The sequence below is a fragment of the Nocardioides sp. Root151 genome (genome assembly GCF_001427925.1).
In the GTDB taxonomy this organism is placed as follows: domain Bacteria; phylum Actinomycetota; class Actinomycetes; order Propionibacteriales; family Nocardioidaceae; genus Nocardioides.
The window spans coordinates 356,387-466,552 of record NZ_LMGG01000005.1 but is presented as its reverse complement, the minus strand read 5'-3'; the positions used below and the strand labels follow the sequence as shown (position 1 = coordinate 466,552).

Here is a 110,166-nt window from a genome sequence, read left to right as displayed (position 1 = left end):
GTGGATTGTTGACGCGGCACGCCCGCCGACGTACGCCGACACCGGGTCGCGCACGCCGTACGGCGAAATGCGAAACCGCCGCCCACCCCTGAGGGGGTGAGCGGCGGTTCTGATGAATCAAGAATCCACGGCTCGAACGTCAAGAATGCACGGTTCGCGCATCAAGGATGCACGGTTGGTCACTCGCCGGCGATGAACTTCTCCAGCTGGATGCGACCCTCGGTGTCCTCGATCTGGACCGGCGGGGACTTCATGAGGTACGCCGAGGCCGAGATGACCGGGCCACCGAGGCCGCGGTCCTTGGCGATCTTGGCGGCACGGACGGCGTCGATGATGATGCCGGCGCTGTTCGGGGAGTCCCAGACCTCGAGCTTGTACTCGAGGTTCAGCGGAACGTCACCGAAGGCGCGACCCTCGAGGCGGACGTAGGCCCACTTGCGGTCGTCGAGCCACGCCACGTAGTCCGAGGGACCGATGTGGACGTTGCGGCTGTCCTTGAGGCCGGCCAGCGAGCCGGTCAGGTTGGACGTGACGGCCTGGGTCTTGGAGACCTTCTTGGACTCCAGGCGCTCGCGCTCGAGCATGTTCTTGAAGTCCATGTTGCCGCCGACGTTGAGCTGGTACGTGCGGTCCAGCGTCACGCCGCGGTCCTCGAACAGCTTGGCCATCACGCGGTGCGTGATGGTCGCGCCGACCTGCGACTTGATGTCGTCACCGACGATCGGGACGCCGGCGTCCTCGAACTTCTTGGCCCACTCGGGGTCGGAGGCGATGAAGACCGGCAGCGCGTTGACGAAGGCGACCTTCGCGTCGATGGCGCACTGGGCGTAGAACTTGTCGGCCTGCTCGGAACCGACCGGCAGGTAGGACACCAGGACGTCGACCTCGGCGTCCTTGAGCACCTGGACGACGTCGACCGGCTCGGCGTCCGACTGGTCGATGGTCTGGAGGTAGTACTTGCCGAGACCGTCGAGGGTCGGGCCACGCTGGACGATGACGCCGGTCGGCGGCACGTCGGCGATCTTGATCGTGTTGTTCTCGGAGGCCTGGGTGGCCTCGGAGAGGTCGAACCCGACCTTCTTGGCGTCGACGTCGAAGGCGGCGACGAACTCGACGTCGGAGACGTGGTAGTCACCGAACTTGACGTGCATCAGCCCGGGAACCGAGCTGGCCGGGTCCGCATCCTTGTAGTACTCGACACCCTGGATGAGGGAGGTGGCGCAGTTGCCGACTCCCACGATTGCTACGCGTACCGAACCCATTCGGTTTCCTCTTCCTGCTCTTGTCGAGGCTTTTCATCGCCTCGGGCTTGTCCTGCTGACTTGTCGTGCTGGTGCTGCTCAGGTCTGTGGTTCGACCGGTGGTTTCTGCTGGCTCCGCTCGGCGTTGATGAGGTCCGAGAGCCAGCGGACCTCCCGCTCGACCGATTCGACTCCGTGTCTCTGCAACTCGGAGGCGTACTGGTCCATCTCCTTCTGGGTCAGGGCCAGCTGCGACTGCACCCTGTCGAGCCGCTCCTGGAGACGGGTACGGCGACCCTCGAGGACCCGGAGACGGATCTCCATGTCGGTGCGACCGAAGAAGGCGAAGCGGATGTCGAAGTTGTCGTCCTCCCACGCAGTGGGGCCGACCTCCGACATCAACCGGCCGAACTCGGTGTCACCGGTCTCGGTCAACTGGTAGACGATCCGGGGCCGCCGACTGACCACGGCACCCGGGTTCTTGACGGTGCGTTCCTCGATCCACTGGGCACGCAGCATCTTCTTCAGCGCGGGGTAGAGCGAGCCGTACGAGAGCACGCGCCCCCACCCGAGCATGAGGTTGAGGCGCTTGCGGAGCTCGTATCCGTGCATGGGTGACTCGTGCAGCAGTCCGAGGACTGCCAGCTCGATGGTCTCTCCGCGCCTTGCCACAGACCTATCGTAGCGATATATCGCGCTCTGTGAGAACTGCGGGTGAATCCGGGGTGTTGCGCGTCACTGATCCGGGTGAACGAGGACAGTCCGCGTACTCTTTTCCACTGGCCCATGAAGTACCCGTGCCCGACGTTGGTACGACGCACCCCACGGAGACCACCACGTGACAGGAAAGCGCAAGGCTGGCGTGCCCGCGCGCAAGAAGCCCGCCGCAGGCAAGCCGGACCAGAGCCCGCTGAAGCGACGCCTCAAGAAGACGTTGAAGTGGACCTCGATCAGCGGGCTGGTGCTCGCCCTGGTCGGCGCGATCGCGTTCGTCGTGCTCTACCGCACCATCGACGTCCCCGACCCCAACGCCGACTTCCAGACCGAGACCACGAAGGTCTACTACGACGACGGCAAGGCCGAGCTCGGCAGCTTCGCGACCCAGAACCGCAACTCGATCTCGCTCGACGAGATGCCCGACACGATCAAGGACGCGGTGGTCGCGGCCGAGAACCAGAGCTTCTGGACCGACAAGGGCATTGACCCCAAGGGCATCCTCCGGGCGGCCTTCAGCAACGCCAAGGGCAACGCGCAGCAGGGTGCCTCCACGATCACCCAGCAGTACGTCAAGATCCTCTACCTCAGCCAGGAGCGCTCCTACACCCGCAAGGTGAAGGAGGCGATCGTCTCCTTGAAGCTGCAGCGCCAGCAGAGCAAGGAGGAGATCCTCGAGGGCTACCTCAACACGATCTACTTCGGCCGCGGCGCCTACGGCATCGACGCCGCCGCCCACGCGTTCTTCGACAAGCCCGCGAAGAAGCTGAAGTTGCGGGAGAGCGCCGTACTCGCGTCGGTGATCAACAACCCGACACTGTTCGACCCGGCCAACGGCAAGGCCAACCGGGAGGCGCTCCTCGAGCGCTACCACTACGTCCTGGGCGAGATGGCCGACATGGACACCGTCCCCGCGGACCAGGCTGCTCGGGCCGAGAAGCGGCTGCCGAAGTTCCCCAAGGTCAAGTCCGAGTCGTCGTACGCCGGACAGCGCGGCCACATGCTGGAGATGATCAAGAAGGAGCTCCTGCGCCTCGACTTCACCGAGCAGGAGATCAACGGCGGCGGCCTCCGGGTCACCACCACACTCGACCAGGACGCGATGAAGGCCGCCGAGGAGGGCGTCGACGAGGCCCGTCCCGACGGGCTCAAGGAACTGCACGTCGCCAGTGCCAGCGTCGAGCCGGGCACCGGTGCGCTGCGCAGCTTCTACGGCGGCCAGGACTACCTGAAGTCGCAGATCAACTGGGCCGTCTCGGGTGGCCAGCCCGGTTCGTCGTTCAAGCCGTTCGCACTTGCCGCGGGCATCAAGGCCGGCTTCTCCCTGAAGGACACCTTCGACGGGAACTCGCCGTTCTACTTCGAGAACGGCACCAAGGGCCCGCGCAACGAGGGCACCGGGCCCGACGGCGAAGGCAATGACTACGGCTCGTCGGTGAACCTGATCAAGGGCACCGAGGAGTCCATCAACACGGTGTACGCCGACCTCACCGACTCGATCCCCGACGGCCCGCAGAAGATCCTCGACATGGCCAACGCGCTGGGCATTCCGAAGGCGAAGAAGCGCGAGGGCACCATGAACAACCTTCGTGACTCGCCCGGTCTGGAGGCCAACTCGGGCATCGCGCTGGGTTCGGCGACGGTCAGCCCGATCAACATGGCCAACGCCTACGCCACGATCGCCAACGGCGGTGAGGCGGCGCCGGTCTACGTGATCGAGAAGGTCGAGGACCGCGACGGCACCGAGCTCTACCGCCACAAGGTGCACACCAAGCGGGTGCTCGACGAGGACATCGCCGCCGACGTCTCCTATGCCATGCAGCAGGTGGTGACCAACGGCACCGGCGCCAACGCCCAGGCCCTCGGCCGTCCGGCCGCAGGCAAGACGGGTACGGCGACCAACGCCGACGACAACGTGTCGTCGTCCTGGTTCGTCGGCTACACCCCACAGATGGCCACCGCCGTGATGTACGTCCGCGGCAAGGGCAACGAGAGCCTCGAGGGCTACCTCGAGCCGTTCTACGGTGCGAACTACCCGACCCAGACGTGGACCGCGATCATGAGCCGCCTCATGGACGGCAAGGACGTCGAGTACTTCCCGGAGCCGGTCTTCGTCGACGGCGACGCTCCCGACGACGGCCACGCGCCGTACGTGCCGCCGCCGCCCCCGCCGAAGAAGACGACGAAGCCCAAGCCCAAGCCCTCGAAGACGAAGAGCGAGGAGCCCAGCGAGACTCCGTCGGAGAAACCCACGAAGACCCCGGGTCCGCCGTCGGAGACTCCGACGACCGAACCGTCGCCGACCGAGAGCTGCACCATTCTCGGTGGCTGTGACGAGGATCCGCCGGGACAGACGAAGTCGGCACAGCCAGCCGCTCGCATCGAGTGACCGCGGGGTGACCGCTCCCGACCACGACGGCGTGGCCGCCCCGACCCGCGAGGACCCGGTGGCGGCCGCGCTGAGCGAGGGCATCGGAGGCCCGGTCGGCGAGCACGCCGCCCCCCACCCGTGGTGGACGCCGGTGCGCGTCGTCCTCGCGATGACCGCGATCGTCTTCGCGCTCGGGATGGTGCAGAAGGCACCGTGCTACTCCGACAACTGGATGGACGGCGAGACCCGCTACTCGCACATGTGCTACTCCGACCTGCCCTATCTGTACGTCGGGCGCGGGTTCGTCGAGCTGAACTGGCCCTACACCGACGACCAGGAGAGCCGGGACCGCTTCGAGGTCATGGAGTACCCGGTCGGCATCTCCTACTTCGCCTACGGCGCCGCGTGGGTGACGCACTGGGTCAGCGGCTCGCCCGACATCGGCACGAGGCCGCAGGTGCCGGTCGAGGAGCACTACTCGGACCCCGACGTGCTCGACGAGATCACGACGTACGTCGCGGTCAGCGCCGTCCTGCTCGCGATGGCCACCCTGTTGACCGCGTGGTTCCTGTCCCGGGCCCATCGACGCAGGCCGTGGGACGCGGCGCTCTTCGCCGCCTCGCCGGTGCTGCTCTTCAACGGCCTGGTCAACTGGGACCTGCTCTCGGTGGCGCTGGTGGCCGGGGCACTCTGGGCGTGGTCGCGCGACAAACCGGTGTGGACCGGGGTGATGATCGGGCTCGGCACCGCCACGAAGCTCTACCCCCTGTTCCTGCTCGGCGGGGTGCTGATCATCTGCCTGCGACGGCGGCGGCTGAGCGACTTCTTCAAGGTCACGATCACCGCGGGCCTGGCGTGGGTGGTCGCGAACGCGCCGGCGTACCTCTCGTCGGAGTCGGCGTGGAAGGTGTTCTGGACGTTCAACTCCGACCGGGGCGCTGATCTGGGCAGCATCTGGCTGGTGGTCTCGCAGGCCGGCCACGACTTCTCCGCGGACGAGATCAACAAGGCGTCGTGGATCTTCTTCATCGGGTGGTGCGCGCTCGTGCTGATCCTCGGCCTGGCCGCCCCCAAGACCCCTCGCCTGGCCCAGCTCGGCTGCCTGGTCGTGGCCGGCTTCCTGCTGGTCAACAAGGTCTACTCACCGCAGTACGCCCTCTGGCTGCTGCCCCTCGCCGTACTGGCCCGGCCACGGTGGCGCGACCAGCTCATCTGGCAGGCCGGCGAGCTGTTCTACTTCGCGTCGGTGTGGTGGTACCTCGGCGGCTTCCTGAAGCCGGGTGGCGGCGACGACCCCGGGTTCTACTGGCTCGCCATCGTCGTGCGGATGGCCTGCGAGCTCTACCTGGTCGCGATCATCGTGCGTGACATCCTGCGTCCGCACCACGACCCGGTCCGGGCTGATCACGAGCCGGCTGAGGCCCGTAGGGCTTCGGTGGTCGAGTAGCGAGCGCCCTCGTCGGAGGGCGTCGTACCTTTGAACGGGCACAACGCCATGGTTCGGCCCGATTTCGGGGGTGGGACGGTCGTTGTGCCCGTTCTTCGGCCCACTCGCGTGCTCGGTTCCCGGCCCGAAGCGTGACGGCGGGGGACCCTGCTCAGGCGATGACGACGCGGTCGAACGCAGTCGCGGTGTAGCGGACCCGGACGTCGATCTCGTCGCCGATGTCGGGCACCGCTGATCCCTGTGGCACGAACAGCATGCTGGCCTGCATGTGCGGCGGCTCCGCGAAGAGCCGCTGCTTCCCGCCGATGCTGTACGGCGACCGCACGAACCCGGCCGCGTCCAGTCCACCCCGGGCGATCGCGCCGGCCCGGGCCTTGATGGTGTTCGCGCCGGTGGGGGCCTCGAGCCCGATGCCGTGGGCGGTGCCGCCGCTGACCACGAGGATGGTGCCGGTCTTGGGCGCAGCCCGACCCCGGTAGCCGAACAGGGCACCGCGCTCGACGTGGTGGGAGTCGAGCACGGTCGCCTTGACGGTGAACGCGCCCCGGTCGCCGAGCCAGAGGTCGGTGCCGATGCGCGGGCGGATCGTGTAGTCGGGCCACGCACGAGCCAGCTGCGCCAGCTCGGCCGCGGTGAGGTGGCTGACCCAGATCGTGGTCGGCGGCAGGCCGGCGGCGACCGCGTCGGTCATCAGCCGCTGCACCTCGGAGAGGTGGGATGCGCCGCCCATCGGCAGGTGGAACGCGATGCCCTCGAACCTGGCACCACCTTCGTGGCTGCGCAGGAAGTCGCCGGCCTCGCGCAGCTCGCGCGGTGTGAAGCCGTGGCGCACCATCGAGGTGAGCCGCTCCAGCACGAACCGGGCCTCGGGGTCGCGGGCCAGCAGCCCCTCGAGGTCGGAGACCCGGCCGATGGTGTGGATCAGTCGCGGGTTCGGCTCGGTCGGTGCCTCGAAGGCACGCCACGGGCTGAGCACCAGCAGCGAGCCGGGGAAGGTGTCGGCGACCTCGTCCACCTCGGCGTACGTCCCGATGGCGAGCGTGTCGACGCCCAGGGACCGGGCCTCGTCGGCCAGGCGCCGGTTGCCGAGCCCGTAGCCGTTGCCCTTGGCCACCGGCACCACCTCGGGGAGGGTGGCCAGGATGCGGTGCTGGTTGGCCCGGAAGCGCGCTGCGTCGACGTAGAGGCTCAGGCCCATCAGTTGCCCCCGCCCGAGCGCCGCGCCATGTAGACGTCGAAGGCCTTGTGGATGAGCCGGTTGATCGGCAGGTCCCACTCGCCGGCGTACTCGACGGCCTCGCCGCCGGTGCCGACCTTGAACTGGATCAGCCCGACGTGGGAGTCGTCGGAGTCGAGGGTGTCGGTGATGCCGCGGAGGTCGTAGACGTCGGCGCCCGCGGCCAGCGAGTCCTGGATCATCGCCCACTGGGCCGCGTTCGAGCCGCGTACGTCGCGCTTCTCGGTGGAGGAGGCGCCGTAGGAGTACCAGGTGTGCGCGCCACAGCGGATCCAGATCGTGCTGGCCACCAGGTCGCCCTCGTGGCGGGCCAGGTAGAGCCGGATCTCGACGTCAGGACCGGACGAGGAGAGCGCCTCGAACATGGTGCGGAAGTAGCCCAGCGGCCGCGGCGTGAAGTGGTCGCGCTCGGCGGTGTGCACGTAGAGGTCGTGGAAGGCCTCCAAATCGGTGGTCGAGCTTGTCGAGACCGTGCCGCGGGTGACCTCGACGCCGGACTTGGCGGCCTTCTTGATGTTGCGGCGCCAGAGCTGGTTCATCCCCTTGAGGACCTCGTCCTCGGTGCGGGCGGTGCCGTCGTCATGGCGCAGCGGGATGACGAAGTTGTACTGCGGCTGGCCGGCGGCGAAGCCACCCTCGGCGACCAGCTGCTTCCAGCCGAGCTCGTTGAGCTGGCTCACCACGCGGGCTCCGACCACGCTGCGCTCGAGGGGTGCGACCTCGCCGAGTCGGCGTACGGCGTCGCTGGCGATGCCCTCCTTGACCTGGGCGGCGGACCAGCGGGCGGTCACGACGGGTGGGCCCATGCGGCAGCCGAACGCGCCGGCCTGGCGCAGGTGGGTGACCATCGGCGCCAGCCAGGCGGCGAGGTTCGGGGCGTCCCAGTCGATGACCGGGCCCTCGGGCAGGTAGGCGAGGTAGCGCTTCACCTTGGGCAGCTGGCGGTAGAGCACCAGCGCGACGCCGACCAGCTCGTCGTCACTGAACCACCCGATCGACTCGCGCTTCCACTCTGCCTTCACCGCGCCCCAGGCCGGGGTCTGGAGGAAGCTGGCAGAGCGTTGGCCGGCCAGGTAGGCGAGGTGCGCGTCGGCGTCGATCGTGCGGACGGTCAGCGGGGCGTCGGGGTGGGCGGCAGCGGGGGAAGACACGAGGGCGAGGCTACCGGGCGGGGCCGCCGAGTGAACCCCCACGTCACTCGTCGGCCCCGGCCGGTCACCCCCGTTGTTCCAGCGCTCAGGAGTGGCCGGTGGGCCGCCAGATACATCGGGATGAAGTTTCTTCGCACAGGTATCTGGGCCGTTCTCTGGCACACCTGTGTGGGTATGGCGACAATGCAGGTGATGGGCACTCCTTCACGTGACTCGACACCCCGCGCCCCGACCCAGTCAGCCGGCCAGGTCTGGGCCGAGGCGTCAGCCTGCTTCCGCGCGTGGACCGACGGTGAGACCGGGGAGCTGGGCCTCTCCGGGCTGGTCCGGGTGATGACGCCGGTGCTGTGGCACGTGGTGCGTTCCTACCGGTTGCCGCACGAGCTCGCCGAGGACGTCGTACAGACGACGTGGTTGGCGCTGGTGCGTCGCCGCGACGCCATCGAGGACCCAGTGGCCATCGGTGGCTGGCTGACGACGACCGCACGTCGCGAGGCGTGGCGGGTCTCGAAGCTGAAGAACCAGGCGATCCCCGTGGAGGACGAGGAGATCGCCTTCCGGCTGCCGCGACAGCGTTCGGCGGAGTCGCATGCGGTCGAGGCCGACGAGAGCTCCCAGCTGTGGCGGGTGGTCGACGAGCTGCCGGACCGGTGCCGCAGGCTGCTGCGCATCGTGGCCTTCGAGAACCGGCCCGACTACACGCACGTCGCGCAGACCCTCGACATGCCGGTCGGCAGCATCGGCCCCACCCGCAGCAGGTGCCTGGCGAAGTTGCGGATCGCCCTCATGCAGATCGACGACCCGGAGGCAGGACGATGACCAGGGACTACAGCCGTGACGGGCTCCTCCAGGTGGTGCGCGAGGTCTGGACCGAGCGTGACCCCATGCCGGCAGGGCTCGTCGAGCGCATGCAGGCGGCGGTGGAGGCCGAGCTGGCCATTGCCGGCACCGACTTCGACGTCGAGCTGCTGATGCTGGTCTCTCGCGAGGAGATGCTCGCCGGGGCCCGCGGCACCGCGACGTACACACTGCGGTTCAGCAGTGACGACATCGACCTGCTGGTGCGCGCGGTCGGTGCACCTGAGGGCGGCACGAGACTCGACGGCTGGGTCTCCCCGGCCGGTCCGGTCACCGTGCACGCCACGCCGGTTCCCGACACCGGGCGCTCCTGGGAGGTCGAGAGCGACGACACCGGGCGGTTCGAGTTCACCGACCTGCCTGCCGGGATGGTGCGCCTGCACCTGACCCCACGCGACACCGGGCTGAAGCCGTTCGCCACGCCCGCCTTCGAGATCTGAGGACAACGCCCCATGCAGAACCCGAGCTCTGAATTGAACGAGCCCAAGGAGCCGAAGCGTCCCGAACCCCTTGACCGTGACCCCCAGCCGCCGCCCAAGTGGGCCATCGCGGCGGTGGAAGGCAGGATCCTCGATCCCGCCACAGCCTTGGTGGTGAAGGGTGTGCGGCCGCGGGCAACGGTGTACGTCGGTCCGCGGCTGACGATCTCCTACCGGAACAACTTCGCGGAGACGCTCGACATCCTCCGAGACGTCGCCAAAGAACTCGGTTGGGACGTCGACCCGGAGGAGACGGCCGCGCGTGAGTACGCATCGGCACCGGCCGACGCGCAGATTCGCACGCCGGAGAACCTCGCCGAGGACCGTCAACTCCGCTTCGGCGTCCGTCGGCTGAGTCTCTCCGTCTCCGGGAACAAGGCGTCACAGGCGCCTGATGGATGGACGCTGCTGCAGCGGGCCCGGGCCAAGTACGGCCTGGACGTGACGCGCGGAATCGGTCTCGACCACGTCGTCAGGGTGGCGGTCTCGAGCAACCCGGTCTGGGACGGCAACCCGGTCTGGGACGGCAACCCCGTGTGGGACGGCAACCCCGTGTGGGACGGCAACCCGGTCTGGGACGGCAACCCGGTCTGGGACGGCAACCCCGTGTGGGACGGCAACCCGGCGCGGGGTGGCACGTCCGCGGCCGTCGCGAGCTACGCACGGGCAGGCACTGGTGGCCGCCAACCGATCGCATACGTCGGGCCGGCTCCGGTACGCCGACCTGACGATGAGCTCAAGGGCCGACGGCCCGTGGTGGGTGTCCTGGACACCGGATGCGCGCCGCACCCTTGGCTGGACGACGTGGTCCACACGTCGATCACTCTCGACGGCGAGGCGATCGGCTACACGGACCCGACAACGGCTCCCGACCTGCACGGCGACCTCACCGGTCCGTTGGACGGCTCCATCGACCCGCTCTCCGGCCACGGCACCTTCATCGCTGGCCTGGTCCACCAGACGTGTCCCGATGCCGACATCCTGGCGTGGCGCGTGGTCCCTTCGGCAGGCCCGATCGTTGAGTCAGATCTGGTGCGTGCGCTGAGCCAGATCGCCGAGTTGGTACGGCGTCATCACGCCGGCGAGCCTGGTGGACAGGCGATCGACGTGCTCAACCTCTCGTGCGGCTACTACCACGAGACACCGGAGGACGGACTCTTCGACGTCACCATCCGCGACATCCTCGAGGACCTCGGGCGACATGGAGTCGTGGTGGTCTGCTCTGCTGGCAACGATGCCACCAGCCGACCCGCCTTCCCAGCGGCGTTCGCGCCCTGGTCGGACGGGCAGGGCCCGGTTTCCGTGGACACGACGTGCGTTCCGATCGTCTCGGTGGGAGCGCTCAACCCGAACCGGCGCAGCGATGCACTCTTCACCAACACCGGCGCCTGGGTGCGGTCCTACGTGCCGGGCGCGGCATTGATGTCGACGATCCCCGCCTTCCAGGGAGGGGCACAGTCGATGGCCGAGACGGTGGCCTTCGGGCGCACGCGTTCGGCCATCGACCCCGACGACTTCCGCGGTGGCTTTGCGGTGTGGAGCGGTACGTCGTTCGCTGCGCCCGTGCTCGCCGGCGTGCTCGCGGCGAACCTGCTCGAGGGCCTCGAGCCGTCGAGTGCAGCGCCGGACACCGCAGCAGCTGTGAGCCGGGCCTGGACCGCTGTGGAGAGGTGCACCCGAATCACGACATGATGGCCGGGTGGTCGGAGCCGAGGTGTTGCACGAACGCGGAGTGGCCGCGATGAACGCGGGCCAGTTCGACCGCGCGCAGGCTCTGCTGGAGGAGGCCTTGGACCTCGCCTCGGAGGAGGACCTGTGCGCCAGGATCGAGCTCAGCCTCGCTCTGGTCATGTCACAGACCAAACGCACCGCCGACGCGCTCGACCTCTGTGTCGCGGCGGCCGGCCGGCCGGGGCTGTCCCGCGAGACCGTCGGCCTCCTGCACAGCCAGCGCGCCCTGATCCTGATGTTGCACGGCGAGACCTCGGCCGCGTTGCGAGAGTTCGAGCTGGCGCTCGATGCCCTCGAGGATGACCTGCTGCTCGGCCGCGTGCACCTCAACCGCGGGAACGTCTTCCTCCAGCAGGGACGACCATCGGTCGCCTTGCCCGACTTCGAGCGCGCCGAACACCACTTCCGGCAGGTCGACAACGACTACCTCACCGCCAAGGCCGCCCACAACCTGGGCTACGCGCGCCTGCTCGAAGGGGACCTGGTCGGCGCCCTGCAGAGCATGGACGCCGCGCACCCCTACCTCGCCCCCGACGGGGCCGTGATGGAAGCGGTGATCAACCAGGATCGTGCCGAGGCGCTGATCGCTGCAGGTTTGGTCACGGAGGGGTGCACTGTGCTTCGGGATGCCGCTCGGACCTTCAGCCGTTCGAAGCTTCACCGCTATCAGGCCGACGCCGAGCTGGTCCTCGCCCGCACCCTCGTCCGTGCCGACCCGGAGGCAGCCCTGAAGGCGGCGCGCATCGCACGGCACCTCTTCGAACGCGTCGACAGTCGGGCTTGGGCGGCACGGGCCGAGGCGGTCGTCGTTGCCGCCGAGGTCGAGCTGGGTCGTCGCGGCCCGGCACTCGTGCACCGCAGCGACGCCTTGGCCGCCGAGCTCGATGAGCAGGGACTGCGGTGGGGCGCTGACCAGGTGCGCCTGCACGCCGCCCGTGTGATGGTGCGACGTGGGTCGTACTCAGACGCGCGGCTTCGAGTGGACGCCGTACGGCCTGGATCGCACGCTCCACTGGGGGTGCGCCTGCTCAGCCGCACGGCCAGGGCCGAGCTTGCCCACGCGCAGGGCCGCAACGGAACCGCTCTGCAGCACATCCGCGCCGGTGTCGGGGAGCTGCACGCCTGGCAGAGCACGTTCGGCAGCCTCGACCTGCAGACCGGCGTCGTCGGACAGGGCCGCCGTCTCGCCGTGCTCGGCCTGCGCCTGGCCGTGGACTCCGGGGACCCGGCCGTGCTCTACGAGTGGTCCGAGCGCGGGCGCATGCTGGCCAGCCGCATCCTGCCGGTCCGGCCACCGGTCGACGAACAGACCGCTGCCGACCTCGCCGAGCTCAGACAGCTCCAGGCCGGTGGCGACGACGTACAGGTCCCGCGGCCACGCCGTGAGGCCGAGCTGCGCCGGCGGGTGCGTGAGCGGGCCTGGCACAACCCGGGCTCCGGCGAGGTCACCGAGCCCGCGCCACTGGCCGACGTACGCCGGGAGCTCGGCACCGACACCGCGCTGGTCGCCTGGGTGATCAGCGCCGACCGGGTGGTCGGGTTGGTGGTCACGGACGCCGGTGAGAGGAAGTTCGAGCTCGGCACCTTCGCGCGGGTGCGCGAGCTGCTGGCCGGACTGTTGCCCGACCTCGACATGGCGGCCACCACTCTGCCGGACGCGCTGGCCGACGTCGTACGACGCGGGCTCGCGGCGCGGCTGCAAACTCTTGCCGACCTGTTGGTGACACCGCTGCTCGAGTCGATCGGCGATCGTCGGGTGGTGGTCACGCCGTCCGGTGGGCTGGCCGGGACGCCGTGGTCGCTGCTGCCCGGACTGGTCGGACGGTCGGTGACCGTGGCCGGCTCGGCGACCTCGTGGCTCTCGGCGCGGCAACGGCCGCTGTCGCTGGAACGGGTCGGGCTGGTCGCCGGTCCCCGTGTGCCACGCGCGGTCGAGGAGGTCACCGCCGCCGCCAAGGGCTGGGCCAGCGCCGAGGTGCTGACCGGAGACGCGGCCACTGCCGACGAGGTGACCGCGTTGGCCGGCCGGGTCGACGTGCTCCACGTGGCCGCGCACGGACGCCACTCGGCGGAGAACCCGCTCTTCTCCGGGCTCGAGCTGGTCGGCGGCCCGTGGTTCGGCTACGACGTCGACGCCCTGCCGGAGGTGCCGCAGGTGGTGCTGCTCTCGGCGTGCGAGGTCGGGCGGTCGTCGGTGCGGTTCGGCGACGAGCTGATCGGGATGACCTCGGCCTGGCTGCATGCCGGGGCGCGCTGTGTGATCGCCTCGCCCACTGCCGTGGCCGACGACGCCGCGCACGACGTACTCACGCACCTGCACGAGGGCCTGGCCGCCGGCCTGGACCCGTCGGCCGCCCTGGCCGCCGCGGTGGCGACCGGTACGACGACCGGAGCGCCCGCCCCGTTCGTCTGCTTCGGCGCCGGCTGGTAGCGCGAGCCGTGGGTTATTGATGCGCGAACCGCGTGTTCTTGATGCGCCAACCGTGGGTTCCTGGTGTCAGAGGCGTTCGCGCAACCACGCGGTGTCGGCCACGTGCTCCGCGGAACCACCCGGGGTCTCGAGGAGCGCGGGAGCCTTCGCGTCGCGGATCACCGAGGCCAGCAGGTCGGGGTCGATGTGGCCCGCACCCAGGTTGGCGTGCCGGTCGGCGCCCGAGTCGAAGTCGTCGCGGCTGTCGTTGGCGTGCACGAGGTCGATGCGGCCGGTGATCGCCAGCACGTCGTCGACGATGGTCTCGAGGTTGTTGCCACCGGCATGGGCGTGGCAGGTGTCGAGGCAGAAGCCGACCATGTCGGCCTGCTCCTCACCCTCGATCGCGCCCCACACGCCCTTGATGCGCTCGAGGTAACGAGTCATCGCGTTGTCACCGCCGGCGGTGTTCTCGATCAGCAGCGGGATCTTCAGGTCGGTCGCGGCGATCGCCTTGCGCCAGTTGTCGAAGCCGATCGAGGGGTCCTCGTCGTCCTTGAGGTGCCCGCCGTGCACGACCAGCCCCTTGGCGCCGATGGACGCCGCGGCATCCATGTGGGACTGCAGCAGCTTGCGGCTCGGGATGCGCAGCCGGTTGTTCGTGGTGGCCACGTTGATGAGGTACGGCGAGTGCACGTAGAGGTCGACGCCGGCCTCCTCCGCATCAGCCTTCAGGCCCTCGGCACCGCCGGCGTACTCGATGACCGGGCCCTTGTAGCTCTGCGGGTTGCCGAGGAAGAACTGCACCAGCGTGGTGTCACGGGCGCGGGCCTCCGCGATCGGGTCGGTCTGGTCGACGTGCGCGCCGATGGCTGTGCTGGTGGAGGAGCTCATGTGGTCCATCGTAGGAGCCCGGTCGGACAGCACTCTCGTGCGAGGGGCGAAGCCCGCCGACGCGTGGTCGTCGGTGGCTGGCTGGTGCTGGGTGAATGGCGTGGGTCCGCCCGCGCCAAGCCGACCTACAGGCATCAAGGATCCACGGTTCGCGCATCAAAAGGACGCGGCTCGCGACGCAATAATCCACGGTTGGCGCATCAGGAGGACGCGGGGCGTGGGTCAGACGACGTCGGTGGTGACCCGGGACAGCGTGGCGAGGTCACAGTTGCCGCCCGTCTGCACGATCGCGGTCTTGCGGCCCTCGGGACGGTCGGTGTCGGCGAGCATGCCGGCCAGCGCCAGCGACCCCGCGGGCTCGGCGAGGTTGTGCGTGGTGCGGTAGGTGAGCGCCATCGCCTCGGCGGCCTCCTCCTCGGAGACCCGCACGATCCGGGAGATGCCGCGGTTGATGATGTCGACCGCGATCGGGTCGGGGGTGCGGCAGGCGGCGCCGTCGACGAAGGTGTCGGCGCTGTCGGTCGAGACCGGGCGGCCCGCCTCGTAGGAGAGGGCGTACGCCGGGGCGCCCGCGGCCACCACGCCGATGATCTCGGTGCGGAGCCCGAGCAGGTCACGGACCAGGATGTTTGCGCAGGCACCCGAGCCCATGCCGATCGGCACGTAGATCGCCTCGAGCCCGGGCACCGACTCGTGCAGCTCTGCGGCGTACGTCGCCACGCCCTCGACCAGCCACGCGTGGAACGGCGGCACCATCAACAGGGTGCGCTCGCCGGCCAACCGGGCGGCGTACTCGCGGGCCTCCTGGAAGTCGTCGCCGTGCTCGATCACCTCGGCGCCGAGGCCGTCCATGGAGTCGGACTGGTCAGGGTTGTTGCCCTTGGGCACCACGATCGTGATCGGGACGCCGTACTTGCTGCCGGCGAACGCGAGGCTCTGGCCGTGGTTGCCGCGGGTGGCCGAGATCAGGCCGGACGGCGCGGGCATGCCCGAGACGCGCAGCCGTTCGAGGAAGTTGAGCCCGCCGCGCACCTTGAACGCGCCCGTGGGTGAGTGGTTCTCGTGCTTGACCCACGTCTCGGTGCGGGTGAAGCGCTCGAGCAGCGGCCAGCGGTACGCCGGAGTCGGTTTCACGTGGCGGCCCACCACCGACCGCGCGTAGCCCAGTGACGTCGGGGTGATCAGCGGACGCTCGCCGGTGCCGGGGGCGATCATCGGGCGGCGCGGGCTGGTGTCCTGCTGGGCCGCGGTCGGGGTCGCCTTCGCGACGGCGGTGACCCGGCTCGGCCGGGCGGGGGTGGTGGACGCCTTGATCTGGGCCAGGGTCAGCTGGATCTCGTCACGCGAGGCCTCGCCGCTGATCAGCTGGCTGGTGAACTCCTGCAGCCTGGTGAGCCGGCCCATGGCCACGTTGTTGCCGATGCCGACGCGTTCGGCGGTGAGCAGCTTGGTCAGCATCGGCACGGACAGGCCGATCACCTCGGCCAGCTCGGGAATGCCCAGGCCCATGAGGTGCTGCACCTTGTTGGCGAGCACGTCGATGGGGTCGCCGTACAACTCGGCCTGCTGTCGGCGCCTGTCTTCCTGCACGTCGTTCATCCCCGGGACCCCCTTTCGACTGATCCAACCCTACCGAGCGCGCGGACGATGACGCCTCTCCGCCCACTCGTGTGGAAAAGTGGAGCCCATGAAGCGTTCACGACGGCTCCTCGGGTCGGCCGCCGCAGGCTTCACTGCGGCCTGCCTGCTGGCGCCCGCCGCGGCGTACACCTCGGCCGACGACGAGCCGGTGGAGCTCGCCACCGACGTCGGCAGCGCCCCCGCCGTCGAGCCCGGCCTGCACACCATGAACATGCCCGACTCCACCGACACCGCGTACTTCGCGGTCGAGCGCACGATCGACGACTCGACGATCTGGGTGGGCGAGTCGCTGATCGCGCCGAAGCCGGTGGACGGGTCCTGGTACATCACGCCCACCGCCGACGGCACCAACCAGGACTGCGGGCAGGGGGCGTACGCCGACTCCTACTACGGCCGGCACGACCTGATCGCCGGCTCCGCCTCGACGAACCAGTCGTGCAGCACGGCCGACAAGGTGTTGTTCGGCCTCCAGAGCTGGGACCCCACGACGGTGCCGAACGCCGAGGCCAACCTCGTGGTGTGGGAGGAGCCGCCGGTCGCCGACGCCTCGATCCTGCCTCCGCCGGCGACGAACCAGAAGTGGGTCGGCACCCCCTCGACCGACAAGGGCGACGCCACGTTGGGCCACACGTTCGCCGACGCGCCCGAGCTGGTCGACGGCAAGTGGAAGGTGCATGTCGACCCGGGCAAGGCGGCCCTGTTCAAGGTGCCGCTCGACTGGAACCAGCACCTGCAGGTGTGGCTGACGTACGACGGCCCCGAGACCGTCGACAACGTGACCGTGCGGCCGATCCTGATCAATCCCGTCGGCGGGAAGTCCGCCTGGGGCACCGCCACCCAGGGTGCGAAGGGTGAGCCGCCAGGCTTCGACGACATCGACCTGAAGTACAACACCCTCGACGGAGGCGTGGTCTCCCCGTCGATCACCTGGCGCAACCGTGAGGCCGAGGGCGTCACCGCGGCGTTCCCCGGCACCTACTACGTGCTGCTGCAGCTCGGCCAGCAGGACATCCAGCCCAGCGGTGCCGACTTCATGGTCGACACCAAGGTCATCACCGACAAGGCCGCCACGTCGCCGTACGCCCAGGACGCGGAGCCGGTCGCCGCGCTCGACGGGTCCGACGCGGCGAAGGAGGAGTCCGACGAGAAGAAGTCGGAGGCCTCGTCCTCGTCGTCGGACGAGACCCCGTGGGCCGCGGTCGGTGGCCTCTTCGCCGGGTCGGCCGTGATGGCCGCCGCCGGCGTGATTGCCCTGGGCCGTCACCGTCGGAGCCGCGCATGATCCCGGTGCTGGCCAGCGAGCCGTGGGCGCTCATCTGGAGCCTGATCGCGGCCGCGGCGGTGTTGACCGTCGTCGGACTCGTGCTACTGCGCAACCGCTGACGCGAACCGCGTCGGCGTCAGGCCACGACCAGCCAGATCGCGCTGCCGGCCAGGCCGATGGCGGCCAGGAAGCAGACGATCGCCACGATCAGGGCGGTACTGGTGCCGCCGGTCGTGGCCGCACCGGACCGCCGGGTGACGTCGTAGCCGGTCACCGGCTGGGGCATCGGCGGGCCGACGAAGGCCGTGCGGCCGGCGGAGGTCGGCCCGGCGTTGCTGCCCGGGCTGGAGTGGGCGCCCGAGCTTGCCCCCTGGGCTCCGGAGTTGGATCCGGAGTGCGCGCCCGAGTTGGCACCCGACTGCGCTCCGGAGTGCGCGCCGGACTGGGGACCCGCGTGGCGTCCCTGCCCGGACGTCGCCCGTGAACCCTGGACGAAGCCGCCCTGGGCCACCGAACCGTGGCCGACCGACCCCTGGCCGCCTGAACCGGGGGCACCCGACCCCTGGCTGCCCGAACCGTGGGAGCCCGAGCCGTGTGATGCGGGGCCGTACGGCGTGGGTGCCTGGCCGGCCCCGGGGAACGGGGTCGGCGTCGGATAGGTCGAGCCCATCTGGCCGGTCGAGTAGGACGGGTAGTACGACGGGGGCGGCGGCGCCACGTCATTGAGCTGGTTGAAAACCTCGGGCGGCTCGGAGTCGTTCTGCCACGGGGTGCCGGGCGGTACGCCGATCTCGCGGAGCATCTGGAGCGCCTCGGAGGCACTGGCCGGCCGGGCCTCGGAGTCCTCCTGGATCAGCGCCTCGAGGAACTCCTTGTACTTGCCGTCAGGGGCGCCCTTCTGGTGACGCGGGCTGAGCCCGGTGATCATCTGGATGCCGACCACGCCCACGGCGTAGAGGTCCTGCTGGGGTTCGGGAGAGGCGCCGAGGGCCTGCTCGGGGGCCATGTAGCCGTCGGTGCCGATGGCGCCGGGGAAGCGGGTCAGCCGGACCTCGTCGATCAGCGCGGCGACACCGAAGTCGCCCAGGCGCAGGTGCGGACGGCGGGTGCCGGTCGGCTCGAGGAGCAGGTTGGCCGGCTTGACGTCGCGGTGCACGACTCCGGCACCGTGGACCGCCTCGAGGGCCTGGAGCGTCTGGTCGAGCACCACCGCGGCGTACGACTCGGGCAGCTTGCCGTGGTCGCCGAGCAGGGTCTGGATGGAGCCGCCCTTGACCAGGTCCATGGTGAAGATGACCAGGTTGTCCTCCGCGGCCCAGCCGCTGGGCGCGACGACGTGGGGGTGACGGATGCGCACCGACTGCTCGCGCACGAAGCGCAGCAGCATGCCGCTGTCGTGCTGGCCGAGCACCTTCGCCGCCACGAACGTCTGGTTCCGGAGGTCCCAGGCACGCCACACAGAGCCCATGCCGCCGGCGCCGATCTGGTCGATCAGCACGTAGCGGCCGGCGAGCGGCGTGTTACCCATGGATGTCATCGGGGGCCACCCTACCCATTCATCGGCCAAACATTCCGGCCCGGATCGGCCCCGGATCCAGTCGGCGGATTTCGTCGCCGTACGCGCGCGCTGATAGCCTGCACTGTCCTTGTGGCCCTGTACCCCCGAGTGGTGCATCCCGCTGACATTCGCAAAGCCCTCCTGCCACGGAGAGACCGTGGCCGCCGAGTCCAGAGGAGGTGGAGACCGCTATGCGTGCATATGAAGTGATGGTCATCCTCGACCCGAACCTCGAAGAGCGGACGATTGAACCGTCCCTCGACAAGTACCTCAACGTCATCCGCAAGGATGGTGGCTCCGTCGAGACCGTCGACGTCTGGGGACGTCGCCGCCTCGCCTACGAGGTCAAGAAGAACGCTGAAGGCATCTACGCCATCATCTCGCTGCAGGCCGAGCCGGCCACGGTCAAGGAGTTCGACCGCCAGCTCACCCTGAACGAGTCCGTGCTGCGCACCAAGGTCCTTCGCGCCCAGGCGTGACGGCGTACGCCGGTAGCTTGCCGGTGTTTCGGGGAAGTCCCTGTGGATGACCCCTTCACACTGTCGGTGCCGGCGTACACCATGGTCCGGACACACAAACAGCTGAGAACAAAGGGAGACCTGAGATGGCAGGCGAGACCGTAATCACGGTGGTCGGCAACCTCGTCGACGACCCGGAGCTGCGCTTCACCCCGTCGGGTGCGGCCGTGGCGAACTTCCGGATCGCATCGACGCCGCGCACCTTCGACAAGCAGAGCAACGAATGGAAGGACGGCGACGCGCTGTTCCTGACCTGCTCTGTCTGGCGACAGGCCGCGGAGAACGTCGCCGAGTCCCTGCAGCGCGGCATGCGTGTCGTCGTGCAGGGTCGCCTGAAGGCCCGCACCTACGAAACCCGCGAGGGTGAGAAGCGCACGGTCTTCGAGATCGACGTCGAAGAGGTCGGTCCCAGCCTGAAGTACGCCACGGCCAAGGTCACGCGGGCCTCCCGCGGTGGCGGCGGCGGTGGCGGTGGCTTCAACCAGGGCGGTCCGTCGCAGGGCGGCGGCTTCAACCAGGGCGGCCAGTCCCAGCAGGGCGCCCCGGCTGCCGACCCGTGGGCCACTCCGGCACAGGGCGGTGCTCCGGCAGGCAACGCGGGTCAGTCCGACCCGTGGGCCGCTCCGGGCGTGTCGTCCGAAGAGCCTCCCTTCTGAGTTGATCCGTCGGTCGAGCAGGTCGCACAGCGACCGTGGCGAGACCGCACAGCACCACAATTTCCGTTAGCCAACATCCATTCCGGCCCGCTGAGACGCGCGGCCGGGCTTCACGAAAGGGAGCACCACAATGGCCAAGGCAGTGATTCGCAAGCCCAAGAAGAAGGTTTGCCAGTTCTGCAAGGAGAAGGCGACCGGTGTCGACTACAAGGACACCACGCTCCTCCGCAAGTTCATCTCCGACCGCGGCAAGATCCGTGCCCGTCGGGTGACCGGCAACTGCGTGCAGCACCAGCGCGACGTTGCCATCGCGGTCAAGAACGCCCGCGAGGTCGCACTCCTGCCCTACACGTCCACCGGTCGCTGAGAGGATTTGCGAACATGAAGCTCATCCTGACCCAGGAAGTTGACGGCCTCGGCGCCCCCGGCGACGTGGTCGAGGTCAAGGACGGCTACGGCCGTAACTACCTCATCCCCCGCGGCGACGCGGTCCGTTGGACCAAGGGTGGCGAGAAGACCATCGAGTCCATCAAGTCCGCCCGCGCCTCGCGCGCGCTGCGCGACCAGGACCACGCCGGCGAGGTCAAGGCCAAGCTCGAGGCCGCGCCCGTCAAGGTCGCCGTCCGTGCCGGTGAAGGTGGCCGCCTGTTCGGCGCCGTGACCGTTGCCGAGATCGCCGCTGCCCTGTCCGAGACCTCGGGCGAGCAGGTCGACAAGCGCACGATCGTCGCGGGCAACCCGATCAAGGCCCTCGGCGCGCACCAGGTGTCGGTCAAGCTGTACGACGGGGTCTCCGCCACGGTGGCGCTCAACGTCGTCGCCGGCTGATCGAGCCTGTCTGACGCTGGCTGTCTGACACACCAGTCCGGTCCGCTGCCCTTCGGGGTGGCGGGCCGACTGTCATTTCCGGGCGCTCCTGCCTTCCAGTCGTTCCTGCCGGGACGTCCGGCGTGGGGGTGGCGCGGCCGCCGGTGTGCAGGAGGTCACTTGCGCCTGGCGCGTCCCGTCGACTCGCCGACGCACCGTCGCGCCGACGCGCTCGCTCCCCGTGACCTCAACTCTGCACCTGCATGATCGTGGTCGCCCTCGGGCCCGGATCCGGTGTCGTGACTCGACACCTGCACGATCGTGGTCGCCCTCGGCCGTCTCCGCTCGGCCGCGATCGGGTCGGTGCGAGCCTGCGCCCCCCGATCGTCCGCGGCCGGTCGGGTCAGACGGTGTCGCGCGCGGCGGCGTACGGCCTGGCGTGTGCGGCGAAGGTGTTCCAGATCAGCCAGAGCCACAGCAGGACGAAGGCCACGTCGGCGTAGCCGAGCATGGTCCTCGAGTCGGCCGCGTCGGCGATCGGCGGCAGCGCGGCCACGAGGCAGGTGACCCAGCCGATGACCCCGAAGCGGCCGGTGAACTTGCGGTCCTTCCCGGCCCGGGCCGCGGAGCACACCGCCCGGGCGAACAGGAAGATGAAGAGGAGGTCGGGCAGCGACAGGGCCCACTTGAGCGCGAGCTCGGCGTCGTGCACGCGCTCGTTGACCTGGGGGAACCAGACGGCGAGTGACACCACGGCGCACACGCTGCCGATGCCGAGCAGCTGTCCGCGCTCGGTCCACCGCACCGAGGACAGGCCCCACAGGACCATCGCCCACCCGATGAAGTCGGGGAGGACGTCGAAGCGTCCGAGGGTGTCGATCGCGACGACGACGAAGCCCATCGCGACCTTCTGGAGCGGGGTCATCGACGTGCGTTCCGGGCGGCTTCGGCTCTCCGGGTCCGCGGCCGGCTGGTCAGTCACGCGGCAACTGTAGTGGCCGCCCCTCCCGCGAGTAACGCCCCGTCCATGACGCTCTGCACCCCACCGGCGGGGGTCGAAGTGACCACAGGGGCGCACAAGTGCCGTCGTACGGCGACTCAGGTGGCGCCCAGCACCATCCACTTCTCACCTCGTGCGCGAAGGCCGAGCACGACCGCACGCCCCAACATGAAGCCGAAGCCGAACGCGACCCACAGCCACACCAGGTCGTCGGCGAGGAGGGCCAAGGGCGTGTAGACGATGAGTACGGCGAGCCCGCCCCACGCGAGGTAGGCGCCGTCGCCGGCACCGATGAGCACGCCGTCCAGCACGAACACGTAGCCGGCGATCGGCTGAGCCACTGCCGCGATGAGCAGGACCGGGACGAGCTGCTCGATGACAGCCCGGTCGGAGGTGAACAGGTGGCCCATCACCGGGCTGAGCGCGGCCAGGCCGAGCCCGGTGACCACGCCCGAGGCGATGCCCCACTGCACCATGCGTCGGGTGATGGCCCGGGTGCCGGCGCGGTCGCCGGCCCCGAGGTAGCGGCCGGTGAGCGCCTGGGCCGCGATGGCGATGGAGTCCAGCACGAAGGCGAGGAACGACCAGATCGTCATCGCCAGCTGGTGGGTGGCGATCGGGGTGTCGCCGCCGGCCTGCACGGCGGCGTACGTCGTGACCAGGAGCGCGGCCCGCAGTGTCAGGGTGCGGACGACGAGGGCGACCGCGGCGTGGGCGGCGGTGCGGATCCCCGGGAGGTCGGGGCGCAGGGACGCGCCCTCGCGCCGGGCACCGCGGAGCACGACGGCCAGCAGGAGGCCCGCCATGAACACCTGGGCGATCACCGAGCCCAGCGCTGATCCCTTCAGGCCGAGTGCCGGCACCGGCCCGACGCCGTAGACCAGCGCGAAGTTGAGCACGATGTTGAGCAGGTTGCCGAGTACGGCGGCGATGAGTGGTGTGCGGGTGTCGAGCATGCCGCGGAGCACGCCGGTGGCGGCCAGTATGACCAGCAGCGGTGTGGTGCCGAGGAAGCCGATGCGCAGGTAGTCGCTGGCGTGGTCGGCGACGGTGCCGTTCGCGCCGAAGAGACCGACCAGCCAGTCCGTGGCGAGGATGCCGGCCACGGTGGTGACGACGCCGATGATCACCGCCAGCCAGATGCCGTCGATGCCCTGGCTGATCGCCGCGCGCAGGTTCCCTGCTCCGAGCTGGCGGGCGACCGACGCGGTGGTGCCGTAGGCGAGGAAGACGCACAGTCCGACCGCGGTCTGCAGCACCGCGCCGGCGATGCCGAGGCCGGCCAGCTCCGGAGTGCCGAGGTGTCCGACGATCGCCGCGTCGGCGAGCAGGAACAGCGGCTCGGCGACCAGGGCCAGGAAGGCGGGGATCGCGAGCTTGAGGATCTCGCGGTCGACGCTGCGATCCGGGGCGCGGGTGCTCACGGGAGCAGCCTAGCGAACGTAAGAGGCACACTGCCTAGTGCCCATGACATCTGGTTCGCGAGCGGCCTGTGTGTAACCGGTGGGAATCTGTGAGCAGACGAAGCGCCAGGGCGCCATGTCGACAAAGAAACACCGGACCGTCCAGTGGGTGGTCGTCTGGAAAGAAAGTTGCCAACAACTTCCTGTCCACAGGTCGGGAGAGGCGTTTGCGCAGGTCAGAGGCGGTGTGTGACGCGTGGTTTCACGTGAATCCACAGGCGCGTCCCCAGTCTGTGCACAGCGAGGTGCGTGTCGTCCACGGCGAGTCGTGAGTTATCCCCAGGGGCCTGTGGACAACGCGCTTTCGGTGGACGGTCCCGGGGACGTACGGTCACACGTCCGCGTCTTGTGAAGTCCCCGTTGCAGCTCTCCCGGAGCCGTTCTGTCGGTGGTCACATCTAGCGTCGTGGCAGCACAGTGGACGACGTGTCCGGGGCCGGAAATATGAAGAAGGGGAGCGACGATGAGCATGACCGACCACCCTCGCGATGACTTGCCACCGGAGCCGGAGTGGGGTGACGGCCCAGCGTCGTACGAGCCCGGCAACGCGCCCCGTGCGTCCAACGACCGCACGCCTCCCCAGGACAACGCGGCCGAGCAGAGCGTGATCGGGTCGATGCTGCTCTCCAAGGACGCGATCGCCGACGTGAGCGAGACGATCCGCGGCACCGACTTCTACCGGCCGGCGCACGAGATCATCCACGACGCGATCATCGACCTCTTCGGTCGCGGCGAGCCGGCCGACCCGGTCACCGTCTCGGCCGAGCTGCAGCGCCGCGGAGAACTCCAGCGCATCGGCGGTGCACCGTACCTCCACACGCTCTCGGCCAACGTGCCGATCGCCGCGAACGCCGGCTACTACGCCGAGATCGTGCGAGAGAAGGCGATCCTGCGCCGCATGGTCGATGCCGGCACCAAGATCGTGCAGATGGGGTACGCCGGCGAGGGCCAGGTCGACGCCATGGTCGACAACGCCCAGGCCGAGGTCTACAAGATCACCGACAAGCGTTCCGCCGAGGACTATGCGCCCCTGGTCGACATCATGGAAGGCGTCCTCGACGAGATCGAGGCGATCGGAAACCGTGACGGCGGCATCTACGGAGTGCCGACCGGATTCGCCGACTTCGACGACCTGACCAACGGCCTCCACGCCGGCCAGATGATCATCATTGCGGCGCGCCCGGCCATGGGGAAATCAACGCTGGCTCTGGACCTGTGTCGGGCGGCGTCGATCCACAACGGCATGACCAGCGTCTTCTTCAGCCTCGAAATGAACCGGGCCGAGATCACGATGCGCCTGTTGTCGGCTGAGGCGAAGGTGCCGCTGAACCACATCCGCAACGGCAACATGACCGATGACGACTGGGCCAAGCTCGCGCGCAAGATGGGCGAGGTCTCGTCGGCGCCGATGTTCATCGACGACTCCCCGAACATGACGATGATGGAGATCCGGTCGAAGGCTCGACGGCTCAAGCAGAACCACGACCTGCGCCTCATCGTCATCGACTACATGCAGCTGATGAGCTCGGGCAAGAAGGTCGAGTCCCGTCAGCTCGAGGTCTCGGAGTTCTCCCGTCAGATCAAGCTCCTGGCCAAGGAGCTCGAGGTCCCGATCATCGCGCTGTCGCAGCTGAACCGTGGTCCCGAGCAGCGATCCGACAAGCGACCGATGATGAGCGACCTGCGTGAGTCGGGCTGCGTCACGGCGGACACACGCATCATGCGGGCTGACAACAATGCCGAGGTCACCATCGGTGAGCTGATGCAGTCCGGCGCCAAGGACATCCCGGTCTGGGCGCTCGACGATCGACTCAAGCTGGTTCCACGCACGATGACCCACGCGTTCCCTTCCGGAACCAAGGAGGTATTCGAGCTCACGCTCGCCTCCGGTCGCACGGTCAAGGCGACAGCGAACCATCCGTTCCTGACGTACGACGGGTGGATGCCCCTGGGTGAGCTCGCACAGGGGGCCCGCATTGGCTCGATCCGCCACGTTCCGCCGCCGCTGCAGATCACGCCGCGCGACGAGGACGAGATCGTGATCCTCGCCCACATGCTCGGTGATGGCTCGTTCGTGAAGCGTCAGCCCATTCGCTACGCGAGCATCGACGAGGCCAACCTCAGTGCCGTCGGCGAGGCGGCGTCGAGGCGATTCGGCATCACACCGATCCGCGACGAGTACGAAGCTGCTCGGGTCACCACCTTGCGTCTGCCGGCGCCGTACAGGCTGGCGCGCGGACGCCGGAACCCGATTGCTGCGTGGCTCGATGAGGACGGTCTCTTCGGTCTGCGCAGCCACGAGAAGTTCGTGCCCGAATGGGTCTTCGGCCTTCCCAAGGAACAAGTGGGCCTTTTCCTCCGCCACATCTGGGCCACCGATGGTTCGATCGGGTACGACGTGAAGAACCACCTCGGCCGCGTCTACTACGCGTCGACCAGCCGCCGGTTGGTCGACGATCTCGCGCGACTCCTGGGGCGCTTCAACGTGTTCACGCGCATCAAGCGGGTGCGCAAGCCTGGCTACCGCGACGGATGGCACCTGTATGTCTACGGAGCGGAGAACCAGCTGCGTTTCTGCGACGAGATCGGCGTGCACGGCGCTCGTGGCGACAAGGCGCGTGCGCTGGCCGAGTCGTTGCGTGATGTGCGACCCAACACGAACCTCGACACCGTTCCCGTCGAGGTGTGGGGCCGCGTCCGTGAACTCCTCACCGAACAGAAGGTGACGCACCGGGAGTTCGCATCGGCCATGGGCACCCAGTTCTGCGGATCGACGATGTGGAAGCACGCGCCCAGCCGCCAGCGTATGTCCAAGATCGCGGGCATCCTCGGCGATGCCGATCTCGAAGTGCTCGCCACGAACGACGTCTACTGGGACAGCATCACCTCGGTGAAGTCGCTCGGAGAGCAAGAGGTGTACGACGCCACCGTGCTCGGAGTGCACAACTTCGTGGCCGAAGGAATAGCCCTGCACAACAGCCTGGAGCAGGACGCGGACATGGTGATCCTCTTGCACCGCGACGACGTCTACGAGCGCGAGTCGACCCGTCCCGGCGAGGCTGACCTGATCGTGGCCAAGCACCGTAACGGCCAGACGCGTGACATTACCGTCGCGTTCCAGGGCCACTACAGCCGCTTCGTCGACATGGCCCACTGACCGCCCAACAACTGTCGAGATGCAGCGAAGATTGTCGGATCGTCACCGTAGATAATCTTTTGACGTTATGTCGCGCTGAGGGGGCCGCGGGGTGCCCTCACAGGGGACGCACCTGACTCCGCGGCCCGCTCACGGCATCACGTGTGTAACGGAGCATGCGTGAACTGCGCTCGACGAACTAGTTACACTCGGCCTCAATGCTGAGGTTCCCCGCGGTCATGTCGAGCGCCCCCGGCCGGTCGCTGGCTAAGCTGCTGGTCCTGGTTGGCGTGCTCGCAGGACTGTTGGCCATGCACGGGCTCACGAACCACGGTGCAGCGGGCCACGAGGCTGGCAACGATGGCCTTGGCGCGAGTGCGACGAGCATGGAACCGGGTATGTCACACGCCGGTGATGCGTCCGCTGATGCCTCCCTCACAGAGTCGCCGAGCGGCGATCCGGAGAAGGGTTCCCGGGGCGGTATGGCCATGGTCGGTCTGTGCCTGGCTGTCCTGGTCGGCTTCGTGATCGGATACGTCCTTCGTCGACCTACACACGTGGTGTTGTTCCGTGTACCGCGAGCGCTGCGTGTGGCTGCGATCCCGGTGACCGCCACCCGGGACCGGGATCCTCCTTGCCTGTTTGAGCTCTCTGTCCTGCGGACGTGAGGGGCACGCAACCCGGCCGACGCTGAACGCGCGGTCGGGCTGCTGACGCGCGCCCACACCTTCACGTACCGCCCACAGGAGAACCCCATGATCAAGAAACTTTCAGTACTGACCGCGCTGCTCGTCGTCCTCGCCACCCTCACCGCGTGCGGAAACGACGAAGACCACGGCCAGGCACACGACACGAAGACCGCCGCAGGCGGTAGCGAGTTCAACGACGCGGACGTCGCCTTCGCCACGGACATGATGCAGCACCACGCCCAAGCCTTGGTGATGGTCGACATGACCATGGGCCGCAAGCTCGACCCTGTAGTCAAGGACCTCGTCGAGGCGATCCGCACCGCACAGGCTCCCGAGATCGAGCAGATGACCGACTGGCTCACCGAGTGGGACCAGCCGGTCCCCGAGACTGCCCGGGACCACGCCAACGCCCACGGCGAGGGCGACATGGAGATGGACCCCGAGATGCCGGGGATGATGTCGGCCGACGAGATGGCCGCCCTCGAGGCCGCGGACGGGGCCGAGTTTGAGCGGATGTGGCTGGAGATGATGATCGAGCACCATGAGGGCGCGGTCGAGATGGCCAAGTCTGAGCAGGCCGAGGGCGTCAACAAGGACGCGATCGAGATGGCCAAGTCGATCGAGTCCTCCCAGCAGGACGAGATCGCGACCATGGAGAAGCTGCTCGCCTCCTGATCTCCACGACTCCTGGGCCGGCCGTGTCCCCCGTGCACGGCCGGCCCAGGTCCTCGCCTTCTCTCGACCTACCCCGAACCCTTTTGGAGATGCACCATGCTGCGTGCTTGCTCTGTACTCGCTGCCACTCTCATCGCCCTACCCCTTGTGGCCGGCTGCGCCGGCAACAACGACACCAGAAACGTCACCCAGCCCGAGAAGCAAGTCCTCGGGCATGTCCACGGAATCGGCGTGGATCCCGCCGACGGCGCCCTCTACGCCGCCACACACGTCGGCGTGATGCGCATTGAAGACAATGGTTCCCTGACCCGCATCGCGGACCGCTGGCAGGACACCATGGCGTTCACAGTCGTCGGCCCCGGCCGTTTCCTGGGTAGCGGACATCCGGACCTGCGCGAAGACCTGCCCCCGCACCTGGGTCTGATCGAGACGGTGGACGCTGCCGAGACCTGGTCCAGCCTCTCGCTGCTCGGCGAGGCCGACTTCCACGCCCTCGATGTCGCCGGCAAACGGATCTATGCCTACGACGCCATGTCGAACCAGCTCTTGACCAGCACCGACAAGAAGCGCTGGTCGGCGCTCTCCCGGGGACAGGTCACTGACCTGGTGATCAACCCGGACAACCCACGACAGGTCCTGGTGGCCTCACCCACGGGCCGGCTTCAACAACGCAGACTCGGACAACGCGCGGCCACCACCTTGCGCGATGCGCCGCCGCTGCAGTACCTGGCCTGGCCTGAGCCCGGAGAGTTGGCCGGAATCGCCCCCACCGGGGAGGTCTACGCGAGCACCGACGGCGGAGATACCTGGACCGTCCGCGGGATCGTCCCGGGGGTGCCCGCCGCCTTCGACATTGCTGGCCGTGTCTGGCACGCAGCAAGCGACCAAGGCCTCTACAGGTCTCAGGACGGCGGGAACACCTGGGAACCACTGGTGCGGATTGCTACCCCATGAGTGTCACGCGCACGATGGGCGTCCTCATTGAGATCCCTCTGCAATGACCGGAGCCCACCGCAGCGGCACCCACAGACACCGCGGGCGGCGAGCCGCACCCGGGCCGTGGAAGACATCGATCGGGTACGCCGTCCTGATGGTCGTGCTCCTCGGCACGGGCGTGTGGATGGGGGCTGGAGCGACACTCCAGCCCCGCACCCAGGGTGCCTCAGACGTGCCGACGCGGCAGGAGTCACCCCAGATCGCGGCACCGGGTCCGGGCGTGGTGAGGATGGCGCGCCCGATGCGCCTCGACCCGCTCGTGCCTGGGCGGGGCACCGGTCGCTTCAGCATCGCGGGATCCGCTGGGTCCAGCACTGGGCCGGACCCGCTGCGGTACTCGGTGGAGGTCGAAGGCGGCCTCGAGGTTGCACCCGCGGTGTTCGCCCAGACCGTCGAGGCCGTCCTCGCGGACTCCCGGGGCTGGCGAGGCATCGGCGACTACGAGTTCGAGCGGGTCGACGAGGGTGTCGAGGTGCGCATCCTGCTCGCGACCCCCGCCACCGTCGATGAGTTGTGTGCACCCCTGGAGACCAACGGGGAGGTCTCGTGTCGCAACCTCGACCGGGTCGTCATCAACGCCAAGCGCTGGTTCTTCGGCGCCGCACCTTTCAACAGGCCACTGGAGCAGTACCAGCAATACGTGATCAACCACGAAGTCGGCCATGCCTTGGGGTACCCCCACCAGGCCTGTCCCGAAGCGGGAGACCCGGCGCCTGTCATGCTCCAACAGACCCTGGGCCTGCAGGGCTGCACACCCAACCCGTGGCCGGTCGCGGGGCCTCCGCGATGACCGTCAGGGCGGCATGGAGGCCGGACACATAGGCGGAGCGCTATCCCATCTGATAGCCCGCCTCACGCACGGCAGCAGTGACCGCGTCACCGGAGACGGGTCCGCTCGACGAGATGACCGTGACACGTCTGTTGGCCAGGTCGACCGTGACGTCGCTGACTCCTTCGATCTGCTGGATCGCCCCGGTCACCGAGGTCACGCAGTGCCCGCAGGTCATGCCGGTCACCGTGAACTCAGTGGAAGTCTGCGGGGCTTGGGCGGAGGAGGGGGGCGTCGCGGTCGAAGATTCTGACTCGGTGGAACAAGAGCACGCGGTGCACATGGTGTTTCTCCTGGTGTGGCAGTGGTGGGTGGTCTCAGCGCTGGGTGGGAAGCCCAGTGGGTGTGCCGGGGCTGGTCGGAGTGTCATCAGTCGTGAATCGGCACGTCCCCCTTGTCTTGATGGGGAACGTCCAGGGGTGCGGCGGCGTCCGGGCTGAGGTCGAGCCGGCGCAACAGTTGTGCGTTGAGGGCGACCACCACAGTGGAGGCCGACATCAGGACCGCACCAACCGACATCGGCAACAAGAAGCCGAGGGGTGCCAGCACGCCAGCGGCCAGCGGGACCGCCACCAGGTTGTAGCCGGCTCCCCAGGCCAGGTTCTGCACGCTCTTGCGGTAGGTCGCCCGGGAGAGTTCCATCACCGAGATCACCGAGCGCGGGTCGTCGGAGGCGAGGATGAGACCTGCCGATCCGATGGCTACGTCGGTACCGGCGCCGATCGCGATGCCGACGTCGGCCTGAGCCAGGGCCGGTGCGTCGTTGACTCCGTCGCCGACCATCGCGACCCGGCGTCCTTCGGCCTGCAGGGAGGCAACCGTCGATGCCTTGTCCTCTGGCCGTACGCCGGCGTAGTAGCGGTCGATGCCGAGCTCGGCGGATACGGTCGCGGCGACAGCCTCGGCGTCGCCGGTGATCATGACGACCTCCACGCCACGCTCGTGCAGCGCTCGGACCGCGGCGTGGGACTCTGCCCGGATCTCATCATCCAAACGCAGTGCGCCGACAACGGTGCCGTCGAGGACGACGTGCAAGATGATTGCGCCCTCCTTGCGCCATTCATCGGAGATGGGCAACTCGCGGCCGGTCACTTGTTCGAGAAGTGCTGGGCCGCCGACTTGAACCGTCCGACCCTCCACAGTCGCGGAGACGCCGACCGCGGGGGAAGAGCTGAAGTCCCGTGCACGGAGCACGTCGACCGAACCGTCGACCGAGGCGCGGACGATCGCGCGGGCGAGCGGGTGTTCAGAGTCGGCCTCAGCGGCAGCCGCCAGGGCCAGCACCCGATCCCGGTCGAGGTCGGCATCGGCTGCGGGCTCAACGGCGACGAGGGTGGGCTCACCCTTGGTCAGGGTGCCGGTCTTGTCGAAGAGCACGGTGTCGACCCCACGCATGGCCTCCATCTCCAGGCGGTCCTTGACCAACACCCCGCCGCGCGCAGCCCGCTCGGTTGCGATCGAGATGACCAGTGGAATGGCCAGACCCAGTGCGTGGGGGCAGGCAATGACCAACACCGTGATGGTGCGGATGACACCTTCATCAGGCAACCCGATGGCAGCCCAGACGATGGCGGTGAGAACACCAGATCCCAGGGCGAACCAGAAGAGCCAGCCCGCCGCGACATCAGCCAAGCGCTGCGCCCGCGACCCGGAACCCTGTGCGTCCGCAACAAGCCTCTGAATACCCGCCAGAGCGGTCTCCTCACCGGTCGCAGTGACCTCCACGCGAAGGCCGGAGTCAGTGGCCACCGTCCCGGCCACCACGTGGTCCCCGCCCGCGCGACGCACCGCGCGTGACTCTCCCGTGATCATCGACTCATCCACCGAGGCAGACCCCTCGACGATACGACCATCAGCGGGCACACTCCCGCCCGGACGAACGATCACGACATCGCCGACAACCAGCTCACCCGGCGCAATCACAACGACCTCGTCGCCCTCGAGACGCTCGGCCTGATCGGGAAGAAGCGCCGCCAGCGAGTCCAACGCCGAGGTGGTCCGTGCCAGGGAACGCATTTCCACCCAGTGGCCCAACAACATGATGACCACCAGTAAGGCCAACTCCCACCAGAAGTCGAGGTGGTGCGCCAGCAGGCCCGTGGTGGCGCCCCACGACGCGAGGAACGCGACCGTGATGGCCAGCGCCACCAACAACATCATCCCGGGCTGACGGCCCCGGATCTCCTCCACAGCACCCATCAGGAACGGACGGCCGAACCAGAAGAAGAGAAGCGTCCCAAGTGCCGGGGAAACCCAGTCGACGCCGGGAACATCGGGAAGCTCATACCCGAGGAGATCGGCGAACATTCCCGACAAGAGCACCGTCGGCACCGCGACCACCAAGGAACCCCAGAACAACCGACGGAACATTGCCACATGGCCTCCGTCGCCACTGTGACCACCATGTCCACTGTGTCCCGCAGAAGCGTCGTGATGAACCGGGTGCTGGTGGTCGTGGTGGACATCTTGGTCAGCGTGGATCTCGCCAGGGCTGGGCATCGCGATTCCCTCCATCAATTGGCTCTCAAAGACTCACCTCACCATATACCCCCGGGGGGTATAGATCAATCTCGCGAACCCGCATCGCCCACGCCTCAGTCGATCGCCGTCATGGATACCCTGTGGCAGAACATGCCATATGGCGTTAATATCGTCACATGGCGATGATAGAGTCGATGACCGCGCAACCCTCCCAAGGGCTCGAGGAGACCACCGCAGCCCGCGCCGCGGCCTGCCTGTTCCGCGGCATGGGCGACCCGTCGCGAGTGGCGATCCTGCGTCACCTGCTGCTCGGTGAGCACAACGTGACCGAGCTGACCACCCACCTCGGACTGGCCCAGTCCACGGTCTCCAAACACCTCGCATGCCTGCGCGACTGCGGCCTGGTGGAGTCCCGTCCGGCCGGTCGTGCCTCGGTGTTCTCGCTGACCCATCCCGACCCGGTTCTGAGAGTGTTCGCCGCCGCCGAGGAGTTGCTCGCGGCCACCGGCGACGCAGTCGTGCTGTGCCCCACCTACGGCGAAGGAGTCGCACGATGAGCAGTCACGTCCACGTGGCGACGTACGTGGACGACCCCGACCGACGCCGGCAACTCGGTCGTCGGGCCCAACTCCTGGCGGCCGCCTCGGTCTCCTACAACGTGATTGAAGCGGTCATCGCCATCACCGCCGGCCTCGTGGCCGGGTCGATCGCCCTGGTCGGATTCGGGCTCGACTCCGTGGTCGAGGTCAGCAGTGGACTGATCATCCTGTGGCAGTTCCGCCACCCCCTGCCCGAGTCACGGGAGCGCCGCGCTCTTCGACTGATGGCACTCTCCTTCTTCGCGCTCGCCGCCTACGTGAGCGTCGAGTCCCTGCGTGCCCTGGTCGGTGGCCACGACCCCGACGCCTCGCCCGTCGGCATCGTGCTGGCCGCAGCATCGCTGGTGATCATGCCGTTCCTGTCCTGGGCACAACGGCGCACCGGCAAGAGCCTGGGATCGAACGCTGTGGTAGCCGACTCCACGCAGACCTTGCTGTGCACCTACCTCTCCGCGGTACTCCTGGTCGGCCTGATCCTCAACGCCACACTCGGCTGGTCCTGGGCCGACCCGATCGCAGGGCTGGTCATCGCCGCGGTCGCCGCGCGGGAAGGACTCGAGGCCTGGCGCGGCGAGGGCTGTGCCTGCGCGCCGACCCCACTACAGAACTCCAGCCCTGATGTCACCACAGGCGACACGTGTGCAGACAACTGCTGCGCACACGACGAGGGCTACCACAGATAGTCCGCGTGCACTTTGCCCGCAGTCCGGCCAAGGCCCTGATCCGCTAAAGTCGCCCGGCTGAGTCCCGTCAATCTTTCCTGCGTCTCGACAGATGTCGAGATGCAGCGAAGATTGACAAACCGTTGTCATTGTCAAGATCTACTCGCGCGGTAGACATTCGTTGGCTGGTGCACACTGGCTCATGTGGAGATGCTCAGCAGCAGGCAGGTGTACGCCGACGCGTGGCTGTCCGTGCGCCAAGACAGAGTTCGCCGTTTGGATGGCTCAAGTGGCGACTACAGCGTGGTCGAATCAGCCGACTGTTCGCTCGTGATCCCCCTCGACGGGGACCGGGTGCGCCTGGTTGAGCAGTACCGCTACCCGGTGGCTGGTCGCCGTTGGGAGTTCCCTTCGGGCAGCACCGACCAGTCCGACATCGACGCGAGCGCGGTCGCGGCACGCGAGTTGCGTGAGGAGACGGGGCTGATCGCCACCACTCTGCGCTCACTGGGCAGCCTCGACACGATGCCGAGCACCCTGAGCCAGCAGTGCAAAGTGTTCTTGGCGACAGGCCTCACGCAAGCGAGTCCTCAGCCGGAACCCGAGGAACAAGACATGCGGTCGGCCTGGTTCACCAGGTCCCAGGTCGAGCGCCTCATCACCGAGGGCACCATCTCCGATGCGAAGTCCATCGCCGCGTACGCACTACTGCTGCTGATCGAGTCCGCTTCTCCGGAATGACTGCCCGGCACGATCAGGTGACAACCGAGCGGCCTAGTCAGTTCACGGCGATCGCTGCGGTGTCGCGAGGCAGGCGCACCTTGAAGTGATTCTGAACTACTGACGCCTGCGATTGCGCAGTCTAAGGTCGAAGCAGCCCACCCCAGCGAGGAGCCGCATGCAAGCCGGAGACGTAAAGCTCGGGTCGATCTTCTTCGACAACCACCGCTATGAGATCCCGATGTTCCAGCGGCCCTACGTATGGGGCGAGGAGTACAACTGGACTTCACTGTGGGACGACATCGCAGCCGCTGCCGAAAGCGTGGTCGATGACATGGTCAGCGGAGAGTGGCCGGACGAGCCGCCAACTTACTTCCTCGGTGCCATCGTGGTGAAGGCGACTCCGAACCATCCGCAGCGACTCGGCGGGTCGATTCTTGTTGATGGACAGCAGAGGCTGACCACGTTGCAGGTGATGTTGGCGGCGGCGCGCTCCATCGCTGTCGAGCTCGGAGCCGAGAGCGCGGCGGGCCGGTTTGAGGAGTGGGTTGAGAACAGCGCGAAGGCGGTCCACGAGAAGTGGCCCGACGATAAGTACAAGCTGTGGCCGCTGCCTCAGGATCGGCCGCAGTACTTGTGGGCGGTGCGGCACCCAGACGATGAGTCACCATGTCCGGACGCTGCCCACCGGATCTCGGAGGCTCGGCTGTGGTTCGAAAATGCGATTCGGGAGTGGGCGACGTGCGATGGCGACCCGAGTGACCGGCTGGACGCACTGCACAGTGCCTTGGAGAATCGCATCGCCCTGGTTCGCATCACCTTGGAGAAGACGGACAACGCTCAGGTCATCTTCGAGGCCCTCAACCACCGTGGTGTCGAGCTCTCACAATCCGACCTGATCAAGAATCTGCTCTTCCGCATGGTCGAGGACCAGGGCCAGCGACACCTCTCCGAGTCGTTGCTCGTTGACCACTGGTTGCCACTCGACGGCCGCAGATGGCGTGCGGAGACGATCACCGGTCGTATCAAGCGCAGCCTGCTTGATCAGGTGGCGGCCTACTGGCTCACAGCTCGACGACTCGAAGTCGTCTCGGTCGAGCGACTCTTCGACGAGTTCAAAGCGTGGTTCCTCGAGGGTGGCCTGAACGCGGGCAACGTCATCAAGGAGATCCGCCGGTATGCCGACCTGTACGACGCTCTCGTCAACGATCCGCCCGATGAGCCCACGGCAACGCTCGTGGATCTCGTCATCGCGACCAAGACCAACACCGCGTGGCCCCTTATCCTCGGCATCTACGCTGACGACCGTGTCTCCCAGGCGCAACGCCAGAAGGCCTCCGAGGCTCTGACTTCGTACCTCACCCGTCGGATGTTGTGCGGTCTGACGACGAAGGACTACAACCGCATCTTCGTTGCTGTACTCAAGAGTGCGAGCCAACGTGCCGCCGAGGATGGATTGGCTGGTGACGAGATTGAAGAGCAACTGGCTCACTTGGCCGGCGAGTCTCGCAACTGGCCCGACGACGGTGAGTTTGTGGCTTGCATCTTCGGATCCAACTTCTATGCTCTGAGCAGGCCGCGCCAGCGGGCCTTCTTTGCCGGCATTGAGAACCACCTCCGCGACAACAAGGCCGAGGACGCCACTCCAATCCGAGCCCGGTGGGAGTACCTCAACATCGAGCACGTCATGCCGCAGAAGTGGCGAGAGCACTGGCCATTGCCGGACCCGGACGACGGGGACGATGCCGCGAAGCGAGAGCAGGCAATTAACACCGTCGGCAATCTCACGCTCACCAATGGGCGCCTCAACTCTCAGATGCGCAACGAGGCCTGGCCGACCAAGAAGCCGGCACTCCAGCAGAAGAGCACCATGCTCATCACCACCGCCTCGATCCTGTCTGCCCCAACGGGCGTCGACAGAGACGACGCAGCAGTCTGGGCTGCCGAGTGGACCGAAGACCGCATCGCCAGGCGCAGCGTGTACCTGACACAGATGGCGCTCAAGGTTTGGCCGCGGCCCGACATCGAGGTCACCGAAGAAGAAACCGACGAGCCCGACGAGTTGGACGACCCTGACGGCGGAGACGCCAACGACGAAGAGCAGGAGTAACCGGGTACTCCCACTGCCCGGTGCCGACTGGACATCATCATTGAAAGGACGCCGAGCATGCGACGACTCCCCGTAGGCACCGTTATCGAGAACCAAGTCAGTGGCACCGCCTACCGAATCCAGGCCTTCCTGGGGGAGGGTGGGTTCGGCGCTGCCTACGGCGCCTTCCACATCGACGACGACGGTGACGAGTATGGCGAACCGGTGTGCCTGAAGTTCACCTCGGACGCCCGCGTTTGGCACGGCGAAGCCTTCTTCGCGGGCCTGTTACACGACCACACGAACGTCGTCCGTCAGCGAGACGCCTTCCCCACGATGGTGGTTGACGGGCGCGGCACGAGGATGGTCTTCGCGATCGAGATGGACTACATGGATACCGGCACGGTCAGGGACGCCTGCTACGACGGTCGCCTGCCCTGGCCAGAGGACCGCGTGGTCAGAAAAATTCGGGGCTTGCTGCAACCGCTGTCGCTGCTCCACAACATGGGGACCTCACATCGAGACATCACGCCGGGCAACGTCTACGTCGCAAACCGGGCCGTGCTCAAGCTGGGCGACTTCGGCATCACCAAGACTGGCTTCAAGAAGCTGGGAGTCCGCGCCGATGCCATGGCGCCCTACTACGCGCCAGCCGACATCGGCGCCTTCTGGCGCCCCGCCGACGACATCTACCAGGTCGGCCTGCTGATGATCACGCTCCTATCCGGCGAGGAGACTGGCAACTCCGTCCGAAAGGTCGAGGTCAACCCCCTCACGAGCCGCGACTACGGTCTGCGCGAAGCCATCAAGAAGGCTATCTCCGTAAAGTCCCAGCGCCCGCAGACCGCCGCAGAGTTGGCCGACCTCCTACCGAGACGCTGAGGGCACATCACTCTGCTGGACTCCACTTGAGTGGCACCCTGTCTCCTCGCGGCCACCAAGGAACTGAAGTCAGGGCTCGGGATCCAGTCGCCCGTTCTCTAGGCCAGCTCCCAGATTGGGGAGGTCGGCATTACACCCATTGACTGGGATCGAGCTCCGCGCGACACCTCACCTTCGGACACCCGTACTTTGACGACGTCGTCCGTTCGCCCCAGTTTTGTCAAAGATCCCCGCGAGAGGTTCGTCAATGGTTACTGCATCTCGACATGACGTTGTTGTCGAGATGAGCGATCTTTGACGGGCTGTCGTCGTAGTCAAACAATTGACGTCATGTCGCACTGAGGGCCTGTGAGGACGCGAGAAACCGGCTCCCGATTGGCTCGCGTCTCGTGGTGCCTGGGGTTCTTGATCATTGCCGTCGAACCGCGCGCTCATGCCGAGGACAGCGCGGCGGGTCGACCCACCATCTCCGACGGGCGATGAGTTTGCGGAGTGGTTCGGGTCGGACCCTGTAGCCGTCCCGGAAGGAGCCCCCCATGCGCGTCTTGGTCGTCAACCACGTCACCCTCGACGGGGTCCTGCAGGGGCCGGGCCGCCCCGACGAGGACACTCGCGACGGCTTCCGGCACGGGGGGTGGGCGCAGCAGGCGGCGAACGCCCCGGAGATAACCACCGCACTCAGTGAGCGGATGGGAAATAGGTTCTCCTGGCTGTTCGGCCGGCGCAGTTACGAGGACATGCTCGGCCACTGGAACGAGGTCGGCGGCCCGTTCAAGGACGGCCTGAACCAAACGACGAAGTACGTCGCCTCCTCCAGTCCTGACATCAACCTGCCTTGGCCGAACTCCATCCTGCTGAGCGGCGACGTCCCTGCCGCGGTCAGCGCCCTGCGCGAGCAGCCCGGCGGCAACCTCGTGATCATGGGTAGCGGTCAGCTCATCCGTTCCTTGGTCCCCCACGCGCTGGTCGACGAGCTGTTCCTGATGATCCACCCGGTCGTGCTTGGCTCTGGCCGGCGCCTGTTCGGTCCGACGTAGGGCCGGATTGCGCTAACGCTCGTCGACAGTGCCACCACGTCCACCGGCGTGATCATGGCGACCTACCGCCCTTGACTGTCTCAACTCCCGAGCGCGGAGGTCACGAACGCCGGCACCGCGTTGACCCCATCCCACGGGCGAGGCCAACTGATGGCAGGCGCCGCCGTCCGAACATGGTGCTCGTCGAATCCGACGTCAGCACGCTCTCTCTATGCCGCTGATCGGGCGCTTCCCCTGGGCGCGCCTCTTGATCAGCGCCGCCGAACCGCGCGCTCATGCCGAGAGTCGGGCTCGGTGCGTGCTCGCCGAGCCGTGCAAGACGCTAGAGTCGAACGCGCTGAAGGCAGGAGGAAGCATGGAAGACGACAAGCCACCATCGCCCGGATATCTGTGGCGACCCGGCTCCTCGCCTCAGGACAACCCACTCCACATCGTTGTTGCCATCGTCATCGGTCTCGTGCTCGTGGGCGTAGTCGTCCTCGCAATGCTCACCTGACGCGCTGCTCCGAGTACCTAGCGCGGGCGTGTGCAGACTCCTCCCCGACCTTGCTGCGATCAGTACGGCGCCGTAGCGTCCGCTCGTGCCGCAGACAGTACGGCGGCATAGTGTCCGCTACTGCCGCATTGCGCGCACTCTGCTCTCGGCGTAGCCGAGCCCTGGTCTGTCAAAGTTGCCCGCCTGAGACCCGTCAATCTCCGCTGCGTCTCGACAGCCCAACAACAACACACTGCCGCGGGTCACTCCACGAGCTGCATCTCCTCGACCCGCAGCTCCGACCCTTCCCGAAGTGGCTCCCGCACGCCGGTCGGCTGGAAGCCGTGGGCGACATACAGCCGGCGTGCGGCCTGGTTGTCCTCGGTCACCTGCAGCCGTACGCCGAGGTCGCGGTCGCGGCACCAGTTCACCAGGTCGGCGAGGAGCCCGCCGCCGCACCCACGGCCGCGGGCCTCGGGCGCCGTCCACATGCCCCAGATTTCGGCAACGGCGCTGTCCGGGGGCGTGAACACACCACCCATCGCGACCGCTCGGCCGTCCTCCAGCACCACCAGGACCAGTGCAGAGCCCTCGGCCCGCTGCCGCCAGACGTTCTCCGTGAACGCCCGCGCCTCGGCGAGCGTCGTTCTGAAGGCGTCGGGAGAGTCGGCCAGCGCCCGCACACTGACGTCGCGGAGCAGCGACCAGTCAGCAGCGGTGATGCTGCGCACATCGAGGTTCACGGCACCGAGGTTGCCAGCAAACCGCGTCGTATTGCCACCAGATTTCAACGCGGCTCCTGGCCAATGAGCGCTCGCCTCAAGGCGGGCAGTTGCTGGCACCGCAGGCTTGCATCCCGTACCTGGGTCCGGGTTTATCGTCGGGGCATGACGACGAATCTCATCCACGACGACTGGGTCCCTGAGGCCTGCACCCTCCCAACCGTCGAGCAGCCCGTGCGCCGGAGCGAGTTCGACGACCTGTTCGCCAGAGATGTCCTCGCGGTCTTCCGGGAGTCGCCGAACCGGATCCGACTCGAGTTGCGCTCGGACCCGGCGACTGCAGCGCGGGCCGCAGACCTGGCCGCGAAGGAGGCAGGCTGCTGCTCGTTCTTCTCCTTCCAGCTCGTCATCGCCGAAGGCCAGGTGTCGCTGGCCATCGAGACGACACCGGCGCATCAGCCCGTGCTTGAAGCGTTCGGCGCCCGCGCCGAGTCCCGAGCAGGAGCAGCCTCGTGAGCACCGGCCTGCGGGCCGGGCAGGTGGCTGACGCGGCGGGTGTGAACGTGGAGACGCTGCGCTACTACGAGCGACGCGGGATCATCCCAGAACCCGACCGCAGCTTGGGCGGTCACCGTCTCTACTCGGATGCCACCGTGACGACTCTGCGGGTCATCAAGGCGGCGCAGCGGTTAGGGTTCACGCTCGCTGAGGTGACCGAACTCCTCGAAGCAGGCCGCCACCACCACGGCACTGCTGGAGGCCTGCAGTCCCGCACCGACGCCAAGCTCGCTGAAGTCGACCAGAAGATCGCCGACCTGCAAGTGATTCGGACCAGTCTGATCGCTGCGCGTGACGCCGGCTGCGACGACCTGATCCATTGCGCCGAGTCGGACTGCTGCCCGATCCCCTTCGTCCAGATCGTAACCGTGCCTGAGGCGAGCAAGCCGTGAAGGTCTCCCTCAAGGACCGTCACCTCTACGGCGCCGGGGCGGCAGCCTGCACAGTCTGTTGCGCCGCGCCGATCCTTACCCTGCTTGGGATCGCCGGTGCCGCAGCCACGGTCGCGACCTTCGTCTTCGCCGGCACCGTGTTCGCCCTGGTCGTCGCAATCGGGTCCGTGCTCGCGGTGTGGAGCAGGCGGCACCAGGAGCCTCGACCGTCCGACAGTGTCCATCCCAGACCCGTGCACCTCGAGCTCGCCACCACCAGGACCGAACCGCCCGGCGCGGACTGACATGATCGCCGCCATGGACGTCATGCGCTCGCTCTCACTGTTCGTCGCTGCCGCGGTCGCCGAGATCGGCGGGGCATAGCTGGTCTGGCAGGGCGTCCGTGAGCACCGTGGCATGGTCTGGATCGGCGCCGGGATCATCGCGCTCGGGCTTTACGGCTTCGTCGCCACACTCCAACCCGACGCCAACTTCGGCCGTATTCTCGCCGCCTACGGCGGTGTATTCGTCGCCGGTTCGCTTGCCTGGGGCATGGCGCTGGACGGATTCAAACCCGACCGATGGGACATCGCCGGAGCACTGGTTTGCCTCGTCGGCGTCGCGATCATCATGTACGCACCGCGAGACGCCTGACACCGCCACCGCCAACACATGAGCCCACCGGCGCCGCCGAACGCTACTTTGATGAGGACACGAAAGAGACCCCGATCCGTCAATGTTGCCGGCTGAACCTACGTCGCCATGGACAATCTTTTGACGTCGTGACGTGCTGGGTCGGTGGCGTGACGTGAGCCGCGCGTCCCCGAGCGGACATCACGGACCAGGCAGGGTGGGCATCACGAGAGTCCGATGATTCTGCTGGCGTGTGCCTCGCCTCATCCTGCTGAACGGCACGCCGGGCATCGGAGAGTCGCCGCTGGCGAGCCGGTCATCGCGGGAGCTCAGTCCGGCACGAGTGGTCGGCTCAGCCGAACAACGCGATGAGCTGTCCGGCGAGCCAGGCTTCGTACTCGGCCGGCGACCAGCCCCGGCGGCGTACCAGCCGGTCGTAGCAGTCCGGGGAGTTCAAGGTCCACACCGCGTCGATCAATCGGTGGAGGCCGTGTTCATCCGGGGACTGTTCCGGGAGGCCGATCCGGTCGCGCATTCCAGTGATCGCGTGGGTGGTGCCGACGTACCGTTCCTGCTCGATGGTCGCCATGAACTCGAGCAGTGTGGCATCCGTGCCGTGTGCCAACAGTGCCCCGAGCAGCGGTCCCGCCCGGCCCGAGAGCACCCGAATCCACGCTGCGTACGCGCGCGCGAACGCAGGCCGGTCGACAGAGTCGAACATCGCCCGGAACTCCGGCCGATCGCTCATCGGCACCTCAGCGTCGTCGCCGGCCATCATCTGGTCGTAGACCGCCTTCACCACGGCCGCCTTGTTGCCGACAGAGTTGTAGACCGTCTGCGGGCTCACGCCTGCGGCCGCCGCCAGCGAGGTCACGGTCATGCTGGCGTACCCGTCGTGGAGGAGCAGGTCACGTGCGGTCTCCACGAGCGACGTCCGGGTCCGCTGCGCTCCCTGGACACGGGTGGGGCTGTCGTAGGCCCTTGCCATCTGTCGCTCCAGTTCACTAGATTGCAATTCCAATGGAATGTCATTCCAATGTTCAAGGAGTCTAGCCATGAATCTGAATCCGGCGCAGGCGGCGGCGCTGCGCGTCTTCGACGCCATCAACTCCGGTGATCTCGACTGCCTCGACGAGCTGGTCACCGACGACTTCGTCGACCACGGCTCCCCGTTCCCCCTCCCGCCCGGCCCGATCGGTTACCGGCAGATCCTCACCTTCGTCACCCAGGTTCTTCGGATCCGATACGACGTGGAGGACGTGTTCTCGACCCAGGACCGGGTCGTGGTTCGAGCGACGGCACGCGGCGCCGGAGTGGAGGCGGTGCACGGACCGGGTGTGGAGGGCCGTGGCTACTCGATGACCACCGTGCACATCTATCGCACCGAGGGCGATCGGCTCGCCGAGCACTGGGGCGTGCGCGACGAGTACGGAGCGCGCGTCCAGCTCGGCACGATTGCCGCGCCGGACCCGGCAGCGCTGAGCCGGTGACCCGAGCCGACGGCCACCTGAGGAGCAGGTCGATGTCAATCGGTCCCGGCCATGCGGCGGATCCGCGTCCGGAACTCCGTCAGGTCCAGCCCGTACGTCGGACCGCCGGCGGCGGCGTAGCGCTCAAGCCGGCCGTTGCCGCGTTCGAGCAGCCGCCCGGCGCCGGTGGCGTTGCCGCGGAGGGCGTGGGTCAGCCCCACGCACAGCTGGGCCAGTCCCTGCCAGAGGTCGTGCTCGGCGTCAGGGGCGTCCTTCCAGCGGGCCTCGAAGACCTCGTGGGCCGAGAACGGCCGGCCCTGGTCCAGCAGCTCGATGGCGAATCGCACTGTCTGCAGGGGCGGTAGGGGATCTTCGGAGACCGGCTCGACGCCCTCAGCGCCGTACGGCAGCGGTCGGCCGAGCTCGTCGCGCGGCCTGGCCTGGCGTGGCCGGCCCTCCTCGTCGCGATCCCTGGTCACCATGGGGCCACCCTGTCGCCCCGCACGAGCACAGGCAAGCCGGAGGACGGCGACATGCTGGCAGGACGACACCAACTGGGGGATCCGCAGCGAGATCAGGAGTCCTGGGTGGCGAGGGAGTGGACGCCGCCGCAGGACTCGGCAAGTTCTGTTCCGAACAACTCTGCGGGGGTGTGCGCGCCGGGTACGCCCTGGCCGACGGCCAGCCGCGACGCGGCCCGCGGGCCGGTCAGTCGATGCCCTCGACGATACGGAAGTCGCGCTCGACGCTGTCGGACAGGGCGCCCAGCGCCTCCTGGTAGGCCACGCTCTCGTACGTCGCGACGGCCTGCTCGAAGCTGTCGAACTCGACCAGAACGACGCGCTGCGTGGTCCCGGACTCGTGGGCGACGACTCGACCGTCACGGGACAGGGTGCGCCCGCCCCCAGCCTGGACGGCCGTTCGGGCCAGCTCGTTGTAGGCGGTCAGCCTGTCCGGGTCGGAAATGGTGCGGTAGACGCTGACCCAGTAGCCCTTGGCCATGGAAACCTCCTGTGATCGGCCGGACACGTCCGGCTTCGAACTGACAGCCAGGGCGCGTTCACGCATGAGGTGCCGTCGGCGTCAACAACAGACTGAGGTCGAAGGCCGGCGCGCTGTGGGTGATGGCGCCGACGGATATCGCGTCGACCCCGGTCTCCGCGACGGCCCTCACCGTGTCCAGCGTGATGGATCCAGACGCCTCGAGTCGGGGCCCATCCGGCCCGCGCATGGTCACGATGTCCCGCATGTCTTCGAGGGACATGTTGTCCAGCATGATCCACTCGACTCCCGCGCGGAGCGCCTCGATGGCCTGGGCCTTCGACTCGACCTCCACCTCGACGGCGACGCCCCGCGCGTCAAGCCGTTAATCGTGGCGCTTCCACTGCGATCGGATCGGCCCTCTACGGGCTGGCCACCAGGGCTGTGAGACGCCAGCCGCGCGGCATGAGCATCACGTCCGCCGCCACCCTGGCCACCCTGCACAGGTCCGGTCCGCGGCGGATCACCGATCTGGCCGTGATCGAGGGGGTCACCCAGCCAGCAATGACCGTCCTGGTCCGGGTGCTGGAGGAGTCCGGACTGGTCGAGAGGACGGGCGACGCGTCCGACAAGCGGGTCACGCTGGTGTGCCTGACCGAGGCCGGCGCGTCGTACGTCGAGACGCGGCGCCAGGCTGGCGTCGATGCGTTCGCGCGGCTGATCGACGAACTCGCCGAGGACGAAATCGAGGCCCTGGTGGCGGCGCTTCCGGCGCTGGTGCACCTGGCAGAGCTCGAGAACGAGGACCGGGAAGGGCCGAAGCGGTGACGAGGCGCACCCTGGAGCGCTCCGAGGCGCCCGGTCACCCCAAGGACGCGTCCGACGAGGGCAACTCGCGCTCAGCGTTGCTCCCAGATCTCGTTGATCTCGACGAGGTCCTCTGCCTCGACGCCGTCCACCCGGCCCAGGTTGCGGGCCACGTGGTCCATGGAATCCCTGGGATCCCACCCCGCCAAGGGGATCCCGTCGCGGACCACGATCGTGGCGGAGCCGTCGTCGCTGAGGAACACGAGGCGGTACTTGAGGGCGACTGGCTCGGAGAAGTCGTCCACCTGGTTGCGTGGGTGGCCCTCCAGCATCTCCCCGTCCTGCCCCGGCGTGCAGGTCCATCCGCTCGGGCAGACCTTGGCGCGCTCGGCGTCCGGCACGTAGTAGCCGGTGATCGTGATGCCGTCCTCTAGCTCGACGGTGGCGCCGATGCTGCCTTCGCCGTACTCACCGGCGTCGACCTCAAATGCAGCCATCCTGTGCTGGGTCTGGTGCACCGTGGTCAGGTGGTGGGCGATCGTCTGGGGCGTCCGTTCGGTGGGCTCCTCGGCCCAGCCCGGCACGTCGACCTCGGTCAGCTCCGTGGTCGTGGTGGTGCCGAACCGTTCGTCAGTGACGATCGCGACCATGTCGTCGACGTCCACACCGAGGTCGAGGTCTCGCGGGTCGGCGGTGATGGAGTCGCCGGCATAGTAGGCGACGTTGACGCCTTCATCGGATGCGAAGGTGACGATGACGAGGCCGGGGTCCTCCTCCGGTTCCTCGTCCTCCCAATAGAGCTGTACGTCGCCGGCGTCAGTGCTGATGGTCGTGCAGGTTCCGCGGTCGTCGCAGGGCTCGTCCCCTGATCCGGGGTCCTCCTTCACGCCGACGCCCAGCCGCTGGTGGCCGTTGTCGAACTCGATCGATGCCCCGATGTCACCGTCCTCGGTCGACCCTTCCACAAGTGTTGGCTCGATGCCGGTGTGCTCGAGGGCCACGGCCGCCAGGGCCTCGGGGGTCGCCGTCACCTGGTCGTCGTCGTCGCATCCGCCCATCAACACGAGCGCCGCCATCGTCATCCCCGCCATGACCCGATTCATGGGCCGACCTTAGCTGCGGGGCGTGCTGGCCAGTTCTCGCCGCACAACTCGCCGCCGGAGGGTGGGCGTGGCCACCACCTCGTAGCCGGCTTCCACGAAGACCTGCACCAGCCCGACCGACGCCTCGTCCCAGATCACCGATTTACCGGGCGGTGGTTCGATCGGGTAGCCCTCCAGGACACGGGCGCCGACCTGCTCGCCGTACTCGACGGTGGCGTGGGCGAGCTCATAGGTCAGCCCCGACTTGCGGAAGCCCTTGCGTACGACGAAACAAGTGACGGACCAGACGCCCTCGAGCTCGGGATCCATCCGCATCCATGCCTGCTTGCGGCTCCACAGCCTGGGGTAGTTCTCCCGCGGTTCGACGGCGACCCAGCCGGCCGCCTCGCCGTCGACGTACCCGATCAGCCCGGACGTCGGCCGGGTGGTTCCGCAGGCGGTCTGCTCCAGCAGGGCCGCGTCCCTCTGATCCTGCGTGGTGTCGCGCCAGATCCAACCGGGCACCTTCATCGCCTGGCAACGACATTTGCCGGCGCCTCCCGTGGCGAACAGCGCTTCGACGTCCTCGGTCGTCGCTTGGTTTGCCGGGAGCCAGGTGAAGTCGGGCATCTGGCTACAGTCACGTGGCAGGGCGACCGAGCGCAAGACTCTGCCCCAACATTGAGGTCTGGCTGAAGAGTCGCGTCAGCGTCGGCCGCCGTCGACGTGGATCGTCTCGCCGTCGACGTACGGCGAGCGGATGAGCCACAGCGCCGCATCGACGACGTCGTCCAGCTCGCCGTGTCGGCCGACAAGGGTCTGGCCGGCCGCCCCCGTGAGGAAAGCCGGCTTCGCTTCTCCCTTGGCGTCCCACGCGCCGCTGTCGATGATGCCTGGCGCGATCGCGTTGACCCGCACGGGCGCGAGGTTCGCGGCGAGGTGGCGGACGGCGTAGTCGACCGCTCCGTTCGTGATCCCCTTGACGATCGACCCGGGTCCTGGCCGCCAGCCGACGACGCCGGCGAAGAGCGTCATCGACTGACGGATCTCGAAGTGCTTCGCGACGAGGATCGGACCGATCACCTTCGCCTCGAACGCGGCGACCATCCGGTCGCGGTCGAGCCCGGCGACCGGAGCATCGTGGGGGAGGGAGCCGAGGGTGACGACATGGTCGACGGCACCGATCTGCGCGGAGGCTGCGGCGATCGTCGCCTCGTCCGTGAGGTCGAGGCGTACGGCGCCGTCGATCGCCAGTGGATCGCGAGCGCCCACCGTCACCACCATGCCAACTTGTCGCGCCCGCGTTGCAATGGCCGCGCCGATGCCCCGTCCGCCGCCGATCACGAAGAGTGTCTGTCCGTCCAGTTCTCGTTGAGTCATGACCGTGACGGTATGCTTTGGATACCGAGTTACTGCAAGGGAACTGGAGAACGTCGGTGGGCTACAACGTGATGTCTCGCACCTGTCCCTCCCGTGTCGTCCTGCACCGCATCGGCGCCCGATGGACGGTCTTCGTGCTCAACGCGCTCGAGCACCAGCCGTTGCGCTTCGTCCAGATCAAGACGCACATCCAGGGCATCACCCCAAAGGTCCTGACCGAGACACTGCGCACCCTGGAGCGAGACGGGCTCATTGCTCGCACCGACTTCGAGGAGAACCCGCCTCGCGTCGAGTACGAGCTCACCGTGCTCGGCCGCTCGCTGTTGGAGCCGCTGCGCGCCGTACGGCTCTGGGCCGAGGAGCACGTTCCGGAGATCCAGGCGGCGAACGCAGTGGCAGCGATGGAGCCGGATCGTCGCTGATCGCGATCGACGCCGCCGGAGAGCTGTTTGTCAGGGCCTCGACGCGGAGTCCGATTCTCGCCAGCACTTCGACGTCCGCCCGCGTTGACTGAGGACTCCACGGCCCTTTCGGCATTCGAGACGGCCACACCATCCAGGGATGGAGAACTCTCATGACGATCGCCCTCGTAACCGGCGCCAGCCGCGGTCTGGGCCTCGCCACTGTCAGGACCTTGGCCAAGAACGGCACCTGTGTGCTGCTTGCGGCCCGGGACGCAGGCAGAGCCGAGGAGGAGGCTCGGTCGCTGCGAAGCGAAGGCCTCGACGTCCGTGGAATCCAGCTCGACGTCACCTCGCACGACTCCATCGCATCGGCCGTTGCCACCATGACCGCCGTGCACGGACGACTCGACGTGTTGGTCAACAACGCCGGCATCCTGCCCGAGGCCACCGACGACGAGGCGCACGAGTTCGCCAATCCCGAACTGTTCCTGACCACCTTCACCACCAACGTGTTCGGAGCCGTCGCCGTGACCGAGGCGTTCCTCCCGCTCCTACGCCGTAGCCCGATGGGCCGCATCGTCAACGTTTCGAGCACCATGGGCTCGCTGAGTGACCAGACTGACCCGGGCTCGCCGTTCTATGAAGTGGTTGTCCCGGCCTACCAAGCATCGAAGGCGGCCCTCAACAGCGTCACCATCGCGCTGGCCAAGAGGCTTGCCGAGACCCCGATCAAGGTGACCTCGGTCTGCCCGGGATTCGTCCAGACCGACCTCACTCCCGCCAACATGGAACAGGCGCCGCTCACGCCAGCTGAGGCCTCGCTGGTGGTCGCGCATGCCGCGACCCTCCCCGACAATGCCGAGTCCGGCACCTTCATCGACCACCACGGAGCCGTTGCCTGGTGAGAGGCCGGGCTCCGATCAACCAGACTGGTCCCATGAGCGAGGTCGTGTACGCCGTCGAGGCGCAAGGCTGGATCCCCAAGGTCATCCGCGAAGGCGACCAACTCCAGCTGAAGATGGGCGTCGACTTCAACCGCGGCCATGACATCCGTGAGTTCCACTTCGCGCTGACCGAGCAGCACCTCGCCGTCCTCCGCACCAGTCTCGCCCGTCACCTGATCCTGTGGTGCGTGCTGCAACCCCTGGCCGAGCACGCCGGTCGAGAAGACCGCAACGGCAAGCCGAACAAGAAGGAGTCCGCCCGCGCGATCGACGTGGTGCTGCTCGGCACCGACCAACAGGTCGAGGCGTACGTCGCCGCGCAGGGCCTCACGTCGTACCAGCTGCAGAGCCTGATCGCCCACGGCGGTGATCCGACACTGATCGGGAAGGGCCGCCTCTTCGAGGCGCTCGAGGGTCGGGTGCAGGTCGCGGCCGACTGGAGGAACGTGCGGGAGTACTGGGCCGACGAGGCGCGGGCCGAGGAGGGCGTCCACCTGGCCGAACTCGACAAGGCCGTCCTGTACTACACGAACCGGCGCGAGACCTGGAGCGGTCTCGGAGGTCGTCGGCCGGAACAGGTGCCGGCCGAGATGCTGGAGGCGGTGCTGGCCCTCGTCCGTGACGCAGAAGGGGCGACCGCCGACCTGGAGCCCACCGCTCCGCTCGAGAGATGGCAGGACGTGGTCGGCCCTGCGCTCCGCGCCACGAGGCCAGAGCTCCTCGACGAGCCGATCCGTGCCATCGCCTCGCTGGTGCGCAGCGAGGCACCGGACCGCGCGTGGAGGCAGCGGCAGATGCCGGCGCTGGGTGACATCGAGCGCCATCTGCAGCTGCACGTGTACGACGCCCAGCAGCTCGCCCTGATCGCGGAGACCACACCCGAAGCCAGTGCCCGTCCTTGGGTCGAACACGTCGGCGGAGAGCTCTTCGTCGGTGTCGATCGCCGGATCGCCTTCGCGACGTACGAGGCCGTCACCGAGGACGACATGGTGCTCTGGGAGGACCAGGAGCAGGTGACCTTCGCTCAGCTCATCGCGGCCGGAGTCGCGAAGGCCGAGGTCGGCAAGCACGTCGCGCGCGACGGCACCTGCTGGATCAGCCACGCCGACCTCGCGGCCGCCGTACTGGTGGACCCCAAGGTCCGCGCCACGATCATCGAAAGCTCGCGCCTGCCCATCACCTGGCCGGAAATCCACACCCTGGTCCCCAACGGGGACCTCGTGGTGGCCGCGCTCTCGCGGCTCCGGTTCGTGATGACGGGCAGTCGCGACGAGGACGGAATGCTCGCGATCCTCAAGGCCGCGCGCGAAGCGATCACGTGGGGCCGTGACCACATCAGCCCGCACCCCCTGGTGTGGCGCCACGGTCAGTGGTTGCCGTTCGACTGGGCAGCGGAGTTCCCGCACCTGGCTGACCGCATCAAGGAAGTGAACGTCGCCTACGCCGATGCGTGGCTCGACGCCGCCACGCAGTAGGACGTCGCGAATCGAGCACGTTTGGACCCGAACAAGATGGACATTGTGCGCATCATGGATTCTTCTTCATGGGCGGCGCCCGAGGGCATGTCGCAGGCCAAGCACAACCTCCGGCTGGGCCTGGCCCTGCTGTTGGTGCTCAGCTTCCTGGGCCTTGTGCTCGGCTGGTTCTTCACCATCGACAACGAACGGAAAGAGTTGCGCAGCCTGCCCGAATGCGCGGGCAAGGCGACCAGCGAGTGCCTCGAGATCCGGCCCGGCACGTTCGACTCGGCGACGATCAGTCGTTATGGCAAGACCAAGTCGAAGACCCACCACTTCGAGACCGAGAACGGCGACCGCGACGGAATCAAGCTGAAGATCGCCCGCCACTCGGGCCAGTCGCTCGAGGACGAGGTGGTCGGCGGCATCTTCGTCGACGGTGACCTGGTCGGCCTCGAGAGTGAGGACGGCCACCGCACCTGGGGCGAGGCCGGCTGGCTGGCGCTGCCGCCGCTGTGGTTCCTCGGCGTCGCCGCCGTGCTCGTGCTGATCATGGCGGCCTGCGTCAAGGCACTCAACCGGATCAACGCGGGCTTCACCACGCAGACGCCCGACGAGCCGTCCCTCGAACACGACTAGGCGCCCGCTCGCACCAACCTGCGGGGCCGAACTGAGGGTGCCCCGTCTCCCGCATATTGGGCATGCGCAGCGCCCTCGGCCGGTGGTTCGCTGGCCTAGGCGGGCTCCGCGCTCCCATGTGGCGCCCTCTCGGTCTAGGGAAAGGCAACTCATGCGTACCAGCCGAATTCTTGTCACGACCGCAGCCATGGGCGCGGCCCTGCTCCTCTCCACCGGACCCGCGACGGCGGGCGAGGTCACCGGCAACGGCGGCGCCACCCAGGGTCCGGCCCACGCCAACTCCATCTGCACCTTCTCCGGCCTCGCCGACGGCGGCGAGGGCGAGCCCGCTGGTCCGGGCAACGTGCAGAACTGGGGCCACTCCAGGGAAGCGTTCGGCGCGACCCCCGCCGAGCGCAAGGCTTCGGGCTTCCAGCCGGGCGACTCATGCAACGGTCACTCCGGCTTCCTGGTCAGCGAGCCGTCCGGCACGCCCTGAGCGTCGCAATCAGCTCGCCCGGTCACGCTCGTCGTGGCCGGGCGAGGCAGGCGCACTCCGCACGGACAGTGAATCGGCCATCGCCGCTGACCTCGTCGCGAACGTCCGTCACGCCCGAGGTCAGGCGGTCTCGGTGCCTGCGTCAGTCGAAGCGGGGGCGGAGTCCGTCCCGGAACTCGTTGCGGTTCCGCGGGGTCATCTTCCAACGCGTCTCGTCGGCGTCCTCGATCGACACGGTGTACTTGCCGGACCCACGGTCGAACTGCACGAGCACCTGCACCGGCCGCGCCTCACCCGGTTGGTAATGACTGTCCGTGTAGGCGTCCACCGCCGGCCTGACCGCCCCGGAGTCAGAGGCCACGGCCGAGATGGTGCCGTCGGGCGAATAGAGAAAGCCGTGCGCCTCGTTGAACTCGCCCCCGGGGAACTCGAGGATCATCGCCAACGACTCCCACCCGTCCCAGTCGACGACGGGACCTCCCATGTGGTCGACGAGTGCCCGGATGAGCTCGGCCGTCACATTCTCGGACATGGGTTCCTTCGGATCTGCTCGACGATGCTCGATGTGTGGCACATCGTAGGGTCCGGTGTTGCCTCGTGCGGCTGGACCTCAGGCAGGCCCCACCGTCTTCACCATGACACAGTTCTTCAGGCCCTTGGGCCGGTCGTACGTGAACCCGAGCCGCTCATAGAGGCGACGGGTGCCGTTGTAGAGGAACGACGACGACATCTTCTTGGTCTGGTTGGTCAGATCGTGCGGATAGCTCTCCACCAGTCCGCCGCCGGCCTGCGCAATCAGGTCGAGGGCGCCGGTGATGGCCAGTTCCGTGACTCCCGCGCGCCGGTGCCGCTTGTCGACGAAGACGCAGGTGATCCGATAGTCGGGGTCCGTGGTCTTGGTGGCGTCGTACTGCTTGCGGTGGTGCAGGGTGGGTAGCTCGACGGGCGTGCCGTACTCGGCCCACGCGATGGCTTCGTCGCCGTCCATCACCAGTGCGGCGTGAGCCTTGCCCTGCTCGACGTAGGCCTTCTTCAGTGCACGGTTGGCGTCGGCGCCCTGGCCGCGCTCGGGCCCGTCAGGGTGGAACCAGATGCACCAGCAGCCGCCGAAGATGCCGTTGTGTCGCTGGACCAGCGCGTCGAAGGCCGGCCACGTCTCGGAGCTGAGTGGCGCGATGGTGTACGACGGCTCGGCGGCCATGCCGCACACCATATCCCCGTGGCGTCCGGACAGGTGGCGGTGATCGGCCCGCGCGATCCGGCCTGCAATCTTCGTCCTACGCTTGGACGACGCGGCGAAAGGAGCGGACATGGGATCCGACGACCTTCCGGAGTGGGCCGGCTTGTTGATCAGCGTGATGCTGATGGCGCCCTTCCTGATCGTGCTTCTCATCTACCTCCGCCACCAGCTGCGGCGCAGGACGTGGTCCCGTGCCGAGGCCACCGTGACGGGCAGGAGGACCGAGAAGTCGCGGCAGGGTGACGGCTCGGAGACCACCACGACGACCGTGACCTATGCCTTCTCGGATGCCAACGAGACGGACCGGACCGGCACTGCGGTCAATCCCTCCGGTGATCCACGAGGCGGAGACCGCCTCCAGATCATGTACGACCCGAGGAACCCCGATCGGAGCAAGGTGGTGGAGCTGCGCCGGATGTATCTCGTGATCCTGGCGGTCTTCTTCGTGATGTTCGCCCTCGGAGTCTGGTCAGTGTTCACGTCCCTCGGGACGGCGTGATTCGAGGGAACCGGCGTCGAGACGATCGGTCAGGGCGTGGCCGACGTGTCGCCGTACCACGTGGTCGTCGAGGTCGGAACAAACCCGACGCCCCGGTAGGTTGCCCCAGCGGCCTCGGACCCGAACGAGATCTTGATCCGCTCCATGCCCCGAGCGGCCAGTCGCGCGACTCCCGCCGTGACCAGCGTCGAGGCCAACCCACGTCGCTGGAAGTCGTCCTCGACCCGCACGGGTTCGACCAGCCCGACCAACGTGGCCGGGTCGGCCCAGAACAACGCATATCCCGCTGTCTGACCGTCGGCGCTCTCGACCGCGAGATCGAGCTCAGGGTCGTAGAGCGTGCACTGCCCCAGGCGCTGCACGACACCTTCACCGGCGCGTTTGAGCAACGGATGCCGAGCCTCCGTGCGTTGGCTGCGGTCGACGACGGTGAAGCCATCGGCCGGAGCCCTGACCTCTCCGCGCTCGTCGGCGCGGAGCCAAGCCGTGCTGTCGGTGTATCCCGCGGTGAGCCCGGCGTCCGCGACCAACCGGCGCAACGCCGTGTCGTGATCGTCGACCGGGATCTCGAATCCGCCCGGTGCGTGGGCCTGCCCGATCTCGAGAGCCGCCGCGAAGACGGTTTCGATCGGGAGAGCGCCCGGCACCACGATCGGGTCGATCTGGCAGCCGTCACCGTCGGCCGAGATCAGCACGCCGGCGACCGGGCCGTCGTCATCGAGCCAGAACGGCCTCTCGACGTCATCGGAGCGGCTCGGCTTGCGCCACCACCACTGCACGTCGGCGGCCTCCCAGAGCCCGCCGTCCGGGTCGGCCAACCTGCGACGTTGCAGCAGCAGGGAGGACAACTCCAACGCCTCGAGCCCCGATGCCCTGATCTTGGTCACCATGCGGTCAGGCTAGAGGCTGGCGCCGGGTCGTGCCCCTCAATGACGTGCGCTCGGCCGCGGCCAGCTCGGAAGCCGGGCCAGCGCCGATCACGCCTCGCCTACGGCTGCTCGCGCATCTGACGCAGCCGAGCCAGGTTCGGCATGGGACACCAGGCGCCGATCTGCGGGTGGTCGATGGTCACCCCGACGACGCCACTCTGGCCGAACGACATCGCCCAGTCGAGCGCTGCGGGCAGGGGTACGGCGAGCAGGGGGACGGAGGCGCCCTCGGCAACCAGACCGCCGGAGTCGGCGGCGACCTGTGCCCGGGTGGCGCTGCTGAAGACGGCCAGCATCGGGCCGTCCGGTGACGTGAGTGCGTAGGGCCGCGGCTGTTCCGGCGTACCGCGGTTGATGAACACCCAGCGGTCAAGTGCCGACACTGCCTTCCACAGCTCCACCTGGGGCTCGACGGCACTCGGCGCGGCCAGGCAGGCGGCGTTGAGCCGGTCGAGCTCGGCCAGCACCTCCGGGCTCGGGTCGAGCGGGGGAGCCGTCGGTTCCACGTCGTCCACGGGCTCCTCCGTGGACGGTCCCGCCTCGGGTCGAGCCAGCGGCCGCGGGTCACGGCCACCGAAGGCTGCAACGCGATCCCAGAACCAGTCGGCCAGCTTGGGTGCGACCGTGACGTCGTCGACACCGGCACGGCGGACCACGACGCTGTCGATGGTCGCGATCAGGTAGCCGCCGTTGTCGTCGGTCATCACCTGCGAGAAGTACTCGGCGATCTCATCAGCCTGCCACTGCGGCCAGGCCTCGGGGTCCGCCTCGATGGCTTCGTCCATCGCGTCGATCTCAGCGCTCGACATCAGCCGGAAGTCGCCCTCGACTCCCCACAATGCGCCGGTGCCCGGCTCCTGGCCGTCGTGCCAGGCGGCGATCTCGCGTTCGCCCGCGGACTCGCGAGCGCCCTGCTCGTCGAGAGGCGGGCGCAGTGCGGCGGCGAGTTCGGCGGGCAGCACCGGATCGAGCGCTGCCAACGAAGAGTCGATGTCGGTGCCGAGCAGCTGGTCGCGCATCTGGGTCCAGGCCATGTCGATCACGCCGGACGCGTGGATCTCGGCGAGCGTGACCTCACCCTTGTCGACGATGGCGCGCCACTTACGGATCAGGGTGAGCACGCTCTCGGCCACGCCGTCCATCGGATCGGCGCGGAGCAGACGCAGGGAGAGTTCCTCGGCTTCGTCGAAGCGCCCCTCGTGCACATAGGACCAGGCCAGCGGTCCGCCGATGAACTCGGAGGACGCGTCTGCCCGGATCGCCTCTTCGGCGGCCGGGATGAAGCGCTCCGGCGGTGCCCAGCTCTGCAACAGGTTGATCGCGCGCTTGACCAAGGCATCGGGCAGCAGCTCGGCGTTGGTGCGACCGCACATCGCGGTGCCCTCGTCGAGCAGCCGCCAGCCGGCCTCGAGGTCCCCGGACATCGCCGTGGCGGCACCGAGCTCCATCACGTCGAGCCAGGACTCCTGGTCCTCGCGGAGCGCGATCTCGGCCCACTTGCGGGCCTCGTCGTAGTTGCACTCGTACTGCTCGAGGTCGCGCAGCTTGCGGACGACGTCACCGAAGAACCGGTCGCGCTGACCGGCCACCTGCAGCAGCAGCTTGCGGGCCTCGTCAGTCTCACCGCACTCCTTGAGGTGAAGGGCGAGCAGGATTCGGGTGCCGTTGCGACCCGGCTGTTGTGCCAGCACGCGCGAGGCGAGGCGGGCGATCTCGGGGTGCGTCGGCTGAGCCTCGAACAGCTCCCAGGCCAGGTCGACGTCCCGCTCGATCGGGTCGACGGTCGCGCCGTCCTTCTTGCGCCACTTCATCGCATTCCTCGCTTCACTCGGTAGGCCCGCACCTGGTCGAACGTGCCGTCGTCGACGCCGTACTCGAGAACCGGTGCCACCTGGTCGAACCACGCCGTCGTCGACGGCGTGACCTCGGATGCCGCGGCCAGTAGCGCGTCGGTCGTCACCGGGCAGACGCTGCCTGCCCGCATCGACGCGCTGAGTGCCTGTTGCAGGGCCACCTTCACCACGGACGCGATGTCGGCGCCCGAGAAGCCCTCGGTCGCGGCGGCCACCTTGGCCACGTCGACGCCGTCGGTCGGCTTGTCCTTGAGGTCGCCCTGGAGGATCGCGGCCCTGGCGACCGTGTCGGGCGGCAGCACGAGCACGGTCTTGTCGATGCGACCGGGGCGGCGAAGGGCGGGGTCGATGTCCCATGGCCGGTTGGTCGCCGCCAGGAAGTAGACGCCGTCGTTCTGGCTCGACACACCGTCGAGCTCCTCGAGCAACTGCGTCACGATCATCCGCATCGACTGCGAGCCGCCGCCGCCGGACGTACGCCGCCCACCGAGCGCGTCGAACTCGTCGAAGAAGATCACGCAGGGCGCGGCCGCCCGCGCATTCCGGAAGACGCTCTGGATCGCCTTCTCGCTGTCCCCGATCCACTTGCTCAACAGGTCGGCAAGGGTCACGTGGATGAAGGAGGCCCCGAGGTCACCCGCGATCGCGCGCGCGATGAAGGTCTTGCCGCAGCCCGGAGGGCCATACATGAGCAGGGAGCCGCCGGGCGTCTGTCCGAAGGCCGCAGCAAGTTCGGGGTTGCGCAGCGGGGCGAGGAACGTGGCGTCGAGATGCTGCTTGACCTCGGTGAGGCCGGCGACGTCGGCCAGCGTCACGGCCGGTCGCTCGGCGTCCCACATGCCGGGTTCCTCCGCCGTCTCGTCATCGAGGTCGGCCGTCGAAGGAACCGGGATCGGAGCAGGTGCAGCCGGCTCGCTGGGCGGTGCCATGGCGCCGCCCCGGATCCGGGCCGCCATCACCCGGGCCCGCAACACGCGCACGCGGGCCGGGTCGCCCCCACTGGCCTCGAACGTGGTCAGCTCGTCGGCGGCGCGGTCCGGGTCTGCCTGCAGCAGCAGGGTGATGAAGTCCTCACGCAGCGCGAGGTTCTGCGGGTCGCGGCTCACCTCGGTCTCGATCACGTCGAGGAAGTCGTCGTCTGCCATCTGTCTGTTGCCCTCCGGTCATGTGTGGTCATCGGGCAACGTTCCCCGAACTGCGGCGGCCAATCCTCCCGCAGACCCACTCTTGTGCGATGGCACGGCCCGCGGGGACTGGCCACGTCGCTCATCACGTTGATGGTGAGCGCGTTCTGCCCTGAGCAGAACCCGGGCAGGGTGCGCGGAGGCAGTGGCTAGCATCGCGACATGGGTCACCTGTTGCCGCTGCGTACGCCGTCCGACCGCCCCGACGTGCGCGCGCCGGGACCCCGCACCACCGAACCTCGCACTCCAGAGCCCCGCGCCCCCGAACCCCGCACCCCCGAACCGCTGTGGCGCGAGGTGACCGGCGAGCTGCTCCGCGAGCGTCGACACGTGCGTGGGGAGAAGCTGAGCGAGACCGCCAGCCGCGCCGGCATCTCCACCCAGTACCTCTCCGAGGTCGAACGCGGCCGCAAGGACCCGTCGTCCGAGGTGCTCTCCGCGGTCGCCGGCGCGCTCGACCTCACCCTGCGCGACCTGGCCGTCGCGGCCGCGCGCCGGTTGTACGCCGCGCCGGCCGGCCCTGTGGGACCGGCCTCGATCCGGCAGGACGTCGGCGCCCTGCGCGGACCCCTGGCCCTGGCCGCCTGAGCCACGGCCGGTCCCTCGAGCCCGGTCACCTGCGACTGATCACCTCGTCGGCCAGTCCGTAGGCGACGGCTTCCTCGGCGCGGAAGATGCGGTCTCGGTCGGTGTCGCGCCGCAGTGTCGCGGCGTCCTGACCGGTGTGCTCGGCCAGCGCCTGTTCCATCTCCTCGCGCACCCGCAGGATCTCGTCCGCGGCCAGGATCAGGTCCGGGATGGTTCCGCGGCCCTGGCCCGACGGCTGGTGCAGCATCACCCGGGCGTGGGGCAGCACGGTCCGCTGCCCCGGTTCTCCGGCCGCGAGCAGGAGGGCCGTGCTGGAGAAGGCCTGTCCGACGCAGGTGGTCGCCACGGGCACCCGGCAGAACCGGATGGTGTCGTAGAGCGCGAAGGTCGCGGTGATCGAGCCACCTGCCGAGTTGATGTAGAGGTTGATCGGGGCTTCGGGGTTCTCGGCCTCCAGGTGCAGGATCTGCGCGATCAGGGCGTTGGCCACCCCGTCGTCGATCTCCGTGCCCAGATAGACGATCCGCTCCTCGAGGAGGCGGCTGTAGACGTCCATCACCTTCTCGCCTCGCGGCGTACGGCTGACCACGTTGGGGATCGTGTAGGTGCTCACTGGCCGTCCTCCTTCGCCGGGTCTGTCGGTCGCAGGCCCGTCGTACGACGCACGCGTGGGCGGATCTGCTCGAGGTCGGTCACCAGCTGGTCGAGGAAGCCGTAGTCCCGGGCCTCCTGCGCGGTGAAGACGTGGTCGCGCAACGAGTCCTCGAAGACCTGCTCCGGCGACTTGCCGGTGCGCTCGGCGACGATCCCGATCACGGTGTCGCGCATGTGGCGCAGGTCCTCGGCCTGCAGCGCGATGTCGACGGCGTTGCCGCCGATGCCGGCAGAGCCTTGGTGGAGCAGCACCTTGGCGTGCGGCAGGGCGTAGCGCTTGCCCTCGGTGCCGCAGCACAGCAGGAACTGCCCGGCGCTGTAGGCCATGCCGAGAACGACGGTGGAGACGTCGTTCGGGACCAGGCGCATGGTGTCCGCGATGGCCAGCATGGCGGTCACCGAGCCGCCGGGGGAGTTGATCCAGAGGCTGATGTCGGTGGTCGGGTCGTCTGTCGAGAGGAGCACGAGCTGGGCGCAGAGCATGGCGCCGATCTCGTCGTCGAGTGGGGAGTCGAGGAGCAGGATGCGTCGCCGGAGCAGGTCTTCGGCGGTGCGCTTGCCCAGGACGAGGGGTCGGTGTTCTTCGGTCATGCTCCGAGCGTGGCTCCGGCGACACGGTGACAGAAGGGCGTGCCGCCCACAGCGGATCTGCCCTCAGCGGATCCGCCGAGAGCGGCACGATCCGGCAGCCATGACCGCCCGGGCCATCGGTAGCGTGGCAGCGTGACGAACCACGCTGCCGACTCGAGCCACGACGACCTCCATCGGATCGTGTGCGGGCTTCTACGCCGTGGGGGTCGCGGCCTGTTGGTGCACCGCACCCCGGCGCGTCGTTGGTACCCCGATTGCTGGGACCTGCCCGGCGGTCACGTCGAGCAGGGCGAGACGCCTCAGCAGGCGCTGCGCCGGGAACTGGCTGAGGAGCTCGGCGTCGAGGCCGTGGTCACCGGGGACCCGTTGGCGCACATCCAGGGCAATGACTTCCGGATGGACGTCTGGGTCATCGACTCGTGGAGTGGGGAGCCGACCAACACCGACCCGACCGAGCACGACGCCCTGGCGTGGCTCAACCACGCCGAGACGGCCGCGCTCGCCCTGGCCCATCCGCATCTGTCGGCGTTGCTCGAGGCCGCTCTCCGCTGATCGGTCCCGGCCCTCCGGCGGCGGCCTCAGACGTTGCGCGGGCGGAGCCCCCGCACCAGACCGGGGATCATCACGGTCGCCGCGACGAGGTGCAGGACGACGAGGGCGACGATCGTGCCGGTCGAGCCCCCGGAGAGGAACGGCGGGACCATCGAGACCACGGTCAGCGACACGGCGGTTCCCATGAACGACTCTGCGGGACGCGCGCTCACACGCAGAAGAGCGGCCGCGATGACCACACCCACGAGCGAGAACGCACCGGTCACCGCGGCGACCCCGGACAACGGGATCGTCTCGCCACCGTCGTGGATCTCGAAGTCGACGCCCAAGGCCCGGGCGAGTGCGGCGGCCAGGGTGGTGGCCGCCACCGCCAACAGCGTGGCGACGAGTCCGGTGCCGGCCAGCCGACGGAGCCCTCTCGTGCGGTCAGTCCGTCCCGGCTGCAACCCCGCGTCGAGCCCAGGGTCCTGCACGCCGTTCATGACAGCCCGCCGGTGTTCGGTTCGTCGTCCGACGGCAACCGCTCCGCCAGCCCGAGCTGCGGGAACTGGTCGTCGTGGAAGGTGAAGATCTCGGTGATCTCCCCGCCGGTGATGCGCAGCACGTCGATCGTCAGCGGCAGGTAGGCGCCCTCCGATTCCCGCCACTCGTAGAAGGCCACGGCCGGCTGGCGGTTCACGGACGTGGGCACACCGCGCAGGCCGGTCATGCCCTCGAACCCGTCCTCGACCCAGTTGCTCACCACCGCGTCGCGGCCGACGTACAGGCCCGGGGTGGGCGGCATCGAGCAGCGGACGTCGTCGCGGAGCATGGCTGTGAGCGCCTCGATGTCGGTGGCCACGCTGGCCTCGGTGAAGCGGCGCACCAGCTCGCGCGTCCCGGTGTCCTCCTCGCCCCCGGTCCAGTCCTGCCGGTCGGCGGGAAGGTGCGCCCGCATGCCGGCCCGGGCCCGCTGAAGCGCGCTGTTCACGGAGTTGACGGAGTCGCCGAGGAGCTTCGCGACGTCCTTGGCCGGCCAGCCGAGCACGTCGCGCAGGATCAGTACGGCCCTCGGCCGCGGCGTGAGGTGCTGTACGGCGACCAGGTAGGCCAGCTCGATCGTCTCTCGCGCGACGGCGACGACCTCGGGCTCGTCCGCGTCGTCCGCACGCAGCTCGTCGAGCAGCCGGTCCGGGTAGGGCTGGAGCCACAGCACCTCGCCGCCGGTCGCGGCCGCCGGGCGGCGCTTGGCCAGGAGGTCGAGGTAGGCGTTGGTGGCGATCTTGTAGAGCCACGCCCGTAACGTCGACCGGCCCTCGAACGTCTCCCTGCGTCGCCAGGCTCGGAGGAACGTCTCCTGCACGGTGTCCTCGGCGTCCTGGAACGAACCGAGCATCCGGTAGCAGTGCACGTGCAGCTCTCGCCGGTGCCGTTCCGCCAGCCTCGTGAACGCCGGCTCGTCGATCTCGTCCAGAGCTGTCCCGCCCGGTTCGCCCATGCCGATCTCCTTCAGTCCCGTGTCCACACTCATCACGGCATCCTTCTGCCTCGTCGTGTCCCTGTCACAGGTGTGACGGGTCCGGCGCTGAGAACTCATCACCCTCGTCGTCGTGCCCGGTGAAAACGGTTGCGCAAGTGCGTGTGGTGGGTGCCCGACTTCTCCGTCGCGTCGTACGACGACCGCCTGCGCGCCCTCGACGCCCGGCTCCGCGACGCGAGCCGTTCGTCGCGCACTCGACTCGTCACCTGTTCGAGGCACGTCGCTGAGGGCAAGCCGCCCGACGCGTGTCAGTTCGCGGGCGCACCCCGGGATGCCGAGGAGCGCTGCTGGTCACGTGCGAACGCCTGCGGGACCTCCCGGCGTACGACGACCGCGAGGGCCACACCCGTCAACCCGGCCAGGGTGAACCAGATGTCGGCACCGAGGCTGACGAAGCCGGTCTCCCCGGCCGCGGCGTCCCACACCAGCGCTGGCACCCCGCGTCCCAGGGCCAGACCGGAGCCCACCATCGTCAGGAGGGTGAGCCTGCGGGTGAGACGTTTCGGGAGACCTCCGTGGGCCAGCATCCAGGCGACGACCGCGGCGCCGTACATCAGGAAGCCCGCGAGCAGGTCGTAGGCGAGGAACCACGGGCGTTCGCTGATCGGCGCGAACTGCGAGTCGAGGCCGCCGCGCCACCCGGAGGCCCAGGCGACGTGCACGCAGGCGAAGCCGAAGCTCCACAGGGACAGGAAGATTCCGAGACGAGTTCTCATGCGTTCCAGCCTCGTCGGCGCCGTCGAGCGCCGGCATCAGGGATCGCCCCCTGTCACCCCGGAATCATGAGGGCTCGCCCGGACTCAGCGAGCGTGCCGGACCCTGAGCCAGGTCTGGGCTCCGAAGTTCAGGGCCGGGTTCCGCGCCTCGCCTGCCACCAGGCCGCGCGCCTCGCACGCCTTGGTGATCCATCCGAAGTCGTGGGCGATGGTGCCGGACTCGTCCGACTCGTGGCTCCGCCCCAACCACTCGTCGCCGTCGTAGTCGGGGCGCTCGGCAGAGGCCGGGTAGTACGACGCCATGAACGTCGCGTTCGGCGCCGACGTGGCCACGAAGCCGTCGAGCATCACCTCGATCTGGGGCTTCGACGCGTGGCTCCAGATCGAGCGCGCGACATAGAAGTCGAATGTCTCGTTGAAGTGCGCCATCGAGAAGTCGTCGCGGTGCGAGAAGGTCGGCCGCTTGGCAGCGACCATCTCGGGACCGAGGAGTACGTCGACCCCTGCCTCGAGCATCTCGCGGTTGGGCTCGATGCCGTAGTAGCAGCCGGGGTCCAGGAGCCGGACCAGCCAGTGGCCGGCGCGCAGTGAACCGCAGCCGATGTCGAGCACCTTGGAATCGGGGTTCAGGCCGTGGTGGAGCAGGGTCATCAGCTGCTTGCGCCCGGCATGGGCGAAGCTCTTGCGGGGCCCGCCGAGGGTGACCCCGCGCGCGATCAGCTCTTCTGCAGCACTGGTGAGTGAGTCCGACATGGAAGCAACCTCATTGCCTTGGGGGCGTGTGGTGGTCCGCTACAGGCTGACACAGCGATGGGAACGAGCGGGGTCTCACGCGCCCGGCAGCTCGGTCGGGCGCCGCTGCGCCGCAGCACCCTGCGACACGTCAGGCCGGACCGCACCACCGCGTCAGTGAGTCGTGCAGACCCGCGTCCGTCCCGCCACCCACCCAAGCAACGTGGCCGTCCGGCCGGATCAGCACACCGCTCGGCGGCGTCACCTCACCGATCACCGGCAGCTCCCACGGGCCGCTGCTCTCGGCAACGACCAGGCGCACACGGTCGGCCCAGGGACCGAGGTCGACGCCGCCCGGGGTCCCGAGGTCGAGCAGCACCGGCCGGGCGGCGTGCAGCAGCTCGAAGACCCGGACCGGTCCGTCGGGAGTCTCGAGGTCGAGGTCGGGCATCCGCCGACCGAGCAGCGGGTGCCCGTCCCCGAGGTCGTAGTGGACGTCGAGACCGGAGAGCAGTCCGGCGACCTGCCGGCGCGGTTCGTCCATCGCCACGAACTCGTCCATCAGGTCGTTCACCGCGACGTGGCGCGCGTCCTGCTGCTGGAGGAGTCCCATCACCATGGTCTGCTTCAGCGCACGGGCGGTCGCCGGGTGCCGCTCGGCCCGGTAGGTGTCGAGCAGGCTCTCCGGCGAGACGCCCTTGACCACCTGGGCGAGCTTCCAGCCGAGGTTCACGGCATCCTGGACGCCGAGGCCGATGCCCTGCCCGCCTGCGGGATAGTGGATGTGCGCGGCATCCCCGGCCAGCAGCACCCGCCCCTCGCGGTACGACGCCGCCTGGCGCGTGGCGTCGGAGAACCGCGAGATCCAGGTCGGGCTGTGCACGCCGAAGTCGGTGCCGAAGACTCGGTGCAGCGCGGCCCTCAGGTCGTCCATGGTCGGCTCCGTGGCGGGCCCCATCTGGTGCTCGGTGGTGATCACCCGGAAGGTGCGCCCGTCCTCCATCACCTGGAGCCCGTGGATGCCGCTCTCGTCCGTGCGTACGCCGACCGGCGGTTGCTCGCCGACCTCGACCTCGGCGATCAGCTTGGTCTGCGTGGCCTCCGAGCCGGGGAAGTCGATGCCCGCGGCCTTGCGGACCACGCTGCGCCCACCGTCGGCCCCCACGAGGTACGACGCCCGCACGGTCGCGCCGTCGGCCAGCCGCACGTCCACCCCGTCGGCGTCCTGGACGAAGCCGGTGACCTGGCGACCCCGCTCGACCTTGACCCCGAGCTCGTCGACCCACTCGGCGAGGATGCGCTCGATGTGGTTCTGCCACAGCCCCAACGTGTAGGGGTGGCGGGTCGGGAAGTCGCTGACGTCGAACATCGCGCTGCCGGCCGCAGCACCTTGATAGGTCTTGCCGGCTTCCAGGAATCGACCCGCGATGCCGCGTTGGTCGAGGACCTCGATCGTCCGCGCATGGAACCCGCCGGCCCGCGAGCCCACCAGCTCGGCGCTCGGCCTGCGCTCCACGACCGTCACGTCGACGCCCGCCAAGGTCAGCTCGGCGCCCAGCATCATGCCCGTCGGGCCGCCGCCGGCCACGATCACGTCAGTCATTCCTGCCCCCTCCTCGGCGACCACCGTGGGCGCCGAGCGGACAGTGTGCGGCACCACCGGGGCCTTGCCGCAAGCCCCCCACTTCGCTATACCTTGGAAGGGAGGGGCCGTACGGCGGAAGGGCGCCTACCTCCAGGAGATCTCGTGGACGTGGGAGTCACCTGAGCGGAAGACCAGGTGGCCCGAGCCGGCGACGTCGTCGATGAACATGAACGGGTCCGATGCCGAGGGCGGGGCCGCGGAGTTGGCCGTGACGTCGCCGTGGCCGGGCGCCTGGCCCGGGTTCCACCACACCTCGTGCAGGTGGCCGTCGGAGCGGCGGTAGACGACGCTCTTCACGTTCCGGGCGACCCAGTGGACGGTGGCCGGTCGGCCGGTGGCGAGCGGCGCCCCCGCCGACGCGGTCACGTTCCAGCCCGACACCGGCGCGGCACCGACCCAGTAGAGCTCGTACACGTGTCCGTCGACGCCCCGATAGACGACCTGGTGGGTGTCGGTCTGCGGCACGTAGTAGGCCACCGGGTCACTCGCGGCCTTCGGCGTGCCCGCGGTGCCGGACAGGTCGTCGAGACCGCTCGGACCGTCCTTCCAGTAGACGCTGAGGATCCGGCCGTCGACGGCCCGGTAGACGACGATGTTGGTGCCGTCCGGGGTGACGTACGGCGCCGGGTCGCCGGCCGCTTTCGGTGCGCCGATCGTGCCGGTCAGGTTGCCGCCGTAGTTCACCGGCGCCACCCCGACCCAGAACAGCTCGTGGAGGTGCCCGTCTCCGCCGCGGTAGACCACGTGGTGGGTGTCGGACTCGGCGTGGTGGTAGCCGATCGGGTTCCCCGCCGCGGACGGAGACCCGGCGGTGCCGGACAGGTCGTCCTGACCGACCGCGCCGGTGGACCAGTAGAGGGAACGGACAGAGGCGTTGTTCGCGCGGAACGGCAGGATCACCGTGCTGCGTCCCTGGTCGACGTACGCACGTGGTTCACCGGTGGCGTCGCGGGCACCGGCGAGGGCGGTCAGGTCGGACGTCCCGGTGCCGGCGGCGGCGTCGCGCCAGAGCTCGTGCAGGTGCCCGTCGTCGTCGCGGAAGGCGACGTTCTGGGTCTTCAGCCCGGTCACCACCACGCCCGCGGGGGTCGAGGACGAACCCGCCGCGCGGTGCTGCGCCGTGCGGTCCACCTGCCGGTTCCACGGCACGCCGATCCCTACCGTCGCCCACGCCGTGACGCACGCGGCAGCCACGTCGTGGCCGAACAGCGCGAACGCGTGGTCTGCGGTGAGGGCGGCGAAACGGTCGAAGCGGGCGTTCGAGTCGAGGGCGTCGTCGGTCGCGGTGGCGTACCAGACCCGGCCGGCCTGGTCCCACGCGTTGCCGCCGAGTGCCTGCGCGAAGAGGGCGAACGCGCGGTTCGGGATGCCGGAGTTGATGTGCACGCCACCGTTGTCGCTGGTGGTGACCACGAAGTCGTCCATGTGGGCCGGCTGCGGGTCGGTGCCCAGCACCGGATCGTCGTACGCCGTGCCGGGCGCGATCATCGACCGCAGGGCGACCCCGTTGATCGTGGGCCCGAGGAGGCCCTCGCCGATCAGCCAGTCGGCGGTGGCCGCGGTGTCGCCGGCCAGCCGCTGCTTGACCAGCGAGCCGAACACGTCGGAGAGGTGCTCGTTGAGGGCGCCGGACTGGTTCTCGTACTCCAGGTCGGACTCGTGCTCGGTGACCGCGTGGCTGAGCTCGTGGGCCATCACGTCGACGGCGGCGGTCATGGAGACGAAGAGCAGCCCGTCGCCGTCGCCGAACACCATCTGCTCGCCGTCCCAGAAGGCGTTGCCGAAGTTGTTGTCGTAGTGGGCGGTGCCGATCAGGCTGGCGCCGTCGTCGTCGTAGGAGTTGCGGCCGAACAGGTCGAAGTAGAGGTCCCACGTCGCGCCCAGGCCGTCGTAGATGCGGTCCACGTCGACGTCGCCGGTGGCCGCGTCGCCCTCCTTGCGGACCAGCTGGCCGGGCAGGTCGGTGTCGTGGCCGGCATCGTGGATCAAGCGGTTTTTGCGGATGGGCGAGGCCGCGGCAAGCTCCGCGCGCGCCTCCCTGGTGCGTCGGGCGGTGCCGCGGAGGCCGCGCGTCGAACGCAGCTCCCTGGCCCGTGCGGTCACCGCCAGAGCCTCGCGGGCCCAGGCCCGCTGGGCATCGGTGCCGTTGCGGGCAAGCTGTTCGAGCATGTACGGCGGGACGATGCACTGGATCGCGTCGTACGCCGAGTCGTGGTCAGGCGTGTGAGTCATGGGTTCCTCGCTCCGGATCGGACCGGCGCGCATCCTTCGCGTGCGTCGCACGGTCAATACCCACAAGGAGTCGGCGCTCTCCGCGGGAGTACCGGGGCGACCCGGAAATGCTCGAGTTGCCCGAACGGGTCAACGATGCAGGTTCCAGAACTGGTGGACCAGCCCGCTGGGAGAGGTGATCGACTCGACGGTGAAGGCATCCTCGATGCCGCTCGTCCCCTCCCAGATCGACACACCCTTGCCGAGGGTGATCGGCACGATCACCAGGTGCATGAAGTCGATCAGCCCCGCCTGGAGGAACTGCCGGACGGTCGAGGGCCCACCACCGATGCGGACGTCGCCACCGCCGGCGGCCTCCTGGGCCAGGTGAAGCACCTCCTCCGGCGTACCGTCCACGAAACGGAAGCTCGTCCCGTTGGGGAAGTCGATCGTCGGGTGGGGATGATGGGTCAGGACGAACACCGGTGTCCGGAACGGCGGCTCATCGCCCCACCAACCCCGCCACCCGTCATCGGGCCACTCGCCGACCTGCGGGCCGAACTTGCGTCGCCCCATGATCTCGGCGCCGACGCCCTGACCCCACGTGCTGGTCAGGGCATGGTCGAAGGTGAAGGGCGAGTCCACCTGGTCGACGCCGTGGATGGCCCTGCCGTCGAAGCGCGAGAAGAGCTGTTCCGCACCACCGATCGGGGCGTCGAGTGTCACGTGGTCGCCGGCGGAATAGCCGTCGAGGGAGATGTTCAGGTTGTGGACCCTGGTGCGAGGCATGGCGACTCCTTCAGTCAGCGGATGCAACGGGCAGCGTGTGGACAGACCGGTGATGACAGCCGGACTCATCGCGAATCGCCGGCCCGACGTGGTGAGGTCGCGGCCTGCATCTCGAGGGTGATCCGGTCTATGGTGCTGGGCATGAACCTTCGCACCGTGCCCGCTGCCCTGGCCGTCGCCGTCCTCGCCCTCTCCGTCTCCGCCTGTGCCAAGGACAAGGACACGACGACCACCGAGTCGGGGGTGAAGGTGGTCGAGAAGGGCACGTTGACCATCTGCACCCACCTGCCCTACGAGCCGTTCGAGTTCACCGAGAAGGGCGAGGTCGTCGGCTTCGACATCGACGTGCTCAAGCTCGTGGCGCAGAACGAGGACCTCAAGACGAAGGTCATCGACACGCCGTGGGAGACCATCGTCTCCGGCAACGCGCTCGACAACGGCGACTGCGACGTGGCCACCGGCGCGATGACGATCAAGCCCGAACGGGTCAAGGTGATGGACTTCAGCAACCCGTACTTCGAGGCCACCCAGGCGATGCTGGTCAAGAAGGGCTCGGGCTACTCCGACCTCTCCGACCTGGCCGGCAAGCGGATCGCCGTCCAGGAGGGCACCACCGGTGAGACCTACGTCGAGGAGAACCTCCCGAAGGGCGCCGAGAAGGTCTCCTACGAGGACTCGGTCCTGATGATGGAAGCCGTGAACAGCGGTGACGCCGACGCAGGGGTCAACGACAACGGCCTGGTCAACTACTACGTCGCGCAGAACGACGGCGTCGAGGTGAGCAAGGAGTTCGCGACCGGTGAGAAGTACGGCTTCTCGGTGGCGAAGGATGACAACCCCGAGCTGCTCAAGGCGATCAACGAGGCGATCGCCGACAAGGCGGAGATGGACAAGCTCAAGGAGAAGTGGTTCGGCACCGCCGGGTGATGCCTCGATCCGTGTCCCTCCGGACCACGGTCGTGCACTCCGCGCGGCCTGACGGGAGTTTCCAATGGCGCTGAGCAAGCGCAAGCGCGCGGCCTATCTCCGCTACGCGCAGTACGCCCTGATAGTCCTCGTCGTGGCCGTCATCGCCTTCGCGGCGGACTGGGCGTCACTGCGGGACTCGTTCTTCAAGCCCGACCTGGTCAGGGAGCAGTTCCCCGACATCTTGAAGACGGCACTGAAGAACACGATCATCTACACCGCGTGCGGGTTCGTCTTCGGCCTGCTGCTGGGTCTCGTGCTCGCCCTGATGCGGCTCTCGAGCATCGGCCCGTGGCGCTGGCTCTCCACCGCGGTCATTGAGCTCTTCCGCGGTCTGCCTGCACTGGTCGTGTTCCTCGCCCTGGGCCCCGGCTTCTCGCGTGCGTTCCCCGACTACGAGATCCCCGGCGGCGGCCTCGGTGTCGCCACCCTGGCTCTCGGCCTCGTCGGTGGCGCCTACATGGCGGAGACGATCCGGGCCGGCATCCAGGCCGTGCCGAAGGGCCAGATGGAAGCCGCCCGCTCCCTGGGCATGTCGCACTCGCGGGCGATGATCTCGATCGTGATCCCGCAGGCGTTCCGGATCATCCTGCCGCCGCTGACCAACGAGCTGATCCTGTTGACCAAGGACTCCTCACTGATCTACATCCTCGGCCTCTCGCTCGACGAGTACGACCTCACCAAGTGGGGTCGCGAGGGCATGAACAGCGCGGCCAACCTGACCCCGATCATCGTGGTGGGGCTCTGCTACCTGCTCATCACGGTGCCGTTGTCGATCGTCGTACGCCGCATGGAAGCCAAGTCTGAGAGGGCCCGCTGATGACCACCTGGAGCGCGGGCGAGCCACACGTCCCGAGTGACCGCAGCACGGCCGCGATCGACGTACAACAACTGCACAAGTACTTCGGCAGCAACGAGGTCCTCAAGGGGATCGACTTCCACGTCGGTGTCGGCGAGGTGGTCTGCGTGATCGGGCCGTCTGGCTCGGGCAAGTCCACCCTGCTGCGCTGCGTGAACATGCTGGAGACTCCGACCAGCGGCAAGATCTTCGTCGAGGGCGACGAGATCACCGACCCCGACGCGGACGTCGACAAGCTCCGCTCGCGGATCGGCATGGTGTTCCAGTCGTTCAACCTCTTCCCGCACATGACGGTGCTGAGGAACCTCTGCATCGCCCAGCAGCGGGTCAAGGGGCGGTCGAAGTCCGAGTCGGTCGAGATCGCGCGGGCCAACCTGGCCAAGGTGGGGCTGTCCGAGAAGGAGGACGCCTATCCGGCGCACCTGTCGGGTGGTCAGTCGCAGCGCGTGGCGATCGCCCGTGCCCTGTCGATGGAGCCCGACATGATGCTCTTCGACGAGCCCACGTCGGCGCTCGACCCGGAGCTGGTCGGCGACGTGCTGCAGGTGATGAAGGACCTCGCCTCGGAGGGCATGACGATGATGGTCGTGACCCACGAGATGGGCTTCGCCCGCGAGGTCGGCAACAAGCTGGTCTTCATGGACGGCGGCGTGATTCTCGAGGAGGGCGTTCCGGCGGAAGTGCTCGCCAACCCCCAGCACGAGCGCACGCAAGGGTTCCTGTCCAAGGTGCTCTGACCGGCCGCTGGGTCACATCTGCGCCGCGCCGGCCCTGATCGCCTCGCGGATCCTCACGTAGGTCCCGCACCGGCAGATGTTGCGGATGCCATCGAGGTCGGCATCGGTGATGGAGCGACTCTCGCTGCGTACCTTCTTCACCAGGGCGACCGCAGCCATGATCTGGCCGGGCTGGCAGTAGCCGCACTGGGCGACGTCACGGTCGATCCAGGCTTCCTGCATCGGGTGCAGGTCCTTGCCCACCGTTGCCGGAAGTCCCTCGATGGTGGTGATCTCGTCGTCGTCCTCCAGCGCCCCGACCGGGACCGAGCACGGGTTGAAGGCCTTGCCGTTGACGTGGCTGGTGCAGGCCTTGCAGACGTTGATCCCGCAGCCATACTTGGGCCCGGTGATGCCGAGAATGTCGCGCAGCACCCAGAGGAGGCGTACGTCGTCCTCGACGTCGACGGTGACGGTCTCGCCGTTGACCTTGAAGGTGTGGGTGGGCATGTCGGCATCCTCAGTAGGTGTGGGAGAGACCGTCGGTGGGCGATGCCGGCAACGGTGGCTCGAACGACTTCGGGGTGAAGAAGAGCGGTGCACTGTGGTTGACCGGGAACTCCGTCGGCAGCGTTCCAGTCGCCCGGGCGTACGCCGTCGCCACGGCCGCGGCGCTGGTGGCGACCGGGAACTCGCCGGCGCCGCCGGGTTCCTCGGTCGTCGAGGGCATCACGATGATCTCGAGTTGGGGTGGGGCGTTCCACTGGCGGGTGTAGGCGTAGTTGTCCCAACTGGCCTCGAGGAAGTGACCGTCCTCGAGGTGCATGCTCGAGGTGAGGGTCATCGCGAGGCCGTCCATGATTCCGCCCATCATCTGGGCTTCGAGCCCGCGCGGGTTGATCACCAGCCCGACGTCGATGGCGAACACGACCTTGGTCACCCGAGGCCCCGTGACCGCCTCGGGGACCTCACGACTGACCGTCTCAGGACGGCAGTCGATCTCAACCAGGCAGGCGCTGAAGCCGTGATACTCCTCGTGTACCGCGATGCCCTGGGCCGTCCCGGCCGGCATCTGCCGCCCCCAACTGCCCACCTGGGCAACTTTGTCGAGCACCGCCCGTCCGCGCGCGCGGCGGATGAACTTGCGGCGGAACTGATAGGGGTCGGAGTTGACCAGATGGGCGATCTTGTCGACCGTGAGCTCGCGCGCGGTTGCCGCGTTCGGTGAGTAGATGCCGCGCATCGAGCCCGTGTTGAATCCGTGGTCGACCTCGTTGAGCAGGTTCGTCGTGACTCCGAAGTTGTAGTGCGTTCCCTGGGTCAGTGCGTAGACCGTCTCGGAGAAGCCGAGGTCCACGACAGGGAGTTCCGCAGCAGCCGCGGTGAGGACGTCGCCGAACCCGTGCGTGAAGTCGGTGGCCACGCTGGTGTGTCGCTGATCCCAAGTGAGGACGCTGCCGGCCAGGACCGTTGCCCGGATCCGGGAGGTGGCCATGGGGTGGACCCGACCTACGCGGGCGTCGTCCACCCGGTGCCACATGAGCTTGACCGGCACGCCCATCTCCTTCGAGACCTCGGCGGCCTCGATCGCGGCGTCGGAGAAGGCCTTGCGCCCGAAGGCCCCGCCTCCCAGCGTGACGTGCACGGCCACCGCTTTCTCGGGAAGCCCCACCTTTTCGGCGATGTCCTTGCGGGCCACGAGCGGCACTTGCAGGCCCGACCAAACCTCCGCCCGGTCACTGCGTACGTCGGCGATGGCGCAGTTGGTCTCCAACGCGGCGTTGCTCGCGAATCGGAACGTGAAGTCGGTCTCGACCGTCTGTGCCAGCACCGGCACCTTGGGCACGAGCAGCGGGATCTCGGCCTTGCGCAGGTCGGCCAGCACGTCGGCGTCCGACTTGCGGCCGGCGGTGCCCTCGGTCCATTCCGCGCGCACCACACGGATGGCGTCGATGCATTGCCCGAAGGTGCGGGCACGGATGGCGATGCCGGTGCTGACCAACGCCACGTGCGTGACCCCGGGCATGGCCTTGACCTCGTCGTGGTTGAGCAAGCGGATCGGCTTGCCGTTCAGGCGCGGTGCCCGGCAGACCATCGTCGGCAGAGCGCCGGGGACCTTCAGGTCCATGGCGAACTCCTTGGTGCCGGTGACGGAGGCATGGGCGTCCGTGCGTCCCTTCGGCTGGCCGACCATCGTGAGCTCCGACAGGGGCTTCAGGGGTGCGACCAGCGGGGTGTCCTCGTCGACGGCGGCATCCACGGCGAGGTCGCCGTAGGCGATCCTCGAACCGTCGGGGCAGACCACGTGTCCGTCCGCGGTGCGCAGGGTCGATGCGGAGTGTCCGGTGCGCCTGGCAGCGGTCTCGACGAGGCGCTTTCGCGCCGCAGCTGCCATCGTCCGGATCGGCCGGTACGTCGACATGGTGCTGTTGGAGCCACCGGTGAACTGGTTCATCAGCAGCTCGGGGCGCGCGTCGGCGAGTGTGACGCTCACGTCCTGGATGGGCATGTCCAGCTCGTCGGCGATCAACATTGCCGTCGACGTGGTGATGCCTTGGCCGTTCTCGGAGCGGTGGAGGGCGAAGTGTGCGACGCCGGCGGTGTCCAGCGTCAGGTGGATCAGACTGGCGGTCGGGAGGACCGTGAGCATCTGTGCGTCACTCACGTCGAAGATGTCGGCGGGCCCGTCAGGGGTCGGCACGACCAGGCCGCCCCCGCTCGCCGACGCAGGCGGGGCCGTGGCCACGTCGCCGAGGAGGCGGGCCGTGACGGTGAGTGTCGGCGCGGCCAGCAGGAGGCCGACGAATCGCCGTCGCCCCAGTGCCGAGCCTGTCGTGTCAGGCACTTCGGGAGGAGTGCTCTCGACCGAGCCGGGTGTGCGCCGAAATGGCCTGCTCATGCCTCGTGCCTCTTCCGTGTCGGTGCTCATCACGGCAGGACACGCCTCATCGGTGCCCGGAGCCTCCGTGTCGTTCCCCAAATTGTCATCACACGAACGGGTGTCCTCGCGTCCCCACTCAGGAGGGGACCAGTCCTCCCATAGGGGCGACAGGAGCGAGACCGGTCGCTGAGCGGCCGGGTCAGACCAGCTCTCCGCGCTTCCTGTCCAGGTAGGGCGATCTCGGCGGAGTTCTCGGTGGCGGCCTGTACCGCGCGGCCGGAGAGTCGCGCGTAGCCATCCCGCGCGGCAGTTCAGCGCTGCCCAGGACACCCTACGGTCGCTGCGGCACGGGGAGTGTGAGGGCATCCGACGTCACGCCCGCGGGGATGCGCCGGTTCGTCAAGCGGCAGGGCGTCCCGTGGCCCAAGGTGAAACCGAAGATGCCCAAGACAGCCAAGTACGGCCCGCGATCGCGACTGTCTGCGTGCCGTCGGGCAACAGGCCTCGAGTGTCGGTGGAAGCGGGTGCGCGAAGATGTGATTGGCTGGCGGACGGCCAGGAAGTGGGAAGCGTTTCACACGGCGCGCTACAAGAAGCAGGCCGGACACCTTCCCATCGGGATGCCGAGGGGACTGTGATGAATGATGAGATCGGCGAGTGGTACCTCGCTCATCCGTGGGGAATCAGCATCGGGTGGATGAGTTTCGGTACTCGCCTCAGTCGGGGGAATCCTGCCATGTCGAAGGCGAAGGTCCCACGGAACTCGCTACCATCGACCTCCATCGCGATCCTGACTGGCGTACCTGGTGGTTGCAGAACGTGACGGACGACAATGACTTCTTCCTGTTCGTGGAGGACCGGGAGAAACTGCGCTTCATGCATCGCAAGCCAGGCCGGGACGGGCGTTGCTCGACGACCTGTTACGCGCCCGTGGAGCTCTACCTCGGGTTGAAGAACGAGCGCGACGTCAGCCGGGAACTGTTCCGTGGGCTGTACGCCTATGCGGCGCAGAAGCGTGGCCGGCCGGAGCCTCCGCCGTCCCGCCGTACCACGACGGCAGGTGAGCGGCGAAGGCTCAGATTGCCGTTCCGATCAGACGGTCGGGTCGGGCAGGAGCTCGCGGACCTCCTGCGAGCACCGGCAGGCGACCGCGATCTTGGCGGCCCACTCGAGGGCCTCCTCGCGTGAGTCGACCTCGACGACGGCGAACCCGCCGAGGACCTCCTTGGTCTCCGGGTAGGGACCGTCGGTGATCGTGCCGTCGGTGGCCACCACGCTGGCCCGCTGGCTCTCGAGCCCTCCACCGAAGACCCAGGCGCCCGCGGCCCGGGCCTCCTCGACCACCGCGTTGGCGGCCCTGGCGACGTCGGGCAGCTCTTCGTCGGGAAAGTCCATCCAGCCGTCATCGAACGAGATCAGGTACTGCGTCATCGCACAACTCCCTTGTCCCGGCGCTCGCTTCAGGGCGCCTCTCACCTCTGCTACGAACGGCCTGTGCCGGATCCGACAGTCTCCCAGAAGAAACTCTCGCCAGATCTGGCTCAGACCAGCTCGCCGCGCTTCCGGCCCAGGTAGGCGATCTCGGCCGAGTTCTGGGTGGCGGTCATCGCCACGTCGTACGCCTCCTTCGCCTCGACGGTGCGACCCAGCCTGCGCAACAGGTCGGCCCGGGTGGCGTGCCAGGCGTGGTAGCCCTCCAGCGGCAGCCGGTCGACCAGGGCCAGACCGACCGAGGGGCCGTCGAGCTCGGCGACCGCGACCGCCCGGTTGAGCGCGACGATCGGAGACGCGTCGAGTCGGGTCAGCTGGTCGTAGAGCGCGACCACCTGCGACCAGTCGGTGTCCGCCGCGCTCGGGGCGTCGGTGTGGACGGCGTTGATCGCGGCCAGCATCTGATAGCGACCTGGCCGGTTGATCGCCAGGCACTCGCGGACCAGGTCGTGGCCCTCGGCGATAAACGCGTGGTCCCAGCCGGCGCGGTCCTGCTCGCCGAGCGGGACCAGCTGACCGTTGCGTACCCGGGCCTCACGCCTGGCCTCGGTGAGCACCAACATCGCGAGGAGCCCGGTCACCTCTGGTTCGTCGGGAAGCAGCTGGTGCAGGATGCGGGCCAGCCGGATCGCCTCGCCGGTCAGCTCGGCGCGCACCGGGTCGCCGTCGCCACTCGCGAGGTAGCCCTCGTTGAAGACGAGGAACAGCACCGTCAGGACGCCGCCGAGGCGCTCGGGAAGATCGGCGGCCTCGGGCACCCGGTAGGGCACCTTCGCGGCCGCGATCTTCTTCTTCGCACGGGTGATGCGTTGGCCCATCGTGGTCTCGGGCACGAGGAACGCCTGCGCGATCTCGGGCACGGTCAGGCCGCCGAGGAGGCGCAGGGTCAGGGCGACGCGCGCCTCCGACGCCAACGCCGGGTGGCAGCAGGTGAAGAGCAGTCGCAGCCGGTCGTCCTCGACCGGCCCGGTGGGGGTGTGGGGTGTGTCGTCGTGGTCCATGAAGGCCGCCTGGTGCTTCTTGTCGCGCAGCTTCTCGCGGCGGAGTCGGTCGATCGCGCGGTTGCCCGCGGTGGTGGTGAGCCACCCGCCCGGGTTGGGAGGTACGCCGGACTCCGGCCACTTCTCCAACGCGGTGACGAACGCCTCGCTCGCCGCCTCCTCGGCGATGTCGATGTCACCGAAGCGGCGTACGAGCGAGGCGATGAGGCGGCCGTACTCCTCGCGGAAGACCCGCTCGACGGCCGCCTGCCCGGTCTGCGTCACTGCGCTGTCTTGAAATGGGCTGTCTCGAGCTGCGCTGTCGACATCCTGGGCTCAGGCCAGTCCGTCGAACGGGCGGACCTCGACCTTGCCGCGGCAGGCCTTGGACGCCTCGGCCGCGAGCTTGAGCGCCACGTCGAGGTCGGGCGCCTCGATCACCCAGAAGCCTCCGATGAGCTCCTTGGTCTCGAGGTAGGGACCGTCGGTCACCACCGGCGTCTCGCCCTGGCCGTCGACGACGGTCGCAGTCGACGCGGGCTGGAGGCCGCCGGCGAAGACCCAGTAGCCGTCGGCCTTGAGCTTGTCGTTGAAGCGGCCGGTCTCGGCGAAGGACTCCTCCATCGCCTCCCTCGAGCCGTAGTTGCCGAACTCCTCCATCTCGGCCGGACCGTGCACGGACATCAGATATGCAGTCATCACGTTTCTCCTCAGTTCCGGGCGGTCCCGATGACCGCCTTCAACCCCACTACGAACGGAAGGCCACCGATACGACAACCTGCCACAGGAGTCTCGAATCGAACCAGAGAAAAAAATTCTCAGCTGACCTGTCGAATCCGTCGAGACCCGTTCGTGGAAGTGGCATGAGCAGGTCGCACAGGGCGGCCAGCAGGAGAAACGGAGTTCGACATGTCCACCACGCAGATCCCCACCACGCAGGTCACCACCCACAGCGCGTCGACCGACGAGCGCCAGCCGGTCTGGAAGCACGGTGTCGCCGCTGCGGTTGTTGCCTCGGTCGCCACCACCGTCCTCGCGGCGATCGCGTCGGCCGCCGGTGTCTCGTTCGCGAACACCTCTGGCGGAGAGAGCATCCCGATCCTCGGGTTCACCCAGTTGACCCTGGTCTTCTCGCTCATCGGCGTCGGCATGGCCGCCGTGATGGCCCGCAAGGCCCGTCACCCGCGTTCCACCTTCGTGCGTACGGCGGTCGCGTTGACCGTGCTGTCCTTCGTCCCCGACGTCACGTTCGGGTTCGACGCGGGCTCCGCGGTCACCCTGATCGCCCTGCACGTCGTCGCCGCGGCGATCGTGGTCCCGACCCTGGCGCGTCGACTGGCCGACGCACGTTGATCGGGTCGGGCCGTGGACGAAGCGGCCGCGTGACCATCCGGCCGGGCCGACATGGCCCGGCCGGTTCGGCGTGCGCTCAACGGCCTGCGACAGTGGGTGGTTTCGAGACCCTTCGAGACGCCTCGTCCCTCGGCTCCTCAGGACAAGCGTTCGTTCCTCGCTCCTCAACCACCGTCGCCTCTCCCGGCGTGAGCCACCACGGGCGTGAGAGCCAGGCGGCGAGGCCGGCGCCTGCAGTGTTGAGCAGAACGTCGTCCACGGACGACACCCGGTCGAGCAGCAGCACGAACTGCGCCACCTCGATCAGCAGCGAGCAGCTCGCGGCGAACAGCAGCACCCGGGGCCACGAGGCCAGCGGCGCGATCCGCAGGGGCGCGAAGAAGCCCAGGGCGGAGAGGACCAGCAGGTTGCCGACAATGCCGAGACTGCCCATCGAGACCAGGTCGCGGAACGGCACCAGGCTGACCCGGCCGAGCACATCGCCCGCGTGACTCCCCGGCATCATCGTCATCCACACCCACGGCACCGTCCCGTAGACCATCCCGACGTCCGCGAGCGCCGTACGCCACGCCCCGGACCGTGGGGTGCCGGAGGCCCTGCGCCACTGGGCGAGGGCGACCACCACCAGTGCGGCCAACGGCACCGCGACCACGGTGAGGAACGCGACGCCGGTGAACGTGCCGAACAAGCCGTACCAGCTCATCAACCTCACTGCTGCATCCTCGGGTCCTGCGTCGGGTCGTCGTACATCTCGGGGCAGCCGTCATCGGCAGCCTCGGTGCGCAGCTCGAAGTGCCACGGTTCGTTGCGGTAGATCTGGCACAGGCCGTAGTCGTCACCGTGGTCGGCCAGCCACTCCGCGGACTCCGGTGGACCGAGGTCGATCGCGTCGCCCGACACGTGGGCTGAGGTCTCCGGGGTGGCCACCCACCTCGAGGCCTCCTCCATCGACCCGTACTGCGAGACCGCCTCGTTGAGGAGCTGCTGCTGGTACGCCGCCGACCGCCAGCCACTGTTCACGTGGAACCCGACGTGGTCGTCGGCGGCATCGTCAGCGGCCTCGCGCAGCGCCGCGAGCAGGTCGGGGTCGAGGTTGCCCACCGCAGGTACGTCGTCGTCGAAGACGGTCGTGCCGTCCGGGACGTGACCCGAACCGCCGAGTGACGGGCGGGCGCGGGTGCCCAAGAGCTGCCCGGGGCCGCCCTGGTCCGATGGGTCGATCTCGAAGCCGAACACGCCGGATCCGGAATGGCGCTGGGTCAGGTCGCTGGCGGGCAGCGCGATCGCGACGAGCGCCGCGCAGGCCACGGCGAGCACGGCCAGGATCATCAGGCGGGTACGGCGACCACGGGTTGCTGCTGGGTTTCGAAGGGTCATGCCTCGAGTCAAGGCATCGTCGCGTTGCGAGGACGTATGCGGTTTTGGATACGCCGGCGATATGCGCAAGCTCGTAGCATCAGGCGTGTGCGTGTGCTGATCGTCGAGGACGAGCCCTACCTGGCCGAGGCCATCCGCGACGGCCTGCGCCTCGAGGCGATCGCCTCGGACATCGCCGGCGACGGGGACACCGCGCTCGAGCTGCTCGGTCTCAACGCCTATGACATCGCCGTCCTCGACCGCGACATCCCGGGGCCCTCGGGGGACGAGGTCGCCCAACGCGTGGTCGCCTCCGGCAGTGGCATGCCGATCCTGATGCTGACCGCGGCCGACCGGCTCGACGACAAGGCCTCCGGCTTCGAGCTGGGTGCCGACGACTACCTCACCAAGCCGTTCGAGCTCCGCGAGCTGGTGCTCCGACTGCGGGCTCTCGACCGACGACGGGCGCACCACCGGCCACCGGTGCGTGAGATCGCTGGCCTGCGCCTGGACCCGTTCCGCCGTGAGGTCTACCGCGACGACCGTTATGTCGCGCTGACCCGCAAGCAGTTTGCCGTACTCGAGGTCCTGGTCGCGGCCGAAGGCGGAGTGGTCAGTGCGGAGGACCTGCTGGAGCGGGCCTGGGACGAGAACGCCGACCCGTTCACCAACGCGGTGCGCATCACGGTCTCGGCGTTGCGCAAGCGGCTCGGTGAGCCCTGGATCATCGCCACCGTGCCCGGTGTCGGCTACCGCATCGACACGGGAGACGGCAGTGACTAGGGCGCCGGGGCTGAGCGTTCGGCTCAAGCTCACGCTCAGCTACGCCGGCTTCCTGATCGTGGCCGGCGGCCTGCTGCTCGCCACCGTGTGGGTGTTCCTGCTGCGCTACGTGCCCGAGCGCGCGCAGTACGGCCCCGGACCGGCCCCGTTCAACCCCACCCGCTCCGACCTGCTCGAGGCGTTCGCGCCGAGGGCGGCCCAGGCGATGGCCTTCCTGCTGGTCTTCGGGTTGATCGGTGGATGGTTCCTCGCCGGTCGGATGCTGGCTCCGCTGACCCGCCTCACCCAGGCCACCCACCTGGCCGCAGAGGGCTCGCTATCCCACCGGATCCGTATGGAGGGACGCAAGGACGAGTTCCGCTCACTCGCCGATGACTTCGACACGATGCTCTCCCGGCTCGAGGCGCACGACGCCGAGCAGCAGCGGTTCGCGGCCAACGCCTCCCACGAGCTGCGCACGCCGCTGGCAATCGTCCAGACCCTGCTCGAGGTGGCCCGCAACGAGCCGAACCCCAACACCGACGAGCTCATCGACCGGTTGTACGCCGTCAATGCCCGGGCCATCGACCTCACCGAGGCGCTGCTCCTGCTGAGCCGTTCGGACCGCCGCGCCTTCTCTCGTGAGCTGGTCGACCTGTCCCTGCTGGCCGAGGAGACCACCGAGACGCTGCTGCCGTTGGCGGAGAAGCGCGGCATCACCATCGAGACCACCGGCACCCAGGCGGCCACCGTCGGCTCGGATGCCCTGCTGCAGCAGCTGACCACGAACCTCGTGCACAACGCGATCGTGCACAACCTGCCCGAGGCAGGCACCGTGTGGGTGGCGACCAGCGTCCAACCCGGGACCGTGGTGCTGACGGTCGAGAACACCGGCGCGAAGCTCACCGACCAGCTGGTCTGCACGCTGGCCGAACCGTTCCAGCGCGGCACGCAGCGAATCCGCACTGACCACGCCGGTGTCGGTCTCGGCCTGGCCATCGTCTCCAGCATCACGCGCGCCCACGACGGAACACTCAGGCTCACGCCGCGCGCCGACGGAGGGCTGCGCGTGACCGTGGAGCTGCCCGTCGCCTCACCACGCCGCACCCAGCCGGACGAGAGGACCTGACCATGAACGAGATCCGCGTCGCCGTCGAGCTTGTCGGTGCCGGTGGGGCCGCTCGATCAGGGCGGACGAAGGATGAGCCGGGTAGCTCCTAGGTGGTAGGGCCCATGTGGGCCGAGTAGATCCGCTCACTCGGTCCGATCGGACGCAGTGTGGGGCCTTCTCGGTCCGATCGGACCGGAGCGCCCAGTGGTCGCCGGGCTTGCCTCCGGCGCCCGGAAGTCCAGCGAAGCCGCGGACTGCGACCGATCGACGGCGCACTCGGATCACTTGTGGCGACGGCGCCCGAGCGGTCGGGCACCCTAGGGTGGACCGGGTGAGCGAAGAGCATGTGGCACGAGTCTGGAGGCTCGAGTTCGCCCAGCCACCGGGCGGGCGCATTGCCTGGCTCGGGCCCTACACCTCGCAGTGGTTGACCCCTGCGGCCGAGGAGCTGGCCCGTTACATGGAGGCCGAGCACCGGGTCACGCGGCCGCATCCGAAGGACCCGGCCATCTTCGACTCGTACCGCGGGGACGACCGCCTGGCCTGCGGCTGCGCCAGCCGGGAACACCTCGAAAGCTGGTTCGGTGACTACCGGCCGCTGCTCATGGACCAGGGCGCGCACGTCGCGGAGTACGCCGTGGCCCGCGATGCCATCGTGGAGGACTCCCCGGAGCAGGTCCTCTTCATCAAGCGTCGCGGCCGGCTCGTTCAGCGGACCGGGCACGAGCCACCGTCGCAGTTGATCCGCAGCAGTGCGGGCTCCCGCACCGCGCTCCTCGAAGCCGGCGACCGGAAGTACGCCTACGTGCCGGGCCGTTCGTCGGCCGACCTTCGGGAACTGACGACTCCGGTGTCCGTCGGCCCGCTGCAGTAGAGCGCCGCGCCGCCAGTACGTCTGCCGGCAGGATTCGCGCCGGCAGCGATGAGTTTCCCGACGCCCGCCGGTCCACACTCGGAACGCCACATCCTTTTCCGAACGGGAGCAGCCGTGAAACTTCTTCTCACCTCCGCCGGAGTCAGCAACCCGAGCATCCGGGACGCGCTGGTCGACCTCCTGGGCAAGCCGATCGCGGACGCGACCGCGCTCGCCATCCCGACCGCGGAGTACGGCCACCCGTCCGTCGGACCGGGGGAAGGGCCTTGGCGCTTCATCAGCGGCCGGTCCTCGCTGCACATGGTCGACCTCGGGTGGAAGTCGGTGGGAGTGCTGGAGCTCACCGCGCTACCCAGCATCGACGCCGAGCGGTGGGTGCCGCTGGTCCGGGAGACGGACGTGCTGCTCGTTGCCGGTGGCGACGCGCTCTACCTGAACCACTGGATGCGGGAGTCCGGACTGACCGACCTGGTGCCGGAGCTCGCCGAGACGGTCTGGGTCGGGCTGAGCGCCGGCAGCATGGTGATGGCACCACGCATCGGCGCCGACTTCGTCGGGTGGCGGGCGCCCTCCGGTGACGACACCACCTTGGGCATCGTCGACTTCTCGATCTTCCCGCACCTCGACCACCCGGACCTGCCGGAGAACCGCATGGTCGACGCCGAGAAGTGGGCGGCCGAGATCGGCGGTCCGGCCTACGCGATCGACGACGCGACCGCGATCACGGTGCACGACGGCAGGGTCGAGGTCGTCTCCGAAGGCAACTGGCGACAGTTCGACGCACCCGTCGGCTGATCAGGCGCGTCGGGTCAGGCAGACGCCGAGAGCTCGAAGCGCATCGCCTGCGCGGTGTCCGCAGGGTCGTAGCCCTCGGGCACGCCGTCGACCAGGATGATGTCGCCGCCGATGTTGCGTGCCCGCAAGGGAGCGATCTCGCGGTAGGCGGCCGAGTCCCACCACGCCCGGGCCCGATCGATGGAGGGGAAGCCGATCACGACGACGTGGCCGGGCCAGGCGCCCTCCTTCACCTCGTGCTGGGTCACGTGCACGAGGAAACGGCCGCCGTACGGCTCGAAGGTGCCGGGGATGCGTTCGATGTACTCCGCGATCTCGGGGTGGGGTGCGGCGTCGTGAAGGTGGGCGATTGCGTAGGCAGGCATGGCGATTCTCCGATCTGGATGGCGGCAACGGGCCGTGCACCATGAGTCTGGCCGCGCACCCTGCGGCCAGTCGATTACCTCAGAGGTCATGCGCCAGCCTCGCTGCCGAGGTCGACCGGGCGACTGGGCGACCCGGGCGACGACAATGACTCGACTATCCCGTGACCCGCGCCGTCAGCGTGGCGAGTCCGGCGCCGTCCAGCTCGGCCAGGGCCTCCGGTCGACCGGCGAGCGACATGACCAGGGCCTCACCCGGGCCGCGCACCTCGGGCCCACTGCCGCCGACCCAGTCGAGATCGGTCGCGACGATGCGGAGTCCGCGCACGTTTGCCGGTGACGGCAGGGCTCGGGCGCGGGGCATGAACCCCAGCACCGCGACCAGGCGCTCCGGCGGCACCACCCGGGGACGGCCCAACGCACGACGGATGTCCTGGTGGTGGATGACGCCGTCGGTGAGGGCGATCCCGCAGCCGAACATCGCCGTGATGCCCTGTGGAACGGCGTACTCGCGCAGCCGTGCCACCAGCTCCGCAGTGCTCAGGCGCCGGCTCAGCTCGAGACGGGCCTGGTTGGCACGGCCGAGCGAGAAGCGCGAGCGGGCCAACAGCGCCAGCACCGCCGGCTTGCTCAGCATGTCGTAGCTCGGGACGTGCCCGGCAATGTCGCGCACCGACCACCCCGGGCAGAGCGACGGCCGCTCCCACTCCTCCTCGTCGAGGGTCTCGAGGAAGTCGGCCAGGTCGTTCCGTTCGTCGGTGGCAAGTGCGCTGAGGTCTGCCATGACGCCATTCTGGACCGGTCAGCGCACCGCCGCACCCGGGGGAAGGTAGCGTGCGCGGGAGCGGCCGAAGGGAGAACGAGCCGGTGATCCTCTCGAAGGTCCGCGACCCGCGCCTGGTCACGATCCGCCGCGGCGGATCGCTCACCGACGCCGATCACCACCTCCTGGCCCTCTGGGCGGCCGACTGCGCGGAGCACGTGCTGCCGCTCTTCGAGGCCGCTCGGCCCGACGATCCGCGACCTCGTCAGGCCATCGACGCCGCACGGGCGTGGGTGCGCGGCGAGGTCAGGATGATGGAGGCGCGAGCCGCTGGCGGCCACGCGATGGGCGCGGCCAAGGATCTGCGTGGTGCTCCTCGTCATGCGGCGTACGCCGCGGGACAGGCCGGCGCGGTTGCCCATGTCGCTGCGCACGACCTCGGTGCCGCGGCCTATGCCATCAAGGCGGCACGAGCCGTCGAGGGCGAGAGCGACGAGACCGGGCGCCACGAGTGCCAGTGGCAGCGGGAGCAGTTGCCGCCGGAGATCCGCGCCCTGGTGCTCGACGACCAGCGGCTGCGCAACGACCTCTGCTGGTCGGTCTTCGACTGCTGAGCCACGACGCGGCTGTCATCGTCGATCTGCCGTCCGTGGACGCGGGAGCCCGTCGCCGGGGAGCACGTTGTGGTTGTGCGCGAACACGTTGCCCGGGTCGTAGGCGCGCTTGACCAGGGACAGGCGGGCGTACGTCGCCGGCGGGTACGCCGCGGCCACGTCCGCGGCCGAGGCCGAGCCCTGGAAGTTCGTGTAGCTGCCGATGCCCCGCGCGGCGACCGGCTCCCACGGCTGCAGTGCCCTGGCCACGTCGTCGTCCGTCGCCGACTCCGGCAGCATGGCCATGCACAGCACCATCGCCTCGGCGTCACGATGGGCGAACGCCGTGGCCTCGCGCTGCACCCGGGAGAACGCACCACCCAGGCTGCGCAGGGCGATCATCGCCGGGGCAGGGCTGCGGTGCAGTCGGTCGATCGCCGTGATGACCTCGTCGTTGACCGAACGCACGAGGGTGTTGCGCCCCGCGACCCTGAGCCCCGGCGGTGCCGCGGCGTCCTCGAGCAGGTCGGCGTACCGGCACTCGGAGATGCTGGCCCGGAGCACCGTGCCCAGCTCGAGGAGCGGCTCGATGGCGTCGTTGGCGGCGGCCACGTCGCCCTGTCCCGCGTAGCAGAGCAGGACCATCGCCTCGGGGATCTGGCCCGGCACCGCCGGCGGGAGCACCAGGGTGCTGGTCAGCTCCTCCGGCGCCGCACGCATCGCGTCGCGCCAACGCACGACCAGCTCGGCCACGTCGTCGAGCTGGTAGGTCACCGTGCCTCGGTGCACCGTGGCCACCGGCTGGGCGACGAAGTCGAAGGAGACCACGACGCCGAAGTTGCCACCGCCACCGCGCAGGGCCCAGAAGAGCTGGGGGTTCTCCGTCGCCGAGGCGGTGAGCAGCCGCCCCCCGGCGGTCACCACGCGCGCGGCGACGAGGTTGTCGATGGCCAGGCCGTGACGGCGCACCATCCACCCGAAGCCGCCACCGAGGGTGAGCCCGCCGACTCCGACGCCGGCGGTGTCGCCGGAGGTCAACGCCCAGCCCCGCGGGTCGAGCGCCTCGGCCACCCGGCCCCACGTGGCACCGCCTCCGACGCGGACCACGCGGCGATCGACGTCGAGAACCTCGATGCCGTCGAGGTGGCGCAGGTCGATCACCATGCCGCCGGTGTTCGTCCCGTGGCCGAGCAGGCTGTGGCCTCCCGACCTGACCGAGACGGCCAGGCCACGTCGTACGGCGTGGGCCAGCGCGGCCGCGACCTCGTCGGCGTCACGAGGCCGGACCACCAGCTCCGGGGCTCCGGTGCCGAAGAACACCCGCGCCGCGTCGTCGTACTCCTCGTCGCCGGGTGCCACGGTCTCGGTGTCCAACGTGCCGGTGGCCGTCGTCGTGTCCTGCAGGCTCATGCGATTCTCCCTCGTTCGTCCGATGTCTATGCCGTCGATCGTTCGCGAAACGAGCCCTGACCGCGTCGGCCCAGGGGCGTCACTTCCGGCTACCCGCCGAACCGGTCCGCGGCCGCGTCCGTACTCCCGGCGGAGTAGGCCGGCCCTACTCCCCATGACGGATGCGCGTCCTGGGCCGGGACCCTAGGCTCGGAGGCATGCGCACAGATCGTGGATGGGCGAGGTTCTACCGCACCGGCTGGATGGTCTCCGCGGTGTTCGGGGTGATGGCGGCCCACCAGTGGAAGGCGCACGTCGCCGAGATGGAGAAGCGCGCCGAGGAGGCCGAACGCACGCACGAGGAGGAGACCCGCCGACTCGCCGTCGAGGAACGGCTGCGGATCGCCCGCGAGCTGCACGACTCCCTGACCCACAGCATCTCGGTGATCAAGGTGCAGGCCGGGGTGGCCACCCACCTGGCGAGGAAGAACGGCGAGGAGCCGTCGCCGGCGCTGCTCGCGATCCAGGAGGCCAGCAGTGACGCGGTGCGTGAGCTGCGCTCGACCCTGGACGTGCTGCGTCGCGACGAGGACGGCGGCGGTGGCGGGCTGGAGCGGGTGCCGACCCTGGTGGAGCGGGCCCGGTCGACGGGGCTGCCGACCAGCTACCGGATCCGTGGACGGGTACGCCGCGTGCCGTCGGAGGTCGAGCAGACCGCGTACCGGGTCGTGCAGGAAGCCCTGACGAACGTGACGCGGCATGCCGGGTCGGCGAACGTGGCCGTCGAGCTGACGTACGACGAGCGGACCCTGACCGTGCGGGTCGAGGACGACGGAGCGGGTTCACGTCGGCCGCCGGTGCCGGGCTACGGTCTGGTCGGGATGCGCGAACGCGTCACCGCGCTCGGCGGGAACCTGAGGGCCGAGCCCGGCGCCGACCGGGGATTCACGGTGCTTGCCGAGCTTCCGGCGGAACCCGCCTCGTGATCCGGGTGGTGCTGGTCGACGACCAGCCGCTGATCCGGATGGGCATCCGCGCGCTCCTCGACGCCGAGGACGACATCACCGTGGTCGGCGAGGCCGGCAACGGTCGCGAGGGCGTCGCCCTGGCGGAGGAGCACCGCCCCGACATCGTGCTGATGGACGTGCAGATGCCGGAGATGGACGGCATCGAGGCGACCCGGCGGATCACCGGCGAGGACGACCTCACCGGAGTGCACGTGGTGATGCTGACCAACTACGGGCTCGACGAGTACGTCTTCAACGCCCTGCGCGCGGGCGCGGCCGGCTTCGTGGTCAAGGACGCCGAGCCGGACGACCTGCTGCAGGCCCTGCGAGTGACCATGCGCGGTGACGCGTTGCTCTCGCCCGCCGTCACCAGGCGGTTGATCAGCGAGTTCGTGGCCCGCCCGGCCGACGTCCTCTCCGGCGTGGAGCTGGACCGTCTGACGAACCGGGAGCGTGAGGTCGTCGCCCTGGTCGCGCACGGGCTGAGCAACGACGAGATCGCCGACCGCATGGTGCTCAGCCCGATGACCGCCAAGACGCACGTCAGCCGGTCGATGACCAAGCTCGGGGCCCGCGACCGCGCACAGCTGGTGGTCTTCGCCTACGAGTCCGGGCTGGTCGCTCCGCGCACCACCACCTGAGCCCGGCGGCCCGTCGGGTCAGCACGGGTCGGGTCAGCAGGCCGTCGGGTCAGCGCTGGTCGCCGACGAGGAAGCGACGGCGCAGTCTCCGGTGCTGTGGGCCGGCGCGGTGCTGCGGCTCACCGCCGCGGGAATGTCCCGGCCGCAGGAGCTGCGCGGGAACCGGCTCGAGGCGCACGGCCGAGACCGTGGCCCGGATCGGCAGGTCGTCGACCGACCCGACTGCGGACGTGACGGTGCCGGGGGTGTCGGCGTCCATCGCCAGCGTGCAGTGCGGCAGCCAGGTGCCGGGACGGTAGTAGTCCCAGTTGCCGTGCACCTGCGCGGGCTCCGCGTCGAGGGCCGCATGGACGTCGCGGTGCAGGGTCACCAGATCGACCGTGGGGCTGACCGCGAGGAACGCGGGGGCCTTGTCGCTGACGAAGAAGCCGACCGCGGTCAGGTCAACGGCCAGGCCCCGTGCCCGGGAGAGCACTGGATCCAGCACCGTTTCCACATGCTCCAGGTCGAAGGCCCGGGCGATGGCGAGCGTGACATGAGGTCGGTACTCCGGGCCGTGTGACCACCGCACCGGCCTGGTGCCGTGGTCGTCGAGGGCGTCCCAGATGCGATGGACCCGCTGCTCGGCCGGGTCGTCGAGATGGAGGAGTACGGCGAAGTGCTCACCCGCCTGTGCGGATCTCTGGACGGGGATCCGCACGTCCATCGTGCCGTTGTGCGCCACGAGGGAACACAATGGCACGTCTGCCGCCTCACGGCCAGAGTCAACGCCCGACCCGTGCCGAGCGTGTTCGTCACGGGAACCCGGCACCGCCGTGTCGGACCGGGAAGGCACCGAGGACGCCACTGGGCGGCGCATCGTCGGGACCGCCGTAGTCCTGGCCGACCACGAACAGTGTCGGCTCGCCCGCGCGGCTGAGCGTGCACGAGAACGCACCGCGCGCGAAGGCGATCGTGTCGAGGAGCTCGCCGCCCTCACGCACCCGACGGCAGTGTGCGTTGCCGACGTCGGCGTACCAGATCGCGCCGGTCTCATCGAGGCAGATGCCGTCGGGATGGTCGCCGGGCGTCTCCGCCCAGACCCGCCGTCCGGACAGGGTCCCGTCCGCGCTGATGTCGTACGCCGTCAGCTGCTCGGCGTGCGACTCGGCCACGACCAGCGTGCTGCCGTCGGCCGTGACCGCCATCCCGTTGGGGAACTGGAGGTCGTCGGCGACCTCGGAGGCCCGGCCGTCACCGGTCACCAGCACCACGATGCCCGGGCGCGGTTCGCCACCGGGGAAGTCGTAGCCGATGTTGTTGACGTAGGCGTTGCCACGCCCGTCGACGACGATGTCGTTGTACGGCGTGGAGGCGAGGCCGGCCAGGTCGGCGTACGTCGTCAGCGAGCGGTCGGCCTCGCGCCGCAACAGGGCACGGTCCGCGGACGAGACCAGCAGCAGGTCTCCGTCCGGGAGGAAATCGAAGCACAACGGGAACGACGCGACCTCGGCCTCGACCCGTTCACCGCTGCCGTCGGGCTCCACGGAGGAGACACGTCCGCGGGCCCAGTCGGAGACCCACACCCGCCGGTCCCTCCAGCGGGGTGACTCCCCGAACACGATCCCTTCGATGATGGTCTCCATGGCTGCCTCCTGGTCGGGTTCCAGTGCAGACCCGAGGACTCGTCCGGAATCATCGTGCGGTCGACGGCGTCAGGACAGCTGCTGCCCCAGCAGGTCGATGAACTCGTCGGCCATGGCGAGCTGCCGCTCCAGCTTCTCGCGGCGCTCTCCGGCGTCGGCAAGGATGCCCACCAGTCGCTCGCGGGCCACGTCGTGCCGATCTGCCGCAGCGGGGTCGCGAACCGTCTCGAGGTCGCGCATCGCCGCGCTCATCTGCTCGAGGGTGAAGCCGAGCGGCTTCATCCTCCGGATCACCAGGATCTTCTCGACGTCGGACTCGGTGTAGAGCCGGAAACCACCGTCAGTGCGCCCGGAGGGTCGGAGCAGGCCGACCTCGTCCCAGTGCCGCAGGCTGCGCAGGGACAGTTCGGTGCGGGTGGCGACCTCGCCGATGTGCATCACTGCAGGGCCGTCCGCTGCGGCGGGTTCGCTGGTCACAGGTGTCCCTCTCACGTCACTGTCGATGCCAACCCTCACGTTACGTGAGGTTAGGGTGGTGCGCTGTCAGCCGGCCATGAACGGAGCCCCGTGAGCACCACCTTGCCCCACGAACCCGAGCCGACCGTGCGCGCGGCCCTGCGTTCTCCACGGCTCCTGCGCACCGAGGTCCTGGCCGGACTCGTGGTGGCCCTGGCGTTGATTCCCGAGGCGATCTCGTTCTCGATCATCGCGGGCGTCGACCCGCGGGTCGGACTCTTCGCCTCGTTCACGATGGCGGTGGCGATCTCGTTCCTCGGCGGGCGTCCGGCGATGATCTCGGCAGCCACCGGTGCCGTGGCCCTGGTCATCGCGCCGGTGATGCGCGACCACGGCTACGACTACCTGATCGCGACCGTGCTCCTGGGCGGGCTGATCCAGGTCGCGCTCGCGCTGGCCGGAGTGGCCAGGCTGATGCGGTTCATCCCGCGCTCGGTGATGGTGGGCTTCGTCAACGCCCTGGCCATCCTCATCTTCGAGGCCCAGGTCGACCACCTGGTCGACGTACCGTGGGCGGTCTATCCGATGATCGCCGTCGGCATCGCCGTGATCGTCGGATTCCCGCGGGTCAACAAGGTCGTCCCGGCGCCACTGGTCGCGATCGTCGCTCTCACTGCATTCACGGTCGTCGGCGCCGTCAACGTGCCGGACGTCGGCGACCAGGGCGACCTGCCCGACAGCCTGCCGACCTGGTTCCTGCCCGACGTGCCGCTGACCCTCGACACGTTGCAGGTGATCGCGCCGTACGCACTGGCCATGGCCGTCGTGGGACTGCTGGAGTCGCTGCTGACCGCCAAGCTCGTCGACGACATCACCGACACCCACTCCGACAAGACCCGTGAGGCCTGGGGGCAGGGCGCCGCCAACGTGGTCACCGGGTTCTTCGGTGGCATGGGCGGCTGCGCCATGATCGGCCAGACGATGATCAACGTGAAGGTCTCCGGTGCCCGCACGCGCATCTCGACCTTCCTGGCCGGCACGTTACTGCTGGTCCTCGTGGTCGGGTTCGGTGACGTCGTGGCGTTGATACCGATGGCGGCACTGGTCGCGGTGATGGTGATGGTGTCGGTGGGCACCTTCGACTGGCACAGCATTCGGCCGGCGACGTTGCGCCGGATGCCCAGGTCCGAGACGAGCGTGATGGTGGCGACCGTCGTGGTCACCGTCGCGACCCACAACCTCGCGATCGGGGTCGTGGTCGGCGTGCTGGTCGCGATGACGCTGTTCGCCCGCCGGGTCGCACACCTCACGGAGACCCACCGGGAGCTCGTCGAGGACGAGGACGGTGCGAGTGCGGTCTACCGCGTGACCGGCGAGCTGTTCTTCGCCTCCAGCAACGACCTCTACACGCAGTTCGCGTACGCCGACGACCCGGAACGCGTCGTGATCGACCTCTCCGCGTCGCACGTCTGGGACGCCTCGACCGTCGCTGCGCTCGACGCGATCACGACGAAGTACGCCCGCAAGGGCAAGGTTGTCGAGATCGTCGGGCTCAACGAGAGCAGCGCGGAGCGCCACGGGAAGCTGACCGGCGAGCTGCCCTGACGACGCACCCGCATCACGGGAGACGGCTTAGGCTGCGGCCATGGATCCCCGCCAACTGGAGTACTTCCTGGCCGTGGTCGAACATGGCGGGGTCAACCGGGCGGCCACCGCACTCCACGTCGCGCAGCCTTCGCTCTCCCAGTCACTGCGCAGGCTCGAGAAGGACATCCAGGCGCAGCTGTTCCACCGGGTCGGCCGGGGCCTCGTGCTCTCCAGTGCTGGGGAGGCGCTGATCGGACCGGCGCGGCAGGTGCTCCGAGACATCGAGCTGGCCCGGGAGGCAGTCTCGGCGGTGGAGCACCTGCAGGGCGGACGCATCGACATCGCGGCGTTGTCCGACACCTCGACCGATCCGCTCTCGGTGTGGGTGGCTCAGTTCCGGGTGAAGAACCCCCTGGTGCAACTGCGAGTGGAGGAGCGGGACCGCATCGGCGAGATCGTCGACCTGGTCAAGGGCGGTGCCTGCGAGCTCGGCATCACCGTGCTGCCGGTGCACGTCAACGACCTGTCGCACGACTTCCTCGTCGACCAGCACTTCGTGGTGGTCTTCCCGCCCGGCACCCCGACCGACCTTCCCGACACCGTGGAGGTCAGCTCGCTCGACGGCGTCCCGTTCGTGATGGGCGAGCGCAACACGACCAGTCGCGACCACGTCGAGTCGATGTTGCGCGCCGGCGGCGTCGAGCCGCTCGTCGCGGTCGAGGTGCCGCAGCGTGGCGCCGTCGTACCCATGGTGCTCTCCGGTGCAGGTGCGGCAATCCTCCCGCAGCGCGTCGCCCTGGAGGCACGCCAGCGAGGCGCGGTCGTGCGCGACCTGAGCCCGCACGTGTCCTGGTCCATCGGAGCGATCCACCGCTCGGACCGCTTGACTCCCGCAGCGGCGGCCTTCCTCGACTACACCCACCAGCAGTTGGCCTCGTGGGAACGCGCGGTCGTGCGCCGAATGGCAGCCGGCGCCTCGCGAGTGGATGCCTCCGCCGAGGTGGTCGCCGCGATCGAGCGTCGGCAACGCGTGTTGTTCGACGAGATCGGACCGATCTATCCCGCAGGTCCCGCGGAGCGATAGCGCTCCGGGTCGTCGTGCACTGCTGTGGGTCGGCGTACGACTGATAGGCAATCCCAATTGAGCTGGCCCACTTTTGGTCTTGGACGCTGTCGGTGCTCCTCCCGTTTCATGTGACGTACGTCAACCACGACACGCCACACCAGGGAGCTCCACATGGCAGCACAGGTCACCTGCTCGACCACCGACTCGATCGCAACCGTCACCCTGCGCAACACCGAGCGGCGCAACGCCGTGTCCGTGCAGCTGCTCGGTGAGCTGTACGACGTCCTCGGCCGGATCGAGGCGGACGCCCGCGTGCGGGTGGTCGTGCTCACCGGCTCCGGACGCGCCTTCTGCGTGGGAGCCGACCTCGCGGCAGCGCCGGAGACGCGGTCGCTTCGTGGCGACTCTGTGGAGGCCGACACCGCGCGACTGCGCAACGCCGCCCGCGTGGCCGAGCGGCTGCACCAGATGCCGCAGGTCACGATCGCCGCGATCAACGGAGCCTGTGCCGGCGCCGGTCTCTCCCTCGCCCTGGCCACTGACCTGCGCATCGCCGCACGCAGCGCCGTCTTCAACACGGCCTTCCTGGCCGCCGGGCTCTCCGGCGACCTCGGCGCCATCTGGTTCCTCACCCGGATCCTCGGTGTGGCCAGGGCCCGCGAGCTCTTCCTCCTGCCGGGCAAGTTCGACGCCACCCGCGCCGAACACCTCGGGTTGGTCACCTCCGTCGCGGACGACGAGGAGCTCGACCAACAGACCCACCACCTCGCCACTCGACTGGCCGCGGCCGCACCCCTGGCTGCCCGGGCGATGAAGCAGAACCTGCTCGACGCCACCACCCAGCCGCTGGCCGCCTACCTCGGGTCCGAGACCGAGCGGATGGTGCGTTCCTTCCACACCGACGACGCCCGCGAGGCCGCGTCGGCCTTCCTCCAGCGCCGCGAGCCCGCCTTCGCGGGCCGTTGAGCCCTCACCGACCGGAGACACCCATGACCACGCACACCACTGAGCGCCCCACGGAGGCACCCGGCCAACGGGCCTTCCGCAGACGCGCCTGGACCGTCACGATCCTGCTCCTCGTCTTCATGCTCCTGAACTTCGCCGACAAGGCGGTGCTCGGGTTCGCCGGGGTCCAGATCATGGCCGACCTCGACATATCGGCCAAGCAGTTCGGCCTGCTGCAGAGCGCATTCTTCTGGCTGTTCGCCGTCGGCGCCGTCACCATCGGTGCACTGACCTCGCGCATCGATGCGCGCTGGCTGGTGGCCGGCCTGATGCTGGTCTGGGTGCTCACCATGGCCCCGTTGATGTGGCCGCTCGGGTTCACCGCGGTGCTGGCCTGCCGGATTGCGCTCGGGTTCGCCGAGGGCCCGGCATACGCACTGTGCACCCACATCGTGCACTCGTGGTTCCCGCCCGAGAAGCGCGGCCTGCCGGCGGGCGTGATCACCGCCGGCGCCTCGATCGGCCCGCTGATCGCGGCACCCCTGCTGACCTGGGTGATTGTCACCTGGTCGTGGCACGCCGCATTCGGCGTGTTGACCGTCGCGGGTGTGCTGTGGCTGGCCGCCTGGCTCCTGCTCGGCCGCTCGGCACCCCCCGAGGGCAGCGTGCTGGGCACCAGTGTGGTGGTGGACCCTGACACCGCCCCGGTGGAGGCGCCTCTGCGGGTCATCCTCACCACCGGCACCGTGATCGGCACCGCGCTCCTGACCTTCTTTGCCTACTGGTCCACCACGTTGAAGGTGGCCTGGCTGCCGCTCTTCCTCAGCCAGGGCCTCGGCTACGACGCGGTCACCAGCAGCCGGTTGATCACCTTCCCGTACGCCGTGGCAGCGGTCGCGGCGGTCGGTGCCGGGCTGGCCTCGAACCGACTCACCGAACGCGGTGTCAGCCGCCGCATCACCCGCGGCTACTTCGCCGGGGGGCTGGTCGTGCTGGCCGGGCTCTCGATGTACTTGTTCACGATCATCGACCGCGGGCCCCTGCAGATGGTGTTCATCACCCTCGCGTTCTCGATGAACTCCGCGGCGTACGCCGTCGCCTTCGTGGCCATCGGTGACGTCGTCCACCCGAAGCGCCGGGGCACCGTGCTCGGCTGCCTGGTCGCGTTCTACAGCATGGCGGGCGTTCTGGCGCCGCTTCTGCTCGGCTACCTGGTCGACGCCGCACCCGACGCCATCACCGGCTACAACCACGGCTTCGCGGTCACCGGCCTGTTGATGACGATCGGTGGCGCCCTGTCCCTCCTCCTGGTGCGGCCCGAGCGCGACCTGGCACGCATTCGCGAGCGTGTGGCGGCGATCCGATGAGCGCCCCGCTGGATGGCGTCCGCGTCGTCGACTTCGGACAGTTCATCGCCGCGCCCGCCGCCACCCAGGTGCTGGCCGACCTCGGCGCCGACGTGATCAAGGTCGAGCCGGTCACCGGCGAGGCAGCCCGGGTCATCGGGGTGTACGGCGAGGCGATCCTGCGCACCTACAACCGGGGCAAGCGGGCCATCGCGCTCGATCTCAAGGACCCTCGTGGTCGTGCGATCGCCGAGCGGCTCGTCGCCGAGGCCGACATCGTGGTGCAGAACCTGCGTCCAGGTGTGATGGAGAGCTTCGGACTCGATGCCTCCGCGGTGCGTGCCAGGCACCCGGGCATCGTCTACGCGACGGTCAGCGGGTTCGGCCTGCACGGCCCCTCACGCAATCGGCCCGGCCTCGACATTGCGGCCCAGGCAGAGAGCGGCATCATGTGGGTGACCGGCGAGTCCGACGGTGAGCCGCAGCGGGTGGGCTTCCCCGTGGTCGACGCCGCGGCCGCCCACGTCTTCGCCCAGGCCGTGCTCGGGGCCTTCGTCCGCAAGGTGCGCTTCGGGCTCGGCGACGAGGTCGAGGTCTCGTTGCTGGAGGTCGCCGTACACCTGCAGGGTCCCAACTGGGGCGAGTACCTGCTGACCGGACAGAGCCCGCAACGCCGCGGCAACGGGCAGCCGACCATCGCCCCCGCGGCCGACCTGATGCCCACGCTCGACGGCGCCATCGTCGTGTCGGCGTACTCGCCGCAGCACTTCGCCCGACTGTGCGGGCTGATCGGGCGCGACGACCTGCCCGGCGACCCCCGGTTCGCCACCAACGAGGACCGCGTGGCCAACCGGGCCCCGCTTCTGGTCGAGCTGCGTGCCGCGTTCGCCTCGCTGACCACTGACGCCGCGATGGATCTGCTCACGACCAACGGCGTCGTGGCCGGCCGGATCAGCGGGTACGACGAGGTGATCAAGAACCCCGACGTCGAGGCCGCCGGCCTGTTCATCGAGGCGATCGAGCCCGACGGTGCCACCCATCCGACCCTGCGTTCGCCCTGGCACCTGGGATCGGCGGAAGACGGGCCGCGCACCGCCGCCCCGCGCCTGGGTGAGCACACCGTCGAGGTGCTCGGCGCCCACGGCTACGACCCGGCGGAGATCGAGGACCTCGCTGCGGCACAGGTCATCGGCCTCGGCGGCTGACCCGAAGAACGTCCGTCCGGCCGGACCCATCGTCGTGCCCGGCCACTCATCATCACCACGACTGGAGAGAACCATGATCAGAGACATCTACGACGAAGACCACGACGCGTTCCGCGAGACCGTTCGGCAGCTGATCGACAAGGAGGTCGTGCCTCACCTCCCCGCCTGGGAGGCGGCCGGCATCGTGCCGCGCGACCTGTTCCGCAAGACCGCCGACACCGGCATCAACGGGCTCCAGATCCCCGAGCGCTTCGGCGGCGGTGGGGTCGAGAGCTTCCGCTTCAACGCGGTCGTGCTCGAGGAGATCGGTTTCGCGGCCGTGAACCTCGGCGGCCTGCAGGTGCACCTCAGCACCGTGCTGCCCTACTTCCTGGAGTTCGCCGACGAGGAGCAGAAGGAACGCTGGTTCCCCGGCTTCGCCGACGGCACCCTGGTCAGCTCGATCGCGATGACCGAGCCCGGCACCGGCTCCGACCTGGCCGGTGTGGCCACGACGGCCCGGCGTGACGGCGACGACTACATCCTCAACGGCGCCAAGACCTTCATCACCGGCGGCATCAACGCCGACCTGATCGTGGTGGTGGCCCGCACCTCCAGCGACGACAGCAACCGGCGCAAGGGCCTGTCGCTCCTCGTCGTCGAGTCCGGCATGCCCGGCTTCACCCGCGGCCGCAATCTCGACAAGATCGGCCTCAAGGCGCAGGACACTGCCGAGCTCTCCTTCGACGAGGTCCGGGTGCCGGCTGCCAACCTGCTCGGCACCGAGGGCGAGGCGTTCGCCGCACTCACCTCGAACCTGCCCCAGGAGCGCCTCACCATCGCGGTGGTGGCCTACGCCACGGCCACCGCGGCGTTGAACCTTGCCATCGACTACGTCAAGGAGCGCAAGGCCTTCGGGCACCGCGTCGCGGACTTCCAGAACACGAAATTCGTGCTCGCCGAGTGCGCCACCGAGATCGAGGCGGCCCAAGCCATGGTCGACCGCGCCATCGCGGCACTCGATGCCGGCACGCTGACGGTGGCCGACGCGGCCAAGGTGAAGCTCTTCTGCACCGAGGTGCAGTCGCGGGTCATCGACAAGTGTCTCCAACTGCACGGCGGCTACGGCTACATGCGCGAATACCCGATCGCACGCCTCTACGCCGACGCGCGGGTCAGCAGGATCTTCGGCGGCACCAGCGAGGTCATGAAGAGCGTCGTCTCCAAGTCGCTGGGATTGTGAGGCTGCCATGGACATCAACGGGATCAACACCCTCGTCACCGGTGCCGCCTCAGGCCTGGGCCGGGCCACCGCCGAACGGCTGATCGCCGGCGGAGCAACCGTCACCCTGGTCGACCTGCCCTCCTCGGACGGCAAGGAGGTGGCCGCGGCACTGGGCGACCGGGCCCGGTTCGTGGCCGCCGACGTCATCGACGGCGACGAGATCGCGGCCGCGTTCGCCGTCGCCGAGGAGCAGGGCCCGGTGCGTGCGGTCGTGCACTGCGCCGGTCGCGGGCGGCCGATGCGGCTGCTCGACAAGGCCGGGGAGGCCGTCGAGCTGGAGCCCTTCGCATCGGTGATCGAGCTCAACGTGATCGGCACCTTCAACCTGCTCCGCTTCGCCGCGCAGTCGATGGCGCGGAACGTTCCGCTCGACGGCGACCGGGGTGTCTGCGTGCTGACCGCGTCCGTTGCCGCCTTCGAGGGTCAGATCGGCCAGCTCAACTACTCCGCCGCGAAGGCCGCTGTGGTCGGCATGACCCTGCCGGCCGCCCGTGACCTGGCCGGCATCGGCGTCCGCGTCTGCACGATCGCCCCCGGCACGTTCGACACCCCGCTGCTGGCTCGCGCCCGGGCCGACGTGCGCGAGTCGCTGGCGGCCGCCGTACCGCACCCGCGTCGCCTCGGCGACCCGACCGAGTTCGCGTCGCTGGCCGCCCACATCGTCGAGAACGGCATGCTCAACGGAGAGACGATCAGGCTCGACGGCGCGATCCGGATGGCTCCCCGGTGACCGCCTCGGCAGTCAGCGCCGAACCAGTGCTGCTCGAACGGCACGGCGCCGTACTCGTCATCACGCTCGACCGTCCTGAGGCCCGCAACGCGATCGACCTGCGCACGGCGCAGGCGATCGGCGCGGCCGTCGAGACCCTCGAGTCGGACCGGTCACTGGCGGCCGGCGTGATCGCGGCCAACGGCCCCACGTTCTGCGCGGGCATGGACCTCAAGGCGCACCTGCGCGGCGAGCGACCCCGCACCGAGACGGGTGGGTTCGCCGGACTGGTCGAGGCGCCGCCGACCAAGCCGTTGATCGCGGCCGTGGAGGGCAGCGCCCTCGGTGGCGGCTTCGAGATCGTGCTGGCCTGCGACCTCGTGGTTGCCTCCACTCCCGCCTCGTTCGGCCTGCCCGAGGTCAAGCGTGGACTGGTGGCTGCGGCCGGAGGGCTGACCCGCCTGCCCGTGTCGCTGCCGCGCGCGGTGGCGCTGGAGATGATCCTCACCGGTGACTCGTTCCCCGCCGCGGACCTTGCGAAGTTCGGCCTGGTCAACCGACTGGTCGAGCCGGGGCAGGCCCTCGCGACGGCGGTCGACCTGGCGCTTCGGATCGCCGAGAACGGACCTCTCGCCGTCCACACCAGCAAACGCGTTGTCGTCGAGTCGGTCGACTGGCCGCCCGACGAGGAGTTCGCCCGCCTGCGCGAGGCCGCTGCCCTGGTCTTCGCCTCCGCCGACGCCCGTGAAGGTGCCCGCGCCTTTGCCGAGCGCCGCCAGCCTGCTTGGTCCGGCAGCTGACCAGTCTCCCCACATCCCCACCACGGAAGGACTTCGCATGCGTGACGCAGTCATCGTCGAAGCAGTTCGCACTCCCATCGGTCGCCGTAAGGGCGCCCTCGCCGAGACCCACCCCGTCGACCTCTCCGCAGCGGTGCTGCACGCCCTCGCCGAGCGCTCCGGCATCGACCTCTCCCTCGTCGACGACGTCATGTGGGGCTGCGTCGGCCAGGTCGGCGAGCAGTCCGCCAACGTCGGTCGCAACGCCGTGCTCGCCGCAGGTTGGCCCGAGCATGTCCCCGGCACCACCATCGACCGGCAGTGCGGGTCGAGCCAGCAGGCACTTCACTTCGCGGCCGCGACGGTCATCGCCGGTCACGCCGACGTGGTCGTCGCTGGTGGCGTCGAGTCGATGAGCCGCGTGCCGATGGGTTCGGCAAGGAACGCCGGTCCGGGCCAGCCGTTCGGGCCTCTCATGCGCGCCAGGTACGACGACTTCGCGTTCAACCAGGGCACCGGCGCGGAGATCCTCGCCCGTCGCCACGACCTGAGCCGGGAGCAGCTCGACGCCTACAGCCTGGAGTCGCACCGTCGAGCGGCGCGGGCCATCGACGACGGCCGCTTCGTCAAGCAGATCGCGCCGGTGGAGCTGCCCGACGGGTCGACGCTCTCCGAGGACGAGGGCGTACGACGCGAGTCGACGCTGGAGTCGTTGGCCGGGTTGAAGCCGGCATTCGAGGAAGACGGCAGGGTCACCGCGGGCAACGCGTCGCAGATCTCCGACGGCGCCGCCGCGCTGTTGGTGATGACGAGTGAGAAGGCCCGTGCGCTCGGCCTGGACCCGATCGCCCGCGTGCACACGGCTACCGTGGTCGGAGACGACCCGGTCACCATGCTGGGCGCACCGATCCCGGCGACCGCGAAGGCGTTGAAGCTGGCCGGGCTCGAGCTGGCCGACATCGGCGCGTTCGAGGTGAACGAGGCGTTCGCCAGCGTCGTCGGTGCGTGGCTCGACGCGACCGGTGCTCGGGCTGACCTGGTCAACCCGCTGGGTGGTGCCATCGCGCTGGGCCACCCGCTCGGCGGCTCCGGTGCCCGGATCGCCACGACGCTCGTGCACCACCTGCGCGACGAGGGCCTGCGCTACGGCCTGCAGACCATGTGCGAGGCCGGCGGCCTGGCCAACGCGACGATCTTCGAGAACCTGGCGGCCGAGTCATGAGCCTCCCCCCGATCCTGCGTGACCGGCTGCGACTGCCGGTCGTCGCCTCACCGATGTTCACCGTCTCCGGGCCCGACCTGGTGATCGCCCAGTGCGCCTCTGGGGTGGTCGGATCGTTCCCGTCGCTCAACGCGCGGCCCCAGGAGCTGCTCGAGGAGTGGCTGACCACCATCACCGACGCGCTGGCCAAGCACGACGCCAATCACCCGGAGGCGCCAGCTGCGCCGTACGCCGTGAACCTGATCGTGCACCGCACCAACGCCCGGCTCGAGGCCGACCTCGAGACCGTCGTGCGTCACGAGGTGCCGATCGTGATCACCTCGCTGGGTGCGCGCTCCGAGGTGAACGAGGCCGTGCACGCCTACGGCGGCATCGTGCTGCACGACGTGATCCACGACGGGTTCGCGCGCAAGGCCGTGGCGAAGGGCGCCGACGGGTTGATCGCCGTCGCCGCGGGTGCCGGCGGACACGGCGGCTCCCAGTCGCCGTTCGCGCTGGTGCAGGAGATCCGCACCTGGTTCGACGGTCCCTTGGTGCTCTCGGGTGCCATCGCCCACGGCCGTTCGGTGCTGGCAGCGCAGGCTGCCGGGGCCGATCTCGCCTACGTGGGCTCCGCATTCATCGCGACCCATGAGGCGCTCGCCGGTGACCGCTACAAGCGGATGGTCGTGGACTCGGGCGCATCCGACATCGTGCACTCCGACCTGTTCACCGGGGTGCCGGGCAACTACCTGCGCGGCAGCATCGAGGCTTCGGGCCTCGATCCCGACCGCCTCGCCGAGGAGGACCGGGCCACCATGAGCTGGTCCGACGGAACCAGCAAGGCCAAGGCGTGGAGCCAGGTCTGGGGCTCGGGGCAGGGCATCGGCGTGGTCAACGCCGTCGGGCCGGCCGCCGCCCTGGTCGATCGACTGGCCGACGAGTACCACGCCGCACGCCTTCACCTTCTAGGTGACCGCCGACCGCACCACGCGAACAAGGAGTAGGGCCATGATCAAGGGCAACGACGTCATCAACCAGGTGCCGGAGCTGATCGACTACGACGTCTCCGCCGACCCGGCACTGCGTGAGGGAATGGTCCGCGAAGGAGCAGAATGGGCCCTTGACGACCTCACCGAGGTCGGCCGGGCGGCCGGCAGCCACGAAGTGCAGGAGTGGGGCCGTCTGGCCAACGAGAACGAGCCGATCCTGCACCGTTACGACTCGGTGGGGCACCGGATCGACGAGATCGAGTACCACCCGGCGTACCACTCGCTGATGTCGAAGGCCTGCGAGTTCGGCCTCAACGCTGCCCCGTGGTTCGACGACCGGCCGGGCACGCACGCGGCGCGCACCGCCAAGTCGTTCATCTGGGGACAGGCCGAGTCGGGTCACATGTGTCCCATCGGCATGTCGTACGCCGCCGTGCCGACCCTGCGCCACGCACCCAAGCTCGACCAGGCGTATTCAACCCAGCTCGGTACGAAGCACTACGACCCGAAGCTCCGCGCGCTCGACACGAAACCCGGTCTGGTCTTCGGCATGTCGATGACCGAGCGGCAGGGAGGTTCGGACGCGCGCGCCAACATCTCCACCGCCGCCGAACGCCCGGACGGCACCTTTGAGGTGTTCGGCCACAAGTGGTTCACCTCGGCTCCGATGTGCGACGCCTTCCTCACGCTGGTGCAGACCGAGTCCGGTCTCTCCTGCCTGTTCCTGCCGCGGGTGCTGCCTGACGACAGCCGGAACCCGATTCGTCTGGAGCGGCTCAAGGACAAGCTCGGCAACCGGTCGAACGCCTCGGCCGAGATCGAGTACCACGGCGCCACGGGCTGGCTGGTCGGCGAAGAGGGCCGCGGCGTACGGGCGATCATGGAGATGGTGAACTTCACCCGCCTCAACTGCGTCGCCATGAGCACCGCCTTCATGCGCAAGGGCCTGATGCGCGCCGTCCACCACGCGCAGCACCGCAGCGCGTTCGGCAACCGGCTGATCGAGCAGCCCCTGATGCGCAACGTGTTGGCCGACCTGACCCTGGAGTCGGAGGCCGCGGTCACTGCCCTGATGCGCCTGGGCCGTGCCACCGATCGTGCGGAGACCTCGGAGTCGGAGGCGAACGTGCGCCGGCTCGGCCTGGCCGTGATCAAGTACTGGGTGTGCAAGCGCGCCCAGGCAGTGGTCGGTGAGGCGCTGGAGTGCCTGGGCGGCAACGGCTACATCGAGAACTCCGGAATGCCACGGCTCTACCGCGAGGCGCCGCTCCAGTCGATCTGGGAAGGCGCCGGCAACGTCGCTGCCCTTGACGTGCTGCGCGCGATCCGCCGGCAGCCCGAGACCGTCGAGGCGTTCCTCGGCGAGCTGCACCTGGCTTCGGGGGGCGACCGTCGCCTGGACGCGGCCATCTCGGACCTCGAGCGTGACCTACGGGTCGACGGGGTGGACCAGGCCGATCTTGAGTTCGGCGCGCGACGTCTCGTCGAACGGCTGGCCCTGGTCTTCCAGGCCAGCCTGGTGGTGAGGCACAGCACGCCCGCGATCGCCGACGCGTTCGTCGCCTCGCGACTGGGTGGTGAGTGGGGGATCGCCTTCGGCACCCTGCCGCGTGGCATCGACATCGCAGGGATCCTCCAGCGGGTGCCGTCCGGCGTGACCGGCTGAGGCGATCACGGGCACACACCCGCAGGTCCGGTCAGGCCGTGGTGGATCCGTCCTCGAGGGACCACGCGGTGGCGAACGGCATCAGGTCGGAGATCGCGACGCTCCGCACCCCGTCGGGGGTCGGCAGGATCACCCGGATCTGCGGGTAATGGTCGAAGAGGATCTGGCGATCACGGCCGCACGGACCGATCGGCCCACGGCCGTGGTTGCCGACCGCGACGATGTGGGTGATCTCGGTCGCTCCGGCCGCGCGAGCGCTGCCGAGGGCGACCAGCTCAGCGCACGGTCCACCGGTGAAGTGATAGAGGTTGACGCCGCTGAACATGCGCCCGTCGGCGCTTCGCACGGCGGCACCCATGGTGTGTATGCCGTCCTCGTCCGGCCCGGCGTCCGTCGCACGGTCGATCGTGTCGCGCGCACACTCGGTCAGCTCGACCTCCTCGGAAGTGAGCGGCTGGGCTGGCTCGGGTCCTGTCGCGGTCACAGGGCGCAACCTATCAACGCGGGGTGCCTCACGCCGAGGCATCGTCGCCGATCAACGCGGCCAGGCCGTCGAGCGTGCGCGCCAGGCCGAACTTCCAGGCGTGGTCGGCGGCCCATGCGCTGCCCTGGGCCTCACCGGCCGCGGAGCCGATGCGTACGGCGCGGGGGTACGCCTCGGCGTCGAACACACGGGCCAGCACCGCTTGGTTGGCGCCCCACCACTCGGCGTCGCTCATCGCGGTGTCGGTCGTCGACCGTGCGGCGTCGTGTGCCGACCGGCAGTGGCTCTGGACGAAGCCGAGCAGGTAGGCCAGGCCGGCGTCGATGTCGACCTCTGACAGCCCGGTGTCGTCGAAGGCCGCCAGCTCGTGCTCGTACTTCGCCATCACGCCCGGCCCCAGAGGCGGGCGGCTCAGGGCGGCCACCTCGGTGAGCCAGGGATGCCCGCTGAGGAGCTCGCGGTTGGCGTCGGCGACCGCGACGAGCCGCTTGCGCCAACCCAGCCTGCCCCACGGCTTGCGGGTCATCCGGAAGTAGCAGGTGTCGACCATCAGGTCGAGGAGCTCCGGCTTGCCCGGAACGTAGGTGTAGACCGACATCGCCGAGACGCCGACCTTCTCGGCCACCGCGCGCATCGTGACGGCCGCCAGTCCTTGGTCGTCCGCGAGCAGCAGCGCCGCGTCGACGACCTGCGGGACCGTCACGGAGCGGGCCGGTCCCTTGCGCCGCGGCGCCTCTGTCGGCTCGCCCCACAGCAGCGCCAGCGTGCGGCTGGGCTCCCCTGATCCGGTGCTGTTCTCGGTCATGGGAATGATTGTTGCACATTTACGTTGTACATTGTACGTTGTACGGCGTACAATGAAAGTGGCCCGGATCGATGGGGCCGTGGCACGCACGACGCACAGTCGACAGGAGACCACCGCATTAAATTCACCGACACCGCGATCTCGCTCAACGTCCCCGACGTCGAGGCATCCGCCGCCTGGGTCAAGAAGCACCTGGGCTTCACCGAGGCGATGGCTGCCGACGGGTTCTGCTCACTGGCCCACCCCGAGGTCGGGTTCAACCTGATCTACCTGCGCACCGGCCTGCCGACGTTCAAGCCGGCCTCCGCTGCCGGCCGTGCCGACGGCTTGCTCGTGGTCTTCACCGTCGACGACATCGACGCCGACTACGCGCAGCTGCAGGATCGGGGAGTCGAGATCGTCACCCCGATCGAGACCGAGCCGTGGGGAGAACGCTACTTCCAGATGACCGACCCCAACGGCGTGGTCTATCAGCTCGTCCAGTGGGTGGCGCCGACCGACCCGCAGTACGCCGGCTGATCCCGGCGGTGGTGCAGGCCCAGGTGCTGCACCGCCGCCGTACGACCGTTCGACACACACTGAGAAAGCAGGTGCGACATGGTTCCCCTGTTGATCCTGGTGCTCGTCACTGTGGCCGTCAGGCTGGCCGGAGGGCGCGGTCCCTCCGGCGCGCGGCCGTGGCCGTCCGCACTGCGTTTCGGCCTGGCGGCCATGTTCACGGTCACCGGATGCGCTCACTTCGTCGGGATGCGCGACGACATGATCGCCATGGTGCCGCCGTCGCTCCCGTCCCCGGGAACCCTGGTCACCCTGACCGGCGTGCTCGAGCTCCTCGGGGCCGTCGGCCTGGTGTGGCGGCGTACGACGGGCGCCGCCGCGGCAGCGCTCGGGCTGCTGATGGTCGCGATGTTCCCGGCCAACGTGTTTGCCGCGACGCATGGTCTGATCGCCGAGTGGACGGACCACCTGGTGCCCCGGACGATCCTGCAGATCGTCTACGTCGCCGCGACAGCACTGGTGGCACGTCATCATTGGTCGCAGACCAAGGTGGAGGAGGGTGAGCGTGCTCCGGCCGGCCCGCGTTGACGACGTGCCGCTCCTGCGCGCCATCGAACGCGCCGCGGGCGAGGCGTTCCGTGCCGTGGGGATGGCCGCCGTCGCCGACGACGAGCCGCTCTCCGTCGACGTCCTGCGTGGGTACGTCGACGGGGCGCGGGCGTGGGTGGCCACCGACGAGATGGACCGGCCCGTGGCCTATCTGATCGTCGATGTTGTCGACGGTGCGGGCCATGTGGAGCAGGTGTCGGTCCACCCCGACCATGCCGGCCGGCGGCTGGGCAGCGCGCTCATCGAGGAAGCGGCGTCATGGGCGTGGCGCAACGGTTTCACTGCGCTGACCCTGACCACCTTCGCCGAGGTGGCGTGGAATGCTCCCTACTACCGTCGACTGGGCTTCCGCGTGCTCGCCCCCGACCAACTGGGCGACGAGTTGCGGCGCGTGCGTGTGCACGAGGCCGAGCTCGGTCTCGACCGGTGGCCGCGGGTCGCGATGTCCAGGCCGGTCGTCGAACCGCACGAAAAGAATCTGGCCCACCGTGACAACGCCACGGCTCCCGGATCCGTCGAGGGTGCATGACCACAGAGACCGAACTCGCCCACCAGCTGGAGCGCTCGCTGCGCAACCTGCCGACGGCCCCAGCCCTCGACTACCTGCACACCGCGCAACGCGTACGCCGGCGTCGCCGCATCGCAGTCGCTGTAGTGGTGTCCACCTCGGTGGTCGCTCTCGGCGGCGCGGCCGCGGCAGTGGTCGGCGATGACGGTGAAAGGGCTGCGGAGCCAGCGGCGTCCGGAGGCGGGCGAGAGCGGGCACCGGCGGTCGCCGATCCGGGCACCCTCGGGCCCGATCCCGACTACGTGGCACCGGCGCCGGCGAATGCGGTCGAGGCCGTGGACGGTGTCAGGGGGGTCGATGCCTACACCACGGACGAGATCCCGGGTTGGGCCAAGGAGTACGGAGACCACGGACCCGTCGCCATCGCACCCGACGGACGCCTGTGGGTCGCACCCGACGCGGTCATACGGCGTACCGTCATCGACCCGTTGGGCCCTGGTGGTGTCGACGCCGACCCGACCTCCGTGTCGTACGCCGTCGAGGCCGAGTTCGACGTGCCCGAGGTGCCCATGGAACCCGAGGCGTTCAAGGGCGATGTCGTGTGGGTGATCGTCAGCCGGACCGCCGAAACTGCCACGGTGGGGGAGATGGACGAGCCCGGTCGTTGGACCGACGACTTCGAGCTGTGGGTCGACGACGTGACGGCCCACGACCAGGGCCGACCCGACTTCGCCGCGCGCCTGGTCGGGTATGCGAGCGACCGCTCCGACGTTCTGGAGCCGAGGCAGGGCGTGGAGATCGTGCGCCAGCGCGGGGATGTCCTTGCCGGGACCACCAAGCGCTCCGCCGCGGCAGAGGTGCGCTGGGCCGGGAAGACCTGGTTCGTGGTCGCCGGAACCGACTGGATCGAGGCCTACGAGCCGGCCGACTCGGCTCCCGATTTCGCAGCCTTCATCGAATGGGCACGCGGTGACCTTTCGTGAATGAGCGCGACGCCTCCTACGTCGACTTCGTCGCCGCGCACCAGGATCGGCTCCGGCGCATCGCCTACGCCGTCTGCGGCGACGACAACCGCGCCGAAGACGTGCTGCAGGACGCATTCGTCAAGCTCTACCTGTCGTGGTCGAAGGTGCGCGAGGCGGGCCGCGAGGAGGCCTACGCGCGCCGCATCATCGTCAACGCCGATCTCGACGACCGACGCAGGCCCTGGCTGAGGCGGCGAGCGACCACCGGTGTCGATCACCTGGAACGCACGGCGGCGGCGCCCGGGCTGCCGGTGGAGGATCGCTCCGACCTGCTCGCGGCGGTGCGGCGGCTGCCGGCCATGCAACGACGCGTCGTGGTGCTCCGGCACTGGCTCGGACTCTCCGTGGCCGAGACCGCCGAGGAGCTCGGGATCCGCGAGGGCACGGTGAAGAGCCACGCGTCGCGCGGACTGGCCTCGTTGCGGGCCGTGCTCGACGAGCACGCCCAGGTGTCGCGGTAGGTCAGTCAAGGGTGCTTGACATCGCCGTTCGCAGTCGCCGCGATCTTGCGCAGCATCCGGCGTACGGCGAGCACGTGGCCGCGGGTGCCGATGACCGCACTGCGATAGGCGAATCCCAGTGGGCCGGGGAAGTCGGCGTACGTGACCGCCGACAGCTCGCTGCCGCCGGGCACGTCGACCAGCCGGAAGTCGAGCGCGTAGCGCGAGAAGCGGTGCCGACCGGTCAGGCCCAGGATTCGTGGTGCCTCCCGCTGGGTCACGGAGAACCCGGCGGCCGGCTCGAGTCCCAGGGCGCGGGACAGGAGGGCGTGCTCCTGCCCGGTCAGGTGCTCGGCGAAGCCCACGACCGCCGGCCAGGCCTGCGTGGCCTGCACGTCGAGGTCCACCCGGTGCTCGTCGACGTACGTCGGTCTGTTCAGGCCCTCGGCGGCCCGACGGAATCCGTCGTTCTCCGTGGCGATCGCCTTGTGCAGCACAGGTCTGGCCACTGTCGCGAGCGCGCCTGCGCCGGGTCCCTCGAGCTCGAGGGAGAGACGGTTGCGGCAGCCGCCCCCTGTCGGCTCGATTTCGTGGCTCCCGGTCATGAGGACGCCATTGCAGCGGGTCTGCCACGCGAATCGCCTGGGTGGGTCGAGGTCCGTGACCGTCCAGGTGGCTGACGGAAGTCGCGGCTGCTTGACGCGTGCGGTCGAGCCCGGGCCGAGGGGGCCGTCAGAGGTCAGCCCCACCGAGGTCATGGTCGGAGTGAGTGCCGGCCAGCCCTCGACGTCCTCGGTCAGCTCCCACACCCGCTCGGGAGGTGCGGCTATGAAGATCTCGTCATGGATCACCATCACTCCATCAAACCACTGGCGCCTGAGGTGTCGGTGGCGGCGGGCATGCTGGGTGTCGGTGACCGAAACACTTGTCATCGAAGAATCTGGAAGAATGGCTTGTGCCTGTTTCCGAACGGGCGTACGATGAGGGCACTTCATCATCCGAAATGGCCGGGCCCGGGTTTCTGGGCCTTCGTGGGCGAAGGGTGATGGGTCAGATGCACCACGGTGAGTGATAGTCCCGGTTCGGGGCCTCCGGCGTCGCAGTGAAGACCAACCTGCGCTGTGGAGGACGACCGTGAGTGTGCACCCGATGACCGACAGTCTGGCGGCAGTGCGTTCCGCGATCGAGGAGTTGGCGGGGTTCGATCCGTTGTATGTGCCGATGCCGCAGAAGCGTGAGCTGATGCGGGGTCTGGTGGCGGCGGAGGCTCAGTTGGCTGCGGTGCGGTTGGGCGTGTTGGCCGTCGCCGGCGATGTGGCCGATGATGCGGGCGCGAAGAGTGCGGCGTCGTGGTTGAGCCACGATCAGAACCTGGACAAGCGCGCCGTCCATGCCGACCAAGTCGTTGGCCGCGGTGCTCGCGCAACGGTGGTTCCTGGTTGCTGCTGCCTTGGGGGCCGGTGAGGTGAACCTGGAGCAGGCCCGTGCCATCGCGCACGCCCTCGACGAGGTCCGCGATGAGCTCTCGGGCGCCCAGCTCGTCGAGGCGGAGCGGACCTTGCTGGCCGAGGCCAAGCGACTCGATCCCACCGGATTGCGCCGGCTGGGTCGACACCTGGCCGACGTGGTCGACCCCGACTCCGCCGAGGAGCGTGAGGCGAAGCGGTTGGCCGAGGAGGACAAGCTCGCCGCGGAGAAGGCGAAGCTGTCACTGCGTCCCCAGGGCGATGGCACCACCCGCATCAGCGCGCGCCTGCCCGACGCGGTGGCCAAGCGACTCAAGCGCTACCTCGAGGCGTTCGCCCAGCCACGCAAGCAGGCGGCGGAGGCTGATGGTCGCCGGGTGCCCTACAACACGCTGTTGGCCCGGGCGATGGGAGACCTGTTGGAGCGTGTCGACCCGCACCGGTTGCCCGACCACGGGGGTGATGCGACCACGGTGATCGTGACGATCACCCTCGACCAGCTGCGCACCGAGCTTTCCTCCGCCGGACTCGGCTACGACGACGACACCCCGATCACCGCGGCCACCGCCCGCCGGTTGGCGTGCAACGGAACCATCTATCCGATGGTGCTCGGTGGCGCTGGGCAGGTCCTCGACGCCGGGCGTGGCTCCCGCTTCCACAACCCGATTCAACGCAAGGTGATCAGGCTCCGCGACAAGAGGTGCCGTGCCGCCGGGTGCGACGTGGCCGCCGAGTGGTGCGACGTGCACCATCTGGAGGCCTGGTCCAAGGGTGGCAAGACGACCGTCAAGGACGGCGTGCTGCTCTGCTGCCACCATCACCACCGGGTCCACGACCCTGCCTACCACCACGAACGACACCCCGACGGATCCATCCGCTTCACCAGACGCACCTAGGCCGACCCGGGTGCAGGAGAGATCAGCCCAGGCCTCAGGGCGTGGACTGGTTCAGGAACCAGCGGTGGTGCCACGGGTCCCGGAAGACCGCGACCCTGCCGGCAGGCGGCGAGTCCTCGGGACCACGGTCCATGGTCACCCCTGCCGCGAGCAGGCGGCCCACCACCGCTTCCACGTCGTCGACGACCAGGTGCAGGCTGACCGCCGACCCGCGAGCGGGGTCCGGTGGCGCGACGCCGGACTCGGGGAACTCGTCGGCCATCATCCAGCGGGCTGTGCCGATCGCCAGCTCGACATGGCCGATGCGACCGTCCTCCATGACGATCGGGTCGTAGACGACCTGTGCGCCGAGCGCGTCGACGTACCAGTCGATCGCGGCGCGGGCGTCGCCCACGCAGAGGTACGGCGTCAGCTCACTCATCCCTGGACCTCCCTCCATGCATCATGCGCCTGTGCTGGGAGGTCCGTCCAACACTCGGGGCTGGTAGGTCAGGAGCTGGAGCCCGCCCTCGAAGGTGCGGCTCTCGACCAGGTCGAGCGCGACGTCGGGGTAGCCGTCGTAGATGCGCTCCTGGCCGGTGGCGCCGGTGATCACCGGGAAGACCACGACCCGGAACCTGTCGACCAGGCCAGCGGCGAGCAGCGAGCGACACAGGGTGAGGCTGCCGAGGGTGGCGATCGGCATGGTCTCGTGGGCCTTCATCTCGCGCACGGCCTCCACGGGATCGGTCGAGACGAGCGTGCTGTTCGCCCACTCCAGCGGCTCGCTCAGGGTCGAGGAGAACACCACCTTCCGGAAGTCGGCCATCACGTCGGTGCCGGGCTCGCCCTGGGCGGCGAAGCCGTGCATCAGGCGGTAGGTGTTGGCGCCCATCAGGTGGATGTGCTCGGGCTGTTCGCCCAGCCAGGCAAGGTATTCGGGGCTCTCCATGCCCCAGAAGCCCGGCCATCCCTCGGCCGCGCCGTACCCGTCGAGTGAGGTGATGTAGTCGACCAGCAGCTCGGACATGTCGTTTCCTCCTGGGTCAAGGCTCGCCTGCCACACCGGTGCGGTGGAGGCTCCTGGATGAACAGACCTCCAGTCAGCCGAGAACTCATCGCGTCGTAATGTCGCATGTTCCGTGTGCTGTCTGACCTGGAGAAGGAGAACCGACCGTGGCAGTCGCCCTGGGCCTGCTCGCCCTCGTCATCGGCGCCCTCATCGGCATGGTCGGCGTCGGCGGGGTCCTGCTGCCGCCGGGCCTGGTGGCACTGGGTGATCTGTCGGTCCACGAGGCGACCGCCACCAGCACCTGGGCGTTCCTCTTCACGGGTGTGGTCGGCACCATCGCCTACGCCCGGCAGGGCGTCGTGCCCTGGCCGATGCTGCGCCGACTCGGGGTGGGCGTCGTGCCTGCTGCGTTCCTCGGTGCGTTGGTCAGCGCCAGCCTGCCCGCGACAGCCCTCATGCTCGGCCTGGCCGCGCTGACCCTGCTCGTCGGCGTGAACCAGCTCCTCCCCGGCGCTCGACACCTGGACGTCGGCGAGCTCGGCACGGTGCCCCTGGTCGGCATCGGGGCGTTCGTCGGCCTCGGCTCGGCGCTCACCGGCACGGGTGGGCCGGTGCTGCTCGTGCCGATCCTGCTCCTGCTGGGAGTCGCGCCGCTGAAGGCGGTCGCGGTCAGTCAGGCCGTCCAGCTGCCCGTGGTGGTCGCCGGTTCGATCGGCTTCCTGCAGACCGGCCTGGTCGACGTACGCCTCGGGACCCTGCTCGGAGTGGTGGCCGCTCTCGGCACGTTCGGCGGAGCCCTCCTGGCGACGCGGGTGCCGGGCGAGGCGCTGCGCAAGGTGGTGGCCTGCGCCTGCCTCGCCGCCGGGACGCTGATCCTGGTGCGCCTGCTCGTGGCCTGAGCTGCCCTCTAGGCTCGTGACGTGACCGTCTCCTTCTCCGAGCACCTCGACCTGCTCGACCTCCACGGGCGCGCGGGCGCGGCCAGCCTCGGGCTGCTCCAGCCCGACGACAGGCTGCCGCCGGCGTCCACGACGGTGCGTCAGGCGGTTGCCGACCACTGGGCCACGCTGGAGATCTGGGCATGGTCGTTGGAGAACCCGGACGACCACTGGAGCCGGCGCGACGACGTCGACGCACCCTCGGTTCATGCGGAGCTGGTGGCCGGGATCGCCGCCGAGCTCGGCAGGCTCGAGACCGCCCTGAGGGCCGCCGGACCGGACACGACGCTGGACTACTTCGGGCGACCGGGTACGACGGCCGAGGTGGCCAGGCTGCTCGCCCATGAGGCGATCACCGTCGCGCACGCGGCGAGCCTGACCGCGGGTCGGGCGACGCCGCCGCTGACCGCAGAGGTGGCCGCCGACGGCATCGACCGGGCGCTCGGGCACTGGGCAGCTCCGGAGGCCGAGGTCCAGTGGCTGCCCGAGATCGTCGAGATCCGGACCAGCGACACGGGGGAGGCGTGGCACGTCGGGCTCAGCTGGCCCGAGAACGTCATGCCAGCCGAGATGCGGCTCGTGTCCCCTGAGGCGCCCGCCGTCGTGGTCGAGGGCCCTGCCGTCGACGTCCACTGGTGGCTGCACGGTCATGACCTGGCCAACGAGGCGGTCACCGTCTCCGGGGTGCCGGAAGTCGCCCGCGTGCTGGGCTCCGCCCTGTTGCACCCCGTGCCGGAAGCCCCGCGCCGCCGGCGCTGGTTCAGCCGACGCTGACCGCTCGCACGGTCTGAGTTCCGGGGAGTCAGCGCAGGTGCAGGGTGGCGGCCCGGCCGTTGCCTCCGGCCGCCCAGCACGTACGACGCACGCAGTCGAGGGTGTGGAAACCGGTTTCGGAGAAGCGCTCCCAGTTGAGGCCACCGTCCAGGCTGATGCTGCTGCCCGCGACGTCACCGGACTCACCCACCACCACGACGGTGTGGTGACGGCCCTGGATCCACGCGGCGTCCTCGCCGAGGTGGGCCAGATCGCCGGCACCGCGCCAGTCGCCGCGTCGCGTGGTGATCGCCGTGGCGTCGACACCGTTGTCGGGTGCGGAGAAGTCGCCCCCGACGGCCAGGCCCTCGCCCGGCGTACGGAAGGCCAGGCCGAAGACGCCTGCCGCCTCGCCGGCCGGGATCGTGGAGTCGGTGGCCTCCCAGGTGCGCCCGAAGTCGGTCGAGTGGAAGACCCGGGAGATGCTGCCGCCCGAGCCGAACCAGGCGTGGCGGCCGTTGATCACCAGGCAGTCACCGCTGGCGGAGAAGTTGAACTCACCGGTCGAGTCGGGCATGCCACGGTCGGACATCACCTGCCATGACCGGCCGCCGTCGTGCGTGCCGATGATGCGGAACTTGCCGTCGACCGGGTCGCTGACCGCGAGGCCACGCTT

Annotated in this window: 119 protein-coding genes and 1 pseudogene (1 of these 120 running past the window's edge); 68 read left to right on the top strand and 52 right to left on the bottom strand. The window is 68.9% G+C overall.

Translation table 11 applies throughout. From position 1 onward, the window contains the following. Positions 1-179: 179 nt before the first annotated feature. Both ASD66_RS17375 and ASD66_RS17370 read right to left on the bottom strand, forming a co-directional pair. Positions 180-1,262: an inositol-3-phosphate synthase gene (locus tag ASD66_RS17375; protein WP_056684139.1), complete on the bottom strand. Its 1,083-nt coding sequence runs from the start codon at positions 1,260-1,262 to the stop codon at positions 180-182. A gap of 78 nt (positions 1,263-1,340) precedes the next feature. Continuing rightward, entirely contained in the window at positions 1,341-1,913 is a 573-nt protein-coding gene (locus tag ASD66_RS17370) for a PadR family transcriptional regulator (RefSeq protein ID WP_056684136.1), read from the bottom strand. A 166-nt stretch (positions 1,914-2,079) separates the two neighbouring features. On the opposite strand from ASD66_RS17370, the gene ASD66_RS17365 reads away from it, so the two are divergent. Next, positions 2,080-4,344, top strand: coding sequence for a transglycosylase domain-containing protein (locus ASD66_RS17365; RefSeq protein ID WP_082599578.1), 2,265 nt, complete (start codon positions 2,080-2,082; stop codon positions 4,342-4,344). Between the two features lie 7 nt (positions 4,345-4,351). After that, a complete protein-coding gene (locus ASD66_RS17360; protein WP_056684130.1) occupies positions 4,352-5,773 on the top strand; it encodes a glycosyltransferase family 87 protein in 1,422 nt (473 codons plus the stop codon). Positions 5,774-5,924: 151 nt separating this feature from the next. Here ASD66_RS17360 and ASD66_RS17355 read toward each other — a convergent pair whose 3' ends face one another. Beyond that, positions 5,925-6,971 carry an alanine racemase gene (locus ASD66_RS17355; protein WP_056684126.1) on the bottom strand — a complete coding sequence of 349 codons (1,047 nt, stop codon included), beginning with the start codon at positions 6,969-6,971 and terminating at the stop codon, positions 5,925-5,927. Then, entirely contained in the window at positions 6,971-8,161 is a 1,191-nt protein-coding gene (locus ASD66_RS17350; protein ID WP_056891702.1) for a lipid II:glycine glycyltransferase FemX, read from the bottom strand. Before ASD66_RS17350 ends, ASD66_RS17355 begins: the two co-directional genes overlap by 1 nt. A gap of 192 nt (positions 8,162-8,353) precedes the next feature. Between ASD66_RS17350 and ASD66_RS17345 the strand changes: the two genes are divergently transcribed. The 4 genes from ASD66_RS17345 to ASD66_RS17330 are packed head-to-tail and all read left to right on the top strand — an operon-like array spanning position 8,354 to position 13,660. Then, positions 8,354-8,980 (top strand): sigma-70 family RNA polymerase sigma factor, encoded by a 627-nt coding sequence (locus tag ASD66_RS17345; RefSeq protein ID WP_056685207.1) that lies wholly within the window; start codon positions 8,354-8,356, stop codon positions 8,978-8,980. Then, positions 8,977-9,459: a hypothetical protein gene (locus ASD66_RS17340; protein WP_056684123.1), complete on the top strand. Its 483-nt coding sequence runs from the start codon at positions 8,977-8,979 to the stop codon at positions 9,457-9,459. The genes ASD66_RS17345 and ASD66_RS17340 overlap by 4 nt, the downstream gene beginning before the upstream one ends. A 12-nt stretch (positions 9,460-9,471) precedes the next feature. Next, entirely contained in the window at positions 9,472-11,190 is a 1,719-nt protein-coding gene (locus tag ASD66_RS25380; protein WP_156388763.1) for a S8/S53 family peptidase, read from the top strand. A gap of 7 nt (positions 11,191-11,197) precedes the next feature. Then, a complete protein-coding gene (locus tag ASD66_RS17330; RefSeq protein WP_056684117.1) occupies positions 11,198-13,660 on the top strand; it encodes a CHAT domain-containing protein in 2,463 nt (820 codons plus the stop codon). 66 nt (positions 13,661-13,726) lie between these two features. On the opposite strand, the gene ASD66_RS17325 is transcribed toward ASD66_RS17330, so the two are convergent. Both ASD66_RS17325 and ASD66_RS17320 read right to left on the bottom strand, forming a co-directional pair. Beyond that, positions 13,727-14,533 carry a deoxyribonuclease IV gene (locus tag ASD66_RS17325; protein ID WP_056891752.1) on the bottom strand — a complete coding sequence of 269 codons (807 nt, stop codon included), beginning with the start codon at positions 14,531-14,533 and terminating at the stop codon, positions 13,727-13,729. Positions 14,534-14,755: 222 nt separating this feature from the next. Further along, positions 14,756-16,132, bottom strand: coding sequence for a threonine dehydratase (locus ASD66_RS17320; protein WP_200950099.1), 1,377 nt, complete (start codon positions 16,130-16,132; stop codon positions 14,756-14,758). A gap of 88 nt (positions 16,133-16,220) precedes the next feature. Here ASD66_RS17320 and ASD66_RS17315 point away from each other — a divergent pair, with 88 nt between their 5' ends. Continuing rightward, the gene (locus ASD66_RS17315; RefSeq protein ID WP_056891700.1) at positions 16,221-17,456 is read left to right on the top strand and encodes a hypothetical protein; all 1,236 of its coding nucleotides are present in this window, start codon (positions 16,221-16,223) and stop codon (positions 17,454-17,456) included. Between the two features lie 118 nt (positions 17,457-17,574). On the opposite strand, the gene ASD66_RS17310 is transcribed toward ASD66_RS17315, so the two are convergent. Then, the gene (locus tag ASD66_RS17310; RefSeq protein WP_082599577.1) at positions 17,575-18,975 is read right to left on the bottom strand and encodes a serine/threonine-protein kinase; all 1,401 of its coding nucleotides are present in this window, start codon (positions 18,973-18,975) and stop codon (positions 17,575-17,577) included. Between the two features lie 212 nt (positions 18,976-19,187). Here ASD66_RS17310 and rpsF point away from each other — a divergent pair, with 212 nt between their 5' ends. The 4 genes from rpsF to rplI all read left to right on the top strand — a co-directional run bounded on the left by rpsF (position 19,188) and on the right by rplI (position 20,998). Next, the gene (gene rpsF, locus ASD66_RS17305; RefSeq protein WP_056684108.1) at positions 19,188-19,475 is read left to right on the top strand and encodes a 30S ribosomal protein S6; all 288 of its coding nucleotides are present in this window, start codon (positions 19,188-19,190) and stop codon (positions 19,473-19,475) included. 125 nt (positions 19,476-19,600) lie between these two features. After that, positions 19,601-20,170: a single-stranded DNA-binding protein gene (locus tag ASD66_RS17300; protein ID WP_056684105.1), complete on the top strand. Its 570-nt coding sequence runs from the start codon at positions 19,601-19,603 to the stop codon at positions 20,168-20,170. 130 nt (positions 20,171-20,300) lie between these two features. After that, positions 20,301-20,537 (top strand): 30S ribosomal protein S18, encoded by a 237-nt coding sequence (gene rpsR, locus ASD66_RS17295; RefSeq protein WP_017933521.1) that lies wholly within the window; start codon positions 20,301-20,303, stop codon positions 20,535-20,537. 14 nt (positions 20,538-20,551) lie between these two features. After that, positions 20,552-20,998, top strand: coding sequence for a 50S ribosomal protein L9 (rplI, locus tag ASD66_RS17290; protein ID WP_056684102.1), 447 nt, complete (start codon positions 20,552-20,554; stop codon positions 20,996-20,998). Positions 20,999-21,380: 382 nt separating this feature from the next. Here rplI and ASD66_RS17285 read toward each other — a convergent pair whose 3' ends face one another. Next, the gene (locus ASD66_RS17285; protein ID WP_156388762.1) at positions 21,381-21,959 is read right to left on the bottom strand and encodes a hypothetical protein; all 579 of its coding nucleotides are present in this window, start codon (positions 21,957-21,959) and stop codon (positions 21,381-21,383) included. Between the two features lie 116 nt (positions 21,960-22,075). Beyond that, positions 22,076-23,401, bottom strand: coding sequence for an MATE family efflux transporter (locus ASD66_RS17280; protein WP_056891697.1), 1,326 nt, complete (start codon positions 23,399-23,401; stop codon positions 22,076-22,078). Between the two features lie 502 nt (positions 23,402-23,903). Between ASD66_RS17280 and ASD66_RS17275 the strand changes: the two genes are divergently transcribed. From ASD66_RS17275 to ASD66_RS17255, 5 genes are all read left to right on the top strand, one after another. Beyond that, positions 23,904-26,597 (top strand): replicative DNA helicase, encoded by a 2,694-nt coding sequence (locus ASD66_RS17275; RefSeq protein WP_082599576.1) that lies wholly within the window; start codon positions 23,904-23,906, stop codon positions 26,595-26,597. A gap of 197 nt (positions 26,598-26,794) precedes the next feature. After that, on the top strand, positions 26,795-27,244 hold the full coding sequence (locus tag ASD66_RS25720; RefSeq protein ID WP_056684094.1) for a DUF6153 family protein: 450 nt from the start codon (positions 26,795-26,797) through the stop codon (positions 27,242-27,244). 87 nt (positions 27,245-27,331) lie between these two features. Next, the gene (locus ASD66_RS17265) at positions 27,332-27,940 is read left to right on the top strand and encodes a DUF305 domain-containing protein (RefSeq protein ID WP_056684091.1); all 609 of its coding nucleotides are present in this window, start codon (positions 27,332-27,334) and stop codon (positions 27,938-27,940) included. Positions 27,941-28,036: 96 nt separating this feature from the next. Beyond that, positions 28,037-28,894, top strand: a complete 858-nt coding sequence (locus ASD66_RS17260; protein WP_057294154.1) for a F510_1955 family glycosylhydrolase — start codon at positions 28,037-28,039, stop codon at positions 28,892-28,894. 43 nt (positions 28,895-28,937) lie between these two features. Then, positions 28,938-29,726: a DUF3152 domain-containing protein gene (locus tag ASD66_RS17255; RefSeq protein ID WP_056684085.1), complete on the top strand. Its 789-nt coding sequence runs from the start codon at positions 28,938-28,940 to the stop codon at positions 29,724-29,726. A 40-nt stretch (positions 29,727-29,766) separates the two neighbouring features. On the opposite strand, the gene ASD66_RS25375 is transcribed toward ASD66_RS17255, so the two are convergent. Both ASD66_RS25375 and ASD66_RS17245 read right to left on the bottom strand, forming a co-directional pair. Further along, entirely contained in the window at positions 29,767-29,952 is a 186-nt protein-coding gene (locus ASD66_RS25375; protein WP_056684082.1) for a heavy-metal-associated domain-containing protein, read from the bottom strand. 182 nt (positions 29,953-30,134) lie between these two features. Further along, on the bottom strand, positions 30,135-32,135 hold the full coding sequence (locus ASD66_RS17245) for a heavy metal translocating P-type ATPase (RefSeq protein ID WP_056684079.1): 2,001 nt from the start codon (positions 32,133-32,135) through the stop codon (positions 30,135-30,137). A 305-nt stretch (positions 32,136-32,440) separates the two neighbouring features. Here ASD66_RS17245 and ASD66_RS17240 point away from each other — a divergent pair, with 305 nt between their 5' ends. From ASD66_RS17240 to ASD66_RS25035, 7 genes are all read left to right on the top strand, one after another. After that, positions 32,441-32,803, top strand: coding sequence for an ArsR/SmtB family transcription factor (locus ASD66_RS17240; RefSeq protein WP_056684076.1), 363 nt, complete (start codon positions 32,441-32,443; stop codon positions 32,801-32,803). Next, positions 32,800-33,528: a cation diffusion facilitator family transporter gene (locus ASD66_RS17235; RefSeq protein WP_082563899.1), complete on the top strand. Its 729-nt coding sequence runs from the start codon at positions 32,800-32,802 to the stop codon at positions 33,526-33,528. The genes ASD66_RS17240 and ASD66_RS17235 overlap by 4 nt, the downstream gene beginning before the upstream one ends. A 189-nt stretch (positions 33,529-33,717) precedes the next feature. Further along, positions 33,718-34,248: an NUDIX domain-containing protein gene (locus ASD66_RS17230; protein WP_056685201.1), complete on the top strand. Its 531-nt coding sequence runs from the start codon at positions 33,718-33,720 to the stop codon at positions 34,246-34,248. A gap of 157 nt (positions 34,249-34,405) precedes the next feature. After that, positions 34,406-36,337 carry a DUF262 domain-containing protein gene (locus ASD66_RS17225; RefSeq protein WP_056891696.1) on the top strand — a complete coding sequence of 644 codons (1,932 nt, stop codon included), beginning with the start codon at positions 34,406-34,408 and terminating at the stop codon, positions 36,335-36,337. 57 nt (positions 36,338-36,394) lie between these two features. Beyond that, positions 36,395-37,198, top strand: a complete 804-nt coding sequence (locus tag ASD66_RS17220; RefSeq protein ID WP_056684070.1) for a protein kinase domain-containing protein — start codon at positions 36,395-36,397, stop codon at positions 37,196-37,198. A 536-nt stretch (positions 37,199-37,734) separates the two neighbouring features. Next, entirely contained in the window at positions 37,735-38,235 is a 501-nt protein-coding gene (locus ASD66_RS17215; protein WP_200950097.1) for a dihydrofolate reductase family protein, read from the top strand. A gap of 211 nt (positions 38,236-38,446) precedes the next feature. After that, on the top strand, positions 38,447-38,731 hold the full coding sequence (locus ASD66_RS25035; RefSeq protein ID WP_056684065.1) for a hypothetical protein: 285 nt from the start codon (positions 38,447-38,449) through the stop codon (positions 38,729-38,731). A 242-nt stretch (positions 38,732-38,973) separates the two neighbouring features. Here the strand turns inward: ASD66_RS25035 and ASD66_RS24800 are convergent, their stop codons facing one another. Beyond that, positions 38,974-39,453, bottom strand: a complete 480-nt coding sequence (locus ASD66_RS24800) for a GNAT family N-acetyltransferase (RefSeq protein ID WP_056684062.1) — start codon at positions 39,451-39,453, stop codon at positions 38,974-38,976. A gap of 144 nt (positions 39,454-39,597) precedes the next feature. On the opposite strand from ASD66_RS24800, the gene ASD66_RS24795 reads away from it, so the two are divergent. The 4 genes and pseudogenes from ASD66_RS24795 (at position 39,598) to ASD66_RS17190 (ending at position 41,015) form a co-directional block, all read left to right on the top strand. After that, on the top strand, positions 39,598-39,948 hold the full coding sequence (locus ASD66_RS24795; protein ID WP_056684060.1) for a hypothetical protein: 351 nt from the start codon (positions 39,598-39,600) through the stop codon (positions 39,946-39,948). Then, positions 39,945-40,382: a MerR family transcriptional regulator gene (locus ASD66_RS17200; RefSeq protein WP_056684057.1), complete on the top strand. Its 438-nt coding sequence runs from the start codon at positions 39,945-39,947 to the stop codon at positions 40,380-40,382. The genes ASD66_RS24795 and ASD66_RS17200 overlap by 4 nt, the downstream gene beginning before the upstream one ends. After that, entirely contained in the window at positions 40,379-40,666 is a 288-nt protein-coding gene (locus tag ASD66_RS17195) for a hypothetical protein (RefSeq protein ID WP_056684054.1), read from the top strand. Before ASD66_RS17200 ends, ASD66_RS17195 begins: the two co-directional genes overlap by 4 nt. 13 nt (positions 40,667-40,679) lie before the next feature. Further along, positions 40,680-41,015 (top strand): annotated as a pseudogene (locus tag ASD66_RS17190) (YnfA family protein). Between the two features lie 331 nt (positions 41,016-41,346). On the opposite strand, the gene ASD66_RS17185 reads toward ASD66_RS17190, so the two are convergent. Continuing rightward, the gene (locus ASD66_RS17185; RefSeq protein ID WP_082563898.1) at positions 41,347-41,982 is read right to left on the bottom strand and encodes a TetR/AcrR family transcriptional regulator; all 636 of its coding nucleotides are present in this window, start codon (positions 41,980-41,982) and stop codon (positions 41,347-41,349) included. Positions 41,983-42,049: 67 nt separating this feature from the next. On the opposite strand from ASD66_RS17185, the gene ASD66_RS17180 reads away from it, so the two are divergent. Continuing rightward, positions 42,050-42,484 (top strand): ester cyclase, encoded by a 435-nt coding sequence (locus ASD66_RS17180; protein WP_056684051.1) that lies wholly within the window; start codon positions 42,050-42,052, stop codon positions 42,482-42,484. Between the two features lie 35 nt (positions 42,485-42,519). On the opposite strand, the gene ASD66_RS17175 is transcribed toward ASD66_RS17180, so the two are convergent. The 3 genes from ASD66_RS17175 to ASD66_RS17165 all read right to left on the bottom strand — a co-directional run bounded on the left by ASD66_RS17175 (position 42,520) and on the right by ASD66_RS17165 (position 43,799). Further along, complete coding sequence (locus ASD66_RS17175; RefSeq protein ID WP_056684048.1) at positions 42,520-42,945, bottom strand: DUF309 domain-containing protein; 426 nt, start codon at positions 42,943-42,945, stop codon at positions 42,520-42,522. A 226-nt stretch (positions 42,946-43,171) separates the two neighbouring features. Beyond that, the gene (locus ASD66_RS17170) at positions 43,172-43,465 is read right to left on the bottom strand and encodes a DUF1330 domain-containing protein (protein WP_056684045.1); all 294 of its coding nucleotides are present in this window, start codon (positions 43,463-43,465) and stop codon (positions 43,172-43,174) included. 58 nt (positions 43,466-43,523) lie between these two features. Continuing rightward, positions 43,524-43,799, bottom strand: a complete 276-nt coding sequence (locus ASD66_RS17165; RefSeq protein WP_056684042.1) for a nicotinate-nucleotide diphosphorylase — start codon at positions 43,797-43,799, stop codon at positions 43,524-43,526. A 110-nt stretch (positions 43,800-43,909) separates the two neighbouring features. Between ASD66_RS17165 and ASD66_RS17160 the strand changes: the two genes are divergently transcribed. Next, positions 43,910-44,272, top strand: a complete 363-nt coding sequence (locus tag ASD66_RS17160) for a MarR family winged helix-turn-helix transcriptional regulator (RefSeq protein ID WP_056684039.1) — start codon at positions 43,910-43,912, stop codon at positions 44,270-44,272. Positions 44,273-44,343: 71 nt separating this feature from the next. Here ASD66_RS17160 and ASD66_RS17155 read toward each other — a convergent pair whose 3' ends face one another. From ASD66_RS17155 to ASD66_RS17145, 3 genes are all read right to left on the bottom strand, one after another. Beyond that, on the bottom strand, positions 44,344-45,354 hold the full coding sequence (locus ASD66_RS17155; RefSeq protein WP_156388758.1) for a hypothetical protein: 1,011 nt from the start codon (positions 45,352-45,354) through the stop codon (positions 44,344-44,346). Between the two features lie 9 nt (positions 45,355-45,363). After that, positions 45,364-45,963: a GNAT family N-acetyltransferase gene (locus ASD66_RS17150; protein WP_056684033.1), complete on the bottom strand. Its 600-nt coding sequence runs from the start codon at positions 45,961-45,963 to the stop codon at positions 45,364-45,366. 75 nt (positions 45,964-46,038) lie between these two features. Then, on the bottom strand, positions 46,039-46,713 hold the full coding sequence (locus ASD66_RS17145) for an SDR family oxidoreductase (protein WP_056684030.1): 675 nt from the start codon (positions 46,711-46,713) through the stop codon (positions 46,039-46,041). A 71-nt stretch (positions 46,714-46,784) separates the two neighbouring features. On the opposite strand from ASD66_RS17145, the gene ASD66_RS17140 reads away from it, so the two are divergent. The 5 genes from ASD66_RS17140 to ASD66_RS17120 all read left to right on the top strand — a co-directional run bounded on the left by ASD66_RS17140 (position 46,785) and on the right by ASD66_RS17120 (position 50,635). Further along, positions 46,785-47,135 (top strand): winged helix-turn-helix transcriptional regulator, encoded by a 351-nt coding sequence (locus ASD66_RS17140; protein ID WP_056685194.1) that lies wholly within the window; start codon positions 46,785-46,787, stop codon positions 47,133-47,135. A 152-nt stretch (positions 47,136-47,287) separates the two neighbouring features. Then, a complete protein-coding gene (locus ASD66_RS17135; protein ID WP_056684026.1) occupies positions 47,288-48,022 on the top strand; it encodes an SDR family oxidoreductase in 735 nt (244 codons plus the stop codon). 32 nt (positions 48,023-48,054) lie between these two features. After that, on the top strand, positions 48,055-49,536 hold the full coding sequence (locus ASD66_RS17130) for a DUF6357 family protein (RefSeq protein ID WP_056684023.1): 1,482 nt from the start codon (positions 48,055-48,057) through the stop codon (positions 49,534-49,536). Between the two features lie 54 nt (positions 49,537-49,590). Further along, on the top strand, positions 49,591-50,157 hold the full coding sequence (locus ASD66_RS17125) for a hypothetical protein (RefSeq protein ID WP_156388757.1): 567 nt from the start codon (positions 49,591-49,593) through the stop codon (positions 50,155-50,157). 151 nt (positions 50,158-50,308) lie between these two features. Continuing rightward, positions 50,309-50,635 (top strand): hypothetical protein, encoded by a 327-nt coding sequence (locus tag ASD66_RS17120; protein ID WP_156388756.1) that lies wholly within the window; start codon positions 50,309-50,311, stop codon positions 50,633-50,635. A gap of 142 nt (positions 50,636-50,777) precedes the next feature. Here the strand turns inward: ASD66_RS17120 and ASD66_RS17115 are convergent, their stop codons facing one another. Together ASD66_RS17115 and ASD66_RS17110 are read right to left on the bottom strand one after the other, a co-directional pair. Beyond that, complete coding sequence (locus ASD66_RS17115) at positions 50,778-51,167, bottom strand: hypothetical protein (protein WP_056684013.1); 390 nt, start codon at positions 51,165-51,167, stop codon at positions 50,778-50,780. A 78-nt stretch (positions 51,168-51,245) separates the two neighbouring features. Next, positions 51,246-51,836: a hypothetical protein gene (locus ASD66_RS17110; RefSeq protein ID WP_056684010.1), complete on the bottom strand. Its 591-nt coding sequence runs from the start codon at positions 51,834-51,836 to the stop codon at positions 51,246-51,248. Between the two features lie 109 nt (positions 51,837-51,945). Between ASD66_RS17110 and ASD66_RS17105 the strand changes: the two genes are divergently transcribed. Beyond that, positions 51,946-52,374, top strand: coding sequence for a DUF3592 domain-containing protein (locus tag ASD66_RS17105; protein WP_056684007.1), 429 nt, complete (start codon positions 51,946-51,948; stop codon positions 52,372-52,374). 29 nt (positions 52,375-52,403) lie between these two features. Here the strand turns inward: ASD66_RS17105 and ASD66_RS17100 are convergent, their stop codons facing one another. The 3 genes from ASD66_RS17100 to ASD66_RS17090 form a co-directional block, all read right to left on the bottom strand. After that, positions 52,404-53,264 carry a GNAT family N-acetyltransferase gene (locus ASD66_RS17100; RefSeq protein ID WP_056891695.1) on the bottom strand — a complete coding sequence of 287 codons (861 nt, stop codon included), beginning with the start codon at positions 53,262-53,264 and terminating at the stop codon, positions 52,404-52,406. A gap of 98 nt (positions 53,265-53,362) precedes the next feature. Continuing rightward, entirely contained in the window at positions 53,363-55,114 is a 1,752-nt protein-coding gene (locus ASD66_RS25030) for a tetratricopeptide repeat protein (protein ID WP_200950096.1), read from the bottom strand. After that, positions 55,111-56,301 carry an ATP-binding protein gene (locus ASD66_RS17090; RefSeq protein ID WP_056684001.1) on the bottom strand — a complete coding sequence of 397 codons (1,191 nt, stop codon included), beginning with the start codon at positions 56,299-56,301 and terminating at the stop codon, positions 55,111-55,113. The genes ASD66_RS25030 and ASD66_RS17090 overlap by 4 nt, the downstream gene beginning before the upstream one ends. A gap of 201 nt (positions 56,302-56,502) precedes the next feature. Between ASD66_RS17090 and ASD66_RS17085 the strand changes: the two genes are divergently transcribed. After that, a complete protein-coding gene (locus tag ASD66_RS17085) occupies positions 56,503-56,928 on the top strand; it encodes a helix-turn-helix domain-containing protein (protein WP_082599575.1) in 426 nt (141 codons plus the stop codon). A 25-nt stretch (positions 56,929-56,953) separates the two neighbouring features. Here the strand turns inward: ASD66_RS17085 and ASD66_RS17080 are convergent, their stop codons facing one another. Both ASD66_RS17080 and ASD66_RS17075 read right to left on the bottom strand, forming a co-directional pair. Next, positions 56,954-57,541 carry a ClpP family protease gene (locus ASD66_RS17080; RefSeq protein WP_056891694.1) on the bottom strand — a complete coding sequence of 196 codons (588 nt, stop codon included), beginning with the start codon at positions 57,539-57,541 and terminating at the stop codon, positions 56,954-56,956. After that, complete coding sequence (locus tag ASD66_RS17075; protein WP_056891693.1) at positions 57,538-58,173, bottom strand: ClpP family protease; 636 nt, start codon at positions 58,171-58,173, stop codon at positions 57,538-57,540. The genes ASD66_RS17080 and ASD66_RS17075 overlap by 4 nt, the downstream gene beginning before the upstream one ends. A 132-nt stretch (positions 58,174-58,305) precedes the next feature. Here ASD66_RS17075 and ASD66_RS17070 point away from each other — a divergent pair, with 132 nt between their 5' ends. Then, positions 58,306-58,725: an NUDIX domain-containing protein gene (locus tag ASD66_RS17070; RefSeq protein ID WP_056683991.1), complete on the top strand. Its 420-nt coding sequence runs from the start codon at positions 58,306-58,308 to the stop codon at positions 58,723-58,725. 26 nt (positions 58,726-58,751) lie between these two features. On the opposite strand, the gene ASD66_RS17065 is transcribed toward ASD66_RS17070, so the two are convergent. From ASD66_RS17065 to ASD66_RS17035, 7 genes are all read right to left on the bottom strand, one after another. Then, positions 58,752-59,207 (bottom strand): DUF6069 family protein, encoded by a 456-nt coding sequence (locus ASD66_RS17065; protein ID WP_056891692.1) that lies wholly within the window; start codon positions 59,205-59,207, stop codon positions 58,752-58,754. Continuing rightward, a complete protein-coding gene (locus ASD66_RS17060; RefSeq protein WP_056891691.1) occupies positions 59,204-60,235 on the bottom strand; it encodes an RNA polymerase subunit sigma-70 in 1,032 nt (343 codons plus the stop codon). The genes ASD66_RS17065 and ASD66_RS17060 overlap by 4 nt, the downstream gene beginning before the upstream one ends. Before the next feature lie 257 nt (positions 60,236-60,492). Beyond that, complete coding sequence (locus ASD66_RS17055; RefSeq protein WP_056683972.1) at positions 60,493-60,960, bottom strand: hypothetical protein; 468 nt, start codon at positions 60,958-60,960, stop codon at positions 60,493-60,495. 84 nt (positions 60,961-61,044) lie between these two features. Beyond that, entirely contained in the window at positions 61,045-61,713 is a 669-nt protein-coding gene (locus ASD66_RS17050; RefSeq protein WP_056683969.1) for a methyltransferase, read from the bottom strand. 130 nt (positions 61,714-61,843) lie between these two features. Beyond that, on the bottom strand, positions 61,844-63,295 hold the full coding sequence (locus tag ASD66_RS17045; RefSeq protein ID WP_056891690.1) for an FAD-dependent monooxygenase: 1,452 nt from the start codon (positions 63,293-63,295) through the stop codon (positions 61,844-61,846). A gap of 126 nt (positions 63,296-63,421) precedes the next feature. Continuing rightward, the gene (locus ASD66_RS24240; protein ID WP_082599574.1) at positions 63,422-65,569 is read right to left on the bottom strand and encodes a M4 family metallopeptidase; all 2,148 of its coding nucleotides are present in this window, start codon (positions 65,567-65,569) and stop codon (positions 63,422-63,424) included. Between the two features lie 129 nt (positions 65,570-65,698). Next, positions 65,699-66,337: a dihydrofolate reductase family protein gene (locus ASD66_RS17035; RefSeq protein ID WP_056891689.1), complete on the bottom strand. Its 639-nt coding sequence runs from the start codon at positions 66,335-66,337 to the stop codon at positions 65,699-65,701. 141 nt (positions 66,338-66,478) lie between these two features. Between ASD66_RS17035 and ASD66_RS17030 the strand changes: the two genes are divergently transcribed. The 3 genes from ASD66_RS17030 to ASD66_RS17020 all read left to right on the top strand — a co-directional run bounded on the left by ASD66_RS17030 (position 66,479) and on the right by ASD66_RS17020 (position 68,899). After that, on the top strand, positions 66,479-67,264 hold the full coding sequence (locus ASD66_RS17030) for an ABC transporter substrate-binding protein (RefSeq protein ID WP_056891748.1): 786 nt from the start codon (positions 66,479-66,481) through the stop codon (positions 67,262-67,264). Positions 67,265-67,328: 64 nt separating this feature from the next. Further along, the gene (locus tag ASD66_RS17025) at positions 67,329-68,123 is read left to right on the top strand and encodes an amino acid ABC transporter permease (protein ID WP_056891688.1); all 795 of its coding nucleotides are present in this window, start codon (positions 67,329-67,331) and stop codon (positions 68,121-68,123) included. Further along, on the top strand, positions 68,123-68,899 hold the full coding sequence (locus ASD66_RS17020; protein WP_056891687.1) for an amino acid ABC transporter ATP-binding protein: 777 nt from the start codon (positions 68,123-68,125) through the stop codon (positions 68,897-68,899). The genes ASD66_RS17025 and ASD66_RS17020 overlap by 1 nt, the downstream gene beginning before the upstream one ends. 12 nt (positions 68,900-68,911) lie before the next feature. On the opposite strand, the gene ASD66_RS17015 is transcribed toward ASD66_RS17020, so the two are convergent. The 5 genes from ASD66_RS17015 to ASD66_RS16995 all read right to left on the bottom strand — a co-directional run bounded on the left by ASD66_RS17015 (position 68,912) and on the right by ASD66_RS16995 (position 74,929). Next, entirely contained in the window at positions 68,912-69,388 is a 477-nt protein-coding gene (locus tag ASD66_RS17015; protein WP_056683954.1) for a (2Fe-2S)-binding protein, read from the bottom strand. A 10-nt stretch (positions 69,389-69,398) separates the two neighbouring features. Next, positions 69,399-71,723, bottom strand: a complete 2,325-nt coding sequence (locus tag ASD66_RS17010) for a molybdopterin cofactor-binding domain-containing protein (RefSeq protein ID WP_235530143.1) — start codon at positions 71,721-71,723, stop codon at positions 69,399-69,401. Positions 71,724-72,851: 1,128 nt separating this feature from the next. Then, the gene (locus ASD66_RS17005; RefSeq protein ID WP_056683948.1) at positions 72,852-73,190 is read right to left on the bottom strand and encodes a YciI family protein; all 339 of its coding nucleotides are present in this window, start codon (positions 73,188-73,190) and stop codon (positions 72,852-72,854) included. Positions 73,191-73,300: 110 nt separating this feature from the next. Continuing rightward, complete coding sequence (locus ASD66_RS17000) at positions 73,301-74,515, bottom strand: RNA polymerase sigma factor (protein ID WP_056891686.1); 1,215 nt, start codon at positions 74,513-74,515, stop codon at positions 73,301-73,303. A gap of 51 nt (positions 74,516-74,566) precedes the next feature. Then, entirely contained in the window at positions 74,567-74,929 is a 363-nt protein-coding gene (locus ASD66_RS16995) for a YciI family protein (protein ID WP_056683941.1), read from the bottom strand. 210 nt (positions 74,930-75,139) lie between these two features. Here ASD66_RS16995 and ASD66_RS16990 point away from each other — a divergent pair, with 210 nt between their 5' ends. Further along, positions 75,140-75,583, top strand: coding sequence for a DUF6069 family protein (locus tag ASD66_RS16990; RefSeq protein WP_082563895.1), 444 nt, complete (start codon positions 75,140-75,142; stop codon positions 75,581-75,583). Between the two features lie 76 nt (positions 75,584-75,659). Here the strand turns inward: ASD66_RS16990 and ASD66_RS16985 are convergent, their stop codons facing one another. Both ASD66_RS16985 and ASD66_RS16980 read right to left on the bottom strand, forming a co-directional pair. After that, the gene (locus ASD66_RS16985; protein WP_056891685.1) at positions 75,660-76,286 is read right to left on the bottom strand and encodes a VanZ family protein; all 627 of its coding nucleotides are present in this window, start codon (positions 76,284-76,286) and stop codon (positions 75,660-75,662) included. Positions 76,287-76,291: 5 nt separating this feature from the next. Further along, positions 76,292-76,960: a M15 family metallopeptidase gene (locus ASD66_RS16980; protein WP_056891684.1), complete on the bottom strand. Its 669-nt coding sequence runs from the start codon at positions 76,958-76,960 to the stop codon at positions 76,292-76,294. Positions 76,961-77,047: 87 nt separating this feature from the next. Between ASD66_RS16980 and ASD66_RS16975 the strand changes: the two genes are divergently transcribed. From ASD66_RS16975 to ASD66_RS16960, 4 genes are all read left to right on the top strand, one after another. Next, positions 77,048-77,722, top strand: a complete 675-nt coding sequence (locus tag ASD66_RS16975) for a response regulator transcription factor (protein ID WP_056891683.1) — start codon at positions 77,048-77,050, stop codon at positions 77,720-77,722. Beyond that, positions 77,715-78,830 (top strand): sensor histidine kinase, encoded by a 1,116-nt coding sequence (locus ASD66_RS16970; RefSeq protein ID WP_056891682.1) that lies wholly within the window; start codon positions 77,715-77,717, stop codon positions 78,828-78,830. The genes ASD66_RS16975 and ASD66_RS16970 overlap by 8 nt, the downstream gene beginning before the upstream one ends. 313 nt (positions 78,831-79,143) lie before the next feature. Beyond that, positions 79,144-79,686, top strand: coding sequence for a hypothetical protein (locus ASD66_RS16965; RefSeq protein WP_156388755.1), 543 nt, complete (start codon positions 79,144-79,146; stop codon positions 79,684-79,686). A gap of 114 nt (positions 79,687-79,800) precedes the next feature. Next, entirely contained in the window at positions 79,801-80,481 is a 681-nt protein-coding gene (locus ASD66_RS16960) for a Type 1 glutamine amidotransferase-like domain-containing protein (protein WP_056891680.1), read from the top strand. Between the two features lie 14 nt (positions 80,482-80,495). Here ASD66_RS16960 and ASD66_RS16955 read toward each other — a convergent pair whose 3' ends face one another. Both ASD66_RS16955 and ASD66_RS16950 read right to left on the bottom strand, forming a co-directional pair. Continuing rightward, on the bottom strand, positions 80,496-80,846 hold the full coding sequence (locus tag ASD66_RS16955) for a DUF1330 domain-containing protein (protein ID WP_056891679.1): 351 nt from the start codon (positions 80,844-80,846) through the stop codon (positions 80,496-80,498). A 154-nt stretch (positions 80,847-81,000) separates the two neighbouring features. Further along, entirely contained in the window at positions 81,001-81,627 is a 627-nt protein-coding gene (locus ASD66_RS16950; RefSeq protein WP_056891678.1) for a maleylpyruvate isomerase family mycothiol-dependent enzyme, read from the bottom strand. A gap of 83 nt (positions 81,628-81,710) precedes the next feature. On the opposite strand from ASD66_RS16950, the gene ASD66_RS16945 reads away from it, so the two are divergent. Then, positions 81,711-82,220, top strand: a complete 510-nt coding sequence (locus ASD66_RS16945; RefSeq protein WP_056891677.1) for a putative immunity protein — start codon at positions 81,711-81,713, stop codon at positions 82,218-82,220. A 15-nt stretch (positions 82,221-82,235) separates the two neighbouring features. On the opposite strand, the gene ASD66_RS16940 is transcribed toward ASD66_RS16945, so the two are convergent. Next, the gene (locus tag ASD66_RS16940) at positions 82,236-83,609 is read right to left on the bottom strand and encodes an FAD-binding oxidoreductase (RefSeq protein ID WP_056891676.1); all 1,374 of its coding nucleotides are present in this window, start codon (positions 83,607-83,609) and stop codon (positions 82,236-82,238) included. A 197-nt stretch (positions 83,610-83,806) separates the two neighbouring features. On the opposite strand from ASD66_RS16940, the gene ASD66_RS16935 reads away from it, so the two are divergent. Together ASD66_RS16935 and ASD66_RS16930 are read left to right on the top strand one after the other, a co-directional pair. Beyond that, positions 83,807-84,574: a sensor histidine kinase gene (locus tag ASD66_RS16935; RefSeq protein WP_057294162.1), complete on the top strand. Its 768-nt coding sequence runs from the start codon at positions 83,807-83,809 to the stop codon at positions 84,572-84,574. After that, the gene (locus ASD66_RS16930; RefSeq protein ID WP_056891675.1) at positions 84,571-85,236 is read left to right on the top strand and encodes a response regulator; all 666 of its coding nucleotides are present in this window, start codon (positions 84,571-84,573) and stop codon (positions 85,234-85,236) included. Before ASD66_RS16935 ends, ASD66_RS16930 begins: the two co-directional genes overlap by 4 nt. Positions 85,237-85,285: 49 nt before the next feature. Here the strand turns inward: ASD66_RS16930 and ASD66_RS16925 are convergent, their stop codons facing one another. The 3 genes from ASD66_RS16925 to ASD66_RS16915 form a co-directional block, all read right to left on the bottom strand. After that, positions 85,286-85,978 carry a 2'-5' RNA ligase family protein gene (locus ASD66_RS16925; RefSeq protein ID WP_162250990.1) on the bottom strand — a complete coding sequence of 231 codons (693 nt, stop codon included), beginning with the start codon at positions 85,976-85,978 and terminating at the stop codon, positions 85,286-85,288. 52 nt (positions 85,979-86,030) lie between these two features. Beyond that, positions 86,031-86,861 (bottom strand): SMP-30/gluconolactonase/LRE family protein, encoded by an 831-nt coding sequence (locus ASD66_RS16920; protein ID WP_056891674.1) that lies wholly within the window; start codon positions 86,859-86,861, stop codon positions 86,031-86,033. A gap of 69 nt (positions 86,862-86,930) precedes the next feature. Beyond that, a complete protein-coding gene (locus tag ASD66_RS16915) occupies positions 86,931-87,338 on the bottom strand; it encodes a MerR family transcriptional regulator (RefSeq protein WP_200950095.1) in 408 nt (135 codons plus the stop codon). A 90-nt stretch (positions 87,339-87,428) separates the two neighbouring features. Here ASD66_RS16915 and ASD66_RS16910 point away from each other — a divergent pair, with 90 nt between their 5' ends. From ASD66_RS16910 to ASD66_RS16860, 11 genes are all read left to right on the top strand, one after another. Next, on the top strand, positions 87,429-88,922 hold the full coding sequence (locus ASD66_RS16910; RefSeq protein WP_082599572.1) for a SulP family inorganic anion transporter: 1,494 nt from the start codon (positions 87,429-87,431) through the stop codon (positions 88,920-88,922). Positions 88,923-88,962: 40 nt separating this feature from the next. Beyond that, entirely contained in the window at positions 88,963-89,988 is a 1,026-nt protein-coding gene (locus ASD66_RS16905) for a LysR family transcriptional regulator (protein ID WP_056683882.1), read from the top strand. Between the two features lie 153 nt (positions 89,989-90,141). Then, a complete protein-coding gene (locus tag ASD66_RS16900) occupies positions 90,142-90,936 on the top strand; it encodes an enoyl-CoA hydratase-related protein (protein WP_056683879.1) in 795 nt (264 codons plus the stop codon). A gap of 23 nt (positions 90,937-90,959) precedes the next feature. After that, positions 90,960-92,282, top strand: coding sequence for an MFS transporter (locus ASD66_RS16895; RefSeq protein ID WP_200950094.1), 1,323 nt, complete (start codon positions 90,960-90,962; stop codon positions 92,280-92,282). Continuing rightward, the gene (locus ASD66_RS16890) at positions 92,279-93,466 is read left to right on the top strand and encodes a CaiB/BaiF CoA transferase family protein (RefSeq protein WP_056683877.1); all 1,188 of its coding nucleotides are present in this window, start codon (positions 92,279-92,281) and stop codon (positions 93,464-93,466) included. The genes ASD66_RS16895 and ASD66_RS16890 overlap by 4 nt, the downstream gene beginning before the upstream one ends. 73 nt (positions 93,467-93,539) lie before the next feature. Next, on the top strand, positions 93,540-94,688 hold the full coding sequence (locus tag ASD66_RS16885; protein WP_056683875.1) for an acyl-CoA dehydrogenase family protein: 1,149 nt from the start codon (positions 93,540-93,542) through the stop codon (positions 94,686-94,688). Positions 94,689-94,695: 7 nt separating this feature from the next. Further along, a complete protein-coding gene (locus ASD66_RS16880) occupies positions 94,696-95,460 on the top strand; it encodes an SDR family NAD(P)-dependent oxidoreductase (RefSeq protein ID WP_056683871.1) in 765 nt (254 codons plus the stop codon). Beyond that, the gene (locus tag ASD66_RS16875) at positions 95,457-96,239 is read left to right on the top strand and encodes a crotonase/enoyl-CoA hydratase family protein (protein ID WP_056683869.1); all 783 of its coding nucleotides are present in this window, start codon (positions 95,457-95,459) and stop codon (positions 96,237-96,239) included. The genes ASD66_RS16880 and ASD66_RS16875 overlap by 4 nt, the downstream gene beginning before the upstream one ends. Positions 96,240-96,276: 37 nt before the next feature. Further along, on the top strand, positions 96,277-97,440 hold the full coding sequence (locus ASD66_RS16870; RefSeq protein ID WP_056683866.1) for a thiolase family protein: 1,164 nt from the start codon (positions 96,277-96,279) through the stop codon (positions 97,438-97,440). Next, entirely contained in the window at positions 97,437-98,426 is a 990-nt protein-coding gene (locus ASD66_RS16865) for an NAD(P)H-dependent flavin oxidoreductase (protein WP_056683864.1), read from the top strand. Before ASD66_RS16870 ends, ASD66_RS16865 begins: the two co-directional genes overlap by 4 nt. 4 nt (positions 98,427-98,430) lie before the next feature. Next, entirely contained in the window at positions 98,431-100,077 is a 1,647-nt protein-coding gene (locus ASD66_RS16860) for an acyl-CoA dehydrogenase family protein (protein WP_056891671.1), read from the top strand. A gap of 31 nt (positions 100,078-100,108) precedes the next feature. On the opposite strand, the gene ASD66_RS16855 is transcribed toward ASD66_RS16860, so the two are convergent. Both ASD66_RS16855 and ASD66_RS16850 read right to left on the bottom strand, forming a co-directional pair. Continuing rightward, a complete protein-coding gene (locus tag ASD66_RS16855) occupies positions 100,109-100,561 on the bottom strand; it encodes a cytidine deaminase family protein (protein WP_056891670.1) in 453 nt (150 codons plus the stop codon). A 28-nt stretch (positions 100,562-100,589) separates the two neighbouring features. Beyond that, entirely contained in the window at positions 100,590-101,366 is a 777-nt protein-coding gene (locus tag ASD66_RS16850; RefSeq protein WP_056891669.1) for a TetR/AcrR family transcriptional regulator, read from the bottom strand. Between the two features lie 24 nt (positions 101,367-101,390). Between ASD66_RS16850 and ASD66_RS16845 the strand changes: the two genes are divergently transcribed. The 5 genes from ASD66_RS16845 (at position 101,391) to ASD66_RS16825 (ending at position 104,467) form a co-directional block, all read left to right on the top strand. Further along, the gene (locus ASD66_RS16845; protein ID WP_200950093.1) at positions 101,391-101,885 is read left to right on the top strand and encodes a VOC family protein; all 495 of its coding nucleotides are present in this window, start codon (positions 101,391-101,393) and stop codon (positions 101,883-101,885) included. Positions 101,886-101,963: 78 nt separating this feature from the next. After that, positions 101,964-102,452 carry a DoxX family membrane protein gene (locus tag ASD66_RS16840; protein WP_056891668.1) on the top strand — a complete coding sequence of 163 codons (489 nt, stop codon included), beginning with the start codon at positions 101,964-101,966 and terminating at the stop codon, positions 102,450-102,452. Continuing rightward, positions 102,424-103,002: a GNAT family N-acetyltransferase gene (locus tag ASD66_RS16835; RefSeq protein ID WP_235530142.1), complete on the top strand. Its 579-nt coding sequence runs from the start codon at positions 102,424-102,426 to the stop codon at positions 103,000-103,002. The genes ASD66_RS16840 and ASD66_RS16835 overlap by 29 nt, the downstream gene beginning before the upstream one ends. Then, the gene (locus ASD66_RS16830; protein WP_056891667.1) at positions 102,999-103,964 is read left to right on the top strand and encodes a hypothetical protein; all 966 of its coding nucleotides are present in this window, start codon (positions 102,999-103,001) and stop codon (positions 103,962-103,964) included. Before ASD66_RS16835 ends, ASD66_RS16830 begins: the two co-directional genes overlap by 4 nt. Further along, on the top strand, positions 103,961-104,467 hold the full coding sequence (locus tag ASD66_RS16825; protein WP_056683845.1) for a SigE family RNA polymerase sigma factor: 507 nt from the start codon (positions 103,961-103,963) through the stop codon (positions 104,465-104,467). The genes ASD66_RS16830 and ASD66_RS16825 overlap by 4 nt, the downstream gene beginning before the upstream one ends. Before the next feature lie 5 nt (positions 104,468-104,472). Here the strand turns inward: ASD66_RS16825 and ASD66_RS16820 are convergent, their stop codons facing one another. Beyond that, entirely contained in the window at positions 104,473-105,300 is an 828-nt protein-coding gene (locus ASD66_RS16820; protein ID WP_056891666.1) for an SRPBCC family protein, read from the bottom strand. A 295-nt stretch (positions 105,301-105,595) separates the two neighbouring features. Between ASD66_RS16820 and ASD66_RS24525 the strand changes: the two genes are divergently transcribed. Further along, complete coding sequence (locus tag ASD66_RS24525; RefSeq protein WP_056891665.1) at positions 105,596-105,910, top strand: hypothetical protein; 315 nt, start codon at positions 105,596-105,598, stop codon at positions 105,908-105,910. Then, positions 105,837-106,808, top strand: a complete 972-nt coding sequence (locus tag ASD66_RS16810; RefSeq protein ID WP_082599569.1) for an HNH endonuclease signature motif containing protein — start codon at positions 105,837-105,839, stop codon at positions 106,806-106,808. Before ASD66_RS24525 ends, ASD66_RS16810 begins: the two co-directional genes overlap by 74 nt. A 34-nt stretch (positions 106,809-106,842) precedes the next feature. Here ASD66_RS16810 and ASD66_RS16805 read toward each other — a convergent pair whose 3' ends face one another. Beyond that, positions 106,843-107,229 (bottom strand): VOC family protein, encoded by a 387-nt coding sequence (locus ASD66_RS16805; RefSeq protein WP_056891663.1) that lies wholly within the window; start codon positions 107,227-107,229, stop codon positions 106,843-106,845. A 21-nt stretch (positions 107,230-107,250) separates the two neighbouring features. Next, a complete protein-coding gene (locus ASD66_RS16800) occupies positions 107,251-107,817 on the bottom strand; it encodes a dihydrofolate reductase family protein (RefSeq protein WP_056683828.1) in 567 nt (188 codons plus the stop codon). A 146-nt stretch (positions 107,818-107,963) separates the two neighbouring features. Here ASD66_RS16800 and ASD66_RS16795 point away from each other — a divergent pair, with 146 nt between their 5' ends. Both ASD66_RS16795 and ASD66_RS16790 read left to right on the top strand, forming a co-directional pair. Further along, positions 107,964-108,698 (top strand): sulfite exporter TauE/SafE family protein, encoded by a 735-nt coding sequence (locus ASD66_RS16795; RefSeq protein ID WP_056891662.1) that lies wholly within the window; start codon positions 107,964-107,966, stop codon positions 108,696-108,698. A gap of 21 nt (positions 108,699-108,719) precedes the next feature. Then, positions 108,720-109,511: a hypothetical protein gene (locus ASD66_RS16790; protein ID WP_056891661.1), complete on the top strand. Its 792-nt coding sequence runs from the start codon at positions 108,720-108,722 to the stop codon at positions 109,509-109,511. A gap of 28 nt (positions 109,512-109,539) precedes the next feature. Here ASD66_RS16790 and ASD66_RS16785 read toward each other — a convergent pair whose 3' ends face one another. Continuing rightward, positions 109,540-110,166: the 3' portion of a WD40/YVTN/BNR-like repeat-containing protein gene (locus tag ASD66_RS16785; RefSeq protein WP_056891746.1), read on the bottom strand. The gene runs 456 nt beyond the window's last position; the window shows 627 of its 1,083 coding nt (coding positions 457-1,083); its start codon lies off the right edge, out of view; its stop codon occupies positions 109,540-109,542.

Bases quoted from the DNA above. Each gene is read 5' to 3' on its own strand.
- ASD66_RS17375 (WP_056684139.1), bottom strand. From the start codon at position 1,262: ATGGGTTCGGTACGCGTAGCAATCGTGGGAGTCGGCAACTGCGCCACC.
- ASD66_RS17355 (WP_056684126.1), bottom strand. From the start codon at position 6,971: ATGGGCCTGAGCCTCTACGTCGACGCAGCGCGCTTCCGGGCCAACCAG.
- ASD66_RS17345 (WP_056685207.1), top strand. From the start codon at position 8,354: ATGGGCACTCCTTCACGTGACTCGACACCCCGCGCCCCGACCCAGTCA.
- ASD66_RS17340 (WP_056684123.1), top strand. From the start codon at position 8,977: ATGACCAGGGACTACAGCCGTGACGGGCTCCTCCAGGTGGTGCGCGAG.
- ASD66_RS25380 (WP_156388763.1), top strand. From the start codon at position 9,472: ATGCAGAACCCGAGCTCTGAATTGAACGAGCCCAAGGAGCCGAAGCGT.
- ASD66_RS17325 (WP_056891752.1), bottom strand. From the start codon at position 14,533: ATGAGCTCCTCCACCAGCACAGCCATCGGCGCGCACGTCGACCAGACC.
- ASD66_RS17320 (WP_200950099.1), bottom strand. From the start codon at position 16,132: ATGAACGACGTGCAGGAAGACAGGCGCCGACAGCAGGCCGAGTTGTAC.
- ASD66_RS17315 (WP_056891700.1), top strand. From the start codon at position 16,221: ATGAAGCGTTCACGACGGCTCCTCGGGTCGGCCGCCGCAGGCTTCACT.
- ASD66_RS17310 (WP_082599577.1), bottom strand. From the start codon at position 18,975: ATGACATCCATGGGTAACACGCCGCTCGCCGGCCGCTACGTGCTGATC.
- rpsF (WP_056684108.1), top strand. From the start codon at position 19,188: ATGCGTGCATATGAAGTGATGGTCATCCTCGACCCGAACCTCGAAGAG.
- ASD66_RS17300 (WP_056684105.1), top strand. From the start codon at position 19,601: ATGGCAGGCGAGACCGTAATCACGGTGGTCGGCAACCTCGTCGACGAC.
- rpsR (WP_017933521.1), top strand. From the start codon at position 20,301: ATGGCCAAGGCAGTGATTCGCAAGCCCAAGAAGAAGGTTTGCCAGTTC.
- rplI (WP_056684102.1), top strand. From the start codon at position 20,552: ATGAAGCTCATCCTGACCCAGGAAGTTGACGGCCTCGGCGCCCCCGGC.
- ASD66_RS17275 (WP_082599576.1), top strand. From the start codon at position 23,904: ATGAGCATGACCGACCACCCTCGCGATGACTTGCCACCGGAGCCGGAG.
- ASD66_RS25720 (WP_056684094.1), top strand. From the start codon at position 26,795: ATGCTGAGGTTCCCCGCGGTCATGTCGAGCGCCCCCGGCCGGTCGCTG.
- ASD66_RS17265 (WP_056684091.1), top strand. From the start codon at position 27,332: ATGATCAAGAAACTTTCAGTACTGACCGCGCTGCTCGTCGTCCTCGCC.
- ASD66_RS17260 (WP_057294154.1), top strand. From the start codon at position 28,037: ATGCTGCGTGCTTGCTCTGTACTCGCTGCCACTCTCATCGCCCTACCC.
- ASD66_RS17255 (WP_056684085.1), top strand. From the start codon at position 28,938: ATGACCGGAGCCCACCGCAGCGGCACCCACAGACACCGCGGGCGGCGA.
- ASD66_RS17245 (WP_056684079.1), bottom strand. From the start codon at position 32,135: ATGTTCCGTCGGTTGTTCTGGGGTTCCTTGGTGGTCGCGGTGCCGACG.
- ASD66_RS17240 (WP_056684076.1), top strand. From the start codon at position 32,441: ATGACCGCGCAACCCTCCCAAGGGCTCGAGGAGACCACCGCAGCCCGC.
- ASD66_RS17235 (WP_082563899.1), top strand. From the start codon at position 32,800: ATGAGCAGTCACGTCCACGTGGCGACGTACGTGGACGACCCCGACCGA.
- ASD66_RS17230 (WP_056685201.1), top strand. From the start codon at position 33,718: ATGCTCAGCAGCAGGCAGGTGTACGCCGACGCGTGGCTGTCCGTGCGC.
- ASD66_RS17225 (WP_056891696.1), top strand. From the start codon at position 34,406: ATGCAAGCCGGAGACGTAAAGCTCGGGTCGATCTTCTTCGACAACCAC.
- ASD66_RS17220 (WP_056684070.1), top strand. From the start codon at position 36,395: ATGCGACGACTCCCCGTAGGCACCGTTATCGAGAACCAAGTCAGTGGC.
- ASD66_RS17215 (WP_200950097.1), top strand. From the start codon at position 37,735: ATGCGCGTCTTGGTCGTCAACCACGTCACCCTCGACGGGGTCCTGCAG.
- ASD66_RS25035 (WP_056684065.1), top strand. From the start codon at position 38,447: ATGCCGCTGATCGGGCGCTTCCCCTGGGCGCGCCTCTTGATCAGCGCC.
- ASD66_RS24795 (WP_056684060.1), top strand. From the start codon at position 39,598: ATGACGACGAATCTCATCCACGACGACTGGGTCCCTGAGGCCTGCACC.
- ASD66_RS17185 (WP_082563898.1), bottom strand. From the start codon at position 41,982: ATGGCAAGGGCCTACGACAGCCCCACCCGTGTCCAGGGAGCGCAGCGG.
- ASD66_RS17180 (WP_056684051.1), top strand. From the start codon at position 42,050: ATGAATCTGAATCCGGCGCAGGCGGCGGCGCTGCGCGTCTTCGACGCC.
- ASD66_RS17175 (WP_056684048.1), bottom strand. From the start codon at position 42,945: ATGGTGACCAGGGATCGCGACGAGGAGGGCCGGCCACGCCAGGCCAGG.
- ASD66_RS17170 (WP_056684045.1), bottom strand. From the start codon at position 43,465: ATGGCCAAGGGCTACTGGGTCAGCGTCTACCGCACCATTTCCGACCCG.
- ASD66_RS17160 (WP_056684039.1), top strand. From the start codon at position 43,910: ATGAGCATCACGTCCGCCGCCACCCTGGCCACCCTGCACAGGTCCGGT.
- ASD66_RS17155 (WP_156388758.1), bottom strand. From the start codon at position 45,354: ATGAATCGGGTCATGGCGGGGATGACGATGGCGGCGCTCGTGTTGATG.
- ASD66_RS17150 (WP_056684033.1), bottom strand. From the start codon at position 45,963: ATGCCCGACTTCACCTGGCTCCCGGCAAACCAAGCGACGACCGAGGAC.
- ASD66_RS17145 (WP_056684030.1), bottom strand. From the start codon at position 46,713: ATGACTCAACGAGAACTGGACGGACAGACACTCTTCGTGATCGGCGGC.
- ASD66_RS17140 (WP_056685194.1), top strand. From the start codon at position 46,785: ATGTCTCGCACCTGTCCCTCCCGTGTCGTCCTGCACCGCATCGGCGCC.
- ASD66_RS17135 (WP_056684026.1), top strand. From the start codon at position 47,288: ATGACGATCGCCCTCGTAACCGGCGCCAGCCGCGGTCTGGGCCTCGCC.
- ASD66_RS17130 (WP_056684023.1), top strand. From the start codon at position 48,055: ATGAGCGAGGTCGTGTACGCCGTCGAGGCGCAAGGCTGGATCCCCAAG.
- ASD66_RS17125 (WP_156388757.1), top strand. From the start codon at position 49,591: ATGGATTCTTCTTCATGGGCGGCGCCCGAGGGCATGTCGCAGGCCAAG.
- ASD66_RS17120 (WP_156388756.1), top strand. From the start codon at position 50,309: ATGCGTACCAGCCGAATTCTTGTCACGACCGCAGCCATGGGCGCGGCC.
- ASD66_RS17115 (WP_056684013.1), bottom strand. From the start codon at position 51,167: ATGTCCGAGAATGTGACGGCCGAGCTCATCCGGGCACTCGTCGACCAC.
- ASD66_RS17110 (WP_056684010.1), bottom strand. From the start codon at position 51,836: ATGGCCGCCGAGCCGTCGTACACCATCGCGCCACTCAGCTCCGAGACG.
- ASD66_RS17105 (WP_056684007.1), top strand. From the start codon at position 51,946: ATGGGATCCGACGACCTTCCGGAGTGGGCCGGCTTGTTGATCAGCGTG.
- ASD66_RS17100 (WP_056891695.1), bottom strand. From the start codon at position 53,264: ATGGTGACCAAGATCAGGGCATCGGGGCTCGAGGCGTTGGAGTTGTCC.
- ASD66_RS25030 (WP_200950096.1), bottom strand. From the start codon at position 55,114: ATGAAGTGGCGCAAGAAGGACGGCGCGACCGTCGACCCGATCGAGCGG.
- ASD66_RS17090 (WP_056684001.1), bottom strand. From the start codon at position 56,301: ATGGCAGACGACGACTTCCTCGACGTGATCGAGACCGAGGTGAGCCGC.
- ASD66_RS17085 (WP_082599575.1), top strand. From the start codon at position 56,503: ATGGGTCACCTGTTGCCGCTGCGTACGCCGTCCGACCGCCCCGACGTG.
- ASD66_RS17075 (WP_056891693.1), bottom strand. From the start codon at position 58,173: ATGACCGAAGAACACCGACCCCTCGTCCTGGGCAAGCGCACCGCCGAA.
- ASD66_RS17065 (WP_056891692.1), bottom strand. From the start codon at position 59,207: ATGAACGGCGTGCAGGACCCTGGGCTCGACGCGGGGTTGCAGCCGGGA.
- ASD66_RS17060 (WP_056891691.1), bottom strand. From the start codon at position 60,235: ATGAGTGTGGACACGGGACTGAAGGAGATCGGCATGGGCGAACCGGGC.
- ASD66_RS17055 (WP_056683972.1), bottom strand. From the start codon at position 60,960: ATGAGAACTCGTCTCGGAATCTTCCTGTCCCTGTGGAGCTTCGGCTTC.
- ASD66_RS17050 (WP_056683969.1), bottom strand. From the start codon at position 61,713: ATGTCGGACTCACTCACCAGTGCTGCAGAAGAGCTGATCGCGCGCGGG.
- ASD66_RS17045 (WP_056891690.1), bottom strand. From the start codon at position 63,295: ATGACTGACGTGATCGTGGCCGGCGGCGGCCCGACGGGCATGATGCTG.
- ASD66_RS24240 (WP_082599574.1), bottom strand. From the start codon at position 65,569: ATGACTCACACGCCTGACCACGACTCGGCGTACGACGCGATCCAGTGC.
- ASD66_RS17035 (WP_056891689.1), bottom strand. From the start codon at position 66,337: ATGCCTCGCACCAGGGTCCACAACCTGAACATCTCCCTCGACGGCTAT.
- ASD66_RS17030 (WP_056891748.1), top strand. From the start codon at position 66,479: ATGAACCTTCGCACCGTGCCCGCTGCCCTGGCCGTCGCCGTCCTCGCC.
- ASD66_RS17025 (WP_056891688.1), top strand. From the start codon at position 67,329: ATGGCGCTGAGCAAGCGCAAGCGCGCGGCCTATCTCCGCTACGCGCAG.
- ASD66_RS17020 (WP_056891687.1), top strand. From the start codon at position 68,123: ATGACCACCTGGAGCGCGGGCGAGCCACACGTCCCGAGTGACCGCAGC.
- ASD66_RS17015 (WP_056683954.1), bottom strand. From the start codon at position 69,388: ATGCCCACCCACACCTTCAAGGTCAACGGCGAGACCGTCACCGTCGAC.
- ASD66_RS17005 (WP_056683948.1), bottom strand. From the start codon at position 73,190: ATGACGCAGTACCTGATCTCGTTCGATGACGGCTGGATGGACTTTCCC.
- ASD66_RS16995 (WP_056683941.1), bottom strand. From the start codon at position 74,929: ATGACTGCATATCTGATGTCCGTGCACGGTCCGGCCGAGATGGAGGAG.
- ASD66_RS16990 (WP_082563895.1), top strand. From the start codon at position 75,140: ATGTCCACCACGCAGATCCCCACCACGCAGGTCACCACCCACAGCGCG.
- ASD66_RS16985 (WP_056891685.1), bottom strand. From the start codon at position 76,286: ATGAGCTGGTACGGCTTGTTCGGCACGTTCACCGGCGTCGCGTTCCTC.
- ASD66_RS16980 (WP_056891684.1), bottom strand. From the start codon at position 76,960: ATGACCCTTCGAAACCCAGCAGCAACCCGTGGTCGCCGTACCCGCCTG.
- ASD66_RS16955 (WP_056891679.1), bottom strand. From the start codon at position 80,846: ATGCCTGCCTACGCAATCGCCCACCTTCACGACGCCGCACCCCACCCC.
- ASD66_RS16950 (WP_056891678.1), bottom strand. From the start codon at position 81,627: ATGGCAGACCTCAGCGCACTTGCCACCGACGAACGGAACGACCTGGCC.
- ASD66_RS16940 (WP_056891676.1), bottom strand. From the start codon at position 83,609: ATGAGCCTGCAGGACACGACGACGGCCACCGGCACGTTGGACACCGAG.
- ASD66_RS16935 (WP_057294162.1), top strand. From the start codon at position 83,807: ATGCGCACAGATCGTGGATGGGCGAGGTTCTACCGCACCGGCTGGATG.
- ASD66_RS16920 (WP_056891674.1), bottom strand. From the start codon at position 86,861: ATGGAGACCATCATCGAAGGGATCGTGTTCGGGGAGTCACCCCGCTGG.
- ASD66_RS16905 (WP_056683882.1), top strand. From the start codon at position 88,963: ATGGATCCCCGCCAACTGGAGTACTTCCTGGCCGTGGTCGAACATGGC.
- ASD66_RS16900 (WP_056683879.1), top strand. From the start codon at position 90,142: ATGGCAGCACAGGTCACCTGCTCGACCACCGACTCGATCGCAACCGTC.
- ASD66_RS16895 (WP_200950094.1), top strand. From the start codon at position 90,960: ATGACCACGCACACCACTGAGCGCCCCACGGAGGCACCCGGCCAACGG.
- ASD66_RS16890 (WP_056683877.1), top strand. From the start codon at position 92,279: ATGAGCGCCCCGCTGGATGGCGTCCGCGTCGTCGACTTCGGACAGTTC.
- ASD66_RS16885 (WP_056683875.1), top strand. From the start codon at position 93,540: ATGATCAGAGACATCTACGACGAAGACCACGACGCGTTCCGCGAGACC.
- ASD66_RS16880 (WP_056683871.1), top strand. From the start codon at position 94,696: ATGGACATCAACGGGATCAACACCCTCGTCACCGGTGCCGCCTCAGGC.
- ASD66_RS16870 (WP_056683866.1), top strand. From the start codon at position 96,277: ATGCGTGACGCAGTCATCGTCGAAGCAGTTCGCACTCCCATCGGTCGC.
- ASD66_RS16865 (WP_056683864.1), top strand. From the start codon at position 97,437: ATGAGCCTCCCCCCGATCCTGCGTGACCGGCTGCGACTGCCGGTCGTC.
- ASD66_RS16860 (WP_056891671.1), top strand. From the start codon at position 98,431: ATGATCAAGGGCAACGACGTCATCAACCAGGTGCCGGAGCTGATCGAC.
- ASD66_RS16850 (WP_056891669.1), bottom strand. From the start codon at position 101,366: ATGACCGAGAACAGCACCGGATCAGGGGAGCCCAGCCGCACGCTGGCG.
- ASD66_RS16840 (WP_056891668.1), top strand. From the start codon at position 101,964: ATGGTTCCCCTGTTGATCCTGGTGCTCGTCACTGTGGCCGTCAGGCTG.
- ASD66_RS16830 (WP_056891667.1), top strand. From the start codon at position 102,999: ATGACCACAGAGACCGAACTCGCCCACCAGCTGGAGCGCTCGCTGCGC.
- ASD66_RS16820 (WP_056891666.1), bottom strand. From the start codon at position 105,300: ATGGTGATCCATGACGAGATCTTCATAGCCGCACCTCCCGAGCGGGTG.
- ASD66_RS24525 (WP_056891665.1), top strand. From the start codon at position 105,596: ATGACCGACAGTCTGGCGGCAGTGCGTTCCGCGATCGAGGAGTTGGCG.
- ASD66_RS16810 (WP_082599569.1), top strand. From the start codon at position 105,837: ATGCCGACCAAGTCGTTGGCCGCGGTGCTCGCGCAACGGTGGTTCCTG.
- ASD66_RS16805 (WP_056891663.1), bottom strand. From the start codon at position 107,229: ATGAGTGAGCTGACGCCGTACCTCTGCGTGGGCGACGCCCGCGCCGCG.
- ASD66_RS16800 (WP_056683828.1), bottom strand. From the start codon at position 107,817: ATGTCCGAGCTGCTGGTCGACTACATCACCTCACTCGACGGGTACGGC.